Genomic DNA, 115,343 nt, shown 5'->3' with positions numbered 1-115,343 from the left:
ACAGGTGGAGAGGTTGATCTGATCGAATCCGAACTCGTGTCCGCTGCTCACCAGTGCAGTGGAAGCTTTCGCGCGCTGTGATACGGTCAGATAAACGCGTGCGCCGTGGGTTTCCGGCAGAGAAACAGGGATCGAAGTCGTTTCGCCCGGCAAAACATCGACAGATTCAATGGTTCCGGATGCGATTTCTTCGCCGTTTTGCTCGAGTGTCCAGTGCAGGTACAGCACGTCGTTTAAATTCTGAAAATCGAGTTTGTTCTTTACAATCAGCGCACCGTCACGGTAGGTGATATGTGCCGGACGCGCAGCATTTTTGAGTTCTAACAGGCCGGTATGCGGTGTGCGGTCCGGATAGACAAGGCCGTCCATGCAGAAGTTGCCGTCATGCGGGAATTCGCCGAAGTCGCCGCCGTATCCGTACATTTTCTTGCCGTTTTTCTCGCCCATCAAAACGGTGTGATCACACCATTCCCAGACAAATGCGCCGCAGAAATCGTCGTGCGCATAGATGATGTCATAGTAATCCTCAAGACTGCCCGGACCGTTGCCCATTGCATGTGCAAATTCGCACAAGATCAGTGGACGGGTTTCGTTTTCGCGGGCAAAAAACGAGTCAATCCACTCAAACGACGGATACATGACGCTTTCAAAGTCGATGCCCTCGTATGTTTCGTCTTTTTCCTTTTCGCGGGTGACGATGGTCGACTCATAGTGAATCAGGCGGGAATTGTCCATCTGGCGGATGCGTTTGATGCCCTGCTTAAAGCAATAGCCGAAACCGCTCTCGTTGCCGAGCGACCAGATCACAACGCACGGACGGTTCATATCACGGGATACGAGGCGTTCGAGCCGGTCAACAATGGTGAGTTCCCAATCCGGGTTGTCGGAGATCTGTGCATATCCGTCCGAATCATATTCGGCGGTGGTGTTGACCTGTCCATGCGCTTCGATATCGCATTCATCAATGATATAAAAGCCGTACTGATCGCACAGTTTATAAAATTCCGGACGGTTTGGATAGTGCGAGGTGCGGATTGCGTTGATATTGTGCTGTTTCATCATGGTCAAGTCGTGGCGAATTTGCTCCATCGATGCGACATAACCGGTATCGGTGTAGCTGTCATGGCGGTTGACGCCTTTGAATTTGACTTTTTTGCCGTTTACATAGACGACTTTGTCTTTGACACAGATTTCACGCACACCCACACGGTCGATGATCCGTTCATTTTCTGCGGTCAGTTCGAGTGTGTAAAGATACGGCGTTTCCGCTGTCCAGAGATGCGGCGCTTCCAGTTCGAAGCTCACGCTGGTGCCGGTCGTGGTGACCTGGTGAAGCACATTGCCCGCCTGATCTTTGAGTGTAATGGTTTTCAAAAGATCACTGCATGTATCCTCGGTGATAACGAGAACGTTTGCCGTTTCGCCGGTGATCGATGTTTTTACGCGATAATTCTGAATATGGCGGGACGGACGAGAGAGCAGGTAAACGTCACGGAAAATACCGGACATGCGCAGTTTGTCCTGATCTTCGACATAGGTGCCGTCACACCATTTTAACACAACGACGGAAATTTTATTTTCGCCGTCTTTTAAGAATGCGCTGACGTCGTATTCTGCGGTAGAGTGCGAAACCTGGCTGTAGCCGACGAACTGGTCGTTGATGTACAGATAATGGCAGGAGTCAACGCCTTCGAAGTTTACAAAGTAAGAAAAATCCGCATCTTTTTTGATCGAAAAGGTGCGCTCATACAGTGCACACGGATTCTTTTTCGGTACATACGGCGGATTGAACGGGATCGGATACAATACGTTTGTGTACTGGTGATTGTCATATCCGTGCATCTGCCAGTTAGACGGAACCGGCAGTTTGTCAAAGCAATCGGGGGAGAAAGTAAACTGGCTGACCGACTCAAAAAAGCGGAAATTCCAAGTACCATTCAGCATCAGCACACGGGGGTTGTCCGTTTTTTGATCGGTAGATGCATTCGGAGAGCAAGGAATGTAATAAGCACGGTTCGGCATTGTATTGACGCGAACAGTGCTTAAATCTTCATAAAATGGAAACAGCATAAAAAATACGCTCCTTTGATTTAAAATAAATATGCACCTTGATTATATAAATCCGAAAAGAAGATGTCAATACAAAAAACAGATTCTTGTGAATTTCCTTGATTGAAGCCGAACAGGAAACATGATATAATAAATGAAACAACTTTATGACACAGGGAGTATATTGACGGCATGAAAAACGAGATGACGGACATTCAAAAAAATCATCTGTATGAAATAGAAATTACCGGTATGACAAATGAAGGAAACGGCGTCGGACGGATCGGACAGTATGCGGTATTTGTGCCGGATACAGCTGTGGGCGACCGCTGTATGATCCGGCTTGTGAAGAAAAATAAAAGCTTTGGCTATGGAAGGCTTGAATCGGTGCTTGTTCCGTCGAAAACGCGTGTAGTGCCGGACTGCGCGCAGTTTAAACAGTGCGGCGGCTGTTCGTTTCGGCATATTTCCTATGAAGAGGAATGCCGTTTAAAACAAGAAATGGTTGCAGATGCGTTTTCGCGTCTCGGCGGAATTTTGACACCGGTTTCGCCGATTATTAAAAGTGAGCGGGTGAACCGGTATCGGAATAAAGCGCAGTATCCGTTCGGACTTTCCAAAGAGAAGAAGGTGCAGTGCGGATTTTATGCAAGACGCAGCCACCGGATCATTGACAGCAGCAGCTGTGCACTTCATCCGCCGGTTTTTGACCGCATCCGTGAGACTGTCAGCCGATATGTGCAGCTTCATAATATTTCGGTATATGACGAGCAGACACACAGCGGCATTTTACGCCACTTGTATCTGCGTATCGGCGAGCAAACGAATCAAATTATGGTTTGCTTTGTATGTGCATCACCGGCGGCTCATTTGTTTTCCGACCTTGCACAGGAACTTACGAAGAAGTATCCGCAGGTGGCAAGCGTTGTGCTCAATGTCAATCCGGAAAAAACAAATGTTATTTTGGGAAAAGAGTGCATTACGCTTGCGGGAAGCGACACGATTGAAGATATTTTGTGCGGTGTGCGGATTACACTTTCTCCGCTTTCGTTTTATCAGGTGAACCGTGATCAGGCAGAGGTTTTATATCAGACGGCGCTTTCCTGTGCATCGCTCAGCAAAGACGATTTGCTGCTTGATCTGTACTGCGGTGCGGGAACAATCGGCCTTGCGGCAGCTTCACAGGTAAAAGAAGTGATCGGTGTGGAGATCGTGCCGGAGGCGATTGAAAACGCAAAAGAAAACGCCGTACGAAACGGAATTTCCCATGCGTCGTTTTATTGTGCAGATGCAAAAGAAGCGGCAAAACGGTTTGCGTCGTCCGGGATTGCACCGGACGTGATTGTGGTGGACCCGCCGCGAAAGGGACTGGACAGGGAAGTCATCGATGCAATCCAAGCAATGGCGCCAAAACGGCTTGTAATGGTGTCGTGCAATCCGGCAACGGCGGCACGGGATACGCGCCTTTTGGCAGATGGCGGCTATGCAGTCAAAGAGATTATCCCGGTGGATATGTTCCCGCGGACAACACATTGTGAATGTATCGTAAAAATGGAAAGATAACAATAAATGGGCTGTTTATAGGGGGATTTAGATGAACTTCAATGAAATTCGAGCAATAGAAAATGAGACGGAACGCGTGAATAGAATCTACGACATTTTCAATGAGGACAGCAGACTGAATCACTCCAAGGCTGCGCGTGTTGAATTTCTCACCACTGTTCACTACATCGAAAAATACTTAAAAAAAGGTGACAGAATTCTTGATATTGGCGCAGGTGCCGGAGAATATAGCTTGTATTTTGCGAGAAAAGGATATGAAGTATCTGCGCTTGAACTGACCGATGCAAATATTGCGGCGTTTCGTAAAAAATTGACGCCAGAAGATCCAATCGATCTTGTGCAGGGAAATGCGCTTGATTTGTCACGTTATGACGATCAATCATTTGATATTGTGCTTTTGTTTGGTCCGCTTTATCATCTGGAAAATGATGCAGATAAACTGAAGTGCATGAAAGAGGCAAAACGTGTCTGTAAAGATGGCGGGAAGATTTTCTTCGCGTTTATTTCGAATGATTTCGTTTTTCTTACAGAGTTTTCATTTGACGTAAATTACTTTTCCTCCGGAGATTACAACAAAGAAACATTCAGATTAACCGATTTTCCGTTTGTGTTTCACACAGTGGATGCGGCGAGGAATCTTCTTGCTCGTGGCGGAGTAACGATTTTGCACGAGGTTGCCAGTGACGGTGCAAGTGAGCTGATGGCGGCAAGAATCAATGAAATGAGCGATGATGATTATGCGCAATACCTTCGATATCATTTTTATATCTGCGAAAAGCCAGAGTTTTTGGGTATGACGAATCATTTGCTGTTTGTAGGAGAAAAAGATGATAAATATCAAATCATTTCGCTGCGGGAACGGCCGGAATACAAATATACAGCGGCAAAGTGGTTTCACAGCAAATGGGGTGTGCCGGAACAAGCGTATCTTGAATGTATGGAATCCTATTTGAGTCATCAAACGGAATATGGCTGGTATTTGTGCCTCGACTCAGAAAAAATCGTTGGCGGACTGGGCGTGATTGCGAATGATTTTCACAACCGAAAAGATTTAACGCCGAACATCTGCGCGGTTTATACGGAAGAAGTATATCGCTGTCAGGGAATTGCGGGAAAGCTTTTAAATGCCGCTGTAGAGGATTGCCGTGTAAAAGGAATTTCTCCTGCCTATCTGGTTACAGATCATATAGGATTTTATGAGCGTTACGGATGGGCGTTTTTGTGCATGGTTCAAGGAGATTATGATACTGAAATGACACGGCTGTATATTCACAGATGATTTTCTTTTCCGTAGGACTGTTCGTTTTAAGATTTTGATCGAACGTTTCTGCTGTGTATTGTGCTCATATAATTATTTTGCACGAAAAACAAAAAATATATTGTGCTTTTTTAATAAATATGATATACTAAACACAGGGAAATCAAAAGGCAATCGCCCGATTCCCAATCAACACAAAAAAGGGGTTGAGCTTATGACAATCAAAATCGTAGGAAGAAAAACGACCGTAAAAGATTCGTTCCGGGATCGTGTGGAAAAGAAACTTGCGAAATTTGACAAGTTTTTTAACGACGATGCAGAGGCTGTCGTCACTGTCACAAATGAGCGTGACCGTGAAACTGTCGAGGTGACGATTCGCGCACGCGGCATGTATTTCCGTGCGGAGCAGACAACCGGCGATCGTCTTGATTCGCTGGAGGCTGTAGCGGATGCGCTGAGCCGTCAGATTGTCAAAAACAAAAGCAAACTCGAAAAGAAGTGGAAAACCGACACACTTCCGTTGTTTGCGGAAGAAGCAGAAGAGGCTGAGTACGAAGAAACGTATGATATTGTCCGCACAAAACGATTTCCGATTAAGCCGATGAGTGTGGAAGAGGCCATTTTGCAGATGAATTTGCTTGGTCATACGTTTTTCATGTTCCGCAATGCGCACACCAATGAAATCAATCTTGTATATAAACGCAAAAAAGGCGATTATGCTGTCATTGAACCGGATGATGATTAAACATTTATTCAAATTAAAAAGGCTGGTGCACCAGCCTTTTTAATTTGAATAGAGATTTTGCAGTTCTGAAATATTTTTTGAATCAAAATTCAGAAACCAGAGAAAATAGAAAGAAAAACGAAAAATTTAACTGTTTATACACTGTTTTTTGCAAAACAAAGATGTACAAAATTCAAAAAACGTGTATAATGGAAGATATATCAGTCAAAGACTCTGTGTGACTGAAGAACGAAAAAGGAGCTGTTTTGATTTATGAAGATTCGTGTGGGCATTTTTGGATATGGCAATCTCGGCCGCGGCATCGAATGTGCTGTAAAAAATAATGAAGATATGGAGCTGGCTGCTGTTTTTACGCGCCGTGATCCGAAAACTGTTTCGATTTTGACCGAAGGTGTGCCGGTTTATCATGCAGATGATGTGCTGACGCACAAAGATGAAATTGACGTCATGGTGCTTTGCGGCGGATCGGCAACGGATCTTCCGGTTCAGACACCGATGCTCGCAGAGCATTTCAATGTAGTTGATAGTTTTGATACACATGCAAAAATTCCGGAGCACTTTGCTAATGTAGACGCAGCAAGCAAAAAAGGAAATACCGTTTCGCTGATTTCCGCAGGCTGGGATCCGGGCATGTTCTCGCTGAATCGTCTGTATGCAAATGCAGTGCTTCCGAACGGCGCAGATTATACCTTCTGGGGAAAAGGCGTCAGCCAGGGACATTCTGACGCGATTCGCAGAATTGAGGGTGTCGCAGATGCTCGCCAGTACACTGTTCCGGTGGAAAGTGCGCTGGAAGCTGTTCGCAGCGGTGCAAACCCAACACTGACAACACGTGAAAAACATACCAGAGAATGCTACGTCGTAGCAAAAGAAGGCGCAGATCTTGCAAAAATCGAAAAAGAAATCAAAGAGATGCCGAACTATTTTGCTGATTACGATACAACGGTTCATTTCATTTCCAAAGAAGAACTTCAGAAAAACCATGCATCGCTTCCGCATGGCGGCTTTGTGATTCGTACCGGAAAGACAGGATTCAATCAAGAAAACAATCACTTGATCGAATACCGTTTAAAACTCGATTCCAATCCGGAATTTACTGCTTCTGTTATCGCAGCTTATGTGCGTGCGGTGTATCGTTTGGCAAGCGCCAAAGATGTGGGCTGCAAAACCGTTTTTGACATTGCACCGGCACTGCTCAGCCCGATGGATGGCGAAACACTGCGCCGCACAATGCTGTAAAGCAAGGAATTAAATAATCAAAACACAGGACGGATAGGGGGATTTGCTGTGAACATATTATTTATCGGAAACAGTCATACATATTATCATGACATGCCGCAGATATTTAAAAGAATTTGTGAAAAAAATGAGATTGCGGTTTCTGTGACGATGCTGGCACATGGCGGAAAAGGTTTCATGTTCCATGTTGACGAGCCGGAAGTTCGGTTTAATATTCTGTTTGGCGGTTACGATTATGTGATTTTGCAGCACACAGCACATCCCATGGGCGATCTTTCGCAAATGAAAGAGGGCGCCTCGCGGTTGATTGCGTGGATTCGCCAAGCAGGTGCTACCCCTGTTTTATACATGACCTGGCAGGCAAAACGATATGGATATGCCGAGCAAAAACCGATGACAGATGCATATTTGCATTTGGCCGAAAATCACGGGTGCGCTGTTGCGCCGGTGGGAGAGGTTTGGTGGAATTTCATTGCACAGAATCCGGAGATTCCGCTGTTTTCTGACGACGGTGAACATGCAAATGCAATGGGGGCGCGTCTTGCGGCATATACGATTGCCGAAACTATTTTCCCATCAAAAATCCACAGCGTGTTAGAGGAAGATCAGCTGATTTTACACGCAATTAAAACAACGAATACAGGAAAAGAGAGTGAGCGATGAATCGTCAGTCAAACAAGCGAACACATCCATCTGCTGCGTTCCGTAAAACGGTGCGCCGCGATGACGGAAAATGCCCGGTCTATCGTCGGTGCGGCGGATGCCAGATCCAGAACATGTCGTATGGACGTCAGCTTGAATTCAAACAAAATGCAGTCGAAAAATTGCTTGGGCGATTCGGACACGTACAGCCGATTATTGGAATGGAGCATCCGTATCATTATCGGAATAAGGTGCAGGCAGCTTTTTCGATTGACCGCAATAATCGGATTATTTCGGGCGTGTATCAATCGAGCACGCATCGGATTGTGCCGATTGACAGCTGTTTAATCGAAGACGAGAAAGCGGATGAGATCATTGTATCTATCCGGAAAATGATGCGTTCGTTTAAGATGACGGCGTATGATGAGCGCAATGAACGCGGATTTTTGCGTCATGTGCTGGTCAAACGCGGATTCGCTACGAATCAGATTATGGTTGTTTTGGTTGCGACATCTCCGATTTTTGCGGCGAAAAAACATTTTGTGAAAGCATTGCTTGAAAAATATCCGGAGATCACCACGATTGTGCTGAATATCAATCAAAAGCATACAAGTATGGTGCTTGGTGATCGCGAAATGGTGCTGTACGGCCCGGGATATATCGAAGATGTGCTGTGCGGATGCATATTCCGGATTTCTGCGAAATCATTTTATCAGATCAATCCGGTGCAGACTAAAATTTTGTATGAAACAGCCGTTTCATATGCGCAGCTGACCGGAACAGAAACGGTGATTGATGCGTACTGCGGCATCGGAACAATCGGAATGGTTGCGAGCAAAGCGGCCGGGCAGGTGATCGGTGTCGAAGTGAACCGTGATGCTGTTCGGGATGCAATCGCAAATGCGAAGCGAAACGAAATTAAAAATATTTATTTCCACAATGCTGATGCGGGAGAATTTATGGTACAGATGGCGCATGAAGGTGCGCACGCAGATGTTGTGCTGATGGACCCGCCGCGTGCGGGAAGTGATGAAGCGTTTCTTTCGTCGGTAGTGACGCTTGCGCCGCGCCGTGTGGTGTATATTTCCTGCAATCCGCAAACGCTTGCACGAGATCTTGAATTTCTTGTAAAGCACGGATACAAAGTGCGCAGAATGCAGCCGGTTGATATGTTCCCGCACACGTCACATACAGAGTGTGTGGTGGAAATTGAAAAAGAATCTGTTTGATTGTTGTATATGGTCACTGTTTATCTAAAAAATATAGTTATCAGTAAGATGCTTGTTTCGTTTATATGAACAAGCATCTTTTTCTTTTAGAAAAATACAAGAAATAGACATTTCATGTTTTATTAAATAGACGATCAATTCGATTGTGTAAAGGTACACAATAATTATTATTGAAATTTGTGCAAAAAGATATATAACATTTTGTTTACATTCCATCACAAATATGATAAAATGAAATTGCGAAGAAATATATGGATGATTTAACTGATACTGATCTGATTACATTGACAACTGCATGAAAGACAATCCCATCATACGTTTTACGGAGGTGACTGCAATGAAACGCTTTCTTACTGTGTTTTGTGCAATGATCTGCATAATCAGTTGATGTTCTTATCAGGATACGGGTGGCAGATTATATTGCGATTTCAAATAAACATAATTTAAAAACACTTTATTTATGTTTTGATTGAATAAAATATTTTTTAAACCCTATTTACATTTTACAATATTTGTGTTATAATGAAAACATAAAGAAAAATGTATTTAGCACATGCATTTGATAGATGGCGGTAATCATGTATGTGTTATATAAAGGACGTCCTTATCATTCAAAACTCCGCTGAAACATTTATTTTTTTACAAAAAAGGAGGTATTCACAATGAAACGAAAAATGGTCAAAAAATTGATTTGCACAGTTCTCACATTCACCCTTGTTTTCTGTACAGTAGCAATGTTTCCAAGTGCGGCTTCGGCAGAGCCGGGTGATCCATCGAGTTTTTCTCTGAGGATTGGCAGCTATTCATTTACAGGAAGAGTATCAGCCAATACATCTAAAACACAGGCAAGTGCAACATCCTCCTATGGGATAAAGGCATCTGTGTTGCGTGCGTCCGTAACACTATATTATTCATATACGAAACCAGGATCAATGCCGCCTGAAACTGGTTATGGTAACGCATATGGAACATATAGTAATAACAATGTAACAAGTGTATCTGCATCTGCAATCTATAATAAAAGTTATCCAAACTATAGTGCATTGCATGCAGACGGCGAACATTATATGTATTATAGCGGCACTTCCTCTACGCAAACCACACGTATAAATTTGTAAGTAGCTATAGCAGAGAAGGAGTGAAACTTCCATGGTTCAAGCAGCAAAACGAGGATTATGTTTTCTCTGCTTGATTGGCATCCTGACAGTTTTGTCAGGATGCCAATCAATGGATTATACCGCCCTTCCTGACAGCTATAACAAGGAAACGGATTATCCATATTTAAGCTGTTCCACAACGAGCAATATGTTTTCAGTTGCCCAAACAGAACAGGGAATCTATTTTGTGGGCGGAGATTTTTTATATTTCCTGGATACACAGACAAAGAAGGCAGTGATTGTCTGTGACCGGCCGGATTGCAGACATGATCAGGAAACAGATCCTGAATTATTAGCACAATGCAACGGCTATTTAGGGTCCGATGTTCTCCCGTTTGTACAGCTTTATGAAGATGCGTTGTATACAATAACGATTGATATGGAAGAGATGGATCCAATGAATCCTCTTTCATCGTTTGAAAGAAGAGTGCTTACGAAGATTTCAAAGGACGGCGTGAATCGTGAACAGATTTGCCCCATCCGAGTGGGCAGCAGTTCGACCGAAAATTTATTGATTCATCGCGGGTATGTTTACTATGATGTGTATAAAGCGGATTCGAAAGTTGAATTGTATCGTGTACCGCTCGATAAATCCGACACGGAACCCGAACTGTTTTTCTCAAAAATAGGATATTCGATCGACGTTTTCGCTTATGGAAGCCATGTATATGTGGGCTTGCTGCTTCCGCCAGAGGATGACGTATTTTGTGGAGAACTGTATGACTGCAGCTTAGTCACCGGCGAAACGGTTTTGATCGGTGAGGATATTGTGGTGGATGGCTTTTGGAAGGATCAGCTTTTGATTCGATCAAATGCATACAACATCGTGGACTATTCAAAAGTTTCTTATCAGCTGCTGAATCGGAAAACATATGAATGCACGCCGTTTTTGTCGTTGTCTGCGCCGCAAAAGGATTTTGGAATCGGTTCCGATCTGGATGAACAATATTTTTATGAGCGCACAATTCCACTGTATGGAACACAGGCATATGAGCAGGCACAACAGCAAGCACAGGAGAAATACGGCACACCGGAAGCACTGAATGATTATTACCCCTCAACCCTCACGGTGCGGGATCAAGATCAGAATGCACTTCAGACGATTGACACGTCGTTTTTGTCGAATGGATTTGCTTTTGTCCCTGGATTTGGGGAATACGGTCTGATATGGGACTTGAAACGTGCAACAGAACAGGCTTGTTTCATTTATTTGCTTGATAAGAACAATGCGTTTTCTATTACACCGGTTCTTACCTATGCGTGTGAGTGGTGACGACGCGGGGTGTTTTTGCAGTGATGATTTTTCAGGTGGAGGTGACTGCAATGAAACGAGCACGACGGATTTTTAGTTTATTTCTTTGTTTCTCTTTGATGTTCACGTTTTCTGGGTGTAAACCGAACTATGACTCCCTCCCTGACAGCTACAACAATAAAACGGATTATCCCTATTCATTTATTTCAACAAATGAAGTCGCAATCACGCCTGCCGAAAACGGATACTACTATGTTGAAGGAAATTTTTTGTTTTTTTAGATAGTACATCAAAAGAGGTAGCGGTTGTGTGTAATCGTCCTGAATGCAAACATCAGTATGAAACCAATTCACAAGAGATTTGGAAGTGCGATGGCTATCTGGGCGGCGCAACATTTTGTAATGTGCAGGTATATGAGGACGCCGTGTATGCACTGACAAGCGGTTCGACAGAAAATGATGTGCTCGATTTGGGTACAGGAGATAAACTCACAAAAATCTCGCTGGACGGCACAAAGCGTGAGGATATTCGGCCGGTCTCTATCACATACGGCGGCTCAGCACAACCGCTTCGGATCCATCGCGGTTATGCGTATTATATTGAGATCAGCAAAGGGGGACAAGCGTTATATCGATTCCCGCTTGATGATCCGCAGACAAAAGTCGAAATGGTTTACAGTGTAGACGGTAGTATCGGTAAGTTTATTCCATATGGGAATCATGTTTATATTCAAGCAGAAGGGGATATTCTCGATTACTCGATCACAGAGAATCAGGTGTATCTGTTGAAAGAAAAATATTCTTTAGGTGGAATTTATAAAGATCAACTGCTGGTTCGATCAAATGATCACCCCATTGAAGAACCACCTACCGGTGAATATGAATTGCTTGACCGAAATACAAAGGAGCTCTCACCGTTTATTTCTTTGAATACAAAGGATAGTTCTGATGTTGTGTATCTTGATACGGACAGCAAACAGTTTTTTGAGTGGCGCATTTCGTTTGCAGACGTTTTTGGTGAAAATTATGTAGAAGCACCGACGTATCAATTCTCTGTTTTGGATGAACAGGGAACTATCCAGTTTTCATCTCCGGTTTCTTTGCTAAGAAACAATGTTATTGTATTTGCACCCGGAGATGAACGGTTTGCATTTGTAGAGTCAGTTGATTACTATGAAACCGGAAATGTGATGCTCGATCTGATTGACAAAGAAAACGGCTTTGCACGCATAAATGTATTCACTTGCAATGACAAACTATTGAATCCGGACGTTTCTTCTTTAGAATAACAGGAAATCGTCATGAAAACAAACACCGGCAGAGAATCGGGTGTTGCATGTACGCTGCTTGATTGGCATCCTGACGCTCAATGTCGGGGTGCCAATTTGCTGATCTGAGGAGGTGTTTTGCATGCAGTTTGGCTATGAACTTTATAAGCTTGCGACCAAAAAAATGTTTTATCTGTTTTTGGCAATCGTTTTAGTGGGAAACGGTGTGCTGTTTTTCATAAGCCGGCAGGATTCCTTTTTGATAGATGAAATTCTGCCGCGTTACCGGGAAATCCTTGCGGAATATGAGGGCCTTTCCACTGAAGAAACGATTGATCGTCTGCGGGAGGTTGAAACAAAGCTCGATGCCTATTCGCAGATTTTGGGTGTTTCCGGAATCCCGGATGAAGCACAGCGCCAGCAGCAGCTCGACGAGCTCCAAAAACAGTTTCCAAAAGAATATGATGATTATGTAAAGCATCCCGAGCAGGTCAAGGCTTTGCAGCAGGATGAGTTCGTATACCGGCGATTGATTCAAGAGGCGAATTACATCGAAGGCTTTGATGAGTCCATCGATAACATCAAGGCGCAGGCGGAAAAGATGCAGCAAATCAGCATCTTTGGGCAAAAGGGTACGTTTTCGTATAACAATATCATGAAAACGCCGGAAGATTTTGCGCCGCTCCGTTCGCTTCCGTTATCGTTCGGTGATTCAACGGGACTTACTGCGGCGTCTACTTTCCGCATCACAGACGGATTACTGCTTTTGTTTTCGTTCTTTCTGTGTTTTCTGCTCTTTTTGCAAGAGAAAGAAAGCGGACTGTTTACACTGCTGCGTACAGCAAAAAACGGGCGCGCGCGCCTTGCGGGAGCAAAACTGCTGTCAGCTGTGCTGATTGTTTTCATCGTAAGCCTTATTTGTTACGGCACTATCTTTGCAAGTGCCGCGTATATATACGGCGGATTCGGTGATCTTTCCCGCTATGTGCAGTCGATGCAGGCGTTTTCACGCTGTACGATTCCGATGACGGTCGGACAGTATATCATCGTATTTTTGCTCAGCAAAGCGGCGGCGATGCTGCTGATCACACTTCTGTTTGCGGCAGTTTTCAGCCTTTCTTCCTCGAGCGGGCAAGCGTATGTATTGATTGGCATTGTTATATGCATAAACTTTGTTACATACCTGCTCATTCCGCCGTATTCCTATTTGAATCTCTTCAAATATATGAACTTTTTCGAACTGACCGATACATATGCGCTGTATGCACAGTATCAAAACATCAACTTATTTACATTGCCGGTAGACCGCGTACTGTTCTCGTATGGATTTTCTGCGTGTCTGGCTGTTTTGTCGGTGGCAGGAATTTTTTTAGTCTTTGTGAAAGGAATAAAACTGCGCGGCGCTGCATTTTTGCAAAAAGCATCCGACCGGATTGCGCGTTTGCTTGCACGGGTTCGCAAAAGCAGCCGGCTGTTTTCTCATGAGCTGTTTAAGCTGTTGATCGGCGGAAAAGCGGCTGTTTTGCTGCTTGCGGTCATATTGCTGACGATATACGGCTTGCGTCAGACGGAGCTTTTCCTATATACGCAGGAGCAGGTGTATGTGGAATACGCAAATACACTGGCGGGTGCGTTAAATGATCAAAAAATTCAGTATATCGAAGCAGAACGTGCTTCACTGGATGCGATCGGTGAGGAAATCAGCGCGTTATATGAAAAAGCCGCACTGGGCGAAATTTCAAGCCAAGATGCAGAAATTCAGGCAACACTGCTGCGCAATCGGCAGCAGGAAAAGGAAGAACCACTCCGCGTGATCGAACAGCAGTCTGCATATCTGCAAACACTCAAAGAAACGCGCGGAATCACCGGTGCGTTTGTAAACGTGCGGTATACAAAAGAATTTTTTGATCGTCCGGAAAGCGGTCAGGTGACGTCGATTCTCTATATTTTCCTGCTGATTTTTGCCGCAAGCTATCTTGTGTCCTATGAATATCAAACGGGGATGGTGCGTATTGTGACGGCGGCAAAACACGGAAAACGACGGCTGTTTTTCACAAAATATGGTGTGTTATTCCTGTTTGCGATTGTTTTGTGGGCTGTGCTTTACAGCAGAGAACTGATTGATATGATGCGCTTTTTCCCGATTGGAGATCTAAACGTTCCGATTCAAAGTATAGAGCAATTTTCAGAAATTCCGGTTTCCATGAGTATCGGTACTTATCTGTTCTGCTTGTATGGGTTGCGGTTGTTTGGCGGATTGATTGTCTGTGCATTCACGTTGTCGCTCTCTGTGTTTCGGATTCGCCGGGCATTTTTGATTCTCATTTCGTCGGCGGTCTTTTTGCTGCCGATGCTGTTTGAAATGCTTGGACTGTTCTCGCTGTTGTCATTCACAGCAAACGGGCTGTTTTGCTTAAACGAAATCTCTGCATTGCCGGACGGCTTTTTCACGGCGATTATAGAAGCGATTGTATTTGCGTTGCTGTGCGGCGCGTTTGGTCTGGCGGCTAAACGCAGATTCTGCAACGAATAAGAAGGAGGTGGCGTGATGGAACTCACGATTTCGCATATCAGCAAGACGTATAAAAAAGGCGGTGTAAAGGCGCTTGATGATTTTCATGCCATACTGACACCGGGTGTATACGGCTTTTTAGGCCCAAACGGTGCAGGCAAATCGACGTTGATGAATATTATTACGGACAATCTCACGCCGGACAGCGGAGAAGTGTTGTTTGACGGGAAAAATACCCGTGCACTCGGAAAAATGTTTCGTGCACGGGTTGGCTATATGCCGCAGCAGCAGGGTCTTTACGATGATTTTTCGGCGGTTCGGTTTTTGTGGTATATGGCGGCGGTCAAAGGCATCCCGAGAAAAGAAGCAAAGCCGCGGATTGAACAGCTTCTCACACTTGTGAATTTGAAAGAATCCGCACACAAAAAGCTTGGTACATTTTCGGGCGGTATGAAGCAGCGGATTCTGATTGCACAAGCACTGTTAAACGATCCGGACATTTTGATTCTTGACGAGCCGACCGCCGGACTTGATCCGAAAGAACGCATCCGTATCCGGAACTTTATCAGTGAGATTGCACAGAACAAGATTGTCATTCTCGCGACGCATGTGGTGTCGGATATTGAGTTTATTGCCAAGGAAATTATGCTCATTAAAAAGGGAAAACTGCTCCTGCTTGATACGCCGGCACATATTATCGACAGCATGACCGGCAAGGTGTTTTCAGCGTTGATTTCACTTGACGAGCTTTCGGCTGCACAAAAACAATATCGAATCAGCAATATTGCAAATGAAAATGATCAGATCTGTGTGCGCATCGTGAGTGATACAATACCCGAATATGCGCAGATCACACCGGTTAAGCCGACGCTCGAAGACGTGTATCTTTATTATTTCGCAGACCAATAAAAATTTATATTTGTTGGAATACCAACAGATTTTTTGCGTAATATATTGTATCATGTCGATGTAAGGTCAATTAGGCATGAAAAAAAGGAGCGATTTCAATGATTCGAAAAATTATTTCAATAGACGAAGAAAAATGCAATGGATGCGGTGCATGTGCTGCGGCATGCCATGAAGGCGCCATCGGTATGGTTGACGGAAAAGCAAAGCTTTTGCGTGATGATTACTGTGACGGATTGGGTGATTGTCTGCCGGCTTGTCCGACAGGTGCCATCACATTTGTTGAACGTGAAGCAGCGGCTTATGATGAGCAGGCGGTGATGGAAAACAAAAAGAAACAAGCTTCGAATGCTTGCAGCATACATGCAGGCTGTCCCGGACATCAGGCAAAGAAGCTGAGTCCTTTGGCATATTCTGTGTCTGAAACCGTTCATCCGGCAGTTTCTTCTCAGCTTGGACAGTGGCCCTGTCAAATTAAGCTTGTACCGGTAAACGCGCCGTATTTTGAGGGTGCAAAGCTTTTGATTGCAGCGGATTGTACTGCGTTTGCATATGCGAATCTCCACAATGATTTTATGAAAGGGAAAATCACGCTGATCGGATGTCCGAAACTCGACAGTGTTGATTACAGCGAAAAACTGACGGAGATTATCAAAAGAAACCAAATTCAGAGCGTGACAATCGTTCGTATGGAAGTGCCGTGCTGCGGCGGACTTGAGAATGCGGTGAAAAAAGCGCTTCAGAACAGCGGAAAATTTATTCCGTGGCAGGTTGTGACGATTTCGGTGGATGGAAAAATCCTTGAGTCGTAAATTGCTTCTATGAAAGAATAACAATGTATCCTCTTGTGGTTTTGTATTTGTTTTAAAAAACGGGCATACTGTTTTTATCTGATAAATACAAAAGGAGAGATGCATCCGATGTGCACTGCACTGACGTTTTCAAACGGAGATTTTTATTTCGGACGAAATATGGACATTGCACATTCATTTGGGGAGCAGGTGGTGATTACACCGCGCCGCTTTCCGATTCAGACAAAACGGCTTCCAACGATAAACCAGCATTATGCGATGATTGGAATGGCGAACGTCACAAACGGCACGCCGCTTTATGCAGAGGCTATAAGTGAAACAGGGCTGTGCATGGCTGGGCTATTCTTTTCGGAGAATGCATCCTATCAAACAGATGAAGAAATCAAAGGAAAACCGCTTGCACCGTATGAGCTTATTCCGTATCTGCTTGGGTGCTGCGCAAATGTGGACGAGGTCAAACGAATGCTGTCTGACATTTCGGTGATTGCCGTGCCGTTTTGTGAAGAATTGCCGCTTGCGCCTTTGCATTGGATTGTGGCGGATGAAACGTCTTGCATTGTCCTGGAACCGTCAAACGGCAGGCTTTCTGTATACGATAATCCGTATGGCGTGCTGACAAACAATCCGCCGTTTCCGTTTCACAGAGAAAACATTCGGCAGTATCTGCATCTGTCCGCTGCGTTTCCTGAAAATCAGTTTGATGAGCATCTTGCACTTTCGCCGTTCGGTGAGGGGATGGGCGCGATCGGCATTCCGGGTGATGCGTCTCCGGCATCTCGGTTTGTAAAGGCTTTGTTTTGCAAATGCAACAGTGTATGCGATCAAACGGAAAGCGCATGTGTGTCACAGGTGTTTCATATACTGGATGCAGTGGCAATGGTGCGCGGCTGTGTCCGGACGAAACGCAAAGAGTTCGATCTGACGACATATTCCTGCTGTGTGAATGTGTCAAAAGGGATCTATTATTATAAAACGTATGAAAACAATCAGATCACAGCCGTTTCAATGGTTTCGCATGTGAATGAAACGAATCTTTGCACCTATAAACTTCGGGGAGAACAGCAAATCTATTGGGAAGCATAATAAATCAGGGCAGGAACAAACTTGTTCCTGCCCTGATTATTTTTTGGATGATCAGCTGTTTGTCAAAAGCTCGATGGTGTTTTGATACAGCGTTACGGGATCTTTTAAGAAGTTTCGTTTAATCAGTTCGGCTTGAATACGGTCGGGCGCATAAAGCGTCAGTTCCATCAAGTCAAACGACGTGTCATGAATCGTGCATGTAACGGAAAATCCATTGGTGACAGGTGTGATGCGAACTTCGTTTTCACGCTCGTATTTTTTTCGTGCAAGCAGCTGCATCGCTGTCTGCACAACGTTGTCGCGGATAGATTTTGGAAGTGAACGCGACAGCCGCCGTGCCGTTTCTGCACCAAGCGGATTTAAGGTGTAAACGCCCGATTCTTCATCTGACTGTTTTTCGATGTGATGACTTTCGGAGAGCTCTTCGATTGCTTCACAAAAGCTGAAGTAATTGACAATCTGTCCGTCTGCAAAAATTTCATGCAGCTGTTCTTTTGTAAAAGGGGATTCCACAACAGACATCAAATAGCAGATGAGAATTTTGATTTGATATTTATCGGTCATACCGCCTCTGCCGATGCCCGGGACAACAGCTTCTCGATCAATCATAAATAAGCCTCCTTTCTACTTTTTAAATATACCATAAATATTTTAGAAAGAAAAGGCTTGTTTTTTGCAGATCAATCGTTTTAAAGAGGGTCAGATGCCGAATGTTTTGGTGAGCGGGTCTTTGAATAAGGCGATCTGCGGCGGATAAAACGTGAAAAACACCATAGAAGCAGCAATCACCAAAATTGCGATGACTGAGAACACGTTCCATGCTGTCGAGGTGAATCGATCGCTTGCAATCGTACGGAATATCACAAAATAAGAAACAAATGTGCCTAAGATAAATGAGAAAATATCAAGCACCATAAAGTTTGTTCCGATAATGCCGGTATACGTGTAGAAAAAAGCGGTGATGGTAAGCGTGCCTGTAAGAATAGCGAAAAGCAAGGCGGGGAAAATGTTTTGAAAATGACTGCGGTGTCGAATAAAACCGATGATTCCAAAGAGCAAAAGCGGTGTGATCAGCAGCTTTAAGTGTTCAAATGTACTTTCATTCACTGCGCTGAAGGTTCCGACCCAAGCCATATTTCCGCTCCATTCGTAGACAAAGTGGAGCAGTGTACCGGCTAAAATTGTGCCGGCACAAAGGAGAAGAAAATGCCAAATGTATTTTTTTATCACACAATCCCTCTTTTCTGTGTTTGTAGTATATGCCGCTTTATGAATTGTTATTCTGCGCGGATATTATAAAAAGATAATTGATAAATATTTTTGCGCAAACAGTCGTTTTTCTTGCATGAAATTTTGTTCTATGATATAATTATACGGATATACAGAGTATGGAGAAAAGAATGAGAATTTTAGGAATTGATCCTGGCTATGCGATTGTCGGATATGGTGTGGTTGAGTATTTTCAGGCGCGGTTTACAACGCTTGCGTACGGTGCAATCACCACGACGCCTGACGAACCGTTTGAAAGACGTCTTTTGAAAATTTATGAAGAAACAAAAGAACTTCTAATTCGTCATCGTCCCGATGCAGTCGCGATTGAAAAGCTGTTTTTTTACAATAATAAAACAACCGGTATCGACGTTGCACAGGCACGCGGTGTCATTTTGCTTGCCTGCGCACAGTGCGGCGTGCCGAACTATGAATATACGCCGATGCAGGTGAAACAGGCGGTCGTCGGCTACGGAAAAGCACAAAAAATCCAGGTGATGGAGATGACAAAGCGGCTTTTGCGTCTTTCGTCGGTGCCAAAGCCGGATGATACCGCAGATGCATTGGCGGTTGCGGTTTGTCATGCACACAGTGCATCATCAAGATTGTTGGAACAGGCAATGCGGGCAAAAGGAGGAATTACCGTTGATCTACAGCGTAAGCGGAACACTGGCATTCGTTGAACAAAATCATGTAGTGATTGAATGCGGCGGAATCGGATATTCGATCAAAACCTCTATGATGACGATTTCCAAACTGCCCGCAATCGGCGAGCAGGTAAAGCTTTTTACACATCTTGCCGTAAAAGAAGATGCGATTGATTTATACGGGTTTTACGATGAAGCGGAACGCACGATGTTTAAGCTGCTGATTGGCGTTTCGGGTGTTGGTCCGAAAGGCGCTGTTTCTGTTCTTTCGAATCTTTCGCCGGAGCGGTTTGCGCTTGCGGTGGCATCCGGTGATGCAAAGGCAATTCGTGCGCCGGGCATCGGTCCGAAAACGGCGGAACGTATTGTTTTGGAACTTCGGGATAAAGTATCAAAAGAGCAGGCGGCAAGCGGTATTACCGGTGCGGAGCTTCCCGTACCTGCGGCGGGTGTGCAGGCGAATGCAGCAGAAGCCATCAGCGCGCTCGAAGTGCTTGGCTATGCGCGTGCCGAGGCAACCAATGCTGTTTCTTCGCTGGATGGCAGCCTTTCGGTTGAGGAGCTCATCAAACGCGGCTTAAAAGCACTGGCAGGAAAGGTGTAACACAGTATGTTTTATGAAGAAGAGGATTGCGGATTCGAGGAGCGGTTAAGCGCACCGGAATTCACATCGAATGATATTGACACCGAATATTCACTCCGGCCGAAAACGCTCAGCGAATATATCGGGCAGGAAAAGGTGAAAGAAAACCTTTCGATTTATATTGAAGCGGCAAAAGCGCGCGGCGATTCGCTTGACCATGTGTTGTTGTACGGCCCGCCCGGACTTGGTAAAACGACATTGTCGGCGATTATCGCGAATGAAATGAACGTCAATCTCCGTGTAACTTCCGGACCGGCGATCGAAAAGCCCGGCGACTTGGCGGCGATTCTCACGGGACTCAACGCAAATGATGTGCTGTTTATCGACGAGATTCACCGGCTTTCGCGTTCGGTTGAAGAGGTGCTTTATCCGGCAATGGAGGATTTTGCGATCGACATTGTCATCGGAAAAGGACCGTCTGCCCGTTCGATTCGAATTGATCTGCCGCATTTTACGCTGATCGGTGCAACGACGCGTGCAGGACAGCTCACTTCGCCGCTGCGTGACCGATTTGGCGTGCTGTTTCGGCTGGAGCTTTATTCTCCGAAGGAACTTGCGGAGATTATCACGCGCAGTGCAAGCATTCTTGAGATTCCGTGTGAATATGATGGAGCGTTTGAACTTGCAAAACGGTCGCGCGGAACGCCGCGTATTGCCAACCGGTTATTAAAACGGGTGCGGGATTTTGCACAGGTGCTGGGCGACGGCGCGATTACAAAAGAAATTGTTTCGGTTGCTTTGTCAAAGCTTGAGATTGATGAACTCGGCCTTGACTTGGTTGACCGGAGAATGCTTCGGATGATTATTCAAAATTATAAAGGCGGGCCGGTTGGTCTTGAAACATTGGCAGCAGCACTCGGCGAAGAGGCGGTGACACTTGAGGACGTGTATGAACCGTATCTGATGCAGCTCGGCTTTTTGGCGCGTACGCCGAGAGGCCGCTGTGCAACGCCGCTTGCGTATGCACATTTGGGGATTTTAGAGGAAGGGCAGCAGTTATCTTTTTAATTTGAATAGAGTAAAAGGAGCGATTTACTATGGGAAGATTGTTTGGAACAGACGGCGCACGCGGTGTTGCGAACACAGAGCTCACCTGCGAACTGGCGATGCAGATCGGAAGAGCGGCAGCAGTTGTATTGACAAAGCATACCCATCATAAACCGCGCATTCTGATCGCAAAAGATACGCGTATTTCTTCGGAAATGCTGGAGGCGGCACTCGCAGCAGGACTTTGTTCCGTCGGCGCGGATGCCGTGTGCCTTGGTGTGATTCCGACGCCTGCAACCTCTTATCTTGTGGAAAAATACAAAGCCGATGCCGGCGTGATGATTTCGGCATCGCACAATCCTGTGGAGTTCAACGGCATTAAACTGTTCAGCTCCTCCGGCTATAAACTGCCCGATGAACTGGAGGCAGAGATCGAAGCGCTCATTCTCGATACACCGCAGGACATCACGTTAAAATCGGGCGTTGAGCTCGGACGAATTTCCTCCTGTGCAGACGCCAGAAACGATTATATTGAGCATCTGTGCTCCACCGTTTCATCTCGGTTTGACGGCATGCGGATCGCGCTCGACTGTGCAAACGGAAGTGCGAGTGCAACGGCAAAAACGCTGTTTGAATCACTCGGTGCCGATGTGGTGGTGCTGAGCGCTGAGCCAAACGGCGAGAATATCAACAAAGACTGTGGTTCCACTCATATGGGCGCGCTTTGTGACTATGTCAAAACGCACGACGATATCATGGGCGGCTTTGCGTTTGACGGCGATGCAGATCGCTGTCTGGCAGTGGACGAAAACGGCAAACAAATCGACGGTGATCAGATTATTGCGGCATTTGCAAAGTATATGAAAGCAAACGGCACGCTCAAAAAAGATACGGCAGTGCTTACCGTCATGTCAAACTTCGGCATGCGGGCGTTTGCAAAAAAAGAGGGCATTTCGCTTGCCACCACAGCGGTTGGCGACCGTTATGTGCTTGAGGAGATGCTCAAAAACGGTTATAATCTTGGCGGCGAGGACTCCGGTCACATTATTTTGTCCGACTATGCAAACACCGGCGACGGACAGCTCACTGCGATTCAGTTTTTGCAGATTGCAAAAGAAACCGGTCTTGCATTTTCTGAGATTGCCGCGGCAATGACAAAATCGCCGCAGGTGATGCGTTCGGTTCACGCAAGCGCACAGGCACGCAAGGAGTATAAAGACCATCCGGCAGTGCAGGAATCTATTAAAGAGGCGGAAAATGCCCTCGGAGAAACCGGACGGGTGCTTGTCCGTGCATCTGGAACAGAGCCGCTCATTCGTGTGATGCTCGAAGGAACAGACGAAGAAAAGATCAAGGAGTATTGTGACGCGATTTGCAGCGTTATTGAGGAGAGTTTTTAATTCATGCGTTTTGTAAACGACTTTACAGATTATGAAATGATTGATACAAGCGGCGGGGAGAAGCTTGAACGCTGGGGGAGCCATGTACTGGTTCGGCCCGATCCGCAGATCATCTGGAATACAAAAAAAGAACATCCGCTTTGGAAGCGTGCCGATGCGCGCTATCATCGGTCGAACAAAGGCGGCGGACAGTGGGAGTTTTTCAAAACACTTCCCGAAAGCTGGACGGTGTCGTATCGTTCGCTCAACTTCCGTATTCGCCCGACCGGATTTAAGCACACAGGACTTTTCCCGGAGCAGGCAGTCAACTGGGCGCTTTTGATGGATACAATCAAAAATACCGGTCGTCCGCTTAAAGTGCTCAACTTGTTTGCATATACGGGCGGTGCAACGCTTGCATGTGCCGCAGCCGGCGCAGAAGTGTGTCATGTTGACGCATCGAAAGGTATGGTCGCTTGGGCGCGGGAAAATGCGGCACTTTCGAATCTTTCCGACCGTCCGATCCGTTGGATTGTCGATGACTGTGAAAAGTTTGTTGCGCGCGAAATTAAACGCGGCAAACGCTACGATATCGTCATCATGGACCCGCCGTCTTATGGACGGGGTCCCGGCGGCGAGGTCTGGAAGCTTGAAGATCAGATTTATCAGATGGTCGATCTGTGTTCCGGCGTGCTTTCGGATGATCCGGCGCTTTTCTTGCTCAATTCCTATACAACCGGACTGCCGCCGTCTGTTATGCAGTACTTATTGGGTGTAACAATCCAGAAGAAATTCGGCGGAAGCGTGTCAGCAGAGGAAATCGGTTTGCCGGTCACACAGAGCGGGCTTGTTTTGCCGTGCGGTTCGACGGCAATTTGGAAAGCAGAAAAGTAAAGGATAGAATATGAGCGATTTAATAGAGTTTAAACACGTTTCTTTTTCCTATCATCAAATGGAGGAAGAATCAGAGCCGATTCCGGTTCTCCATGATGTGAACCTTTCGGTGAAAAAAGGGGAATTTGTGGCGGTTCTCGGCCATAACGGTTCGGGAAAATCGACGCTTGCGAAGCACATCAATGCTATTTTACAGCCGACTGAAGGCGTTGTCTATGTCGACGCGATCGACACACGCGATGATAATATGATTTTTGAAATTCGCCAGCATGTGGGCATGGTGTTTCAGAATCCGGATAATCAGATTGTTGCAACGATCGTTGAAGAAGATGTGGCATTTGCACTTGAAAATTTAGGTGTTGAACCAAAAGAAATCCGCACGCGTGTCGATGCGGCTTTAAAAGACGTTGGCATGTTTGCTTATCGGGAACACGCACCGCACCAGCTTTCGGGCGGTCAGAAACAGCGTGTTGCCATTGCCGGGATCATTGCGATGAACCCGGACTGCATTGTATTGGACGAGCCTACCGCAATGCTTGACCCGCACGGCCGCCGTGAAGTATTAAAAACGATCCAGCGGCTCAACAAAGAACATGACACAACTGTCATTTTGATTACGCACTTTATGGATGAAGCTGCTTCGGCTGATCGTGTTGTTGTAGTAGACGGCGGAAAAGTGCTGATGGACGATGTGCCGAAGGCTGTTTTTTTGCAGGTGGAGCGTATGAAAGAAATCGGCTTGGATGTGCCGCAGGTGACGGAGCTTGCTTATGAACTCAACAAAGCAGGCGTTCCGTTTGCGCCGGATGTATTGACAGTGGAAGAATTCGCAGCAGAATTCAAACGAATGATGGAGGCGTAAACGGTGGCAATCATTAAAACAGAGCATTTAACACATTTATACGGGAAAGGAACGCCGTTTGAAAAAGCCGCCATTCATGACGTTAATTTAGAGATTGAAGAAGGCGAGCTGGTTGGTGTCATTGGACATACCGGTTCCGGAAAATCGACACTCATTCAGCATTTGAACGGTCTGTTAAAGCCCACTTCCGGTCATATTTATATTGATGACACTGATATTTTTGAAAATACGCAGATTCTTCAGAAAACGCGTTTTAAAGTGGGCCTTGTGTTCCAGTATCCGGAATATCAGCTGTTTGAGGAAACCGTCGAAAAGGATATCGCGTTTGGCCCGAAAAACTTAGGGTTTACCGAGGAACAGATCAATGAAGCCGTTTCACATGCAATGGAATGTGTCGGACTCTCTGATAAGTTCCGCAAAAAAAGTCCGTTTGAGCTTTCGGGCGGTCAAAAACGGCGTGTGGCGATTGCAGGCGTCATTGCAATGCGTCCGAAAGTGCTGATTTTGGACGAGCCGACCGCCGGACTTGATCCAAAAGGTCGGGATACCATCCTGAATTTGATTTCGGACTATCATCGTGCTGAAAAAAATACGGTGCTGCTTGTATCGCACAGTATGGAGGATGTCGCAAGATACTGTTCCAAAGTACTGGTGATGAATCAGGGAAGTGTGTTTTCATATGGTACGGTGGCCGAAACGTTTTCGCGTGCGGATGAGATTGAGCAGATCGGTTTGTCCGTGCCGCAGGTGACACGGCTGTTCTCGCTTTTGTCCAAAGAGGGATTTGAAGCCGGCGAAGAAGTTTATACGATTGCACGTGCAAAGGAAATTCTTTTGCAGAAGTTTTTACAAAAAGGGGGAACGAACGATGTTATCTGATATTACCATCGGGCAGTTTTTCCCCGGAAAATCAATTGTGCACCGGATTGACCCGCGTGCAAAAATTTTATTGGTGCTTGCATTCATTATCGTGCTGTTTATTGTCAGAAACCCGGTTTCATTTTTATTGATCGCTGTGTTTTTGATTGGCGCATATATCATTGCAAAAATTCCTGCGAACGCAATTTGGCGCGGCGTCAAACCGATTTTGCCGCTGATTGCCTTTACTTCGATTTTGAATCTCTTTTTCGTAGACGGCGAACCGCTTGTTCACTGGTGGATTTTCAAAATCACAGCGGAAGGCATTTCAGTTGCGGTTCTGATGGCAATTCGTATCGTGTGTTTGATTATCGGATCGCTGCTGCTGACCTATACCACCTCGCCGATTGCGCTCACCGATGCGATTGAACGGTTGTTAAAGCCGCTTAAGGTGATTCGCTTTCCGGTGCATGAGATGGCAATGATGATGACGATTGCGCTTCGGTTTATTCCGACATTGCTTGAGGAAACCGACAAAATCATGTCTGCGCAGAAAGCACGCGGTGCTGATTTGGAAACCGGCAGCATTGTAAAACGTGCAAAAGCGCTGATTCCGATTCTCATTCCGCTGTTTGTTTCTGCATTTCGCCGTGCAGAAGATTTGGCGCTTGCGATGGAATGCCGCTGTTATCGCGGCGGTGAAGGACGTACGCGCATGAAACAGCTTTATTTTTCGCGGTTGGATGCGGCTGCTGCATCTGTGACAGGCGTTTTGTTTGCTGCCGCGATTCTTTTGGATATCTTTTTGCCAAAGTTTATTTGACAGGAGGAGCTATGACAAAAAATCTATTGGTTCAGATCGCATATCGCGGAACAAACTATCATGGATTTCAGTTTCAGACGAATGCATTATCAATCACAGAAGTGGTGCAGGATAAAATCGAACAGGTATTCGGACGGCGGGAGCCAATCATCGGTTGTTCCCGTACGGATGCAGGCGTTCATGCAAACAGCTGCTTTTTCAGTATGAAAACAGACGTTCCGTTTCCGACACATAAATTTCCCGAGGTGTTAAACCGTATTCTTCCAAAGGATATTGTTGTCCTCTCCTGCAAGGAAGTGCCGCTTGATTTTCATGCGCGTTACTGCTGCAAGGGAAAAGAATATCTCTATCGAATCTATAATAATCCGGTGAAAGATCCGTTTTTGTCCGACTTGGCACTGCACTGCAAATTTCCGCTTGATTGTGCACGGATGGAAGAAAACGCGAAGCCGCTCATTGGCACACATGATTTCACATCGTTTTGCAATCCGAACCATAAAGAAGGAATGTCAACCATTCGTACAATTTCGGAGCTTCGGTTTATCCGAGAAGGGGATATGGTCACAATGAAAATCCATGCAGACGGATTTTTATATAATATGGTACGTATTATTGTGGGAACCTTGCTCGAGATGGAGGAAGGACGAATCGCACATGGCAGAATGGAGGAGATCCTGCATCTGCTCGATCGTTCCAAAGCAGGGCGGACTGCGCCGCCGTATGGCTTATATCTCAATCGTGTTGATTACTGAAAGAAGGTGATTGTTTGGCTGAGATTCAGAATCTGGAAGCATATCGAAAACAAAAAAAGCAGCAGCATCGGCGCAAGCGATGGATTTATGCTGCGTGTGTGCTTGCTGCAGCGTGTATTCTTGCAGGTGTAGTGATGATTCTGCCGGCTGGGACAATCTCCCGGCTGTTTGACGGCGGAGATGAACAGTTTCCGCTCACGTTGACAGGCGAACAGCCTACAGATATTTGCACGATGCAGAATGGTTTTGTTGTCTTGTCAAAATCGTCGCTGACGCTTTATCATATGGATGGAACAGTGCGCAAAGAGCAGTTCCACGGTTATACAAATCCTGTACTCTGCAAGCAAAACGACATGCTTTTGCTGTATGACCGCGGCGGTACAGCATTTTTCACAATGGACGGTTCCGGAAATATCTCAGAGCAGAAAACTGATTTTTCGATTTTATGCGGACAGATCGCAAAAGACGGCAGTATTGCCATTGCTACCACACACGATCAATATGCATCGTATGTGCAGGTATATGACAAAAAGCTTGCCCTCAAATATTGGTTTGGCGCAGCGGCGGATACGTTTTCATCGCTTGCGTTTTCTGCAGACAGCCGTTACCTTTCCGCATGCGCGATTGATACGTCAGAAGGTCTGTTCTGTGCAGAAATCTATCGTTTGGATACACAGACGGAAGCACAGGCTTCCATTCAAACCGTTTATGATATGCTGCCGCTTTCCATTTCATATCTGGATGCACAAACGATTGCAGTCGTCGGAAAAGACAGTGTCGCAGTGCTGCAGGATGGAAAACAGGAAGCGCGGTATACGTATGAGGGTGAATTGGTTCAGATGTCATGCGATTTGCCGAATGTAGTGACGGTTGTGACGGAAATCCAGCAAAATGGCATTTCGCAGATCACTTCCATTGGTAAAAACGGAACAGTTACTGCATCTGCACAAGTAGAAGAGGTTCCGACTGATCTTGATGTATCGAATGATCAGCTTGTTTTTCTCGGCAGTGAAGGGTTTTATGTATTTGATCGAACACTGAAACAGACAAAACAAATTGATCTGCCGCATTCAGTTCAGAAGATTGCATGCAATCAGACAGCAGTCATTCTATTGAGCGGTGAAGTCATTCAAAAGTATTATATCAGCTAAAAAACGGAGGATGTTATGCAGATTGGTTCAATTGTCTTAGATCTCCTTATGGTTGCGATCTTTTTCCTGATTGTGATTTCATCATATCGGAAAGGTTTTTTAAAAACAGTAACACTGGCAGCCGGCACACTTGTTTCGTTTGTTTTGGCATTTTGGCTGAGCGGTTATGCGGCTGATTTTGTTTTTGTAACGTTTGTTCGTCCGTCTGTACTGCAAAGTATCAATGAAGCGATTGTTTCATCCGGTGCATCGGCGACAGTATCGTCCGTTTTGCCGGCTGTCATCGCTGCAATTCCTGCGTTTTTCTTAAATCCGGTATTGGCGCAGGTTGGCTCTCAAGAAGCACTGATCGAGCAGATCAGCAGTCAAACAAATGTGACAATCGACAATTTAAGCAGTGTTATTACCGATAATGTGCTCGAACCGATTGTGTGTACACTTTTGCAAATGCTTTTTTGCTTGTTAATTTTCGTTCTTTGCGCTATAATAATAAGAGCACTCGCTTCTGTGTTTGGCGCAGTGCGGAAAATTCCTGTTGTCGGAACCCTCAATGCAGTATTGGGCGCCGGCGTAGGTGTGGTATTTGCTGTTTTGGTGCTTTTCCTGCTTGGAATTGCAGGATCGCTGTTTATTGCACTTTCAGCAGGCGGCGTTTCGTGGTTTAATCAGGAAATAATTGACCAAAGTTTCGTCTATCGATTCTTTTTCGGTTTGTTCCATATTTAAAAGAGGGTGTTTTTTATGACCATACCAAATATACTTTCTTGTTTTCGAATTGTTTTGATTCCGGTGTTTGTCTGGCAATACATAAACGTTCCGGATGATCAAATTGCGCTGTGGCCGATTTTGATTTTAATATTGTCGGGTATCACAGATATTCTGGATGGTTTTATTGCACGTCGGTTCAATATGATTTCTGATCTTGGAAAAATGCTTGATCCGGTTGCAGACAAGCTGACACAAGCCGCTGTCATTGGCTGTTTAATGTTTCGGTTTCCGGAGCTTATGATCCTGTTTGTCGTATATGTCATCAAAGAACTTGCAATGATGATCGGCGGATTGGTGATGCTCAAAGGGAAAAAGAAACGTGTTCCGTATGCAAAATGGTATGGAAAGATTTCTACATTCGAAATGTATTTCGCAATGGCGCTGCTTTTGGTATTTCCGGCCATCGGAAAGCATCCGGTTGGAATTTGGACGATTATTGCAGTTTCCATGTTCCTTGTGATTTTTGCGCTTGCAAAATATCTGATGGACTATTTGAAAACACCTGCAAGTGAGGGAGAATCAAAATGATTTGTAGTAAATGCAAAAAACGTCCGGCTGTTGTATTTGTACAGCGGATGGAAAACGGAAAACCAATCAGTGAAGGCCTTTGCTGGGTGTGTGCAAAAGAAGCAGGTTTGCCTCAGGCTGAGCAGATTATGAAACAGATGGGCATTACCGACGAAGAAATGGAAGCGATGAGCCAACAGCTGATGGAATTGGCTGATGGTGATTCGTTTGAACCGGGCGGAGCCGGAACCATGCCCGACTTTTTGCAGAATTTGTTCGGGGGTGCGAATCCGCTTGCGCAAAGCGAACCCGAATCCCGAACAGAAAAAAATGAAGATTCCAAAGGAAAAGATAAAAAGAAATATAAGTTTTTGGAATCCTATTGCACCAATCTGTGTGAAAAAGCACGAAACGGTCAGCTTGACAGAATCATCGGACGTGATCAGGAGATCTATCGTGTCATTCAGATTTTAAGCCGCAGAACAAAGAACAATCCTTGCTTGATCGGCGAACCGGGTGTCGGTAAAACGGCGATTGCAGAAGGCATTGCACAGCGGATCGTTTCCGGTGATGTACCGTTCCATCTGCAGGGAAAAGAACTGTATCTGTTGGATATGACCGCAATGGTTGCCGGAACACAGTTCCGCGGTCAGTTTGAAAGCCGCGTGAAAGGCTTAATCGATGATATCAAAGCGGCCGGCAATATCATTTTGTTTATCGACGAAGTGCATACACTGATTGGAACCGGTGACTCCGAAGGATCGATGAGTGCGGCGAATATTATGAAACCGGCGCTTTCCCGCGGTGAGATTCAGGTGATTGGCGCAACAACGTTCAATGAATACCGCAAAAATATCGAAAAGGATTCTGCACTGGAACGCCGATTCCAGCCGGTGACTATCAAAGAACCGTCGATTGATGATTCGATTGAAGTGCTGCGCGGAATCAAGCAGTATTATGAACAGCACCATCATGTAAAAGTTTCCGATGAGATTATCAAGCTTTCCGTCATCTGGTCAGAACGGTATATTTCAGATCGGTTTTTGCCGGATAAAGCGATCGATTTGCTCGATGAAGCATGTGCATGTGCATCCCTTGCAAGCAAGGAGCTTGCGGATTATGCAAAGCTGAATGAACAGCTTCATACACTCACCAAAGAGGAAACAGAATTAAGCGAAGCGGCGGAGAATCCGAATTTTGAACGAATTGCACAGGTGAAAGCAGAGCTCATCCGTGTGAAAGAGGAATTAAAACCGCTCGAAGCGGCGATTCAGAATATTCCGGTTACAGTTTCTGATCTTGCAAAGGTCATTGAACTGAGCACCGGTATTCCTGCAAATAAAGTGGCAGAGGATGATTATCAGAAGATCATTCATTTGGAAGAACAGCTGAACAGCCGAATTATCGGTCAGCCGGAAGCGGTCAACCAGGTAGTGCGTGCAATCAAACGCAGCCGCTTGCAGCTTTCGACCAAAAAACGTCCGGCATCGTTTATCTTTGTCGGTCCGACCGGTGTCGGAAAAACAGAGCTTGTCAAAGTATTGTCAGCTGCACTGTTTGATTCCGTTGACCCGGTATTGCGCTTTGATATGTCCGAATTTATGGAGAAGCATACGGTTGCACGTTTGATCGGCGCACCTCCCGGATATGTAGGGTACGATGAAGCCGGTCAGCTTACTGAAAAAGTACGCAGAAGACCGTATTCGGTTGTTTTGTTCGATGAAATCGAAAAAGCACATCCGGATGTCATGAATATTCTGCTGCAAATCCTTGATGAGGGACGCATCAGCGATGCACAGGGCCGTGAAGTCAATTTTGAAAACACAGTCATTGTTATGACTTCGAATGCAGGCTCGGGTGAAAAGAGCGCATTGGTTGGATTCAATCGGACGGCGAACGAAATCGACAAAGAAAAAGCGATGAATGCGCTGTCGATGTTCCTGCGGCCGGAATTTTTAGGCCGTGTGGATGAAGTGATCGTATTTAATCGGCTCACACTTGATAATCTTGCAGAGATTTCGGGTATACTATTAGAGGAATTGGCACAGGCGCTCAAAGAGAAAAATATCCGCTTGTGCTATGATGACAACGCAAAGAGAAAAATCGCAGAACTTGCAGGCGGCGGAAAATATAATGCGCGTGATCTTCGGAAGGTGATTCGTCATGAGATCGAAGATCCAATTGCACAGTATCTGATTGATCATTTTGCAGATCGCGTGGAAGCAATTTCCGTTACTGCAGATGACGCGCTCCGTTTGACATTCATGTGATTCTTTTTGCGAATTTTTGAGGAGAATGATGAATGAAAAAACAAAGTATTGCTTTATTGCTGATGTTGGCTGTTTCTGTTGTATTTGCAGTCATTTGCGGCGGATGTTTGCCAAAAACACTGCAGGACGGCACCTACACTGCAAAAATGGCTTCTCCGGATGAACACGGATGGACAGAGACGCTCACACTGACTGTGAAAGACGGAAAGATCACTGAAGCGGACTGTGATGCGTTCAATGCCGACGGAAAACGCAAATCAGAAGATGAAGAATATAATAAAACGATGGAAAGCTATGGCGGAACAACAACACCGAGCAAATTCTATCCGGAGCTTGAACAGGGCCTTGTGAATACGCAGAAAGTTGATGCCGTCGCAGGCGCAACCACTTCCTCGGATTCGATGGAAAAATTATATAACGCGCTTATTTCGAACATGGAAAAAGGAGACACGTCTGAAGTTTCCGTTACACCGTAAATGTCGGATTTGAAATGAACAGCTTGCAGGAAACATTTACACTTCATGTGTAAATGTTTCCTGTGTTTTTCGGGAGGTATTCATGACAAAAAGAAAATGGCATAGTGTTGCTGCCGGACTGTTGATTGCATTTGGAAGTGGTGGATGTACTTCGCAGCAAGAACCTGTGAACGCTGAATTGTATGTGATGGATACGCAGGTGACACAGCAAGTTTATGGCACTGATGCAGAAAAAGCTTCAGAGGCAGTGAATCAGCGTTTGTCTGAACTGGAACAACTGTTGTCGCTGTATGTGGAATCATCAGAAATCAGCAAAATCAATGAAAATGCAGGAAAAACGCCTGTAAAGGTGGATACCTATACATTCGAATTATTGAAAAAAGGACGCGATTTCAGTGAAAAGTCGAACGGATTATTCGACATCACCATTGCACCGCTATCTACACTGTGGGGGATTACATCCGATCATCCAAAAGTGCCTTCTGAAAATGAAATTGCATCTGCACTGAACCATGTTTCCTATCAAAATTTGATATTAGATGAAGATGCACAGACCGCTTTTTTAAAAGAAGAGGGAATGGCGATTGATTTAGGCGGTATTGCAAAAGGTTATTTCTGCGAAGAAATCGAATCGATTTATGCGGATTATGACGTGGATTCGGCGCTTATTTCGATCGGCGGAAATATCTATACCTATCATACAAAGCCGGACGGATCGCCTTATCGGCTTGGCATCCGAAACCCGCTTTCTAACTCTGCGAATGATCTGATGGGGATTCTTTCTTCCCACGATGAAGTCGTTGCTACAACCGGCACATATGAGCGGTATTTTGTGCAGGACGGTGTGCGATACCATCATATTCTTGATTTGAAAACCGGCTATCCATGTGACTCCGACCTCATTTCAGTGACCGTTGTGGCGAAAGATGGCGCATTGGCAGATGCGCTGTCCACCACACTGTTTTTGGCTGGAAAAGAGGCGATTGCTTCTTATATCAATCACCCTGATTTTTCGGTTATTGTGATTGACGAAGAAAACCGCGTCTATGTTTCTCCATCCCTTGCAGATCGGTTTACGATTGAAAACAATACGTTCACACTAGCCGATGGAATTGAGGAAGCAGCATGAAACCAGAACAGCAAAAACGAAAAATGATTTCAAAAGGCGGGGGTATCGTCTTGCTCCTTTTGATTGCAGTATCTGCATTGCTTGTATGGCTGCTCACGCCCAAGGGTGACGCAATTGGGACTGCACAGATCATGCTGGACGGAAAATGCGTCAAAACAATTGATCTTTCAACTGCAAAGGATAATACCTTTACACTCGAAAATTGCGAAAATGTGCATTTTGAAATCAAAAATCATCAAATTCGATTTGTCAATGTCAATTGTCCCGATCATTTGTGCGAACAGTTTGGATTTATTTCGCAGCCCGGACGTACAGCTGTTTGTATGCCGAATCGTGTCTCTGTGACAATTGTCGGAACAGGTGCGAAAACGGATGGGATTGTAAATTGAAAAGGCGGGAAGATGATGAAACATAAACTTTCAGTTCGGACAATCAGCACAACAGCACTGCTGTTTGCGCTGTCTGTTGTGCTGATGATCTTAGAGAATCTGATTCCGCCGATTCCGACGCTGCCGCCGGGCGTGAAACTTGGACTGTCGAATGTGGTGATCATGTATTCACTTTTTTATTTCGGAAAGCCGCGCACATTTTTATTGCTTGCCTTAAAAATCGGGTTTGTTTTCATCACGCGCGGTGTGACAGCCTGCTTTTTGAGTGCGGCGGGCGGAATTTTTTCCGTTTTGATTATGGCGTTGCTGCTTGCATTGCAAAAGATTCGAATTTCGTATATAATAATAAGTGTTTGTGCAGCGGTTGCGCATAATATCGCACAGCTTGCTGCCGCAAGTTTTCTTTTATCAAGTACAGCGGTGTTTTATTATGCGCCGCTGCTTGTCCTGTCAGGTGTTTTCATGGGGATTCTCACCGGCACACTGCTTCGTGTGATGATGCCCGCGATGAAACGGCTTGACCGCAGAACATAAAATTTTCATGATCAGGGAGGTCAAAATGGCTATCATAAAAAGCAGACGGTGTTTGGCCGGCGCACATGTTGCGCATTACAAAAACACCACGGAAAAAGAAACAAAACAGCTTCCGCTTTCTAAAAAAGTGACAATTCCGCTGCTCCAGCACATGGGTGCGCCGTGTGAGCCGCTTGTAAAAAAAGGCGATCATGTGTGCACCGGTCAGAAAATCGGCGATAACAGCGCGTTTTTCTCTGTGCCGGTTCATGCGAGCTGCTCGGGTGTTGTGGAGGATATCGTTTCGTTTACGAATATTGTCGGTGCCACATGCAAAGCAGTTGTGATTGCGGTGGATGAAGTGCAGGAGCAAGCACCGGTCAGCCGTCCGGTAATTGAAACGACCGAGCAATTCCTTGCCGCTGTACGGGAAAGCGGACTCGTCGGATTGGGCGGCGCGGGATTTCCGGCGCATGTCAAATTCGGCTATCGTGATATTGACAAAGTGGACACGCTTGTCGTCAATGCCGCAGAATGCGAACCGTATATCACAGCGGACTATCGCACCTGTATCGAATCGACACAGGATATTGTCGACGGTGTACGTGCCATCTGTAAATTTTTAAATTTGAGCCGTGTATTTATCGGCATCGAAGACAATAAAGCGTTTGCAATGGAAGTCCTCGATCAGGCATTTTCACCGGAAGATCATGTGACAGTTGTTTCACTGCCTTCCGTATATCCGCAGGGTGCAGAAAAATCGATCATTTATGCGACAACCGGCATCACCGTCCCGCGCGGCAAACTTCCGGCGGACTGCGGTGTGATCGTTTCAAACGTGTCGTCTGTTGCACATCTCGGCCGGTATTTAAAAACCGGAATGCCGCTGATTGAAAAACGCATTACAGTGGACGGCGATGCAGTTTCCGATCCGCAGAACCTGATGGTGCGTATCGGCACACCGGTTCGGGATGTATTGGCTTACTGCCGTGTTTCGGAAAATGATTGCGGCAAGGTGCTGATGGGTGGTCCGATGATGGGATCTGCACTTGCAGATATCGACGCGCCAATCGTGAAAAACAACAACGCGATCACATGTTTTCAGGAGAAGTCGTCATTGCTTCCGAAAACGACGGCATGTATCCGGTGTTCCAAATGTATCGGCGTCTGTCCGATGCGCTTGATGCCGGCAAAACTCGAAAAAGCGTATGACAAACGGGATGCCGCAGAGCTTGAGAATCTGTGCGTTGATCTTTGCATCAACTGCGGCTGCTGTTCGTTTGTATGTCCGGCAAAACGCCATCTGGCACAGAAAAATCAGCTTGCAAAAGCGTTTTTGAAAGAACAAAACAGCAAGGAGGACAAAAAGGCATGAGTAAATGGACTGTTTCCCCGTCGCCGCATATGCTGTCGTCCAATTCTACGTCCAACATTATGTTTGATGTGATTGTGGCGCTGTTTCCGGCGTTGCTTGTGGGCATTTATGTATTCGGCCCGCGCGCACTGATTGTAACACTCGTGTGTGTTGCAGCGTGTATGCTCTCTGAATTTGTAATTCGCAAGCTGATGAAACGCGACAATACACTCGGCGATTTCAGTGCGATTGTCACTGGTATTTTGCTGGCGTTCAACCTGCCGCCGCAGGTTCCGCTGTGGGTAGCGGCACTCGGTTCGGTGTTTGCAATCGTTGTGGTTAAGCAGCTGTTCGGCGGTATCGGACAGAATTTCGCAAACCCCGCGATCACAGCAAGAATCTTTTTGTTCGTTTCGTTCTCTACGTATATGACAACCTGGACAGTACCGTTCGGTTATCAGCATATGGCAGACGCGGTCGCCGGTGCAACACCGCTTGTTGACATTGGTTCTGCGAATGCACTTGATCTGTTTTTAGGCAATGTCAGCGGCTGTATCGGTGAGGTCAGCGCAGCAGCACTGCTGTTAGGCGGTATCTATCTTTCGATTCGCCGTGTGATCAACCCGCTTGTACCGCTCACATTCATCGGCACGGTATTCGTATTTACATGGGTACTTGGTGAAAATCCGGTCAACCACATTTTTGCAGGCGGTTTGATGCTTGGTGCGATTTTCATGGCAACCGACTATTCGACCACACCGGCAACACTCAAAGGAAAGCTCATCTTTGCACTTGGCTGCGGCGTGATTACAACACTCATTCGTGTGTTCGGATCGTATCCGGAAGGTGTTTCATTTGCAATCTTGCTGATGAATCTCGTCACACCGCTGATTGACCGCTGCACGCAGACAAAACCGTTTGGAGCAGGAGGGAAACAGCATGTATAAATCGATTGTAAAACCGACGCTGACACTGACACTGATTGCTGTCATTGTGGGCGCACTGCTTGCACTCACGTATCAGCTGACCGGTGTCGGCAACGCGTCTACCGGCATTGCGGCAGACAAGCTTGCCGAATATCAGCCGACGGTACTGCCTTCTTCATCGAAGCTTGTGCAGGCGAATGTGACCTCTGAAACCGCAGGTTTTTTGGGTGCATATGTGGATGAAGGCGGTACCGGCTGTGCAATTAACATCAGCGCAAAAGGCTATCACGGAAACGACAGCTTAAACCTGCTCATCGGCTTTGATCAAAACGGCGCGATTGCCGGTATTTATGCGATTTCCACACAGGAAACACCGGGTGTCGGCACCAAAGCAACCGAGCCTGATTATCTTTCGGCATATATCGGAAAAACCGCACCGGTGACCGTCGCAAAAGACGGCAGCGGCGATATCGACGCGATTGCAAACGCGACGGTTTCCTCCACTGCAGTCGGCGATGCGGTCAATCAGGCGTTTGCCATCTATGAAGAACTGAAAGGAGAGCTTGGGCTGTGAGTTATTTAAAGACCTTCACCAAAGGCATTATTAAAGAGAACCCGGTTCTCGTGATGCTTTTGGGTACCTGTCCGACGCTTGCGGTCACAACGCTCGCCGTCAACGGACTTGGCATGGGACTGGCAACCACATTTGTGCTTGTTTGTTCCAATATCGTTATTTCACTTTTGAAGAATGTGATTCCCAAAGAGGTGCGCTTGCCTTCGTTCATCGTGATTATCGCAGGCTTCGTCACATTTGTAAGCTTCATGCTGCAAAGCTATCTTCCGGATCTTTACAGTGCACTCGGCGTGTTCTTGTCGCTCATTACCGTAAACTGCATTATTTTAGGCCGTGCGGAAATGTTCGCAAGCAAAAATAATGTCGTTGCGTCCGCACTCGACGGACTTGGCATGGGCGTTGGCTTTACGTTTGCACTGCTGTGCATCGGTATCATCCGCGAACTGCTTGGAAGCGGCAGTGTGTTTGGCTTTGCACTGGGCGACTGGTTTGAGCCGATCGGATTTTTCGCACAGTCTGCCGGCGGCTTCTTTGTGTTCGGCGTTGTCATTGCTGTGGTCAACGTGATCTCGAACTACAAAATTTCGAAGAAAAAAATCGGATGTGCAAACTGTCCGAATGCCGCTGCCTGCGGTGCAAAAGAGGAGGGCGCTGAAGCATGAAAGAATTGATGATTATTTTGTTCAGTGCAATCCTTGTCGAAAACTTTGTATTGAACAAGTTTATGGGCATCTGCCCGTTCTTGGGTGTTTCCAAAAAAATGAGCTCGGCGCTCGGCATGAGTGCGGCGGTTACGTTTGTCATGCTCATGGCAACGGCGCTCACCTATCCGATCTACAAACTGCTGCTCGAGCCGTTTTCACTCGATTATCTGCGGGTTGTCGTATTCATTTTGATTATCGCGCTGTTTGTACAGCTGACGGAAATCATTATCAAACGCTTTGTTCCGCCGCTTTACCATTCACTCGGTGTGTATCTGCCGCTCATTACCACAAACTGTGCCGTCCTCGGTGTAACGATTCTGAATATCGACAACACCTATACGTTTGCACAGTCGATGTTCAATTCACTGGGCGCAGGTATTGGTTTTGCACTGGCACTCGTGATCTTTGCAGGCGTGCGCGAGCGCGTGGATGCTGCTGATCTGCCGAAAGCATTCAAAGGCATTCCGGCAACGCTGATTGCCGCATCGATCGTTTCGCTTTCCTTTGTGGGATTCAGCGGAATTGTCGAGGGTATTTTCAAATAAGGAAAGGAGAATGTGCAAATGACAGTTTGGGATATTTTGATTCCGGTATTTATTTTTATCGGTCTCGGTGTGTTTGCCGGTCTTCTTCTTTCCGTGTTTTCGAAGATTTTCGCTGTAAAAACAGATGAAAAGGTGGAAGAGGTTGTAGCTGCACTGCCGGGTTTAAACTGCGGCGTCTGTGGCTTTTCCGGATGTGAAAACTACGCGCAGAACATTGTGCACGGCGGTGCGAAAACAAACCGCTGTGTACCGGGCGGCGACGAAGCGGCAAAGAAAATCAGTGCGATTATGGGCACTGCATTTGAAGATGTAACCGAGTGTGTTGCGTTTGTCGCATGTGAAGGCAAAGTTCCGGAAAACACGTCCGATCTCTACAACTATGACGGCGAGCAGTCGTGTGCGGCATGCAGTCTTTACTATAAAGGCAAAGGTGTCTGCAACTACGGCTGTCTTGGATACGGCGACTGTGCAAACGTATGTAACTTCGGTGCGATTTCGCTTGACAGCGGCATTGCAAAGGTTGATCCGACAAAATGCACCGGATGTACGATGTGCACCAAGGCTTGCCCGAACGGACTGTTAAAAATCCGTGAGCTCGCAAAACACGTTGTGGTCACCTGCGCAAGCTGTAGTGGCGGCAAACAGACGATTGCCAACTGCAAACACGGCTGCATCGGCTGTAAAAAATGCGAAAAGACATGTCCGAACGGCGCAATCACTGTGACCAATCAGGTGGCATCGATCGACAGCGCACTTTGCACAAACTGCAAAGCCTGCATGGAAGTTTGTCCGCGCGGCTGTATTGTGGAATTATAAAATCTGAAAGAGCGTGTGAACTCACACGCTCTTTTTTAAAAAGGAGGAACCGGCTATGATGCGAATCGGTCATGGATATGATGTACATAAGCTTGCGGAAAACCGGAAGCTTATATTAGGCGGCGTGGATATCCCGCATACCGTCGGACTGTTAGGGCATTCCGATGCGGACGTACTGACACACGCAGTGATGGATGCGCTGCTTGGTGCGGCGGCGCTTGGCGATATCGGACAGCATTTTCCGGATACCGACGAAGCGTACCGCGGTGCGGACAGCTTAAAACTGTTAGATGCTGTGTGCAAAAAAATTAAGAATAAAGGATATCAAATTTCGAATATCGACGCGACAATCATTGCGCAGGCGCCAAAGCTTTCACCGTTTATCCCGAAGATGAAAGAGAATCTTGCACGTGTCTGCGGGATCGATCCGGATTGTGTGAATGTAAAGGCAACCACCGAAGAACATCTTGGATTTACCGGCGAAAAATTAGGCATTTCCGCCCATGCGGTTTGCTTACTCTTTACCTAAAGAAAAAATGAACGTTCCGCCTCCTGCTCTGCATAGAATGGTGCAAAGCAGGAGGCGGATTTTTTCGCAAAAGAAAGGGGAATTTTTATGAGACAGGAGCGTATTTTAATGGTGCAATCGGTCACCTATGCCTATCGTGCGCGGGATGTGCTGTTTCGGGCGGGGATTCGTGCAACAGTCACACGTATACCGCATGATCTGCGGGAGGGCGGATGCGGCTACGGTGTGCGTACAGATGCAGCCGAAGCAGATGTTGTTCGGATTCTTTCGCAGAATGGCATCCGAGCAAAACGCGTGATTTGACGGAGGAATCGGGAAATGATCTATTTTGACAATGCGGCCACCACGTTTCCAAAGCCGCTTTCCGTATCGCAGATGCTTACAAAAGCGTCCATGCAATATGGCGGCAATCCGGGACGCGGCGGTCATTCTTTTTCTGTTTTAGCAGGCGAGCAGATCTATCGTACACGCGAAGCGGCAGCATCCTTTTTTCATACGGTACCTGAGCGTGTAATTTTTACAAATAACTGCACCACGGCACTCAATATTGCAATCAAAGGACTGATAAAAGAAAACGGGCATATTGTGATTTCAGATCTTGAACACAACGCGGTCTATCGTCCGGTGCATAAACTCAGTCAAGAGGGAATCGCCGAATATACGATTGCCAAAACGTACGACGATGACGACCAAAAGACAGTGCGGTCGTTTTCAGATGCAATCCGGGAGGATACCTGCCTTGTGGTATGTACCCACGCCTCCAATGTGAGCGGCCATGTTCTTCCGGTCAGCGACATCGGTGCATTGTGCAGACGAAGGAAGATTCCGTTTGTCATTGATGCGGCGCAGAGTGCCGGCGTTGTTCCGATCGACTTTTCAAGGACGGGTGCTTGCGCGGTATGCGTTCCCGGACATAAAGGACTGTATGGGCCGGCAGGTACCGGTATGCTGCTGCTTTATGACGATCGCCTGCTTCAGACGATGATTGAGGGCGGTACGGGAAGTGTGTCAAGCGAAGCGGAAATGCCTGACTTCTATCCCGACCGGCTGGAAGCAGGAACACTCAATACATCGGGGGTTTTAGCGCTCGCAAAAGGAATCCGGTTTGTGCGTAAGAACACACCGGCACGTCTATTTTCGCATGAAGAATCACTTTGTCGGTTTGTGCGGGAACATTTCAGTCGGATGCCGCATGTATTTGTCTGCCCGCAGGGGAAAAATCATGTGCCGATCATTTCGTTCTCTGTCTTATCAAAGCACTCCGAGCAAACGGCTGCGGCGCTAAACCGAATGGGATTCGCACTGCGCGGCGGACTGCACTGCGCGCCGCTTGCACACACGCATTACGGCACGATGGAAAACGGATTGGTGCGGTTTGCGCCGTCTGCATTTAATACATTGGACGAATGCAGATGGCTTGTAAACGCAGTATACCAGTATCAAAAAGGGAAATAACGGTTTGTTTCGCTCTGTTTCATTGTGCAAATGCGGTCAGTTTTTGTGTCAAATTTTGACCTTTCTTTTTTTGCATTTAGCAGGTATTATATAAGTGAAATCTATTTTACAGCAGCGTCTGGATCGGAAAAAGAATACGCTGCGGCGATTTTTCTCATCAAAGGAATGAACAAATATGAATGAAACAGAGAAGACAGTAGCATATCCGTCTGCGGCGTATTTCCTTCAAAAAGCCAATTTGCTTGCTCCAACGCTTCAGCGTGTGGATGTGCATCCGGTTTCCTTGATTGAGCTGTATCAGGGAACGGAAGACTGGGCATTTCGTGAACAGGCGCCGATCGATCAGCTGTTTACAAGGACCTTTCAAAAAGGCGATCGTGTTTTGATCGATTTCGGAACCCATTGCGTCGGATATGTCCATCTATCCATTTCGCCGATCGGCAGTCCGCCGGATGCGCCGGCATACCTCAAAGTGAAATTCGGCGAGCATCTTTGTGAAATGGCAGAGGACAGCTCTGACTATCACGGAAGTTTAAGCGCAAGCTGGATCCAAGAAGAGTTTGTGCATGTGGATGTCATGCCGACAGAGCTCGATTTAAAACGGCGCTATGCGTTTCGTTTCATGGAAATCGTCATAAAAGACACCTCTCCGAAATATCAAATCAAGATTGATCATCTTTTTTGTGAGACTGTTTCAAGCGCTGATATGAACGCAGTACCGGTGATTTCCTGCAGTGATCCGCTGTTAAATGAGATTGACCGCGTGTCTGTAAAGACGATGCACGACTGTATGCAGGAGGTTTTTGAAGACGGTCCGAAACGTGACCGCCGGCTGTGGATCGGCGATCTGCGGCTGCAGGCGCTGACCAACTACGAAACGTTTCAAAACAATGATCTTGTCAAACGCTGCTTGTATTTATTCGCAGGGCTTTGCCAGGAAGACGGCAGAGTCAGTGCCTGCGTGTTTACAAAACCGTCGCCGATTACCGATGATACGGTACTGTTTGATTATTCTCTGTTCTTTGTTTCCTGTCTGCACGACTACTATATGCACACGAAGGATTTGGCGTGTGTAAAAGAACTCTGGGAAACAGCGTGCCGTCAGATTGCGATTGCAAAAACCTATTTGAGAGAGGACGGTGTCCTGCGCGATCGGAGTGACTGGTGGTGTTTTGTGGACTGGAATGATGTGCTCAATAAACAGGCCAGCGCACAGGCAATCTTTATTTATGCAGTAAAACAGGCATGTACGCTCGCAGATGTGCTTAAAGATGAAGAGAAAAAACGGGAATTTGAGGAATTGTCCGATACACTCATCGACGGCGCAAAGCGTGTGCTGTGGGATGCTTCGAAAGGGTTCTTCGTAAGCGGCGCAGAACGTCAGATTTCATGGGCTTCGCAGGTGTGGTTTGTATTGGCACAGGTGTTTTCTAAAGAGGAAAACGAGGCGCTTTTAAAACGACTCATCCAGAAAAATCCTCCTGTGAAGATGATCACGCCGTATCTTTACCACCATTTCATTGAGGCGCTGTGGATCAGCGGAATGCAGACAGAGGCGATCGCGTATCTTAAATCATACTGGGGCGGCATGATCGCTGACGGCGCGGATTGCTTCTATGAACTATATGACCCGGCGGATAAACTGGCTTCTCCGTATGGCTCGCGCGTCATCAACAGCTATTGCCATGCCTGGAGCGGTACACCGGCTTACTTTATCCGCAAATATTTGTGCTGACACGAAAAAGGCAGGCTTGTTGATATGATTCGGCAGGAAATTTTAAAGGAACTGCTTCCGTTTACAGCGGAAGAGCTTGAATTTTTAGACGGAAGAAAAACAATCAACCGCGACTTGTATATGCGTCCTATGGCGTGGATACAGAGCAGGTACTGAATATACTGCGTGATATTCCGATTTCCGTTCACTGCTGGCAGGGCGATGACGTCACGGGATTCGACCAGCCGCAAAGCTTGTCCGGCGGCATTCAGGCAACCGGCAATTATCCTGGAAAAGCAACATCTTACGAAGAATTGATGCAGGACATAGACAAGGCATTTTCGCTCATCCCCGGCAGAAAAAAATTAAATCTTCATGCAAGCTATGCAATTTTCGAAGACAGAGAATTTGCCGACAGAGATCAGATCAAACCGGTTCATTTTAAAAAATGGGTCGAATATGCCAAAAAACGGAATCTGGGCATTGATTTTAACCCGACGCTGTTTTCCCATTCCATGGCAGACGATAATCTGACGCTTTCTTCACCCAATCCAGAGGTTCGTCAGTTTTGGATCAATCACTGCAAACAATGTATCCGAATCTCCGAATATTTTGCAGAGGAAACCGGAATACCGTGTGTTCTGAATATCTGGATTCCGGACGGATATAAAAATACACCGGCTGACCGGCTTGGCCCGCGCGCACGTTTTAAAGAATCATTGGATGAAATTCTGAGCATTCCATATGATAAAACCAAGGTGTATGTAACGCTCGAGTCAAAGGTATTCGGTATCGGACTTGAAAGCTATACGGTCGGTTCCTCGGAATTCTGCTTAAGCTACGCAAAGGAAAAAGGAATCACGCCGCTTTTGGACAACGGTCATTATCATCCGACCGAGCTTGTGAGCGACAAGATTTCCTCTCTTTTATTGTTCCATCAAAATCTCGCACTGCATTTGACTCATTCTGTACGCTGGGACAGCGATCACGTTGTACTGCTCGATGAGGAAACGATGGAGATTGCACGGGAGATTGTAAGAAGCGATGCGCTCAATCGTGTATTCATTGCAACCGATTATTTTGACGCTTCAATCAATCGGATTGCCGCATGGGTGCTTGGTGTGCGGAATGTGCAAAAGGCTCTGCTGTGTGCATTGCTTGAGCCGTCAGCAAAACTGAAAGCATTACAGGAAAGCGGTAATTTTACAAAGCTTATGGTGATGAAAGAGGAACTCAAAACAGCGCCGTTTGGTGACATCTTTGCAGAATTTCTGCGCCGCGAGCAGGTACCGCTCGATTATTATAAAGAGATTGAAACATATGAACGGGAGGTTTTGATGACAAGATGAAAGATATTTTAACAGCACCGTTTGTCGAAGAGATAAAAAAGATGACAGCCAACATGTATCGGCTTGGCTGGGACGAACGAAACGGCGGAAACATCAGCTATTTGTTAGACGAAAACGAAGTGTCGGAGTATTTGGATACAGCGCATGTATGCAGAACGATACCGATCGGGTTTTCTGCACCGTCGCTGATCGGAAAGCTGTTTATCGTGACAGGTACGGGAAAATATTTTAAAAATGTGGCGGACGATCCGCAGACGAATTTAGGTATTATCCGAATTGCAGAAGATGCGCAGACCGCGGAGGTTTCATCGAGTGTTTTTCCTGCGCCGTAAATGCCGTGCATCGCCCATACAACCAATCGGAATTCTTTCATTTTTTGCGCGGTTGCCTCACCGATCGTATTCGTGCCGCAGAGCATCCATGGGAGTACGCCGACACCATCCGGAAATACCACAATACATTCCGTGCACATCTCCCAAAGCGTGTGTGTTAGCGCCTTTTCGTCCAGTTCATGTACGTAATTCATTGCAAGCGTATGGGTCGGATGCGTATGCATGATGACACGGTTTTGCGGATCAACAGCCAGTCTTGCCATATGGCTCATCAAATGTGCCGGAAGTTCGGACGTAAATTTGCCGCCGTCCGCAAATCCCCATAAAACGTTCGGACTGATTGAAACAGTCGAAAAAGCGGCGCAGATCTATATGCTGACCGCTCATCTGCCGCGGATCAATACCATCACAGATACACAGTTAAAAGACTTGGCAGAACTTTTCGGTGTTACCTACCGAAAGGACTTTTTAAACCTGTAACGGAAGCAAAGGAGAATCACTATGACACTGACCGAGAATGTTTCTGCAATTTTGCATGAAAAACCGTATGATTATATGCCGGTTGTTTCGTTTGGATTCTGGAATGAAACGCTGCAAAAATGGGCAGAAGAAGGACATATCACAAATGAAGAGGCACAAGGCTATGCACAGTACGGTGACAACTCGCCGTCAGATCAGTCTGTGATGAAAAAGCTCGGATTTGATTTTAACTGGAATTCCTGCTTTGTCACAAACTGCGGACTGTCCCCGACGTTTGAGCCTCAAGTTTTAGAGCGGCGTGCCGATCAAAGTTATGTCATGCGGGATGAGCAGGGACTTATCGTGCTTCAAAAAGACGGAATTGTTTCGATTCCGGCTGAAATCGGAACGACACTCACAGACCGCGACGTTTGGGAGAAAGAATATCTGCCAAAACTTCAGTGGAACAAAAACCGTGTAGATTTTGATGCGCTGAACCGCATCAAGACACAGGAACGAACGATTCCGGTTGGCATTCACTGCGGTTCACTCGCCGGATATATGCGCAATCTGCTTGGATTTGAACAATTTTGCTATTTGCAGGCGGACGATGAAGATCTCTTTGCCGAAATTGCAGACACGATCGCAGAGCTTTGCTATCAAAACACAAAAACTGCCTTGGAAAGCGGTGTGCAGTTTGACTATGCGCATTTCTGGGAGGACATTTGCTTTAAAAACGGTCCGATGATTTCTCCAGATGAGTTTGATCAGTACTTTGGCCGCCATTATAAACGAATCACTGATCTTTTAAGTGAATATGGAATTGATATTGTTTCGGTGGACTGTGACGGCTTGATCGATGCACTCGTTCCGGTGTGGCTCAAAAACGGCGTCAACACCATGTTCCCGATCGAAGTAGGAACATGGAACGCAAGCATTGCTTCCTGGCGTGCACAATACGGAAACCGGATCAAAGGCGTTGGCGGAATGAACAAAACGGTCTTTGCAAAAGATTTTGAAGCCGTTGATCGCGAGATTGAACGGCTTATTCCGCTCATCAAAGCGGGCGGATATATTCCGTGTCCCGATCATCGAATTGCACCGGATGCAAAATTTGAAAATGTGCAGTACTATTGCAGCAAATTAAGAGAAGCTTGCTTAAAAGAAACGAAATAAAACAGTTTCACAGCAAATCAAAGATTTGTCTTTGATTTGCTGTTTTTTTACTGTATGCCAGCTAAGAAACCTATTTGCTTTATGAAAAACGAAAGAAAATATGGTCTATCGCTTGAATTACAAGCGAAAAATTGATAAACTATAATAGGAAAAAGAAAGCAAAGGGATGACGTATATGAATTTTGCGGAAGAGTTTTTTAATCAAATTTCCGGTGTACTTCGCACATTTTCTATTTTTGATGCGATTGATATTATTCTGCTCGCATACGTTACCTATGTTGTGATCAATTTTGTAAAAGAAACACGTGCGGGACAGCTTGTAAAAGGTGTTCTGCTTCTTGTCGTTTTTTATTTTCTTGCCGTACAATTCAATTTAAAAGCAATGAGCTTTTTGTTCCAGAATATTTTCCAAATCGGAATCATTGCATTGATTGTATTGTTTCAGCCGGAAATTCGCCGTGCGCTTGAACGTGCAGGCCGAACAAAAGTTGCTGATCTAAACGTTTTCGGCGCAGACAGCACAGAACGAATGGTTGCGACCTGGGAACATGGTATTGAACAAATTTGTGAAGCAGTTCGCAGTCTTTCAAAAACAAAAACAGGTGCACTGATTGTCATTGAACGAAAAACAAAACTCGGCGAGCAGGTGGATACCGGTGTGCTTCTGCATGCAACAATCAGTACAGAATTGCTGTTAAATATCTTTTTTGTCAACACACCGCTTCATGACGGCGCTGTGATCGTGCGTGACGGCAGAATTTTAGCTGCAGCTTGTTTCTTGCCAAAACCGCAGAACGAGGAACTGATTGCAACAAACTTTGGTTCCCGTCACCGTGCGGCACTCGGTATCAGTGAAGTTTCCGATGCAATTACCATTGTGGTTTCCGAAGAAACCGGCACAGTCTCCACAACAGAAGACGGCCAGATGATTCGTAATTTCACGCCGGAATCGCTTGCAGAACATCTTCGTGCAAAATTGATTCCTGCAGACAAAGAGGAAAGCCGTACGAAGAAAGTGGTCAGGAAGTTTACGTTTTGGAGGAGGAAAAAACAATGAAATGGAATTTTACTTTTTCAAAACTGATCGAAAACAAAAAATTCTTGATTGCACTTTCCATTTTGATTGCTGTAATTGCATGGTTCACCGTCGCAACGACATTTGATCCCTATCAGGAGCGAGTGATTTCGGATGTACCGATTACACTCAATCTTGCGGGAACCACTGCCGAAGCACAGCAGCTGAGCGTTATTGACGGACAAGATACCACGATTGATGTAAAAATTCAGGGAAAGCGGTATTTGATCGCAGATGTCACTGCGGACGATTTGGTCGTAACGCCAAACCTCGCAACGGTTACAGCGCCCGGACAGTATGAAGTTTCGCTGAGTGTGCAGACAAAAGATCCAAATGAAACAGATTTCAGCATCCGTGGCTATACACAAACGGTAACCCTGCGGTTTGATCATGTGAAATCCGTTAATTTTGATTTGAAAGCAAAAGCGGAATTCGTTACAGCACAAGAAGGGTATATCAAAGAAACGCCGACAGCAACGCCGCAGTCCGTTATTATCACAGGTGCACAATCGGAAGTAGAGCAGATTGCAGAATGTGTAGTTGAGTATGATAAATCGGCTGTTTTATCGAGCACTTTGACGGCTGAAGGAAAGCTTGTTTTATACGACGCTTCCGGTAAAAAACTTGATCTGAAATATGTTTCGTTCTCTGAAACAACATTCCAGATTACAGTACCGATTTATCTTGAAAAAGAATTCCCGATTGAACTGAGCTTTATCAATACAAACGGAATCGATACGTCGAAATTTAATTATACGCTTTCGGTCGATACCGTACACTTGGCCGGTCCGGAAGAGATTATCAGCAAACGTGAAAAAGTGACGATCGGTCCGCTCGATTTGACAAAGCTTGATATCGGAAGTGTATTCATGTTCCCGCTTGATTTGGATGCCGGTGAAATCGATATCGACAATGTGGGTGAAGTGACTGTAGAGATTGACAGCACTAACTTTGCAAAGAGTACGATGCAAATTTCAGAAGATAATATCGTACTCAAAAATGCACCTGCTGATTTGAATGTCACACTGCACAGTACTTCTATCAATAACGTCAAAATGGTCGGAAACAAATCTGATATTGAATCGCTGACAGCAAGTGAATTGTTTGCATCAGTAGATTTATCGAATATTGAAGAAGGAACTTCCCGTGTCCGTGTTTCGATCTATGCAACCGGAAACAAGTTCGTGTGGGCAGTAGGCGAATACTATGTAACGGTGAAGTCTGAGAAAAAAGCATAAAAGGAGAATCTATGCCAGTTATTGTTTCAAATATTCGAATCGGACTCAATGAACCGGATGAAACGGCGTTTGCGATTGCAAGAAAGCGATTGAAGGTTTCTGGCGATCAGATTGCATCCTGCTATTTTTATAAACGTTCGCTGGATGCAAGAAGACGAAACAATATCTGTTTTGTCATTTCAGTTGTTCTAAATCTTCACGGAAACGAACAGCAGATTGTTTCACGGTGCGGCGATCCGCAAATCGTATATAAACCTATTGATACACTGGATGTAACAATCGGATGCAGCCCTTTGCTGCATCCGATTGTTGTGGTTGGAATGGGACCGGCCGGATTGTTTTGTGCGTATTTGCTTGCAAAGCACGGCTATCGTCCGGTTTTGTTTGAGCGCGGCGGCTGTATGGAGGAGCGTGCAAACGCGGTCGATTCCTTTTTTAAAGGCGGTGCGTTTGATTCACGCTCGAATGTGCAGTTTGGTGAAGGCGGTGCCGGTACATTTTCGGATGGAAAGCTGACGACTCGAATTTCTGATGGCAGGTGCCGGTTTATATTGGAGGAATTTGTCCGTCACGGTGCACCGAAAGAAATTCTTGTGACTGCCAAGCCGCATATCGGAACCGATCAGCTTCGTGGCGTACTCATTTCCATGCGCAAAGAGATCGAACGCTTGGGCGGCAAAATTTATTTTAATAAGCAAGTTGAGCAAATTCATGTAAAAAACGGCGCTGTCTGCGGCATCACCGTGGACGGAGAAACGATTGACACCGAACAGGTTGTGCTGGCAATCGGTCACAGTGCGAGAGATACATTTCGTTCCCTGCGTCAGTCAGGTATTCCAATGGAAGCAAAGGAATTTTCCGTTGGAGTGCGAATCGAACAGCTGCAAACAACGATTGATCGTGGACTATACGGAGAACTGGCAGGTCATCCCCGGCTGCCGAAAGGAGAGTATCAGCTTTCGCATCGGCAGGATGGGCGCTGTGTCTACACGTTTTGCATGTGTCCGGGCGGCTATGTGGTGCCGTCCTGCTCTGAGGAAAACACCGTTGTCACAAACGGTATGAGCGAACATGCACGTGACGGAAAAAATGCAAATGCGGCGCTCGTGGTATCGGTTGGTACTGCTGATTTTGGAAACGATCCGTTTGGCGGGATGATGTTTCAAGAGGAACTGGAACGAAACGCCTTTTCATTGGGCGGCGGCGCATATCGTGCACCGGCGATGAATGTCGGCGCTTTGATGGGAAAACAGTCGGAACATTTGCGTATTACTTCTGTGACACCGACATATGCACGCGGTGTGACCGGTGCATCATTTGCGTCGTTGTTTCCGGCGCCGATTCTTTCCATGCTGCAAACGGGGTTATATCGTTTTGATCGAAAACTTCCCGGTTTTTCATCGCCGGAAGGTATTTTGACCGGTCCGGAAACACGTACGTCTTCACCGATTCGGATTGTGCGGGATTTAAAAACATACCAGTCAATCGGTGCGGCCGGACTCTATCCCTGCGGTGAAGGTGCCGGGTATGCCGGCGGTATTATGAGTGCCGCTTGTGACGGCATTCGTGTGGCGCAGGCAATCATGGCGCAGTTTGCGCCGATGGAATAAAAGAAAGGGCATGAAGCTATGAACGAATCTGAAGCAAAGCAGAGAATAGACGAGTTGTGTGATTCTCTCAACCGCTACAGTTATGAATATTATATGGAAAATCAGTCGAGCATCAGTGATTATGAGTTTGACCGATTGCTAAGCGAGCTAAAACAGCTTGAAGCGCAGTTTCCGCAGTTTCTCCGTCCCGATTCACCGACGCAGCGTGTCGGCGGCGAGAGCGACAACACGTTTGAAAAGGTCACGCACACCGTACAGATGGGCAGTTTGCAGGATGTGTTCAGCGAAGAAGAATTGCTTTCCTTTGACAGTCGGGTGCGGGAAACGCTTACACCGGAATATGTAGTCGAGCCGAAAATCGACGGGCTTTCCGTTTCGCTTGAGTATGTAGACGGCGTATTTACACGCGGTTCAACCCGCGGCGACGGATTTGTCGGCGAGGATGTGACAATGAATTTAAAAACGATTCATTCCATTCCGCTCAAATTAAAAGAGCCGATCCCGTTTTTGGAAGTGCGCGGTGAAGTGTATATGCCGCGCGAATCGTTTGAAACGCTTGTTGCAGGACAGATCGAACGTGGTGAGGAGCCGTTTAAAAATCCGCGGAATGCGGCGGCAGGTTCACTCCGGCAGAAAAATTCAAAGATCACTGCACAGCGCAAACTCGATATTTTTGTATTTAATCTTCAGCAGGTGGAGGGTGCGTCATTTGAAACGCACAGCCAGACACTTGATTATTTAAAATCGCAGGGATTTCAGGTTTCCCCGTCCTATTTGCGGTGTGAAACGATGGAACAAGCAATCGAAGAAATTCGCAAAATCGGTCAAAACCGCTATGAATATCCGTTTGATATCGATGGTGCAGTTGTAAAGGTGAACAACTTGTCGGATAGAGAACGCCTTGGTGCAACGGCAAAATACCCAAAATGGGCGGTGGCATTCAAATATCCGCCCGAAGAAAAGGAAACAACGCTTTTAGATATTGAAATCAATGTGGGACGCACCGGCGCACTCACACCGACCGCCTTATTTGAACCGATTACGCTTGCAGGTACGACTGTGAGCCGGGCGGTGCTTCACAATCAGGATTTCATCGACGAAAAGGAGATCCGCATCGGCGACGTGATTCGGGTGCGAAAAGCCGGTGATATTATTCCGGAGGTACTATGCAGCGTTTCGCATGCGCAGGACAGTGTGCCGTATCAGATTCCGCGCAGCTGCCCGTCCTGCGGCGAACCGGTTGTGCGGGAGGATGATCAGGCGGTTCTGCGGTGCGTTAATCCCTTGTGTCCGTCTGCGGTGTTTCGGCAGATTGTGCATTTCGCTTCCCGGGATGCCATGAACATTGACGGCTTAGGTCCTGCCATGATTCAAGCGCTGATTGCCAACGAGCATATTGAATCGGCAGCTGATTTATATACACTTAACCGAAGTGAGGTCGAAGCGCTTGACCGTGTCGGTGAAAAATCAGCGCAGAATTTGTTTGATGCACTGGAAGCATCGAAGAAAAATCCGCTCTCGAAGCTTGTTTTTGCGCTTGGTATTCGCAATATCGGTCAAAAAGCGTCAGAACTTTTGGCGCAAACGTTCCATACAATGGACAAACTGGCTTCGGCGGAGTATAATAGCATTATGGAAATCGACGGCTTTGGCGAAACGATGGCACAGAGCGTCGTGGAATATTTTTCGCGTCCGCAGGCAATTGAACTGATTCAAAAGCTAAAAGATGCAGGACTGCGGATGGATGAGCCGCAAAAGCAGCAGGAAAGTGCTGTGTTTGCAGGGAAAACATTCGTTTTAACCGGTACGCTTCCGACACTTTCACGAAAAGATGCGGCAGCAAAGATCACTGCAAACGGCGGAAAAGTCACTTCTTCGGTTTCCAAAAAGACAGATTTTGTGGTGGCAGGCGAGGATGCCGGAAGCAAATTGACCAAAGCGCAGTCGCTTTCGATCCCGGTTTTGTCGGAAGAAGATCTGCTTCGTATGATCGAATCGGCACAGTCCGATGCAAATACACAGGAGGGTTCTCATGAAGGTTGATGTAAAACGTCTTGCAAAACTTGCAAGAATTCGGATTTCGGAAGAGCAGGAAGTCCGCTATGAACAGCAGATGCAGGATATTATCGAAATGGTGGAAAAACTGCCGCCGCTCGAAAGCCGTGACAGTCTGGTTGATCCGGATCATCCGATGACATTGCGCAAGGATGTTCCGTCTGCACCGTATAAACGCGACGACATTTTGAAAAACGCACCGCAGGTACAGGCTGGCTGTGTTGTTGTGCCGAAAGTGATCGAATAAATAAAGGAGTACAAAGACAATGGAATTATATAATCAAACGGCAGCTTCCCTTGCAAAAATGCTTCAGAACAAAGAATGCAGCAGTGTGGAAGCAACGCAGTCTGTGCTTGACCGAATTGCTGCAGTCGAAGATACCATCGGTGCATTTGTCGCCGTAACCGGCGAAGAAGCACTGCGCCGTGCAAAAGAAATCGACGACCGCCGTGCATCAGGTGAGGAACTCCCGCCGCTTGCAGGTGTGCCGGTTGCAATCAAAGACAACATCTGCACCAAAGACGTCAAAACAACTTGTTCGTCGAAAATGCTTGAAAACTTTGTTCCGCCGTACAACGCAACCGTTATGGAGCGGTTAAACCGTGAAGGCGCTGTCATGGTCGGCAAGCTCAATATGGATGAATTTGCAATGGGTTCTTCCTGCGAAACATCCTATTTTAAAAAGACGAAAAACCCGCATAATCCGGAGTATGTGCCGGGCGGCAGCTCAGGCGGCAGTGCAGCAGCTGTTGCAGCCGGTGAAGCATTTGTGTCACTTGGTTCGGACACTGGTGGTTCCATTCGTCTGCCGGCTTCCTACTGCGGTGTGATCGGATTAAAACCGACCTACGGCAGTGTTTCCCGTTACGGTCTTGTCGCATTTGCGTCGTCGCTTGACCAGATCGGCCCGTTCGGCCGCAGTGTTGCAGACGTTGCAATGACATATTCCGCAATCTGCGGTCACGATCCGTATGATGCAACCTCCGCAAACCGCGCATATCCGCAGTTTACGGTCGGTGATGCAGGTGACATGAAAGGCAAAGTCATCGGCATTCCGAAAGAGTATTTCGGATTGGGTGTCAGCGCTGATGTGCACGACCGTGTGATGAAAGCAGCAGAGCTGTTCGAGAAAAACGGCGCTGTTTTAAAAGAAGTTTCGCTTCCGAGTACGCCGTATGCGCTGTCTGCCTATTACATTATTTCCTCTGCAGAGGCATCCTCGAACCTCGCACGTTTTGATGGTGTGAAATATGGCTACCGTACACCGGAGTTTGAAAACCTCACCGATTTGTATGAAAAAACACGTAGCGAAGGCTTTGGCGACGAAGTCAAACGCCGTATTCTCTTAGGCACGTTCGTGCTGAGCAGCGGCTATTATGATGCATATTATAAACGTGCAAAACTGCTGCAAAAACAGATTCAGCAGGAATTTTCCGAAACATTCTCCTCGTGTGATCTCTTGCTCACGCCGACCGGAACCGATACGGCGTTTAAGCTGGGCGAAAAAGAATCCGATCCGCTTTCTATGTATGCAAACGATATCTGCACCGTTACGGTGAATATTGCAGGTCTGCCGGCAATCAGTGTGCCGTGCGGCAATGCTGCAAACGGACTGCCGGTCGGCATGCAGCTCATCGCGCCGAAATTTGAAGAACAGCGTCTGTTCACAGCAGCCGGCTGCTATGAAGCCCTTACAGAACAGCCGCTCTGCCCAGTGGCATCACTTTGATCGGGAGGATTTGTACCTATGAATTATGAAATGGTCATCGGTTTGGAGATTCACGCAGAGCTCTCCACCGAAACAAAAATTTATTGCAGCTGTAAAAATGAATTTGGTTTTGAAGTAAACACGCGCTGCTGCCCGATCTGCACCGGTATGCCGGGCACACTGCCGACGCTCAACGAGAAAGTGGTCGAGTACGCAGTGAAAATGGGCTGTGCGCTGCATTGTGATATCAACCAGGTCTGCAAACAGGACCGTAAAAACTATTTTTATCCGGATTTGCCGAAAGCATATCAGATTTCGCAGTTTGATATTCCGCTGTGTGAACACGGCTATGTCGATGTTCTGGTTGACGGCAAAGAAAAACGCATTGGCGTTACCCGTATCCACATCGAGGAGGACGCAGGCAAATTACTGCACAACGACAGTTTTGCCGGCTCGCTTGTTGACTTCAACCGCTGCGGCGTTCCGCTGATCGAAATCGTTTCCGAGCCGGATATGAGAAGCCCGCAGGAGGCAAAAGCATATCTTGAAACGATTCGTTCGATATTGCAGTATCTTGATATTTCCGACTGTAAGATGCAGGAGGGTTCGATTCGCTGTGACGTCAACGTTTCCGTGATGAAAGCCGGAAGCAATGAATTCGGCACACGCTGCGAGATGAAAAACGTCAACTCGTTCTCGGGTGCTGTTCGTGCGATTGAATATGAAGCAAAACGTCAAATCGAAGTACTTGAAGCAGGCGGCGTGATCGAACAGGAAACACGCAAATGGGACGATGCGAAGGGCGAGAGTATTCCGCTGCGCAGTAAGGAAGACGCACAGGATTACCGCTACTTCCCGGAACCGGATTTGCAGACCATCGTGCTGACAGACGAGTTTGTGGAGAACATCCGCGCGTCGATTCCGGAGCTGCCGAACGTAAAAGTGGCGCGTTATCTGCGTGACTATGGATTACAGCAGATTGATGCCGAGCAGCTGGCCGATGATCCGCAGAAAGCAGCATTGTTTGAAGAAGTGCTCGCAGAGAAAAAATGTACGCCGAAATCCGTGTGCAACTGGATTCTCGGCGATATCGCAAAACTCATGAACGAGAAAAACTGCACGCTTGCCGATCTTTCGATCAAAGCATCTTCGCTCGCATCGCTGCTTTCAATGATTGAATCCGGTGCGATTTCCAATGCAATCGGCAAAAAAGTGTTCGACCTGATGCAGGAATCCGACAAAACACCGGAAGAGATCGTCAAAGAGAACGGTTTCGCACAGATTTCCGATGAAGGCGCACTGCTTGAGATTGTCAAAACCGTGCTTGCTGCCAATGAAAAATCAGTTTCCGACTATCGCGGCGGTAAAACGAACGCACTTGGATTCTTGGTTGGTCAGTGCATGAAAGCATCCAAAGGCAAGGGAAATCCGGCAAAAATGAAAGAATTACTGCTTTCGATGATCGAAGAAGCATAAGTAATAACAAGGCAAAAAGCCGCCGCCGTATGCGGCGGCTTTTCCTTTTAAAAAGGAGTGGAATATCAAATGAAACGGCTGATTGAAATCTGCTGCTGCAGTGTGGATGATGCAATTACTGCCGCGCGTAATGGTGCAGACCGTATCGAACTGAATACATCCATCGAATGCGGCGGACTTACACCATCGATCGGGATGCTTGAAACGGTGAAAGCACACGTTTCGACTCCGGTAATTGCGATGATTCGTCCGCGTACCGGTGGGTTCTGTTATACTTCATTTGAATTTGAATCGATGAAACGGGATGCACAGCGGCTGATTGACTGCGGTGCAGACGGAATTGCTGTCGGGATCTTGAAAGAAGACGGTACATTCGATCTTGAGCGAATGAAGGAAATGGTAAATATTGCGAAAGGGCAGGGAAGGGAAGTTGTATGCCATCGGGCATTCGATGTTTCCGCAGATCTTGCCGTTTCTGCACAGCAGATGATTGATCTGGGTGTGACACGTATTCTCACTTCCGGTGGATGCGCACGTTGTCTGGAAGGCGGACTTGAACAAATCAATGCGCTGTACCGTCAGTTTGGCAATCAAATTGAATGGCTTGCATGCGGAAGCATCCGTCCGAATAATCTCGCTGAGATTCTTGCACAGACCGATGTCCGGCAATTCCATATGGCGCCGATGATGACCGTTGCTGATCAGAGTATGAGCGGAAAGACGATTCGATTCAACGGAACACCGGAGGAATCATCATATCGAACGATTGATCCGGATATGGTACAGGCAGCATGTAAAATCGCTGCGCAGGGATAACCTGAAAATCTGATACCCTCTATTTCGCTAAATGAAAATTTAGCGAAATAGAGGGAGCAAAAAAACGAGGAAACCATATGAATATATCTTATGAAGCTTATCCGAGCGTACTGCGCGATTACTTTTTTTATATCCGAACCATCAAAGGACGCTCACAGCGAACTGTTGACGGATATGCAATTGATCTGCGTGGATTCTGCCGGTTTTTATTAAAGCAGCGCGGATTGTTTTCGGACTGTGAATTTTCAGAAATTCCGATTGATTCGGTTACAGTCGATCTTTTAAAAACCGTTACGCTGTCTGATGCATATGAATATCTGCACTTCGTTTCAGATTCATGTGACAATCTGCCCAAAACGCGTGCACGCAAAGTTTCGGCTCTAAAATCCTTTTTTCATTATTTATCAGAAAAATCGCATCTGATCGACTATAATCCGCTCACAGAATTAGAAGTTCCTGCGGTCAAAAAATCACTTCCGAAATATTTGACGCTTGAACAATGTTATGCGCTGCTTTCGAATATTGACGGTGAGTTTCGCGAACGCGATTATTGTATAACGACGCTTTTGCTAAATTGTGGAATGCGGCTTTCGGAGCTTGTATCAATCGATTGTGCGGACATTCACGAAAATACCTTGAAATTATTGGGAAAAGGCAACAAGGAGCGTATTGTCTATTTAAATGATGCGTGCTTAAGTGCAATCGAAGCGTATCTCCCCGTTCGTGCAAAGCTTGCAGCCAACGGAAAAGATAAAAATGCGCTGTTTTTAAACCGGCGCGGTACACGAATCGGTGCGCGGCGTGTTGAACAGATTATTGAAGCACAGCTTGCAAAAGCAGGACTCGCACAATATGGATTTTCGGTGCACAAATTGCGCCACACTGCGGCAACGATCATGTATCAGTATGGACACGTCGATATCCGTATTTTGCAGGAGATTCTGGGTCACGCAAATCTTGGAACAACGCAGATTTATACGCATATTTCCGACGATCAAATGGAAAAAGCGGTGAAAAGCACCCCCCTTTCGAATCTGCAGCCGCCCTCACCTGCTTCTAAAAAAACGTCTGATGAGAACGCTGATGATGAGGAAAACAAATAGTGTAACATAAAAAAAACAAAGCGGTACTTTCAAAAGTACCGCTTTGTTTTTTTCAAAAAGGGGGATTATTTTGCAGAGTTCTCGTATGCTTCGATCATTTTTTTGACCATCTGGCCGCCGACAGAACCAGCCTGTCTGGAGGTCAGGTCACCGTTGTAGCCCTGTTTCAGGTTGACGCCCACTTCGTTTGCAGCTTCCATTTTGAAGCGCTCCATTGCTTCTTTTGCCTGCGGAACCATAATTTTATTCGATCTAGCCATTTTAAATATTCACTCCTCAATTTGTTTGGTTGTGTTTGCAAACATAGTATGTGAGGAATGACACACATTATCAAAGGAAAGTTTTTGAAAAATTATTTCCGGAGAAACATCGCATAACAACAGTGCAAGCACGCACGACAATATGAAAAAAGGATGTTTTGCCTCAAAGGAAATCGGCATTTCAAATGGATCAATCAGCTGTCCGTCCAGTGTTTTCACTGTTCGGTTCAAAGAAATCATGCGCTGTGCGGACAAAACACTTGAAAAGCTGATACAGTCATGTTCACCAAATCCACAGGAATAGACGATTTGCGCATGCTGTTTCATAAGGCAATCGGAAATACCGGATATATCCGAACTGATTATGATAGGGATATTTGGATTGAAAAGTATGACCGACGGCATTTCTTTTGAAACAATCAATACTGTATTTGATGATAATTTTTTGGGAATTTCAGAACAAACAAAAAAAGAAATTGCACCATTTGTAACACGAAGGATGCAATCAGCCATTTTGGATACAATTTTTGAATGTTCGTTTGGTGTCAAATAGACGATTTGTTTCACGCAAACTTCCACCTTTTACCGGTTTATTGTATTTTGATTGTTTCCTGAAAATAAAAAAATATCCGTCAGAAGACGGATATTTTTTATGCTCATTTTGTTATTTCGATTCATTCATCGAATCAAAAACAGACGCACAGAAAATGGTGTCCGCATGAGGAATCACATCACTTTCGAGTTTTCCCTCGTTTACGCAGCGAACCATTTCTTCAATCTGGTACTGAAATCCGTTATCCCGCCGGAAAAACGCTTTTTCGGCTAATCCGTTTTCGTCATATCGTTCGCAGGAATCAGCAAAGTGCGGATCTGCAATCGAGATCCGGCCTTTTGTACCATAGACATTCAAAAATTGTCCGACATTGGTTGTTACGGTTGTCTGCACATTTGCCACGCAGTCCGGATAACAAAGCGTGATATTGTTGACCATGTCAACACCGTTTTCATCCCGCAATACATAGCTATGGTGTGATGCAACCGGTTTTCCGATGAGGTACGTCGTCAGCTCAATACCATAGACAGAAATATCATACATTGCACCGCCGCCAAGTTTTGGATTGCGGATTCTGCCGTTGGGATCTTTGCTCGATGCAAAACCAATCAGGAAATTCGCAAGATTTACATCACCGATTAAGCCTGCATCAATCCACTTTTTTGCCTTTTTGATTGCCGGCAGAAAGCGTGACCACATTGCTTCCATGCAAAAAAGGTTCTTTTCTTTTGCAAAAGCGAATACCTGCTCTGCCTCTGTTTTTGTCATCACAAACGATTTTTCGCACATCACATGCTTGCCATACGAAAGAGCCAGCATCATATTTTCAAAATGAAAATTGTGCGTTGTTGCAATATAGACACCGTCGATATCCGGTCTTTTAAGCAATTCTCCATACGAACCATAACAGTCGAAATTCCCGTCTGTTTTCTCAGCAAACTGCTGTGCTTTTCCCGGTGTACGGCTTGCAACAGCGATAACTTCTGCACAGTCTGTGCGGGTTGTTGCGTCGTAAAACGTCGCAGCAATATTACCGGTTCCTAAAATACCAAAACGAAACATTGAACAATTCCTCTTCTCTTCTTACGAATCCTTTTTTCGGTGTATTATCCGTGGCGTTTCACACGGCGGCGGTGTTTGATATGTTTTTGCTCTTTTTCTTTTTTCGCGTCTTCATATACACCTACCAAATATTCTGCAAGTGCTTCACATCCGTAAATCTTCACTGAGTTAATGACAGAAGCCGTCAGCGCTTCTTTTTCCTCCGGCGTCATTGCCTGATATTTTTTGAAGATCGAATACATCTGCTCTGCATTTTCATAAATATAACCGTTTACACCGTCAACGACCTGTCCGGCATTCAGCGGGTCTTTGATGTGTACAACCGGCAGACCTGTCGCCATTGCTTCTTTCATGGAAATGGAATTTGTATCCGACAAAGAAGCTGTCACGTACAGCTGGCAAGCACCATAGTATTCCGGTAAATCTTCGTGCTGGATTGCGTCTGTAAAGATCACCTGCTCCTCAATATGCAATGCTTTTGCCTGTGCCTGCAGTTCCGGCAGCGAAGGACCGCCGCCTAAAATCATCAGTTTTAAATGATCGTCCGGTTTTACGGTTTCTGCCCAGTAATCGAGCAGGACATCCACGCTTTTCTCCTTGCCCAGCCGTCCGCAGAAGCATACCACGGTATCCTCCGGCTGAATGCCATACTGTGCACGAATGGAAGCGATTTTTTCACGGTTTAAGCTGGACGGATTGAATACATCAAGTTCCACCGGATTGGGTACCACGTTGACACTCTTATTCACGCCGCACATATCAAAATATTCCTGCACCTTTTTCGAAGGACCGGTCAGCGCATTTGCTGATTTTGCAAGGAATTTAAAATAGCGATGTGAAATGCGTTTTAACAACGGAATCATCTTCTGCGGTACAATGTAGTAAAGATAGTCGTCATACATCGTATGCAGCGTATAAACCAGCGGAATCCGCAGCTGTTTTGCAATCAGCGCACCGGAAAGACCGATGCCGAATTCCTGATGAATATGAATAATATCCGGTTTAAAGTGCTTCATCATGCGGTAGCGCTTACCGCTTAAGGGTGCCGCCAAACCGAAATTATAGATTTTCTTTAATTCTTTTGCCGGACAATATAAAACACCGTCTTTAATATAATGATGATGTGCATGGGTGTCAACAGTGACCACCAAAACCTCATGACCGAGTTTTTCAAGACCGTCGTGAAGTGCCTTTACATGGGTCACAACACCGTTGATATACGGAAGATATGTTTCTGTAAACAAAGCGATTTTCATAGGACTGACCGCCTTTGCACGATATTTTTGTTTTGTTTACAGTCATTATATCAAAATTCTTTGAATAAGTAAAGCTTACATCACTTTTTCAAACTCATTTTTAAGCCTTGTCAGAATTCGTTTTTCAAGTCTTGAGATATAGGACTGTGAAATCCCAATGCAATCTGCCACTTCTTTTTGTGTCTGTTCTTTTCGTCCGTTTAGACCAAAACGCATTTCCATGATCATGCGCTCTCGGTCCGAAAGCGCATTGATGCAGTCGAGCAGCAGTCCTTTTTCCGCTTCCTGTTCAATTTCACGGTTAACAGTATCCGAATCGGTTCCGAGTAAATCGGAAAGCAACAGTTCATTTCCGTCCCAGTCAACATTCAGCGGCTCGTCGATCGAAATATCATTTCGGCTTGGCGAGGTTTTGCGCAAAAACATCAGAATTTCATTTTCAATACACCGCGAGGCATAGGTTGCCAGCTTGATTTTTTTGCTTGGGACAAAGGTGTTCACTGCTTTAATCAACCCGATTGTTCCGATCGAAATCAAATCCTCAATACCAATTCCCGTTGATTCAAATTTTTTTGCAATATAAACGACCAGGCGAAGATTATGTACAATCAGCGTGTTGCGGGCATCATGATCGCCTTGTTCCAGTTTCAAAAAAACAATTTGTTCTTCTTCCTTAGAAAGCGGAGGCGGCAGACTGTCCGAGCCGTTGATATAATGAATTTCATCCGGCGGAAATAAGAAAAACTGCAAGCGTGAAAAAATCTGTCTGTTTTTAAACATCCATCGTTTACTCCATTCTTTGATCCAATTTTGCTGTTTCATCAATCATCGCTCCCTTTTATTGTAGAAAACATCACACAGATGATATAAGCGTCGGCGGAAGAATGGCATCGTAGCTTCCGTTTGACAGCGTATGCTCCGTCACTGCAACAACGGCACGCTTTTCCTCTCCGGAAACCTCAATGCGATCTGGACAAAATGCCGGCAAGACCGATGTGCCGGAGATTGTCTGCACCGGAACCATTCGAAACGAACGATATGCCGGATGATTCTCGTGTGCAGGGCGTGTACCGTTTTGCATTGCACTGCACAGTGTCGTCCATTTAAGCGGCAGCGCTGATTGAATGGCATCGTATGTTACAACGATTACCGGCAAACCGGAAAACGGATCGTTTAAACGGTTTCCGGTGTCAATCAATGCAGAAAGAATTACTTGTGTACAGCCAACCTGAATATGTACAGAAGCTGTCTGATGACGATCTGTTCGCCGCGCAACAATCCGGCAAACCAATCGAATCAGCGCATATGCAATGACCGAAAGCACGACAAGTGAAATCGCAGAGAAATGAAAATATACAATTCCATTGCGAAACACCATTCCGCGTGCAGGAAACAGCAAAAAAACAGCTGTCATGAACCCTGCAAAAATAAAATTCACCAATAAAAACGAAAGAAATGCGCGGAAAAATAATCGGTATTTTTTTCGTTTCAAAAAAACAATGCCGGAAAGCGATAATCCGAGCATGAGTTTTGTCAGTATTGATTCGACTGGATTCATCTGAACAAAAATCAAAAGAGAAGCAGCAGATCCTGTGATAGTTCCGAAAAACAGCCTGATCCGGCTGGCAGGAACACCCGAGAGAAGCGCGGCCGATTTTAAAAGCAAAAATGCGATGATCAAATTTAAAAACAGCAGTACATCCACATAAACCGTTTGCTTCATGTGATCTCCTCCCTGTTTTCTTATTGTAACAGCAAGCGACGCAAAAAAGTGTCGAAAGAAATCTCAGAAAATGTGCGTTTTTGGTTGACGAACGTATTTTTATCAAGTATCATAATAACCGTTTTAAAACAAACCAACTGTTTCTAGAGGTGTTTTATGAAATTAAATCTTGTAGATATCGTTGAAAAATACGGTCCGACACTGTTAAATACCATACTTGTCTTGGTCATCGGATATGTCCTTTCAAAGCTGATTTTATCGCTTACAAAACGGGCAATCCAAAAGACAAGACTGGACCCTGTGTGTCATAAGTTCATTCTTTCGGTTTTAAAAATTACACTGTATACACTTGTCATCATTATCGCAAGTTCCAATTATGTAAACACCAGTTCGCTCGTTGCCGCATTGAGTGTTGTCGGTGTTGCAATTTCGCTTGCAGTCAAAGACAGTCTTTCAAACGTTGCAGGCGGTTTTATCTTGCTGTTCACAAAACCGTTTAAAGTCGGTGATTTCGTTGAAATTGACGGCTTGAGCGGATCGGTGCAGTCGATCACCATTTTACAGACAAAACTTCTGTCGTTTGATAACAAAGCGCTCTTTATTCCAAACGGACAAGTGGCAGCCGATAAAATCATCAACTACTCTGCGGAAGAAAACCGGCTTTTGGCGATTCCGTTTTCGATTGCATACGAAGCAGATCTGCTCAAGGCAAAGGATCTTTTAAAAACGATTGTTGAAAGCGAAGAAATGGCACTTTCAGAACCTGCTCCGCAATTCGTTGTGACAGAGCATGCCGACAGTGCAATTAAAATTTCGGTGCGCGTCTGGGTGAAAACGAGTGATTACTGGGCGCTTAATTTCCGCCTGCTTGAGCGGGTAAAACTTGAGTTTGATAAAAACGGAATCAGCATCCCGTTTAATCAGCTGGATATCCATATTGTAAAGAATGAAGAAAAATAATTTTTGGGGGGATTTTTGTGACATCCTGTCTAGTGATTTATCAAAATGAAACAGCGGTTCACGCAAAGCTTACACAAGAGCTCCGCAGCCGCGGATATGAGGTCACAGAGTTAAACTGGCGCACGACTTGTTTGCCGCAGACAAACGATACTGCTGATTTGATCGTGGTGGAAGATGCGAAGCACTGCCCTGCCGGTTTAAAAGAATATTTGTACAAAGCGCTTTCGAACGGGAAAAACGTGCTTGTGCTTGGTGGTGTTCCGTTTCATGAGGAATATTATGCACAGGACGGCGAATTTCTTTCGCTGTCCGCACTTTCTGCTCAATTTAAAGAAGGCGGCTTTTCAAAACGCACTTTGCTTGACTTTTCAAATCCGGAAGTACTCTCTTCGTTTGTGCCGGATACAAACAATCCTGACAGCAAGGAAGTAGAATTGACTGCTTCCCTGTCGGTTGTTGCGCATGAATCGTTTGCACACTGTCTGCGCTGGTATACAGATCGCTTTTATATCAATGAAAGCTTTGAAGCGCCGGTGTCGTTTGAAAACGACGAAAACGTGATCGGCTTTTTCCATTGTGCAGACGCACAGACAAGAATTATCACGATCAAACTGATTCAAGAAGACGGCTTGATTTATCGTGCCTGCGTCACACCAGAACCGACTTTCTCGTTTTCGATGCTCGATGCGCATGATTTTACCTGCATGAACGGAAAACGAGGTGAAATTCCACCGCTTGTCAATTTTAAAAAAGTCAAAAAAATTCAGTTTGGTCATGCGCTTTCCCATGCGTACTCCTGTGCAGGCGAGCATAGCTTTTATATTGCTGATTTGTGCGCAGGAACCATTCCGTTTTTAAAACCTGCGAAAATCGCAGTGGACGGACTTTGCCCGCAGTATCACTTTTTCCCGATGAACAACATGCAATCGGCGCGCGTGTATGAAAAGCAATCGATTCTTTCTCCTGTGCCGGTTCCGGATGCTTCTGATATCTATTCATTCTCGCCGCGTGCACAGGGACTTGGCGTTGACCACAACCGCCGTTCCCGTTTCATTCCGCTGATTGAAACCATCGGTGCAGACGGACTGCAAAGCGGATTTTTGGCGTATATGATCGTAAACCGTGGTACCTCTCCCCGTCCGTACGCGTTAAACGGTTCTGCACTCACAGTGTTTACGGTGAATGATGAATCGTTTTATTTAAACGGCGGCATTGATTTTGTCATGCAGGCGGTAGATGCGATGTGTGCACCGGTTCTGCTTGTGGAGGGTGGCACAGATTCGTTCATCTATCAAGAAGAACAGACAAACGGAACGGTTGGCGCGCTGTGCAGTGTAAAACCTGGAACAGATTTGTCCGGATATGAAATTCACGTAAGCGCACCCGGCATCGAGCAGGTTTGGCCGCTTTCTGGTGGTACAGTCGTATCCGAACAGAATGGATTTTCATATCTGCGCGCGGCAATGCCGTTTACACCGGCGGAAGGCGCTGTTTGCGTCACACTTGTAAAAGACGGCGTGACAAAAGACCGGATCGTTCATTCTGTTTCTGTCTATCATCCAAAACCGGTTGAAGAACACAGATTTGCATCGCTTCATCCAACCGATAACGAAATCATGATCGACGGAAAACCGGTGCATTTCTTTGGCGTCAACTATATGCCATGCTATGACGCAACACTCGATGATTTCTATGCGTTTGAGCACTACGTTTCTTCCTTCTCCTATGATCCGGATGTCATCGAACGCGATCTTTCGCGTATCCGTGCAATCGGGATGAATGCAGTTTCTATTTTCTATTACTTTGATCCGTCGGTTTCGTCGAGCAATATGCTTCATTTAATCAGCCGTTGTCAGGCACATGGATTATATGTCAATTTGTCGATTCGTCCGCATGCTAACCCGTTTGACTTCTCGAAAGAAGAAGTGGAAGCGATGATCAAAACGTATCATTTTGATGAAAATGATACAATCGTCGGCTATGATATTGCATGGGAGCGGTATGTCGGCACATACGAGCCGTGCTACGGAAACTTTAACGGCAGAAAATCATTCGATGCGGCGTGGCGATTCTTTATCAAAAACCGATATGGCAGTGAAGAATGTGCAGAATCATTGTTCGGATGTGCACTTCCCCGCAATGAAGCCGGCGAAGTCATCGGTTTGTCCGATGATCAGCTGCGGCATGACGGCGCACATACCAAAATGGCGGCAGCATATCGGTGCTGCATTGATATGGAAGTTCGCCGCGCACATGTTGCCGCATGTGATTTTATTCGTTCCATTGATAAAAATCATTTAATCAGTGCGCGTTCCGGCGATGCTTCGACGATTCCGCTGGTCGATCCGGGCATTTACGGATATGACTATGACGCCATGGCGAGCGGTGTGGACACGCTTTCGCCGGAGAGTTATGCGCTCTCGGATGATATCAACAGCCTCTGGCAAGGCGTATTTACCAATACCTATGCACGGTATGCAAAGAAAAATACTGTGATTCAGTGGATGGAATTCGGAAAATCGATCTGGACTGGTTCAAACTTCAATGACAACACTGTGATGCGCAACAGACAAGCCTCCTATTATCGTGCATTTTTCGATATGCTGTTGGCAGGTCACACAGCCGGTGCATTTTGCTGGTGGTGGTTTGGCGGCTATCGTCAAGGTGAAAACAGCGATTTCGGCATCATTGATCCGGATGGAAGCGATCGTCCTGTTACGAAAGTGATTCGTGAATACGCGGATCGGTTCATTCATGCACCGGCTTTGAAACCGCCCGCACAATATATCAAAATCGACAGAGATCTGCATGCAGACGGACTGCGTTCTGTGTATCAAAGTGTTCAGCCTGCACTGTTTGATGCGATCCGTAAGCAAGAAACCCTCGCATTTTGTGATGAAAGCTTCGGTTGTACTTCTGCCGATGTGCCGCTGACGGAAGCCGGCGGAATGGATGCGGCAAGCTGTTCACCGCGTTATTTGGATGGATTTATTTCCTCTGCTTGGATCAAAACGAACGAGCAGATGTTTGAGGTGAACAACGGCGGCTGTGTGAAGATCCCAAAAAACACTGCATTTATCGTTCATCTGACCATGCAGAATACCACCGATGCACTGTGGCTTGCAGCAGAAGGTCAGGGTCAGGTGCAGTTGATTGCCGAAAACGCATGTGTGAACGTTCTTCCGCTTTCTGAGGAAAAAGCTAAAAACGAATCGGCAGTATTTGTGCTGTCTTACGATGAATCGTTTGAAGGAACGGTTCATGCCGCATTGCATGCAAGCGGTCGAACCATTTTTGGTGAACGATTCGTATGCACAGTCGTTCGTGTATAACAACTAAAGATATAAAAAACGCTCCCTCGATATGATCGAGGGAGCGTTTGCTTTTGCAGTTTTTCTTATGCACGCAGCTTCATAATGTGATCCAATAAACGATGCGCGGTTTCGTCTTTCGAAAGCAGCGGAAACGCTTCCATATCGTTTTTTGAAATCAGTGTGATTCGATTGGTTGAGGTGCCGAAACCCGCACCTTCTTCTTTGATACTGTTTGCTGCAATCAGATCAAGATGTTTTTTCTCGAGTTTCTTTTTAGAATTTTCAATCAAATTCTGTGTTTCCATGGAAAAGCCGCACAAAAATTGACCATCCGGCTTGTGTTCACCGAGCCATGCAAGAATATCGGAAGTGCGCATTAACGGAAGCACAGCGTCTGATTCGTCAGACTGTTTTTTGATTTTCTCATCCGAAACGACAGCCGGACGATAATCTGCAACTGCCGCCGCTTTGATAATAATATCCTGTGCATCACTCCGCGAGGTCACTGCATCAAACATCTCCTGCGCAGAAACGACAGGAATGGTATTCACATACTGCGGTGCACGAATCGCAGTCGGTCCGGAAACAAGCGTCACTTCTGCGCCGCGCGCCGCCGCTGCACGTGCGATTGCATATCCCATGGTACCGGTGGAATGATTCGTCAAATAACGCACAGGATCGAGCGCTTCCTGTGTAGGACCTGCTGTGACAAGTACGCGTAATCCGGTCATATCTTTTTCATGAACAAGTGCATGCATCACACTTTCAAGAAGCACTTCCGGTTCGGGCATTTTGCCTCTTCCGACCGCACCGCAGGCAAGACGCCCGGTTGCAGGTTCGATCACTTCCCAACCATAATGCCGCAGCGTCTTCAGATTATCCTGCGTTACCGGGTTGTCGTACATTTTGGTGTTCATCGCCGGTGCGGCGATTTTTTTGCAGTTGCATGCCAGCACCGTTGTAGACAGCATATCGTCCGCAATGCCATGCGCCAGTTTTGCCAGGATATTTGCAGTTGCCGGCGCGATCAAAACAAGATCTGCCTGATCTGCCAACGCCACATGTTCGACTTGAAAGGTGTGATTGCGGTCAAATGTATCTACGACCGTGCGGTTGCCTGTCAGCTGTTCGAATGTAAGTGGTGTGATAAATTCGGTTGCATGTTCCGTCATGATAACATGCACATTACAGTGCTGTTTGACAAGCGCGGAGGCAAGTGCTGCCGCCTTATAACAAGCGATGCCGCCAGTCACACCGAGAAGAACAGTTTTATTTTTTAACATCAGTGTTCGCTCCGTTTCATGCTCTGTAAGCAGAGCCTTTTGAGTGTATTATAGCAAATGAAAATGAAAAAGTAAACGACGCTTTGAGGTATTGCAATCGCTTCCATTGTTGAGTATAATGTAAGGGGAAAAACATCCAAAAAAGAGCTCGCCATACCCTGTCGGGATGACAGAGCATCGATTCGTATGTTTTTTCACATTATTTATTTTCGCGCTGTATCGAAAAAACGAACAGCAGCAGGAGGTTTTTTTATGATGAATAATCAGCAAACGTCCCAACTGGGACAAAAACGGTCAAACAGCAGTGTGTATCATTTGGTTTTGCTCTCGCTGTTTACAGGAATCATTATTTTGATGGCGTGCACACCCATCGGACTCATTGACCTGCCGTTTATCAAAGCAACCATTCTTCATATTCCGGTCATCATCGGTGCAATTTTGCTTGGCCCAAAACAAGGTGCTTTTTTAGGGTTCGTATTTGGACTCACAAGCTTAATTAAAAACACGATGGTTCCCGGTGTTCTTTCGTTTACATTTTCTCCCTTTATCCATGTGCCTGGTACAGATCATGGAAGCCCGTGGGCAATTGTTATTTCTCTTTTGCCGCGTATGCTGATCGGTCCGATTGCATGGGCTGTGTATGAGGGGCTCAAACGTCTGTTCCATCGCTTAAAAGGCGGACAGGTCATTGGCATGGTCGCTGCAGGTATTGTAGGCGCCTTTGTTAATACTGCTTTGGTCATGAGTTTGATCTTTTTCTTGTTTAAAGATGCATATGCTGCAGCAAACGATCTTGCGATTAACGCAGTATTGGCTGCAATTTTAGGCGTTGTTGCAACAAACGGTGTACCGGAAATGATTGCTGCGGCGATTTTGGTTCCTGCAATCACCGTTCCGCTATCAATCGCAATGAAACGCAGCAAACGTTTTTAAAGGAGACACCACAATGATTCTTGCACTCGATGTTGGCAATACAAATACAGTGATCGGCGGATTTGAAGACGGCACATTACAATTCAGTCTTCGTATGACAAGCGACCGAAACAAAACGATTGATGAATATGTTTCACATCTGCGTCTGCTGCTCTCAGAAAAATCGGTTGATTTTTCGAAAGTAGAAGGCGGTATCATTTCGAGCGTTGTGCCGGAGCTTCGATACGTTCTTGGCAAAACGATGGAAGTGCTCACAGGAAAACAGTTCATGATCGTCACCAATCAAATGAAACTTGATATGGAGATCAAAATGGACATTCCTTCACAGGTAGGCGCCGATTTGCTGGTGGATGCGGCAGCTGCGCTGTCGATGTATCGTCCTCCATTGGCGATTTTTGATATGGGCACTGCGACAACAATGTCTGTGATTGACAAAGAAGGCAACTACATTGGCGGTGTGATTATTCCGGGGCTTCGGCTTTCGATGGACGCGCTGTCTGCACGTGCAGCACAGCTTCCGTTTATCAATTTGGACGAGCCGCCGCAGCATTTGATTGGCAAGAATACGATTGACTGCATGAAAGCAGGCGCTGTTTACAGCAACGCTGCGATGATCGATGGTTTGATTGATCGGGTGCAGGAAGAGCTCGGAGAACCGGTGACAGCGGTTGCAACCGGTGGTTTGATGGGTGTTGTTCTTCCCTTTTGCAAGCATACGATTCACTATGACGAGAATTTACTCCTGATCGGTCTTTTGCGTCTTTATGAGTCGAATTTATAATTTCATATGGTAAAATAAAAGGCAGGCACTTTTGTGCCTGCCTTTTATTTTAATAGAGAATGAAGCAGTGCGGCGTTTTCGTCGCGCTTTTTTTGTGTGATCATTTCGTCGTAAACAAATTCATTTCCCGTTTTTGTATACCAATTCCCCTCTTTTGCGTACGGGACAAAAGCGGATACCGGAAACGTTATTTGTCCGCCTGATTCTGTTTCACACACCGCAGTCATTTCTTCAATTCGATCAATCCCAACAATCATCCGCTCACCTGCTTTTGCGTTGATACATCCAGTGCGCCGTCTTTTGCGGAAAGCACGATATGACCGTATAAATCGGTACGATAAAAGGCTGCACCATAGGAAGAAACGCGTTCGATGATTTCTTCATGCGGATGACCGTATTCATTTGCTTCACCGCATTCTGCAATACAAATTCTTGGACCGACTGCCTGCAAAAAAGCGTCACTTGTCGAAGTGGAGCTTCCGTGATGACCAAGTTTTAAAACGTCTGCGGAAACAGAAGCACCGGAAGCCAGCAGATCACGTTCTGCATCCGCTTCCATATCACCGGTCAGCAATACAGACAGCTCACCATAGTCAAACCGCGCAACCAAAGAAGTGTTATTCAGTTCATCATAGTTCGCAACCGGTCCCAGTACGGTAAGTTTGCCGTTTCCAAAGCGATATTCTTCTAAAACTTTCGATTGTTTCAGTGTAATGTTCTTTTCCTTTACAGCTGTCAGCAGATCTGTATAGGTCTTTGTGGTCGGAACAACCGAGGATTTTAGCGGCGGCATCAGCACTTCTTTGACGGAAATTCCTTGAATGACCGTATCCAGTCCGCCGATATGATCGGAATGCGGATGCGTTGCAATCATCAAATCAATTTTCTGTACACCAATGTCATCCAAATACGCAAGGATATCGTCCCCTTTATCGTTTTCACCGGCATCGATTAAAATTGCATGACCGTCTGAAAGAATCAGTGTGCAGTCGCCCTGTCCGACATCAATAAAATGCACGGAAAAATCTGCATTTGGATCAAACGAAACCGGTGGCTTTTGATTCGTCACCTGTTTGGTCCACTGTACGACCATTGCATCAAATTTTGCAAATAATCCAAGCGACAGCCATTCATCGACTGCCCGCAGTGCAAAAAACGAAACAAAGATCGCTGTCAGTACGATTGCAGAAGTGCTTATCGTTTTGTTCTTTTTGTATTTTTTGTACGTCTTTCGTTTTGCCATGAGGTCCTCCGTTTGTTTTGCGCTGTGTCCATGCGTTTGTTTGCACTGCGCACCGGCAGATCCGGAATCAAACAACCCGGACGATTTCCAATCAGATCACGCCGGTTTGCCAAAATCAATGCTTTTCGTACAATTTCCCGGTTTTCCGGCTTGTAATACTGTAAAAGTGCACGCTGCATTGCCTTTTCTTCAGGCGTTTTGGGCACAAATACGCTTTCCCCGCTGATCGGGTCAATTCCTGTATGATACATGCAAGTGGAAACCGTTCCGGGCGTCGGATAAAAGTCCTGTACCTGATCCGGATGAATGCCGGCTTCTTTTAAAAAGAGCGCCAGTTCAATCGCATCATTCAGTGTACTGCCCGGATGCGATGACATCAAATACGGAACGAGATATTGTTCTTTTCCGATTTTTGCGGTCTCTTCGCGGTATTTTTTCAAGAAAATGTGGTAGGCTTCAATATGCGGTTTTCCCATTTTATCGAGTACATTGGCGCTGCAATGCTCAGGTGCAACACGAAGCTGGCCGCTGACATGATAACGAACAAGTTCTTTAAAGAATGTATCATCTGGATCAGACAGCATATAGTCATACCGGATTCCCGAGCGGATGAACACCTTTTTGATTCCTTTGATTTCACGGAGTTTACGCAGCAGAGAAACATAATCACTGTGATCGGCAAGCAGATTTTTACACGGTCGCGGTGCTAAGCATTTTTTCTCTTTGCAAAGTCCGTGTTCCTTTTGCATGGCACAGGAAGGCTGTCTGAAATTCGCAGTCGGACCGCCGACATCACTGATATAGCCTTTAAAATGCGGATTTTTGGTCATTTCCTGCGCTTCCCGCACGACGGATTCATGCGTACGGCAAGTGACCTTACGACCTTGATGAAATGCGATAGAACAGAAATTGCATGCACCAAAACAACCACGGTTATGCGTGATCGAAAACTCAACTTCTTTGATGGCAGGCACACCGCCCTCCGATTCGTAGGAAGGATGATATGTCCGCATATAGGGAAGTTCATAGATCCGATCAAGTTCTTCGCCATTAAGCGCTGTCATCGGCGGATTCTGCACAAGCATTTTTTTGCCGTGCCGCTGTATGATCGTTTTACCGCGCACTTCGTCCTGCTCGGCCATTTGGATTTTAGCGGCTTTTGCATATAGCTTTTTATCGCGGCAGACTGCATCAAAATCAGGACATTGTGCAGATGTAAACGGTGTATTGACCGGATCGGTCAGATAGCAGGTGCCGCGGATATCGGTCATGGTATCCACTGATTCGCCGGATGCCAGCCGATGCACAATTTCGATTGTCTGCTTTTCTCCCATGCCGTATACAAGCAGATCAGCGGTTGTCGAACATAAAATCGACGGATGTACCGCATCGTCCCAGTAATCATAATGTGCAAACCGGCGCAGAGAAGCTTCCAATCCGCCGATAATGATCGGGATATCCGGATACGCTTCCCGAATCAGCTTGCAGTACACCGTAAGCGCACGATCCGGACGGCGTCCGGCTTTTCCGCCGGCAGTGTAGGCGTCATCGCTTCGTTTCCGTTTGGCAACTGTGTAGTGCGCAACCATCGAGTCGATGTTTCCCGAAGAAACCATAAACGCATATTTCGGTCTTCCAAGTTTTTGCATATCGTTTGCATTGCGGAAACCGGGCTGCGCTAAAATACCAACCGAAAAGCCCTCTGCTTCAATCACGCGAGAAATGATGGCTGTTCCGAATGTCGGATGATCGACGTAGCTGTCCCCTGTGACACAGATAAAATCAAGCTGTTCGATGCCGCGCTTACGCATATCACTTTTTGAGATCGGCAAAAAATCATTCTGTTTTGGTTTGCTTGTCATGATTCATCCTCATTTCAATCCACTGCTGTCTGGAAATCAGCACAGTTCGCGGTTTACTTCCTTCAAACGGGCCGATGATTCCCTGCTCTTCCATTTCGTCTACAAGGCGCGCCGCACGTGCATATCCAACTTTCAGTTTTCGCTGCAAATAGGATGTGGATGCCTGTCCGGCTTCCACCACACATTCAACTGCATCGTCAAACAGCTCGTCCTGATCCGAGAATCCACCGCCGGAAGCGCCGTCACTGCTCGTTTTTTCAGCAACCGCCTGTTTTTCGATTTCTTCCATAATCTGATTGTCATATTCCGCAGATTCTTTGTTCTTAATAAAGTTTACAACCTGCTCGACTTCCTTGTCGCTCACATAACAGCCCTGCACACGCAGCGGTTTCGGCATCCCGACCGGTGCATACAGCATGTCACCGCGTCCGAGCAGTTTTTCTGCACCGCCCGAATCAAGAATGGTACGCGAGTCGATCTGCGAAGAAACGGCAAACGCAATCCGCGACGGTACGTTTGCTTTAATCAAACCGGTCACGACATCGACAGATGGACGTTGTGTTGCAATAATCAAATGCATGCCGGCCGCACGCGCCATCTGTGCCAGACGGCAGATCGCATCTTCGACTTCTTTCGGTGCTGCCATCATCAAATCGGACAGCTCGTCGATGATAATGACAATCTGCGGCATCGGCGAAAGATCCTCGCGGTCTTTGGCAAGTGCATTGAAACTCTTTAAGTCACGGACGTTATTCTCAGCAAACTGATTGTATCGTTTGAGCATCTCCGTCACCGCCCAGCCGAGCGCGCCTGCCGCTTTTCTGGGATCTGTCACGACCGGGACGAGCAGATGCGGAATACCGTTATAGATACCAAGCTCAACCACCTTCGGATCAATCATCAGAAAACGGACTTCCGACGGTGAGGCTTTGTATAACAAACTGATAATGATAGAGTTAATACAGACCGATTTACCCGAACCGGTAGAGCCTGCAATCAGCATATGCGGCATTTTAGCGATGTCTGCAATAACGCAGTTGCCGGCAATATCGCGGCCAAGTCCTACGGAAAGCTTGCTTTTGGCTGATTCAAATTCACTTGTATCGATCAGTTCCCGCATGGTAACGATATCGACTTGACGGTTCGGCACTTCAATGCCGACTGCCGGTTTTCCGGGAATCGGCGCTTCAATACGCACACCTGACGCTGCCAAATTCAGTGCAATATCATCGGCAAGTCCTGTGATTTTGCTGATTTTGACGCCGGAACTCGGCTGAAGCTCATAACGTGTGACCGTTGGGCCTCTGCTGATATGGACAATTTTCGTCTGTACACCGAAACTTTTTAACGTATCAACCAGAAGCTGACCGTTCACGGCCTGTTCGTTGCTCACATCACGGTTTTGGCCGCCTTGCGGTGCTTTGAGCAGTCCCACCGGCGGATACACATAGCGGCTTAACTGATTGTTTTCGTCCGTATAAAGTCTTGTCTGGTCATCTTCTTTTCCGCTTGCATCTGCTTTATCCTGCGGCGATTCCTCAGCAGACGCGAGCGCCTGTTCCACAAGAACTTCCGCTTCCTTTTTGATGTTCGGATCGATCGAAAATGCCGTATTCTGCGGCTCTTTTTGTGTTTCCAGAATAATTTGCGGTTCTTTTGCAGGATCTTTGGCTGATTTTGCTTCTTTCGCAGTCTTTTTCTCAAGCTCAAGCAATTCCTGAAGCGTTGGCTTCGGCGCAGAAACTGGATGCTGCGGCATATTATCGAGACTCACATCCACATTAAACCGCGGACCGTTTCGTTCTTCCTCTTCCAAAAGTTCTTGTTCCTCGCGGCGGGCGACATACGATTCTTCCATCTTTTTCACTGGTTTTGCCATGGAACGGAACAATCCGATCAGTGTCGCACCTGTTAAAAGCATCAAAAATGCAAACAGTGCCAACAGCAGAATGATCACAGCGCCAACCTGTCCGCATGCAAGATACAGCGGCCATCCGATCAAGGCACTGAGCAGTCCGCCGCCCGAAAGCATGGTGCCGTCTGTATAGAGGCCCAGCAGAATTTGAACGATGGAATCGCCGTAAAACGGTGACGACTGCACCACTTCGATCAGTCCGCAGAGAAATACCGTCAGTGCGAGCGTCTGCCAGACTTTGTTATGTATTTCGCCGGTCAGCTTATCGAGTGTTGTCATCACTGCAATATAGACCAGCGAAACAGGAATAATCAAAACGGTGGCACCGCCCATGCCAAAGAGAAAATCATGAATCCAACGCCAGACATTCATGCCCGGCACAACCATCAGCGCAAACAAAAGAACTCCTGCAGTGAACAAAAGTACTGCGGACATTTGCCGTTTGCTTTTTCTGTGTTTTTCATATGAAGATTTATAATTCACCTGCTCTGGCGCAGTTTTGCGTGCAGTTGACTTTTTGGTCTTCGATTTTGCCGCGGAACCGGCGGATGTTTTTTTCTTCGTACTGCTTGATGCTGTACGTTTTTTCGATGTTGTCGTTTTCTTCTGTGGCATAAGATGTCAATCCTTTATGTGATAAAATCCAATTTATAGTTTCTGCGGCGGGTGAATGGTCTGTCCGGGAAGAAATGTTCCATGAAGATATTCGTTTAAATCTGTGGTAATCAGCCGGCAGACAGTAAATCCGGCGGAATCTTCCGTTCCTTCTAATAACAAGCTGCCGCATCGAATTGTTTTTCGTGCAGGTGCAGGGGAAAAAAAGAGATCTGCTTCATCAATCACGGTGTAAAGCATTTTGCCTTTCCTCCTGCTCGTCGATCATTTCGTATAAACAGGACACCGCATCATGGAGGCCGCCGAGCCGGTCGATCAGGCCTTCGCTCACAGCATCTTCGCCGTTTAACACAGTTCCGACATCCATCACCAGTTCTCCGGTCGTCATCATCAGTTCGCGAAACCGATCCGCTGTAATCGAGGCGTTTTCCACCACAAATCGAACAATCCGATCCTGCATTTTTTCAAAATACGAAAGCGTCTGCGGAACACCGAGCACCAATCCTGTCATACGCACCGGATGAATCGTCATTGTTGCAGACGGCACAATGAATGACCGTTTTGCACTGACTGCCAATGGCACGCCGATGGAATGTCCGCCACCCAGTACGATCGATACGGTCGGTTTTGACATCCCCGCCACAAGCTCTGCAATCGCCAGACCGGCTTCCACATCGCCGCCTACGGTATTGATGAGGATAATCAGTCCTTTGATCTGGGGATCTTGTTCGATTGCAACAAGCTGCGGCATTACATGCTCGTATTTTGTTGTTTTGTTCTGCGACGGAAGAATATAGTGTCCTTCAATTTGACCGATGATTGTCAGACAATGAATCACATGACGACCGTATGTTGTAATCGAGCCGGTGTGAATAATCGCATCCATATCAGAGGTACTCTCTTGGGTGTTTTCCGTGCATTCTTGTTGTTCTTCATCCATAAAATCTGCGCCCTCTTTCCACATGCTTTTTTCTCTCATAAAGTATTGCCGAAAGAGCGAACAGTTATACAGATGTTCTTTTTCATTATACCATTCTCTAAAGAAACGGTCAAACCGTTTCTTCATGCAGAAAGCGACAGCATTTGATCCGGAACTTCACCAACCAAAACAGTTTGCGCAATCAAAAATTCCTGTGTAATCGGAAATGATGCAGAGAAAAACGGAACAAACGTTTCAATGGCAGCTGTCAGCACAATGGAAATGGTGTGTTCCGTCTGGTTAATGCCGGCGCTTTTGAATGCACTTTGATATTCTGCATGTACAACGCCGTATACAGCGGTGTGCAGCTCGACATTCGGCCCGCGCTGCGAAAAAAGCGTCATGCCAAGCAGTGTACCGAGCGGAATTTCTACTGCGGCATCTGCACCGGTCAGCGCTTTTGTCACCTCCTGCTCCATCAAAGTTTTCATTTGGTTCAGCCGTGAGGTATTCAGTGAAATCGAAAGAATCCGTCCGTCATTGCCGTATGTGACATTCGAGAGCTTTTCGTATGTATAATCCGGATTTTCTAAAAACGGAAGAATCGCATTGCTTATCGACAGTGTTGCAGCACGTTTTCCCTGATAAGACAGTGTGCGTTTTACCGCTTCTCCGAATACCAGTTCGGTGGTCGCAACAATCAGCGCAACAACCAGCAGAAATCGGATCAAATAAAAAATCCACTGTTTTTTTCGTGTGCGCTTCAATTTTGTATACTGCATGCACAGTTCCTCCTTTCGCATTTTATATTATATGCAAACCGTATCGATTTGGGTCATCGCTTTTGTAAGAATTGCCCGTTGCAGTTTTCGTCGAAAATTGGTACAATAAATAAGAAAGATTGGAGGCAGAATATGAGAAAAAATCATGTGATTGATTTAAACGATCTCTCAAAGGAACAATGGGAACACGTCGTTGCGCTTGCAACAAGAATCAGCAAAGACCCGCAGGCGTATTCCTCGTACTGTGAGAATAAAATTCTTGCAACGCTCTTTTTTGAACCATCCACCAGAACACAAATGTCTTTTCAAACGGCAATGCTGCGCTTGGGCGGAAGCGTAATCGGCTTCGATAATCCGATGAACAGCTCGGTTTCAAAAGGTGAAACACTGGCTGATACAATCCATATCGTCAGCGGATATGCAGACATTATTGCGATGCGCCATCCGGTGGAGGGTGCTGCGCTTGCAGGTGCACAATATTCCCGCTGTCCGGTCATCAATGCCGGTGACGGCGGCCACCTTCACCCGACCCAGACACTGACCGATCTTGTTACACTGTCGAACGAACGCGGCAGCCTTGACAATATGACTATCGGTTTCTGCGGTGACCTTAAAAACGGCAGAACGGTTCACTCACTCATTAAAGCACTCTGTCATTATCCGAACACAACCTTCGTTTTGATCTCCACAAATGAACTCACGCTGCCGATTCGGTTTAAAGAAATTATCGAAGCAAGCGGCTGTTCTTACCGCGAAGTATACTCACTTGAAGAAGTGATCGGTTCTCTTGATGTACTGTACATGACACGTATTCAAAAAGAACGTTTTGCAAGCGAAGAACTGTATGAACAGCAGAAAAACGTCTATGTGCTTGATCAGAAAAAATTGGATTTGGCACGTCCTGACTTAAAAATTCTTCATCCGCTGCCGCGTGTGGACGAAATCACCATGGAAGTGGACAAAGATCCGCGTGCGCTGTATTTCAAACAGGCAAGATACGGCGTGTATGCACGTATGGCGCTGATCATCACGCTGCTTGAATCTCAGTCAAATGATCCGATCCTGCACGGAAAAGAAACTGTACATTGCTGCAAAAACCCGAACTGTGTCACAAATATCGAAACATATTTGAAAAACACAACGATTTCTTCGGGCACAACAGAATTTTGCGAATATTGCGATGCACCGATCGAACTGAATTAACAAATATAAAAACCGGAAAAAACCTGCGAAGATATTATTCTTCGCAGGTTTTTTTGATGAGAAAATCAGTTGGAGAAAAGAAATTTGAATTTGATTTCATGTACGCTCTCTTTTCAGAGAGCGAAAGAACCAAGCTTCAGCATCCACAGCAGCATCGTCTATAACAGCAGCATCCGCAGCAGCACCCGCAACATCTGTGCGAATGATTGTTTGCGGCGCGGCGGAAACATTCGTTTGCCTGTATCATACACGATTCAAATGTTTCTTCTGAATCATTTGTATTCTGTGCATCACATCCGCATGATGCAAACATTGTTTGTGAAGATTCAGCAATCTGTGCTTCACATGCTTCGCTTGTGTTCCAAATGTTTTGACAACAATTCATGATTTTCATTCCTCCAAAAGAACTTCCGTTTCATTGTATGCACACAGCTTCTTGCGCGTTACAGGATATCTTTTACTCTGTCGGCATCATACCGCCCGGTACCACCATGCAGTTTAATGTCATCATTGTGCCAGGGATTGCATTTTCATAATGTCCCAGATTGCGCAGTTCAAGCTGTGATCTGGACGGCTTTCCTGCAACCTTAAAATAACCTGCATTTTCAGCATACACGACCTGACCCTGCGCAAATCCTGAAGAATCCTCAACCGGAACAATCACAGAATCATTTACTGCGGGCATCATTGCAAATCCGGTTGTTCGCGTGACTGCGCTGATTCCAGCGGCACCAGCCGGACCGGTTGCACCTGTTGCACCGGTCGGACCCGTCGGGCCCGTTACACCTGTCGCACCAGTCGGACCTGTCGGTCCCGTTACGCCTGTTGCACCGGTCGGACCTGTCGGTCCCGTTACGCCTGTTACACCAGCAGGACCCGTGGCTCCGGTTGCACCTGTTGCACCGGTCGGACCTGTCGGTCCCGTTACGCCTGTTACACCAGTCGGACCTGTCGGTCCCGTTACTCCTGTTGCACCGGTCGGACCTGTCGGTCCTGTTACGCCGGTTGCACCTGTTGCGCCGGTTACACCCACACAGGTACAGGTACAGCTGCAAGTAGGACACGGCGGACAGCAATCGTAACAATTGCACGTAGAACAGTCAATCCGGTTTGTCTTCATGCATTCAAAAAAGTTGTTCATGATCAAATCCCTCTTTTTTAAAATAGTGCATCTTTTCATTCGTTTGTTTTCCGATTCATTCCATTATATGAATTGCATTTCCTTTGTGTGCGCACTGCACTATTCAGCGGGAATCTCCGGTTTCGGCTGGCGTTCAACGACCGTTTTTCTTGCAATATCGGTTTCCGCGACATAAGAAACTGTCATCTCCAGAAATTGGTCTGTCTGATGCATCCGGCTTTCCCTTTCAATGATCGCAAAATCCTGATACTCTGTGGCTTCCAGCTGACGAAATTGATTTTCAAGAATTTCCTGTGCCCGCTTTATCAGATCGTCATCCTGCGGATGTAACACATACGGCTGATATATCAGTGTATCGATCCCAAACGGAAACTCTCTGCCAAACAGTATAAGCGGCTGTTCTTCCCATGCAGTATCGGACATGCCTTCGGGCTTTTGTGCAAATGAGAGCGGGATGCGCAAGTCAAACAGACGCAAATGCGGTACTTTGATCGATTGTTCCGTATATTCTTTAGAAAGCTGCTGCAAATCAATGCGAAGTGTTCGCTCAAACCACACCTCGGCGATAATTTTTGCTTTTGCGTGAGTTAAAATTTCTTCGTTATTTTTTGTGTAGTAATGTCCGTGAACGAGAATTTCTCCTTTTTCGACGGTATGTCCTGCGGACGTTGCTGCACTCCCGGCGTACAGTTCCATCTCACGAATGACACCGTCGTATGCGGCACGAATGTCACACGGTTCATCCTGATCTTCAATATCTGCAATTCGCCGCTCAGCAACGACAACTTCCAATCGGCATCCGTGCGGATTGACTGTCATCCAACTCAGCGAAGGCAGCTTTAAAAGCACCTGTTCGCGTACCATTTTAAAATCGGTTCCGGGAATAAATGTGAATGTATCGATTCCGACTTCATTTAAAACCGTTCGAATCGCTTCATCGGTGACTTGCTGATTTCCCTCGATATCAATCCGAAACACAAAGCACTGCGAAAGATATAGTCCTGACACTGCGGCAAGAACAGCTGCCACCAATACAGCGCGCCAACGATGTTTTTTTATGAAAAAATAGCCGCCGGATTCACTGATTTTTTGAATCGGAACATTGCATACTTTGGCGCACTCCAAAACACGCACAAATGCTTTTGGTCCGCACTGTGCACGAAATCCGGTGACGGTTGGTGTAATGCTGTAAATTGAAATACCCTTTTTGGCACAGGCTGCAATCAAGCGCTGTGAAAGCGCACTTTCTGCCTCAAATGTTACGCTTCCTCTGAGATAACGCAGCAGCTTAATGATCATTTGCGCGTACTCCTTTCACATTCCAATGACTGAATCTCTCCTGAAAAAATCAAACAGTCGTCTGAAAGTGATGTCAGAACAAAGTGATTCCCAAACAACGAAAGTTCTCCGGAGATTGTAAGAAGACGTACGAGATCTTCTGAAAACGTCAATATATCCAAAACGCCTTCGATTTGCACCGTGCGAAAACCGAGAAGCTCTATCACCGTATTTGATTCAGCCGCTTGCTTCGTTGAATCAATCAGCCGCTTCATTGCCTGTTTTTTTCCCATATGGCATCCCCTTTCTGCTCAAATCAATATATTCATTCTCGTTTATGCATATACATCAAGCAGAAAGAAGGCGCTGCTTATGATAAAACGAACGATTCGATTTTTAATTCTCGCTGGAATTGGATATTTGAGCTGCTTTTTGGCGTTGTTTTTTTCTGCGGAGTTATCAGAAGGCATTCGAAACGGTGTCGCACTGTGCATTGACCTTGTCATTCCGAGCACATTTTTGTTTTTAATTCTTTCGCAGCTGTTGCTGGACACATCATTTTCATTTGCGATGGCACGTCCGTTTTCTTTGTTGGCAGGATTGTTCCGGATTCCAAAACCTGCTGTGCGCATCTTTTTATTGAGTTTGATCGGCGGGTATCCGGTTGGCGCGACACTTTTGGCACAAGAAGCAAAACGCCGAACGATCTGCGAGAAAACGGCTTCCCGAATGCTTTGTTTCTGCACAAATTGCAGTCCTTCTTTTTTGATTACAGGCATTGGTACGATTATTTTTGGAAATACGTCGATCGGCGTACTGATTTGGATTTGCGAAACGATTTCGTGTGTCTGTCTGGCATTTGCTTCGCGCTTTTTTATAAAGTCGGAATCGGGTTTTTCCACCGGAATGCGAACATCTTTGCCGTTTTCCCGCGTGCTCATCCAAAGCGTTCACCGTTCCATTACCGCAATGGCAAGTATTTGCGCATTCGTTCTGCTGTTTTCTGCAATATCGCCCATTCTGCTGTCTTTTTTCGAGCAGGTTGGTTTTTCACAGTCTTTTTGTGCAGCAATCTGCGGAATGATCGAAGTCAGCAACGGGTGCAGACTGATTGATGAACATTTATTCCGTGATCCGCTGGCTGCCGCAGCGCTGTTTTCTTCATTCGGCGGTATCTGTGTGTTGGTTCAAATTGCTGCTGTTTTAAAAGGAACAAACATTTCCATTTGGCCGCTTCTTTGGTCGAGATTGTTTCATTGCGGAATGAGTATATGCTTGTTAAAGCTTCTTGCACCGTTATTTTTTAGCGGCAGTGAAGAGGTGTTTTCCCGTTCGCTTACCGAAGCCGCATCGATTGCATCGTCACCCACAGCTTTTATCGTCCTGATATTTCTTGCAATCATGTTGTTGTTTTTTACAGAAAAACCTGCTACAATGAAATTATCAAAAAAGAAAACAAGGAAGTCGTTGTCATGAAATGTGCGCTGTTTGGAAAAAGCATTTCTCCTGCTTGTCAATATTGTGAATTGGGACGCTTGTCTGCCGACGGCGAAACCGTTTTATGTGTACATCGCGGTGTTTGTCCGCCCTATGAATCGTGTCATAAGTTTTCATATGATCCGTTAAAGCGCATTCCGAAACCGGCACGTGCACTTGAACTCTACGATACACAGGAATTTTCTTTGTGATAAATGTTTATGTGCCGCAAAAACAAACGAGCTTGTCTTATCTATTTCTGCTGAAAAATAAAAAGCAATCAGAAAACAGTTGTTTTTTGATTGCTTTTTTTCATTGATATCGTATATAATGATACTGGAAGAAAAGAAACATAAAAGAGGAAAACACAAAAAAGGAGTGTTGTTTATGTCGAACATTTGGCATGATTTGAGTCCGTCACGTATCAATCCGGATGATTTTATCGCAGTCATTGAGATTGAAAAAGGATCAAAGAACAAGTACGAATTGGATAAGGAAACCGGACATATCATTTTGGATCGTATTTTATACACATCGACACATTATCCCGCAAACTATGGCTTGATTCCCCGCACCTATGCAGACGACGGCGATCCGCTGGACGTTCTCGTTCTGTGCAGTGAGAAAATTCATCCGCTGAGCTTGGTGCGGTGTTATCCGATTGGTGTTATTACCATGCTCGATTCCGGAAAACTGGATGAGAAAATTATCGCTATCCCGTTTGAGGACCCAACATACAATAACTATCATGATATTTCCGAGCTTCCTTCTCACATCTTCAGTGAAATGAGCCACTTCTTTACGATTTACAAAACACTTGAGCAGAAAGAAACGGTCGTTAATGATGTTTGCGGTGCTGAAACAGCACGTGAAATCATCGAAAAATGCCGCAACGCTTACATTGAAAAGTTCTGTAAATAAGTAAGAATATATTTTATGAAAGAAAAAGAGTCCAAACGTGAATTGCGTTTGGACTCTTTTTGGTGTTTTAGATAAAATACAGAACGTTTGGAGCACATTTGACTCCAAGCTTTTCCTTGTTTTTGAGGACTAAAAAATGTCGAGCGAATCGGCCGAAGAAACAAAAATAACGCTGAACCCGAAATAAAATGGGTCCAGCGTCACACTGGTCGGAGTAACGTGACTTGAACACGCGGCCTCTTGACCCCCAGTCAAGCGCGCTACCAGCTGCGCCATACCCCGAACGATGTTATTATACTAAAACGGAATGAATTTGTCAAGCATTTTGCAATCGTTTCCAAAATGCTTGCGAAAGCTCAAAAAATATGCTATAGTATCAATATTCTATTGCGCAAAGGAGTTTCCTTATGAAATTGATGATCGCATCGGATATTCACGGTTCCGCACATTACTGCCGTTTGATGTTAGATGCTTTTTCAAAAGAACACGCAGATCGCCTTGTGCTGCTTGGTGATATTTTGTATCATGGTCCACGCAACGATCTGCCGCTCGAATATGCACCAAAACAAGTCATTACAATGCTCAATGAACACAAAGACAAGCTGTTGTGTGTTCGCGGAAACTGTGACACGGAAGTGGATCAGATGGTGCTGCAGTTTCCTGTTTTATCCGACAGCATGCTTTTGTGGACACAGACACATACCATTTTTGCGACACACGGACATGTATTCAACCTTTCGAATCTTCCGCCGCTTTGCGAGGGAGATGTGCTGCTCCATGGTCACACGCATGTTCCTGCGTTTGAACAGGCAAACGGAATCACCTACATCAATCCCGGTTCCGTGTCTATCCCAAAAGAATCAAGCCTCCACAGCTATATCATTCTTGAAGATGATACCGTTACATTTAAAGACTTGGAAAGCGGAACACCTTATCGTGTTTGTCAGCTGTAAAAATATCCTGCACAGAAAAACAAATTGTTTTCTGTGCTTTTTTTATGCCGCAGAATCCGGTGTATGCGGCAACGGACAACGAGAATACATGACAAATTGCGGTTTCTTTTCACATACCGGTGATCGATGCTGTTTTTCCTTTTGGCACTGCTCCATTTGATCACGTGCATCCACTTTTTTGCAAAGCTCAAGAATAATATAAATCGCCAGAACACCAGCTAATAAAATCTCCATACACAATGCCTCCTTTTAAAACAAACGTTCGTTTCTTTTGAGATTATTATACGCCGCTTATAACGGTTTGTCAAGCAAAAATAAAACATTTGTTCTTGTTGAGGGCAAAAAATTTCTCTGTGCAGAAAATGCACAGAGAAATAAAAAAATACTCATTTTCTTAAATATTTTGCGCGCGGTTCAATTTCAACGATTGTTTCACCGACTTTTGCCGGATCGAACGGTCCGGTGTATTCGCCTGCGGTACCACGCATTCCCGCTTGAATCCGTTCAATAATTTCGCAGGTAAGCGGTGTCCACTGTGTAAACAAAATACCGCCGACGCGTCCTGGCCAATGATTTTTCTTTCCGAGATAAATGTATTCAAGGCAGTATTTCCAAAAATCTTTGCACTGCGCAACATCACAGCCCAGTGAAGGCAAAACGGTGAATCCGCCTTTCATAAACTGTTCAATCGACGGAAAATCAAAAGCAGTACGCTCATAATGCCAGTCAGTAATAATGATGTCACGTGTAACTTCATCGGTGCGGTCAAATGCAGGATAGGTGCCGAAACGGTCCGCTTCCCACATGTTATAGCCAAGCTTTTTGGCATCCAGCAGCCGGTCACCCCACATCATCATTTCAATGCCCTTTTCAGCCAAGTGATCGTGCAGAATTTTAACCGTGCGTGCAAACAATGCAGCTTTATCTTTTCCGGCACAGCGTTCACAGGTTTCTTCACCAATGTCAAACACCTCATCCATGCCGACATGGACAACATCCGCATCAAACGCTTCGATGATTTCATCCATCATCGGGAATACATAATCATAGATTTTATCGTTGGATGCGCACCAGCTGTACACATAAATATCCGGCCATTCCGCATCGTCAGGCAGGCGTTTTGTCTCCGAAAATTCCGGATGATCCCGCAGAAGCGGCCACGGTCCGCCGCCGAAATCCGACTGATGGCTTAAACACTGTACAAGCGGAATCGGTTTTATTCCATGTTCACGGCAGACAGCAGCGATCCGCTGTAAATCCTCATAAGTGACAGTGCCTGTCGAATATTCCGGGAAACAGCGGTATGTATATCCCGGGTTTAATTCCACAATCACAGCGTTAAATTCAAGCGGCGCCAGATCATTTTCGATCAGATCGATAAATTTTCCAACTGCCTGATGGTCGGCAAGTCGTGTATGAAAGCCGACAAATGGTTTTTCTTTGGAAATTGCCATGTCAATAATCCCCTTTTTTTATCTTCTTCTCAATCATATAAAAATGCATTTACGCATTTTTCTCACGCTCTGCAAAAAGCCAGATCGACCCGCAATAAATTCCTTCCAGAATCAAAAACAATGCGATAAAGAAATCGAGCAAATATCCTGCAAAGACCGGCAGGAAAAAATAAATACCTCCGGCGAGTGCACTCAGTACACCAAGCAGCAGAGAAGCCCAATTTTTCTGGCTTGATTGCTTTTTCAGCTGTAAAAAGGCAGAAATCCGGTTAATGCCCAAAAAGACGGAAAACGCAGCAATAAGGTCAGCTGCACGCATCAATGGCGAAGATATGCAGCCAAACAGCAAAACGCCTGTAACCGCATACAATGCAATTGACCAAACTGTCCATCCGCCGCGCAGAATCTCTCCTTTTGCAAAGAAATACTGCACCAGAAAACACGCGCTTGCAAATAAAGATACAAGTGCGCTGACTGCGATGACAACACTTTGTGCGCCGAATCCATTCAGCAATACAATCACTGCACCAAAACAGAACAAGATACCGGCGACAAATGAAAGAACCGAAAGAAAGCGTGCTCTCATTCAAGGTTCTCTTCTTTCTTGTCTTCTTCCTGCTCGTCCGCGTCCTCTTCTTCTTCAAAAAAGTCAATCGGGAACACTTCCTCCATCGGTGTGACGTCGTTTCCCTCAATTCGCTGACGCAGTTCATTGATCATGGAGATTTTCGCATCAATTTCCGAAAATACTTCCATCACGCAATCTGCATATTCGGATGCAACTTCTGTATCCTCTTCTGCGCACTGCAGGTAGATATAGCGGCCGGCTTCTTCGAAATCTTTTTTCAGTGAAAGCTGAAGTTTGATCACTTTCGCTTTCATTGCGGACAATTCGTATTGACGTTTTGCAGAATCTTTGACTTCATCTGCCTGACGTGAAATCTTTTCAACCAAGAAATTTAAGCGTTCCTGCATTTGTGTTTTATCCATTGCATTTGCACCTCTTTTAATAAAATATGATTTCTTCTTTTATTATAGCAATTTTGACGCAAAAATAAATAGGAAGAACAAATTTTTTTGTTCTTCCTATTTATTTTTTTCATATGAGATTCAATCAAATCAGCCGAGTGTTACTTTATGGTACACTTTCTTGCCTTTTTTGATGATAATACCGTTTTTAAGTGTCTGTGCGTCGACGGTTTGTTTCGGATCGGAAACTTTCTGATCGTCAATCGAAATGCCGCCGCCCTGCACCAGGCGTCTTGCTTCACCATTCGACGGTGCAAGTCCTGCTTTTACAAGCAGTGTCAGCACACCGATGCCCTCTGCCGGTACATCTGCTTCACATAATGTAGTGGACGGCATATCTGCACTGTCTGCTTTGTTTGTAAACAGCGATCTTGCCGCATCCAGCGCTTTCTGTGCCTCTTCCTCACCGTGTACCATTTTGGTAACTTCGAATGCCAGACGTTCTTTCACCGGGTTCAGCTCGTGGCCGCTCAAATGCTCCAGTGCCTCGATTTCTTCAATCGGAATGAATGTGATAAGCTTCATGCAGCGGATGACGTCATCATCGGCAACATTTCTCCAGTACTGGAAGAACTCGTACGGAGAAGTTTTCTCCGGATCAAGCCACAGTGCGCCTTTTTCGGTTTTACCCATCTTCTTGCCTTCTTTTGTCGTCAGCAATGTGAAGGTCATACCGAATACCTGTTCATCATTGACACGGCGTACCAAATCCACGCCGCCCAAAATATTGCTCCACTGATCGTCGCCGCCGAGCTCCAGCTTACAGCCGAATTCGCGGTTCAAATGTAAAAAGTCATAGCTCTGCATCAGCATGTAGTTAAATTCAAGGAAGCTCAGTCCGCGCTCTAAGCGGCTTTTAAAGCATTCTGCGGTGAGCATTTTATTGACCGAGAAATGTACGCCGACATCACGCAGGAATTCAATGTAGTTCATGTGCTTGAGCCAGTCACCGTTTCGTGCGATGATTGCTTTTCCGTCAGAAAAGTCAATGAATCGGCTCATCTGTTTTCTGAAGCATTCTGCGTTGTGGTCGATTTCTTCTTCTGTGAGCATTTTGCGCATATCGGTTTTACCGGTCGGGTCGCCGATCATTGTAGTACCTGTGCCAAGCAGTGCGATCGGACGGTGTCCTGCATTCTGCATGTGTTTCATGACGACCAGCTGCAAAAAGTGACCGACGTGCAGACTGTCTGCTGTTGCGTCAAATCCAATGTAAAATGTGACCGGTTCACGATTCAAAAGTTCTTCAATCAAATCTTCATGGGTTGCCTGCGCAATCAAGCCGCGGCGTTTGAGTTCTTCAAATACTGTCATTTGCGTTTGTTCCTTTCCTTCATTTGTTATTTAGTATGATATCCGGACAAAGAGCAATAAAAAAGCCCTCCGTCCATCAAAGGACAGAGGGCGAATATTTCGCGTTACCACCTCAGTTTACCGTGTTTTCACAAACACGGCCTCAGCGTCTGCCGCCAAAAAGCGAAAGACTGACGCAATAACGGGCGCACCCGGCGAGGCTTACTCCAACCATTGTGTTTTTTCCCCGCAGCTCAAAGAGGTATTCACACATCTGCCCGTCAAAATCCTTGCACCACCCGGATCCTCTCTGTATGAAAAAGCAAATGGCTACTTGTTCTTATCAATGCTGTTCTTATCATAGTATACGGTGTAACATTCTGTTTGTCAAGGTGTTTTTTTGCCTTGCTCAATCATCTGCGCCGCAGTGGAACGCATCAGATCTGTGATTTGATCGGTCGACATGATGCGTGCAACTTCTTCAATCCGCGCATCATCCGAAAGCTCATGCACGTTTGTGAAGGTGCGTGTGCCGTCTGTTTCTTTGCGAATTAAATACTGGTGATCTGCAAGTGCGGCAATCTGCGCAGAATGTGTCACAGACAGTACCTGTCTGTTTTTCGATGCCTGCTTTAATTTCAATCCGATTTTCTGCGCGGCACGTCCGCTGACACCGGTATCGATTTCATCAAAAATCAATGTCGGAATCTTGTCGCGGTCTGCCAGCGTATTTTTGATCGCCAGCATAATGCGTGACAGTTCGCCGCCGGATGCAATCCGCGCAATCGGCTTGGGCGGTTCGCCGACGTTGGTGGAAATCAAAAATTCCGCGCTGTCGCGCCCATGTGCACCCGGTTTTCCTGTTTTTAAATCCACCGCAAGCCGCACATTCGGCATATCCAAAAATACAAGCTCTTCCAACACCGTAGCAACGAACCGATCAGCGGCTTTACTGCGCGCTGCGCTTAACTCTTCAGCAAGTTTTAATAATTTCGGATATTCCTGCGAAGCCTTTTGGCTGATCTCCAATAACATTTCATCGGAAGATTCCATTTCCGATAAACGTTTTGCGGCGTTTTCCTTTTTTTGCAGAAGCGCTTCTACAGATTCGACATCATATTTCCGCTTGAGCCGCCGAATCAAATCGATCCGATCCTCCACTTCCTCAAGCTGTCCCGGATAAAATGACATCGATTCGAGCAGTTCGCCGATCGACTCACCCAGTGCGGAGAGTGTTTCTGCCGCGGGTTCTACTTGATCGTACAGTTCCGCTGTACGAAGTGAAAGCTCTGCCGCCGATTCCATCGCATGAGAAGCACGCGATGCAAGTTCCGCAGCACCGCCTTCCCCGCTGATGAGTGTATATGCCTGATTCAGTGCATTGGCGATTTTTTCACTCGCTCGCATCTCGGTGCGCAGCTGCTCAAGCTGTTCGTCCTCATTCGGCGTCAATGCAGCTTCTTCAATCTCCTGCACAGTTTCTGTCAAAAGCGAAATTTGATGCTGTTTTTCCTGCGCGTTCATCGTCAGCCGTTTCATTTCACGTTTGAGCGAAAGTACTAAACGATATTGTTCTGTATACGCAGAGAGCAGTGCGCCGTAATCACCAAAATCATCGAGAATGCGCAGATGATTTTCCGGTGCCAAAAGTACATGGCTGTCATGCTGACCGTGAATATGAATCAGCAGGTCTCCTACTTCCCGCAAAAGCGAAATCGTCACCGGACGGCCCATCATGCGCGCCGTGCTTTTGCCATCCGCAGCAATTTCCCGCGAAATAATCAGGTCTTCGTCTTCAATCAAAATACCTGCATCCGAAAGTTTTTGTTTGATAGCATCCGACGGCTGTGAAAAACGAGCAGTAATCTGTGCGCGCGGTGCACCGTGCCGAACAAGCTCTCTTGTGGTTCGTTTGCCCAAAACAGCACCAAGCGCATCAATCACAATCGATTTTCCTGCACCGGTCTCACCTGTGAATACGTTTAATCCATCGCTTAACTGAATGGATGTCTGCTCAATAACGGCAAGATTTTCAATAAACAGTTCACAAAGCATGTGCCGTTACCTGCCTAACATTTCATTGATCTGTTCCGTCAGCCGAATGGCCTGTTCGGTGTCTTTCATTAAAATGAAAACAGTATCATCACCCGCAAGTGTTCCGACAATGCCCGGAAATTCCATCATATCAAGTGCCGCGCATGCCGCATTACCCATACCGGTGTGGCATTTGATCGATGTAATATTTTGTCCGTAATCGACACTGACGACAGCCTCCACAAAAATCGCACGGTATTTTGCTGCAAATCGACCGGATTCCGGCTGTTTTTGCGCATAGCAATAGCCGCCGTCCGGCGACATCACCTTAATCAAATCCAAGTTTTTGATATCGCGCGAAACGGTGGCTTGCGTCACCTCAAACCCACACTCCCGCAGTTTGTCCTGCAAACCTTCCTGCGTGGAGATGCGCTGCTCGCTAATCAGCTTTAAAATCATCTCTTGTCGTTTTAGCTTCAACGCAATCCCTCCGTCATTCTATTCCAAATTTTTTTCGAAGCGTTTCATAAAAACCGGTATCTTTGAGTGAAATGAGTTTCACGACCCGTTCGCTCCGTTTTACTTCAATATAATCTCCCGTCAAGAGCTCTTCGCCTTCGTTTCCGTCCACAGTCAGATAGACACTGTTTCGATTGATCGGAGAAGGACGGACAATCAATACCGTATCCGGTGAAAATACGGCAGGCCGTGTCATTAAAGAATGCGGACAAATCGCAGTCAGTCCGATACTGTCCACCGACGGATCAATCAGCGGTCCGCCTGCACTTAAGGCATAAGCAGTTGAGCCGGTTGGTGTAGACAAAATGACACCGTCCGCACGGTAGGAGATCGGTCCGGCATTCGCACAGCTTACGCTGATATCAACCATGCGGGAAAGTCCGCCGTTTGACACGACAATATCATTGAGTGCAAGGTAAGAGGTGTCGCCCTGTTTTGTATGATGTACGCAGTCGAGCATCATACGTTTTTGCGTGCGATATTCGCCTGTCACAAGCTTTGATAACAGAGAAAGCTCGTCTGCTTCAAGTCCCGCCATAAAGCCGAGCCGTCCTGCGTTGATGCCGAGAATCGGTTTGTCGAACAGAACAGCCTGTTTGGCGCTTTGAATCATAGTACCGTCGCCGCCGACTGACAAAAACAGATCACATTCGCTTGCACACGTGTCAAATGAAGAAAACACGGTCTGAAGATTTAAAAAAACGCCGTGATATCGGTCCTCCATCATCGTTGCTACACCGTATGCATCCAAAATCGCGGCAGCCTTGATCGTGCACGAAACGGCATTGGCTTTTTCCAGATTCGGAATCAAAAAAACCTTCACAAAAGGTCACCGTCCTTCGTTCAAGATTTCATGGGAGCTGTTGACCATTTCATCAAGCGCCTGTGCATCGAGGCAATCCTCTCCTGCCGCTTTTTTAATGTAAAACAGGTATTCAATGTTGCCCTGCGGACCTTTGATCGGTGAAAAAGTCGCACCGATCAAAGACATCGGCAATGTATGCAGAAAATCATAAATTTTCTGGCAGACTTCACGATGTACGGCAATATCACGTACAACGCCTTTTTTGCCGACTTTGCCTTTTCCTGCTTCAAACTGCGGTTTTACGAGCAGCAGCGCCGTGCCGTTTTCATTGAGAAGCGAATACAGCACCGGCAGCACCAATGTCAGCGAGATAAACGAGACATCGACCGAAGCAAAATCAAGCGAACATCCGATTTGCTCAGCCGTTACATGACGAATATTGGTGCGTTCCATGTTGACAACACGCTCATCAGTACGCAAACTCCACGCAAGCTGACCGTATCCGACATCGACTGCAAACACCTTCTGCGCACCGTTTTGCAGCATGCAGTCTGTAAATCCGCCGGTTGATGCACCGATATCCATACAGATTTTTCCGGTCAAATCAAGCGCATATAAATCCATGGCTTTCTCAAGCTTTAATCCGCCGCGGCTCACATATTTCATTTGTGCGCTTTCTTTCAAACGAATTTCTGCATCTTCACAAATATTCATACCCGCCTTGTCACAGCGTTCACCGTCGACCACCACGTCACCTGCCATAATCAACGCGCGCGCTTTTTCACGGCTTGGCGCAAATCCGCGCTCAACAAGCAGCACATCCAACCGCTTTTTCTCACTCATTCGGTGTTTCCTCCTGTTTTAATGCTTTGACAATCCCATCTGCGTCGAGATTCAACGAAGCGAGCAGGTCTTTCACTGCGCCATGCGCAACAAATTCCCCGCGAATCGCCAAAATTTCCATCGTTCCGTGATATCCTTGCTCAAGCAGCATACTCGAAAACTGCTGTGCGATTGAGCCGGTGTAAATACCCTCTTCGACAAAGACAATACGACGAAACGCCATCGCCGTTTTGACTGCCTGGTGATCAATCGGCGCAATTTTTGTCAGTTTTAAGAGCGATGCATCCGACTGTGCCTGTGCTTTTGCTTTGACACATTCCGAAAAGCTCCGTCCATAGGAGATAAGAAGCGTATCTGTTCCGTCCTTTACAAATTGGAAATTGCAATCAGGCGACAGCGTGTGCGCACGGTTTTCTCCGCCGCGCGGATAGCGCACTGCAACAAGTCCCGTTTCCGTTTCCACTGCCTGCTTTAAACAAAGACGGAGTTCCTCGTATCCCTCGGGAGAATACAGCGTCATATTCGGAATCTGTGACAAATATGCGGCGTCAAAAACGCCTTGATGCGTTTCACCGTCTTCGCCAACCAATCCGGCACGATCCACACACAGCACAACGTGACGGTTATCGATTGCCAAGTCGTGAATCACCTGATCGTAACCACGCTGCAAAAAACTTGAGTACACGCAAAAAACAGGAATCATTCCATTTGCGGCAAGTCCGCCTGCAAACGTGACAGCATGTTCCTCTGCGATGCCCACGTCAAAAAAACGTTCTCTGTGCACGGCGGCAAAGTGCTGGAGTCCTGTGCCGTATTTCATCGCTGCGGTAATCGCGCAGATCTTATCATTTTGATCGGCAAGTTCGCAAAGAAACCGTCCTGCAACTTCCGAATAGTTTTCTCCTGTGGAAGCAGACGGCGAAACGGCATGATATTCGCCCGGATTCTCTTCCGCGGACAAATATCCTTTGCCTTTGATTGTTTCAATCTGCACCACGACCGGTGCTGCAAGCTCCTTTGCGCGGGAAAGCGCCGATGACAAATCCGAAAGGCTATGTCCGTCAATCGGTCCTAAATAGTGAAATCCCATATCTTCAAAAAAGGTGGACGGATACACAACGCGCCGAACAATCGATTTCGAACGGCGAAGCCATCGATGAATCGGTTTTCCGATGAGTGGTGTATGCAGCAAAACGGACTCCACATGACGTTTCATCCGCAGATACCGCCGGCTTGAACGCAGTGACGAAAGATATTTCGCAAACGCACCCACGTTTTTCGAAATGGACATGTCGTTATGATTGAGAATGACGATCAGCCGTGTGTTGCTTCGGCCGGCATTATTGAGCGCTTCATACGCTTCACCGCCGGTGAGCGCACCGTCACCGATGACCGCAATCGTATAGGAATCATCGCCTTTGAGCCGTGCGGCCTGTGCAATGCCCAGCGCTGCCGATACAGAGTTTGAGGCATGTCCTGCGATGAACGCATCATGCACACTTTCCGCCGGGCGCGGAAAACCGGACAATCCGTCTGTTTTCCGGAGTTTGCTGAACGCATCTTTTCTTCCGGTCAGCAATTTGTGTGTGTAGCTTTGATGTCCGACATCAAATACAATATGATCGTGCGGAGAGTCAAACAAACGATGAAGCATCACCGTCAGTTCAACGACACCGAGATTGGAGGCAAGATGCCCGCCTGTACGACTGACCGATGACACAAGAAACTTCCGGACTTCCTGGCAAAGTGCAAAAAGCTGCTGATCGGTAAGTTTTTTTAAATCTTTTGGGGAATTGATTTGATCAAGAATCGGTTCTGTCATACTTCCTCCTGTGTGGTTTGCATCATTTTATACCATCGGAACAACAAGTGCCACCAAAATGCCAAGCAATGCACCGCCCAGCACCTCAAACGGGGTATGTCCCAAATATTCTTTGAGCTCGCCGTTTTTCTTTGGCTTGTACGTAATTCCGGTGGAATCGCGGCGAACGATCATATTGATGACCTTTGCGTGTTCGCCTGCGGCACGCCGCACGCCCATTGCATCATACATGACGATTGCGGCAAGCAGAAAGGAAATTGCAAACAACGGAGACGCAAATCCCTGGCTTTTTGCAATCGCCATCGTGAGCGAACACACAGACGCCGAGTGTGCACTCGGCATTCCGCCGGCACCAACCATGCGCTCCATGTTCAACTTTTTCGTTTTAAAAAAATTGAGGATTGTCTTAGAGGTTTGTGCCAAAAACCATGCAAGCAGTGCAACATTCAGCACATAGTTTGAAAATAATTCTTTGATACTCTCCATGTCATCCTCCTGCTGTCTTATGTGCGTCGGTTTAAAAGATCCTGTGTCAGTTCCACCAAAAATGATGGGTCCGGCAATTGTTTAAGAAGTTCTGCCGCTTTTTGTGTATGCGTTTGTGCCAGCGCTTTTGCACCATCTAACGACAAAAGCGTGACAAATGTTGTTTTTTGATTTTCGATATCACTGCCAATCGGCTTTCCGAGTTCCTCTTCTGTCGAGGTGACATCCAAAATATCGTCAATAATCTGAAAAGCAAGTCCCAGGTGATAGCCGTATTCGCCCAAACAATCAATCATTTCCTCGGATGCGCCTGCAACAGCTGCGCCCATCTGACACGCGGCCGACAAAAGTGCAGCCGTTTTGAGTGCATTCGTTTGTGTGAGAATTTCCGGGGAAACAGCGGCATTTTCTTCGTTGTCCAGATCCATCACCTGTCCGCCGATCATACCGTCCATTCCCGAACAAACCGCTAAAAATTCCGCTGCGCGCAGACAATTCGCCGGATTGGCAGAAACAGTTTTCGGCATCCGCGCAATCACGGCAAATGCCAGTGTCAGCAGTGCATCACCGGCAAGCAAAGCGGTCGCCTCGCCGAACGCCTTGTGACACGAGGGTTTTCCGCGGCGCAGATCATCGTCGTCCATACACGGCAGATCATCGTGAATCAAGCTATACGTATGCACCATTTCGACAGCACACCCGATTTCGATGCAGATTTCATTGGATGCACCGAATAAACGTGCACATTCTGCGGCAAGCACTGCACGAATCCGTTTTCCCCCTGCGTTCACAGAGTACGCCATCGCGCGTTTGAGTTCATCATATGGCGCGTCGGTTTGCGAAAGCAGTACATCTATTCGGTTTGTCACATTGTCAGCAATTGTTTGCAGCCTGTTTTTATACTCCTGCTTCATCATGCGGCTGTTTCAGCTCCTCTATTTTAAGCTTTGCTTCGTTTAATTTTTTGGAACAATACGCCGCAAGCTTTACACCTTGTTCGTATTGGCGCATTGCATCCTCAAGCGGCAGTTCCCCGCTTTCCAGCGTTTTCACCAATGCTTCAAGCGATGAAATTGCCTGTTCAAATGTCATTTCGTTCTTTTTCTCGCTCATGTGTTCACCGCTTTCTGTTTGGTTTCCTGTACGATTGAAAAAAGTTCTCCGTCCGAAAGAATCGTGCGGATTCTTGCACCCGGCAGTACTTCGCCGGCACTAAACAGCACCTCGTCATGCTCCATCATCGTGATGGAATAGCCGCGTGCAAGTACCTTTAATGGACTGACGGCATCGAGTGTTCGTGCCGCCGCGGCAAGCCGTTTTGTCTGTGATTCAAACCGGTGTGATGCCGCAATATCCAGCCGTGTTTTTAAAGTATCAAGCGTTTGTGCACCGGATTTGATTCTCTCCTCCGGTGACAGCGCCGCAAGCTTTGTTTTTGCAACCTGTAGCCGCTGTGCGGATTGTGTCGCTTGATGTTCAAACAGCCGAACAAGCTGTCCACTTAATGACGCGATGCGGTCACGAAGAATTTCAATATCGGGTGAACAAAGCTCTGCCGCCGCAGATGGCGTCGGCGCGCGCAAGTCCGCCACGAAATCGAGAATGGTAAAATCCACTTCATGTCCGACGGCAGAAACCACCGGCACACGCGATTCATATGCCGCATATGCGACATCCTCGTCATTGAATGCCCAAAGATCCTCCATGGAACCGCCGCCGCGCCCGACGATCATCACATCAAGCAGTCCGCATGCGGAAGCTTCACGGATGGCTGCGGCAATTGACTTCGGTGCGCCTTCTCCCTGCACCAACACGGGAAACAGGATCACGCGCACCAACGGATAGCGCCGTTTTAAAATATTTAAAATATCCTGAAGCGCTGCACCTGTCTTTGATGTGACAATACCAATGCACTGCGGATATACAGGAAGCGGACGTTTGTGCGCCGGATCAAATAACCCTGCCGCCTCAAGTTTTTTCTTTCGCTGTTCAAACGCCAGATATAACGCGCCGATTCCGTCAGGCACCATCGTTTCGCAGTAGATCTGATAGATGCCGTCGCGCTCATACACCTGCACCGATCCGCGTACAATCACTTTCATGCCGTCTTCCGGTGTAAACGGAACGCGCATCGCATTGCTTTTAAACATCACCGCGCGAATCGAGCCGAATTCATCTTTCAGTGTAAAGTAAAAATGGCCGCTTTTGATATGGTGTTTGAAATTCGAAAGCTCTCCCTGCACCGAAATCGAAGAAAGATGCGGATCAGAAGAAAATTTCGCTTTTAAATATCGGTTTAAACCGGATACGGTAATCGTTGTTTCATTCATGAATAGAGTCCTTCAATGCGCCAATCAGCGCAACGCCAGCCGCGTTATCCGAAGAAAATGCGGGTTCGGCAAAATAGCCGCCATATTTTTTCGTAAGTGCTGCGCGAATGATTGTATTTGACATCACGCCGCCCGCATAGACAATCGGACGGTCGCCATACTGTTTTAATACTTCTGCCGTCATGGAATCAATTGCTTTTTCGATATACGAAATCGCATAGCGTGCCACCATCTCCTTTGGATGGCCCGCTTTGAAAAGCTGTTCGCATTGGTTCTGTGCGCCCGAAAAGTGGCAGTCCGCCCCTTTCATCGGTACGCGGATTGACGGAAGTTTTCCTTCATACGACTGCGCAAGCCGATCAAGCTCCATACCGCATGGAAATCCCATTTCGAGCATGACACCGACACGATCGACCAGCTGTCCTGCATTCAAATCAAGCGTTCCTGCAATCTTTTCGACACAAAAACCGGTTTCATGCGGTGTGACAGACAAGCATTCCGTTGTGCCGCCCGAAACATGGAACGCATAAAACGGCTGTGCGCGCAGAGAAAGCGCCTGTGCGGAATAAAGAGCCGCCATAATGTGTCCTTCCTGATGCGAACATGTATAGTACGGCACGTTTAAAAGCGACGAAACCGATTCTCCGACACACATTCCGACCAAGAACGCCGGCATGTATGAGCCTTCCACCGACCGCGGTGCACAGGAAGCACATACCGCACGGATTGGCAGATCGGTTTCTGTACGCAGCTGCGCGATGATGTCCGGGAGCTGTTTTACATGCAGAAAAACAGCATCGCTTTGCCGCAGACCGCACTGTGACTGCGCTACCGGCAAAAGTTTCTTTTTTGAGATTACGCTGCCGCTTTCAGGATCGTAAAGCGCTGCGGAAGTGGTATAGTTGCTTGTGTCAATTCCTAAATATGCGCCGTTCATGAGCGTGCTTTCGCCACACTTGAAAGGACGCCGTTTACAAAGGAGACGTCCTCTTTATTGCTGTATTCCTGCGTCAGTTTGACAGCTTCGCTGATCGAAACATTCAGCTCCATATCTTCCACAAACAAGATTTCATACATCGCAACACGCAGGGCTGCCAGCGACACCTTTGAAATGCGTGCGATTGTCCAGTTTTTCAGATACTTTTTGATTTCCTCGTCAATGATTTCCTGCTTTTGGCAGATGTCTTCAAACCATGCAATGACACGGTTGTCCACTGCAACAGTTTCACATTCTTTTGCCGTTTCGATGATGGTTTCGACCGGTTCTTCATTGAAAATCCGTTCAAACGTCAAAAGAAAGATCGATTCGCGCATCTGGTGTCTTGTCATACTTGTTATTCTCCTCAACTTTATTGTCTGATACCTTTTTTAAAAAACAAAAGAGCAAGCCCTCTGTGTTTTGTCAGAGGGCCGCAATTCACTGTTTTGCTTCAGTGCAAACGCCTGTTACAAAGACATTTACCTTTGATACTGTTACGCCCGCCATCGCCTGTACGGAATCTTTCACCGTCCGTTGGATCTGCTCACAAATATCTTTGAGCTTTCCTCCGGTAAAAAGCACAATACCGATATCAATTTGAACTGCGTCTGTCGAAAGCGAGACAGCAATACTTTTTGATTTCGGCGCATTCGGCAGATTTGCAAGCCCAAAAACGCCATCCACTTCTTTGATCGCTTCTTTCACAATGGAACGAACCACAGCTTCACTGATATGAAGACTGCTTTGTGTTGGTGTGGTAGTTTTTGTCATATTGCACCTCCGGATATCATGTTACTCATTCACCGATGAACCGTCCTTTTTCACATAAAAATAAAGACAGCACATCTGTACTGTCTTTATTATACCATAAATCACAAAAGACACAACCACTATTTTATTTCGGTGATTGAAATATTTTCTCCCTTAACGCTGCCTTCGCTTACGACGATATTTTTGATCTGTGTTGCCTGGCTTTGTGTAAGCCCTTCGCTCTTGACAACGACATTGGCGCCTGTTTCCGAAAGATAAACCATACAGTCTGTAAATCCTTTGGCTTTAATCAGATTTTCCATCCGGCTTTCCGCTTCAATCATATCGGTCATCGCGAGTGCTTTTGCATTGGCTTCCTTTTTATCAACTTCAGACAATGTTTCATCGTCTAAAATGGAGGAAATGGTTTCGACTGCTTCATCCCGTGCTTTGTCCCGCGCCAGCCGCGCCGATGCAAAATATTCCTCCGTGGACATCGTCTGCGCATTGACAAGCGCCGCTTCGCCTAACACTTTTTGGTCGTCTCCCGAAGCTTCACCTGCTGTTTCCTGTGTATCGGTGCTCTGCTCCTCTGTAATGGAAACACCCGTTTCCAGGTCAGCCTGCGGAACGTCAGCAAACTGCCAGTTTAAATAGATCGCCGCGCCCAAAATGAGCACCAATGATGTGATAATGATTTGCTTTTTCCCAATGATTACATTTGCCTTCATGGCTGTGTCACTCCTTTTTTGACTGTTGAATCGGTTCGTTCGACTACACAAACCTGAGAAGAATAAATACCAAGTGCTGTTTTTACGGCCTCGGTCACATTTGCCGCAACAAACGGGTCTGCGCCGCCGTCACAGACAACAACGACACCCCGCACCTTCGGAAGCTTTGTGGTACGCAAAAGCGCTGTTTTGCCGCCGTTTTGGTCATCCACCAAAATGAGCTTTTGTTCACTTGATGCACGTTCCGAAGTCACATCGTTTGATTGATTGGTCGTATCTGTATCGGTTCTCTGCTCGACTGCATACACATATTCGATACCGCTGTCGAGTGTCACGCTGACATGCGACTGCCCCACGCCGCTGATACAGTTTACAATCTCCTCAACACGCGCACAAAGTGCTTCTTCATATGCTTTGGTTTCCTCTTTCACCTCCGCTTCCTGCTTTTTGACATCGACCGATTCCTCTTTCGTTTTCGGAAAGAAAACCGACAAACCAATCAATGCCATCAATAAGATCCCTGCGCCAACCAGCCATTTTTGCTTGGACGCATCCTGCAGCCACCGCATCTTCTCCATATGACTCATTCTCCCTTGTATGAAACAATTTTCGGCAAAACACCTGTATGCGTATGAATACATTCCTTGAGCGCGGATTCATTCTGCGGTTCATTTGGCTGCGCAATGATTTGATCAATATATATGCTCCCATCCTCTTCAATATGAACCTCCACTTCAATCCTGTCTGCATCGCAGCCCTGCTGTTCTGCCGCGGTATACAGCGATTGCTCCACGTTTGTTTCAACCAGTTCGATCAAATAGTCAAATGCTGCCGCTGTTGTCTGCTCAGCGGGTGTTGTCTGTGATGACACCGGCAGATCAAACGAAAACGAAAGATCCTCCTGCACAAACGGTGATAAAATACCGCATAAAAAGAACAAACTGACCGAAAATTTTAATACCCCGCGGAATTTTTCGCTGGGAAGCAGCAAAAACAAAATAGCGGTGATCACAACCGTTGCACAAAGAGAGAGCGCAATCGCACGAATTCCTTCCATGTCATCCGCCTCCTGCCGCCTGAAGCAAAATCCCGAGCGAAATAATCACAAGCACTGCAAATACGGCAACAATCCCAGTTAACAGCGACAAAACACCTGCCGCACGTTTGAGTACGCATGCAACACGTTCCGCTGATAAAACATGCGCGATGGCGGCGGAAAATGTCAGCGCCATCTGGGTCAGAAGCAGTGACAGCAGTGCCGGCAAACACGATACCCCCACGCCGATGGATGCAAACGTTCCCACTGAGGTGCGCACAAGCGACAAACTGCCCTGCACAGAGGAAAGCGCATCTGAAACCGCACCGCCCACTACCGGAAACACCGTACCCGCCGCAAATTTTGCCGTTTTCATCGCAACGGTGTCTGCGCTTTGCGCCAGTCCGCCTTTTAACGAGAGAACACCGATAAACACCGTCAGCAATGCGCCAAGACTGACCGTAATCACCGATTTGATCCCATCCGTCAGCGGATCAATCGAAAATTCGCGGCTGACACTGCTGACAACACACATCGCAAGGTAAATCGTCAAAAGCGGCACAAGCACGGTTGTGCTGATGACAGAAACGATTTCGGAAATGCCAAGCAGCGTCGACTGTGCAAGTGAAGCGCCAAGCGGCTGTCCTGTCGCAGTCAGAATCCCCGCATACACCGGAATGAACGAAATCAAAAAAGCGCTGACATCTTCAAGCGACTGTGCCGCCGCTGTGAACATTTCACTGACTGGTGTCAGCAGAACAATCGCCGTCGCCAACACCGCGACTGCATCAAATGTTCTGGCTGCGCTTTCGGACTGAGGCGGTTTTAATTGGGCAATCAACGCACACAGCAGTGCGACTGCAACACCGGATGCAAACAAGCTAAGCGGCTTTTTTGCCGTTTTTATAAGCTCATCGCCGATAATTTTAAAAAAATCACCGAAAGAAAGCGAGAGCATTTCGTCGCTGTCTGCACCAAAGATGCCATGTTCTGAAAGAATCTGCTGACCGCTTTTAGGCAGCACAGAAAACAATCGATCGGCACCCGAGGCTTCATAAAAATCGGTGTCCTGCGCATGTACCGGTATTACAGTGCAGAAAATCAGAAAAATACTCAAAAGAATGATTCGCTTCATTTTACTTGCTCCTGTTATTTTTAAGCAATCATTGAGACAGCAAGTTCCATAATCTCAAAAAACATCGGCATTGCCAAAGCAACCACGATCACGCGTCCCGCCAATTCAATCTTTGATGCGATTGCGGTTTGTCCTGCATCACGGCAGATATCAGCCGCCAGCTGTGCTAAATAGCAAACACCAAACGATTTGATCGTCACCTCTAAATACACCGGTGCGACACTTGCTTGTTCGGCAAGCTTTGTAAGATCCGAAAAAATAGGTGCAAGCTGTGTGACAATCGCTGTCAGCAGAAAAACACCGCATAAAACAGCAGCGACCAACGCAAATTCCGGACGGTATTGCCGCAAGATCAAACAGAGGAGCGCACATACAACTGCAAGCGCCGCTGATTGCCAGATTTCCATTGTTATCACCACAATCCAAACACGTTTTTGATGACGTCAAATAGATCTTTGATTTCATATACAATCATCATCAGTACAACAATGAGTCCTGCGAGCGTCGTCATCATCGCTTGTTCCTCTCTTCCCGACCGAACAAGAATCTGATGCAGAACCGCTACAACAATACCCACCGCCGCAATTTTAAAAATCAAATCAACATCCATGTATGTTCCTCTTTTCGCTACACAATCAGTACAGCTGCCGCCACGCCTGACAAAATGAAAACAGACCGCATCAGCCTGCCTTTTGTTTGTACAAGCTGTTTTGCTTCTTCAATCTGCACAGCTGTCGATTGAACAAGCGAAGAAATGCCGGAAAGCTGTGTCATCAAATCATATGCGCCGATCGTTTCGCCTGCTTTTTCAAGAATGAAAAAATCCTCATTCGTCATTGCGCTCGTTTTTTGATAGTCCGCAACACAGTCTGCAAACGCCTGCGGAAACAATGTCCCTTGAGCAAGAGACTCCGCAACGCGCGGAACAAACCAAAGCGTTTTTGCACACGAGTGCATCGAAAGCTTTGCAAACAGTGCGGCCGTTGCCGTTTGTTCTAAGGAAAGCTCAGCATAAATCCGTGTAAAAAACGTTTCCATCGCGCAAAGTTCACGCACCCGTTTACTGTAGCGAAACGCTGTATAACAGCCGCAGACAACTCCCAAAATGAGCAGTGATACACTTGCTGTCAAATTCATCGGCAATTTTCCTCCCACGGTTTTATTCCATCAGCACGAATGATTGCATCAATCAAACCGGGTGTCTGTGCGCTTTTTAACAAAACGACAAAATCAAAGCAATGATGTGCAAAAAGCTGCTTTAGCACCGGCCGTTTTGACAACGCGCTGACAGAATCCGCATGCACAGTCGCAAGCATTGCCGCACCGCCGCTCATTACCTGCAAAACAGCATCAGCGTCTTTCTCGCTGCCCAGTTCATCGACTGCAATGATTTGCGGCGAGAGCGTCCGAAGTGCCAGCATCATTCCTTCGGCTTTGAAAAAACCATCCAGCACATCGCACGTAATGCCTAAATCATGCTGGCTGGTTCCATGGTAAGAAGCCGCAATTTCCGATCGCTCGTCCACCACACTCACACGAAAAAAACGGCTGCATTCACCGCTGGCAAGGCCTCGGATGACATCGCGCAGTACCGTTGTTTTTCCGCTTGCCGGCGGTCCGGCAATTAAAACGGACGGAATCCCGTTTAAAGCATTCCAGTCAATTTCCGATAAGATCCGTTTTCCGCATCCGCAGACTGCACGTGCAATCCGCAAGCTGATTGCAGAAATTTCTTTGATATAAGAAATCTGTCCATCCTGTAATACGGCTCGTCCTGCGATCCCTGCACGATGTCCGCCTTGCAGCGTCAAAAAACCTTGTTTTAGCTGCGGCTGTGCACTTTGCAGTGAGTACTCCGTCAAGCATCGCAAACATTCCTGCACTTCTTCCATTTTGACCGAGCAGTTTGCAGGCGGCATGGTTGTCAGAAAGCCGTTTTTTTGAAGAAACCGAATGCCATCGGATGTATGTACGCAGACAGGTGCGCCTGCACGAATCGTCACTTCGCGAATTTGTGTGTGGTTTCGCTCTGCGGCGAATAAAAGCGGTTCTTTCAAAAACGGCGGCAGCAATCGAACTGCTTCACAAAAAGAACGCTCCAAAAAACCACCTCCTTGTCCTCACACCTGATTGTATGCGTATTTATTTACAGATAGAACATTCATTTTTTCGCGCTTTATGCTATACTCATTTCATAAAAGGAGCTGATTGTTTTGAAAAAAGAAAATCGAATAAATCTGGTGGCATCCATTGTCTTTTTCCTTTTCTATGTTGTATGGTTTTTGGTTGATGCATTGATAGGAAACCCGATTGCGATGGATTCTGTTTTGCTCTTGCTTGGTGCAAATGTGCTGTATTTTGTTGCTTTGCGCTCATTTGATTCGGTTTATTATCTTGGCATTTTAATCTTTACATTTTTAGCGCAGTTTTTGGGGTCGTATCTTCATTTTTATGCCCGATTCTCGCTGTATGACTTAATTCTCCACACCAGCAGCGGTGTGCTTTTAGCGCTCTTGGCACACTATCTCTTTGGCCGGTTTGTATTAAAATCCGGTGAACAGGTTCCGCTGCGCGTAACACTTCTCGTTTGTCTATTGTTTGCGATTGCAAGTGCGGCTGTTTGGGAGATTTGGGAGTTTTCAGGTGATATGCTGTTTGGCCGTCAGGCACAGGGAAGCCTTATCGACACGATGACTGATATCATTGGCGGCAGCTGCGGCGGCATTGCCGGTACTCTGATTGTTTGGCTGACCTCACGCAAAAATGCTAAAAAACACGACGTGACACGTCAATCTTGACAAAATAAAAAAATATGATATACTGTTATGTATTCGTCATGCGGGCGTGGCGGAACTGGCAGACGCACCAGACTTAGGATCTGGCGGATTTTCCATGCAGGTTCAATTCCTGTCGCCCGCACCAGATTAAGATGTCGCTTTTGATACAAAATAGCGAAAGAAAAACTCCCGAGAAATCGGGAGTTTTTCTTTATATCTGCATCTATTTTATAAAAAAAGAAAAAGATGTTCGCTTTGAACTCCAACCATATTTGATCAGTTTAGCTTATATGAAAAAACTGCTCTCGCAGAACGAGAGCAGTCATAAAACAAACCGCAAAACTATTTGAAATTGTGTTTCAAGCTGCCTGAGAACTCCTCTGCGTAATAACAGGCAATCTATTTTAAGATATGACAAAGAGAAAAACACTATATTTTCAAAGATATCTCCTCATCTGCATTTTATCAGTACAAATGAGTCAGACGTTCTTCATAGGCGGTCAGTCCTTCCGCCAATCTTTGCAAACCGTCTAAAAGAATCTTTCTTGGACAGGCTGCATTGATTCGAAGAAAATGATCTCCTACTTTTCCATATTGTCCGCCGTCAGACACATATAAACCTGTTTTTGCACGGATAAACTCAGCTGCTCCCTCAGCAGAACCAACTATTTTCCCGATATCCAGCCAGAGCAGATAGGTAGCATCCGAGGGAACCAGAACAGCTTTTGGAATATACTGTTCAATATAACCGGCAGCAGCCTTCTTATTGTCATGAATATAGGCCCGCAGCGCATCCAGCCAGTCTTCACCGTATTCAAACGCAGCAATAGCGGCCTCTGCCGCAAACACATTTGGTTCCGCAACCTCATCGGTATTGAGACCTCGCCAAACTTTATGCCGCAGTGTTTCATCCGCTGCCGTCTGTAATCCAGCCAGATTAAACGCTTTGGTGGGAGCGATGCAGGTAATGCTAATTCTTCGGCACGCTTCCGAAACAGCAGCAAAGGGAGTATAGCTGCACCCCGGTGCAGTCAGATCACAGTGGATCTCATCGGAGATTACCGTTACATGATATTTTTCACACAGCTCTCCGATCCTTGAAAGCGTCTCCTTGTCCCAAATCTTCCCCACCGGATTGTGCGGATTACATAAGATCATCAAGCTGGTCTGGGGATCTGCCAGTTTGTATTCCAGATCCGCAAAATCAATCCTATACTGCTGCCCGTCCCACAAAAGCGGACTTTCCAAAACCTGCCGTCCATTATTCAAAATCGAATTGAAAAAAATGTTGTAAACGGGCGTCTGAATCAAAACTTTTTCTGCCGGTGTGGTCAGTTTACGCACCATACTGGAAATAGCAGGGACAACACCGGTACAAAATATCAGCCACTCTTTTTGAATCGAAAAATCATGTCGTTTTTTCCACCAATGGATATAGGCTTGATACCATTCTTCCGGCAAATCTATATACAGTATTTTTTAGCAGTGGCCAGAGAACAGAATATTTCCTCTGCAGCAGAATCGTTGCATCTTTCGCAGCCGACCCTTTCTACACAGTTAAAAGCCTTGGAAAAAGAACTTGGAAAACAGCTTTTAATCCGCGGAACAAAAGGCTCCCGCAAAGTGCTTTTAACAGAGGAGGGGATGCTTTTGCGAAAGCGGGCAGAAGAAATTCTGGAGTTAGTCCGCATGACAGAAAGCGAGATCTCTTTATCCAATGAAGTAATTGCCGGAGATGTCTACATTGGCACTGGTGAATCTGATATGATTCGTATCTTTGCAAGAGCCGCCAAAAGCATACAAGAAAAATATCCTGATATTCATTACCATATCCTCAGCGGAAATGCCGCCTTTGTGCATGAGCATTTAGACCGGGGATTGATCGACTTTGGCGTAGTGTACAGCCCTGTGGACACGAATATTTACAGTTCCATCAAAATGCCGATCCACGATACCTGGGGTGTACTAATGCGTAAAGACTCACCACTGGCTCAGAAAAATCTGATCCAGCCGCAGGATCTATGGGACAAGCCATTGATTCTGTCGGCACAAAAAACAGATGCTTGGCCAATGTCTGGCTGGTTTGGGCAAGATATCACCAAACTGAATATAGTAGCCACATATAACCTGGTATTTAATGCGTCTTTGTTGGTGGAAGAAGGGCTGGGATATGCCATCTGTTTTGATAAACTGATCAATGTCAGCGGAGACAGCAATCTGTGTTTCAGACCGTTATCTCCGAAAATGGAAGCCGAGGCATCGATCATATGGAAACGATATCAGGTTTTTTCAAAAGCTGCCGAGTGTTTTTTAAGAGAATTAGAAAATGTCTTGTCGATATCTGCCGAGGCGTAATTGTGAGAATCCTTATCGTATTCAAACTATATTATTTTCTGAACATAGACACCCATCTCCTGCAGCTTTCACATTTTTTCTTTTATTGCAAATATGCATGAATTACGTACTCATAAATTCAAATGCACGTTGGCAGCGCGGAGCGTTATACATGCAGCAAAACAGACATAAAAAAACCGCCTATTCTATCGAAAGAATAAACGGCTTGATAAAGAGAAGTGTATGGGTAGTCCAGGCATACAATGATTTATATATAATTTTAATATCGCTGCAAATCAAACAAAACCTGCAAAGCAGTTCCTTCGCAGGTTTTGTTATCCGTTTTTAATATTCAATTTTTACAACGGTATCCACTTCATCCGGAAGGTGCGGTGTTGCGCTCAGTTCAACAAATGCAATATCCGGATAGTTTCCGACTGTCCAGTACTGCGCAATTTTCAGTTCGCTTCCATCCGAAAGCAGTCGCATGCGTTTCACACGGTCTTTTTCAATGCCGTAAAGCGGAACAAAGCCGATGGAGTTTTCCATCACATGATAGTAAATTGTGTTGCCGTTTTGCGTGATTCTTCCGTTTTCCGGTTTGGGCAGATCGCTTTTTGTGCATCCGACAATACTTTCACTGTTTTTCTTCATCCACGCGCCGATTTCTTTTAAGATCTGTACGCTTTCATCCGGGATGTTGCCTTTTGCATCCGGGCCAACATTCAGCAGCAGGTTGCCGCCTTTGCTGACGCACTCGACCAGCTTTTTAATGAGCATCGGTGCCGGTTTAAAGTTTTTATCTTTTGCGTTGTAACCCCAGTTGTTGTTCATTGTAACGCAGGCTTCCCAAACGAGCGGACGACCGAGATTATCAATCAGTCCATTCGGCGGAATGATCTGCTCCGGGCTCACAAAATCGCCGCTGTACACGTTCGGATTTTCCGTTGCAAGCGAACCGAATCCCTCGCCGCTCACTTCCAGGCGGTTATCAAGAATAATATCCGGCTGCAAACTGCGCACCATGTTGACAAGCTCAGTCGCTTTCCATTTTTCGCCGGTCATTTCGCCGTATGAGAAATCAAACCACATGACGTCGATTTTTCCGTAGTTTTCGCAAAGCTCGCGGACCTGTCCGTGCATATAGGTGAGATAGCGGTCAAAATCACGGTTTTCATTCGAGCACTCCGGATGATTACGCATCGGATGATGCCAGTCGCCGTAATGCGGGAAATCCGGATGATGCCAGTCAATCAGCGAATAATATAAGCCCACCTTAATGCCCTCTGCACGGAACGCATCCAGGTATTCGCGTACCAAATCGCGTCCGGCTTTCGTGTTTGTGCACTTATAATCCGTAAGTTTTGAATCAAACAGGCAGAATCCGTCGTGATGTTTTGCAGTCAGAACGGCGTACTTCATGCCGGCTTCTTTTGCAAGGCATGCCCATTTTTTCGGGTCATAATCGACCGGATCAAATTCATTAAAAAACGGCTCGTAATCTTCAATGGTCAATTCCTCTGTGGAACGAACCCATTCTCCTCTTGCCGGGATCGCATAAAGTCCCCAGTGAATAAACATGCCAAACCGGTCGTGCTGATACCATTCGACACGTTTTTCGTAAGCATTTCTATCGAACATAGTCAAAAAACTCCTTTCGGATTTTTAAATTCTATCGACATTATACCGTTCTTTTTTCTGTACTGCAAGTCTTTTTTGTGATATACTCAAAACAAACGGAAAGGAAGATGTACCATGGCAAACGGCGCTGTTTTTCAAAAGATTTATCAAATCGTCAAACAAATCCCCAAAGGAAAGGTAACCACTTACGGACAAATTGCACTGCTTTGCGGCAATCCCAGAATGTCGCGTGTTGTGGGATATGCGCTTCATGTCAATCCGGAGCCGGGAGTGATCCCCTGCCATCGTGTGGTCAATCGGTTCGGCGGTTTAAGCAGTGCATTTGCATTCGGCGGCATCAACGAACAGCGCTTACTCTTAGAAGCAGAAGGCGTATATGTCCGGCCGGATGAAACAGTCGATTTATCCGTTTATTTTTGGGCAGGAGGCGAAACGGAGTGATTGAGATTGTAAAACAGAATATTACCGAACACACCGGTGAAACATATCGGTTTGAATATCAGACACAGCATTATTTTCATCCTGCCGTTACACAGTCGGCAAACGGATTTTCTGTTTCGTTTGAGCGGTGCGCGTTTGCATCCAAGGAATTTCGCGGATTTGAATCTGCGCTCAATCAGCCGTTTTTGGAAAATCCTTCGCTCTTTTTTGCTTATGACGAGCAAAAGCGTCACATCGGACTGATTGAATTAAGCCGTGAATCATGGAACAACCGTCTGCGTGTTAGCAACTTACTGGTATTCCCTTCTGTCAGACATCAGGGAGTGGGAACCATGCTCATGAATACCGCAAAACATATTGCACGTACAGAAGGATTCCGCGGAATTGTTTTGGAAACACAAAGCTGCAACGAAAATGCCATTTCATTTTATTTAAAAAACGGATTTTGCTTCATCGGCTGTGATCTATGCGCTTATTCCGATGAAGATATCAAAAAGCATGAGGTTCGCATTGAATTGTTTTGGAAAACAAATTCGTGCGAACCCCTTTGCGTATAGTCATTGTAAGCTGTTACGCAACGCGTGCAATCATCTCGTCCTGCAGTTCTTTGGGCAGATCGACAAAATGCGCCGAAACGCCCCACAGCCGCACGATCAGGTCTTTATATTTCTCCGGTTCGCGCTGTGCGGCTTTTAGGTCTTCGACATTCAGCACATTTGGCTGATGCTGCATGCCGCCCTGATGAAAATAGGTGCGCAGCAGCGTTTTGAACACTTCTTTTCCGCCTGTTCCCTCAAATACCGAGGAATAGTAGTTGACCATGACGCAGAAATTCCACTGCACGTCAAACGAACAAAGCTTGCTTGCCGACAACAGCGCCGCTGTCGGTCCGTTTTGCATCGTGCCGCTTTCCGGCGTCAGTGTCACCGCCACCGGCGCGCCTGCATATCTGCCCTCCGGTGTCGCCATGAGCGCAGCACCTGTGGGAACCGGATGCGGCTGATGAATGCCGCCTAACTGCTTGCCGCCTGACGCGCTCTCATACGCTGTCGCCTGTGTCAAGCAAAAGCCGAGCAGGTCTTTTGCGATCGCATCGACATAATCGTCGTCATTGCCCCATTTGGGCGCATTCCAAAGCACATGACGCATCAAAGACTGCTCTGGTGTCTGGTAGTTCTCCACACACGCCTGCACGACGTCCGAAAGCGAATACTGCTTTTCATCGTAGACGACCTTTTTGATTGCCGCAAGCGAATTGATCGCTTCGGTGGCGGTGCCGATCATCAGTCCTTTTTCCTTGATCGGATAGCTTTCATACACCATATCGACCGCCGCGTCGATGGTGCCGTGATACAGCGCGCTCAAATACGGAAGCGGACACATCGGGCTTCTGCCGTACCAGTCAATCGGCGCGCCCTGCTTGATTTCATCAAAATACGCCTGATACTTCCCGTCCCGATACAAAAAGAGATGACGCTGTGCCTTTTGAAACGATGCGTTCATGGAAGCGAGCGTATCGGCGAGTTCTTCTTTAAACGCTTCCATCAGCGATGCAAACGAGTCAAATGTAAACGCATTCATTGCTGTCATTCCTCTCTTGCTGATTGTGTCTGCATCAAATCGTAAAGATCACAAAGCGTCTGTGTCACGGTTCGATACAACAAAAGCCGCTTTTGATAATAAGGCACCTGTGCGCGCGCGGGCGTTTCCCTGCCCTGCACCACATGGAGCGTTTTCACATGCTCAAACGAATCCCACAAACCTGCGCCGACAGCGGCAATCACCGCCGCGCCCAGACTGCCGGTATCCTGACCGATATTTGTGGTGATGATGGTCTTTTCGTAAATATCGGCAAACAGTGTGCGCCACACCGCGCTTTTGGCGCCGCCGCCAACCATGAGCATCTCATCGCGGATCGGAACATACTGCATGAGTACATCAAGCGCAAGCTTTAAATGAAAGCACACGCCCTCCAATACCGCACGCGCGATATCCGCCCGTGTATGCCGCAAATCCAAGCCGAGCAGCGTTCCTTTTAAATGGACACTCGCATCCAGCAGACTGCCGCCTGCCAATGACGGAACGAAAAACAATCCGTCCGCGCCCGGCTCACTGCTTTTTGCCATGCGGTCGATCTCCTCATAGGGATTCGCTTCTCCCTGCGCAAGATCATAAAAGAACTGGTCCTTTGCCCACTTTAGGCTGTTGCCTGCCGAAAAAATCGCGGTGGCAGACACGTATTTTCCCGGGATGCAGTGCGCAAACACATAGGGACGCTTCTCCTGATCGATCACCGGCTCATCGCTTGCGACCGCAATCCAAGCGGATGTTCCAAGGCTCGTATACACATCCCCGTTTTCAATGCACGCCGCGCCAAGCGCCATGCACGCATTATCGACGCCGCCTGCACACACCTTTGTATCCACAGAAAGGCCAAGCGCTTGTGCCGCTTCTGGCAAAAGCGTCCCGATCACCGTCGTACTATCCACAATGGGTGGCAGTTTGTCAGGGTCAATGCCGCTTGCCTTGATATACGCTGCAATATAGCCGTGTTCTTTAAGCGAATAGACGCCGCTTCCCGACGCATAACTGTGATCCGTACACAGCACGCCTGTCATTTTATAGTTTAGATAGTCCTTTGTGCCGATAAACGACTGACAGCGTTCATACCGCTCGGGCTCATGGTCGCGCATCCACATGATTTTAAAAATACTGTATAAATGCGCGGGAAAGCCGTTGCCCGTTTCTTGATACCAGCGTTTTTCGTCAATCGTTTCAAAAAACGCATGCGCCTGTGCTGTCGCCCGCGCATCATTCCAAATCGGGACAAGTGAACGCAGCAGTGTGCCGTCATATCCGATCGGTACAACGCCTAAACTATGTCCCGAAACGGCAAGCGCTTTGATCTCCGTATTGGAAACGCCGGTATCGTTTATCAGCTTTTTCGTAGACTGCACCGCCGCATTCCACCAGTCCTCCGGTTTTTGCTCCCGATACTCCTTTGCGGAATAGTATGTTTGATAGTCGGTAAACACATAGCCCTTCGACTGACCGGTTTTGTCAAACAGGCTCGTTTTCAATTCGCCCGTTCCCAGATCATATGCCAATAGATACTCCATCGCTCAACCTCCGGTTATGCGTTCGCTTGTGCCCGCATGACTTCCTCAAACGCCAATGTCCCTGCGCCGAGCGCCGCTGCTTCCTCCATGATGCGAATGGCGCTGCGAATCCCGATGCCAAAGCGGCTGCATCCCGCCTCTGTCATCTCAAAAATCGTCCGCAGGTCACGCACGCCGCCTGCCGCTTTGATCTTCGCCGCGTCGCCGATCGTCTGTTTAATCAAACGGATCGTTTCCACCGTCGTCGGCTTTCCTGCCCATCCGGTTCCCGTTTTGACATAGGCAACGCCTGCCTGCACGGCGATTTCAGCGCCTCGTTTGATTTCATCGTCTGTCAAATACGCGATCTCCAGAATACTTTTGACCGGTCTGCCGCCGCCACCAGCTCGTCGATCTCCTGTTCGGTGACGTCTGTGCGAACCGCACTGATGTCAATCATTCTTTGGATGTCTGACAGTTTCATGATTCGTTTCTCCTTTTACAGCACACTTTGATATTTATAATAGCTTGCCAAAATCTTGACATCGTCCATCTCAACAATCTCACTGCCCGAATAACAAATGCGATGCACCGTAAGCAGTGCGGTCTGCGGCTCGGTTTGCAGCGCGCTTGCCTCCTCAAACGTTGCGTTGCATGCGCTGATCCGGTCGTTTAACCCTGTAATCGCAATCTGGTACCGTTCACTCAAATATTGATAGAGTGATAAAATCGGTTCCTTTTCCTCAAACAGGCCGGGCACCTTTTTTTCCGGAATATAGTTTTTTGCAATCGTAATCGGAATGTCATTTGCCGTTTGAATCCGGTTGATCACCAGCACCGGCTCGCCTTCTAAAATCTGAAGTTCCTTTGCCAAAAACGCATCCGCTTTGATGCGCTGAATATAACTGCTTTTGACGCCTACCCGATATCCCATGTTCGCAAGCGTCTGTGACACAGAGGTCACCTGATTGAGCTTCTGCGCGGCTTTACTGCGGATCACTTCGGTTCCGTATCCCTGTTTGACGCTCACAAACTGATCTTTCATCAAGAGGTCTACCGCTTTTCGCACCGTGGTACGGCTGACGTCATATTCTTTTTCGAGCGCAGGCTCGGGCGGCAATAAGACGCCTACCGGGTAATAGCCGGTTTCGATCTTCTTGCGGATGTCCGAATAGACCCGTTTATAGATCGGTTGTTTTGCGGTCATAGAAGCAACCCCTCCTTTTTTAAAAAAATATGTATTAGATATGTTTGAGCGCATTGTACCATGAATATCACTCTTTGTCAACAAATATCCGCAAAACATCATGATGTATTTTTGTTTTGATATAAGAATAAAAGCCGCACTGCAAGTTATGCAGTACGGCTTTTATTGGAGCGAATAGCGGGAATCGAACCCGTTAAGATGTCAAAAACGTCATTTTGCATTCAACTGCAAACCCAGATAAATAGGCGTTTTTTGAGTGATTCTCTCAATGTTGTTTCGTCTTTTTTGGTGCTGTTTCGTAAAAACTACGGTAAAACTACGGCAAACTACGGCAAAAAAATTCGTTAAAATGAGCGGGTGAAAAAATGAATGGACGGGACTATATCATAGCGGCGTTTCGGTATTATGCAGCTGTAGAGAGCAAAAGAGCCGTTCCCAAAACAGCCGCAGAAAAGAAAGACGTGGAAGCCGTTGAACAAACCTTTTTCATTCTCAGGAAACAAAACAAAGAGCACATTGTAAATGCAGTGAAAGAAATATACTTCCCAGACGCAGGAAAGGCGGCAAAGCGCGAAACCTACGGGCTGCGCGTAAAGCGTGTGGCGTATGACACACCGACAACAGAAAGAACCGTGTACCGATGGATCAATAAAGCAGTTGAAATCTGCGCACGCTTCCGAGGCCTGAGAGTATAAAACAAAATGAAAAGGAGATCAGACAAAATGCAGAATGAAAAAGCAATGGAGCTACTCGACCATTTGCACGAATGGGTGAAAACACAACAGGAAGAAACATTCTGGGAATATGCAAAGCGCGTGAATCTGCGAATAATGCTGCTCGATCTGCCGCAGGAACAAAACGACGCGTTCATTCATGAAATTGTTTGCCTTGTGAAAATGGCACAAATGCAAGCGTTCCGGGACGGATTGAAACAAGGACGAGAAGAAGAAAGACAGCAGAACGATTCTGCGGAAGTCCCCCCCATTCAGACACCGTGAGCGGGTAGTTCCCGACCGGAAAGGGCCTATAGTCTTTCCTCTCCACGGGCACATGACCCCCCTGCCGATCAGATTTTCACGGACTTGTTCGGAGATATCCGGATTTTATCGGAATTATCAAAAAAGCATTTCAAAGCAGCTGACCGCCCGAAAAAAACGAGCGTTAGCCTATAAAAGCAGCCGTTTTCCCTGTTTAACGTGCGGCGTTATGCAGGCCGGGAGGATTGAAAGCGGAGCGAGCCAAACAAAAGGATGGTGAACACATGGACAAAAACAAAGAATTTCGCTCCTCTAACTGGGAAGCCGGAGAGAGCAACAAAATTTCGGGTTATGCTCTTGTGTTTGAGCAGAGAACCGTTTTATACAGTGACCCGCTCACCGGGTATGAATACGGCGAGATCATCGACAAAAACGCGCTTATGGATGCGGACCTTTCGGACGTTGTACTGCGATACGATCACCAAGGCCGCGTACTGGCGCGGACGCGAAACAATTCGCTTTCCCTGTCTGTCGATGAACACGGGCTTTTTATTTCCGCAGATATGAGCGGATCAGAAGAAGCGCGCAGCCTTTACGAAGATGTAAAGAGCGGGTTGGTTGATAAAATGTCGTTCGCGTTCGTCGCAGCCGGTGAGGAATGGGACGAAACAACGAGAACCCGCAGAATTACAAAGATTTCACGGTTGTATGACGTTTCTCTGGTAAGCTTCCCGGCGTATGAACAAACGGAAGTATTCGCACGGAATCAGTTTGAAGCACGCGCAGAAGCCGACAGAAACGAGTACAGAGCCGCCGAAACACGCAGCATTCTTGCGGATATTGAATCAAGAATGCGCAAATATGACAGCGTGCAGAACGCAGAACCAGAGGATTTCATGACCCGGGAGGAAGTCAAGAAAGCCAAAGAAAGAAACGCTGCTCTGCCGATGATTGCCCGCAAAAGAATTGACGAGCGCGACCCGATCTACAGGGAAATGCTCGAAATCCGTTCCCAGTGGGAAAGCACAGTCGGAAAACATGACGTAAAAAGAGCAAAAGACAATTTGCGCCGGTTCGCTGAGTTGGAAGTAGAACTGCGCGGCATTATCGAAAAAAGGCGAAAAGATGCCGCAGCGGTTGCCAACGGAAACGGCCAAACGATAGAAAAAGCGCCCCAACAAGCGCGCGGAAAGAGGGAGAAAATGGACAATATCGAATTAAGAGCATTTCAGAAATACATTTCCACCGGTACAATGAAGAACTTGACAACAGAAGAACGCGCAGGACTGAAAACAAGCGGCGCGGACGCTGTCATGCCGGTCGAAATCTTTAATCAGATGATTCGCAATGAAAAATACAGCGATCTTTTAAGCCGTGCAAACGTGATGTACATCACCGGTGCAGGCACGGTGAAAGTCCCGATTGCAAGCACCAATACAGCTACATGGAAAACGGAACTTGAAGCCGTGGGCGCCGATGCGCCTACCCTGTCGAGCCTTGACCTTGCAGGAAAAGAACTGATGCGTGCAATCCAGTACAGCGCAGCAGTGGAGCACATGACCGCCGAACAGTTTACGTCGTGGATGTCCGACACTTGCGCGGCCGAAGTGGTCGAAACGCTCGAAAGTACGTTTATCACAGGAAGTGAAGGCACTGCACCGCACAACGGCTTGCAGCACCTCACATGGACACCGAACACAAACGAAGTCGAGGTTTCCGGCTCAATCACAGCCGCAGACGTGGCAAAAGGTCTTTCCCTGTTGCCGCAGAAGTACGCAAGAAACGCAATTCTGCTCATGAACGCAAACACGGCATACAATACCGTAGGACTGTTCAAGGGCACGAATGAATATGCCTATAGCATGGCTGACGGTGCTTCCCACTTCATGAAAAAGGAAATCAACATTTCCGAATACTGCGCAGACAACGAAATTTACATTGTAGACCCGAAACAGCTTTATGTACGGTTTGCAATGAACCCGGTGATTGAGGTTGACCGTTCGGTCGGCTTCCTGTCTGCCGCAAATACAATGCGCTGTCTGACCGTGGTAGACTTTGCGTGGAATCCGTCTGCGTGCGTGCGCGTGGGCGTTTCCGCATAATGCAGTCAACTGCACAAATACACAAAAAGAGCGGGTTTTCC

At 46.5% G+C, this 115,343-nt stretch carries 122 protein-coding genes, 2 tRNA genes, 1 pseudogene and 1 other annotated feature (1 of these 126 running past the window's edge); of the genes and pseudogenes, 71 read left to right on the top strand and 54 right to left on the bottom strand.

The genetic code is table 11. The annotated features are described in order from the left end of the window. Window positions 1-2,070, bottom strand: partial view of a glycoside hydrolase family 2 TIM barrel-domain containing protein gene (locus H6A12_RS01225; RefSeq protein ID WP_204443945.1) — the 5' portion only. The gene continues 882 nt to the left of window position 1, outside the view; only the first 2,070 of its 2,952 coding nucleotides appear in the window; the start codon lies at window positions 2,068-2,070; its stop codon lies beyond the left edge, outside the window. A gap of 171 nt (window positions 2,071-2,241) precedes the next feature. Between H6A12_RS01225 and rlmD (H6A12_RS01220) the strand changes: the two genes are divergently transcribed. From rlmD (H6A12_RS01220) to bsh, 13 genes are all read left to right on the top strand, one after another. Continuing rightward, complete coding sequence (gene rlmD, locus H6A12_RS01220; RefSeq protein WP_243415244.1) at window positions 2,242-3,612, top strand: 23S rRNA (uracil(1939)-C(5))-methyltransferase RlmD; 1,371 nt, start codon at window positions 2,242-2,244, stop codon at window positions 3,610-3,612. 31 nt (window positions 3,613-3,643) lie between these two features. Then, a complete protein-coding gene (locus H6A12_RS13650) occupies window positions 3,644-4,891 on the top strand; it encodes a GNAT family N-acetyltransferase (protein WP_345941206.1) in 1,248 nt (415 codons plus the stop codon). Window positions 4,892-5,084: 193 nt separating this feature from the next. Next, a complete protein-coding gene (gene hpf / locus H6A12_RS01210) occupies window positions 5,085-5,615 on the top strand; it encodes a ribosome hibernation-promoting factor, HPF/YfiA family (protein ID WP_204443943.1) in 531 nt (176 codons plus the stop codon). A 252-nt stretch (window positions 5,616-5,867) separates the two neighbouring features. After that, window positions 5,868-6,854 (top strand): diaminopimelate dehydrogenase, encoded by a 987-nt coding sequence (locus H6A12_RS01205; protein WP_204443941.1) that lies wholly within the window; start codon window positions 5,868-5,870, stop codon window positions 6,852-6,854. A 48-nt stretch (window positions 6,855-6,902) separates the two neighbouring features. Next, window positions 6,903-7,517, top strand: a complete 615-nt coding sequence (locus tag H6A12_RS01200; RefSeq protein WP_204443939.1) for an SGNH/GDSL hydrolase family protein — start codon at window positions 6,903-6,905, stop codon at window positions 7,515-7,517. Further along, window positions 7,514-8,725, top strand: coding sequence for a 23S rRNA (uracil(1939)-C(5))-methyltransferase RlmD (rlmD, locus tag H6A12_RS01195; protein ID WP_204443937.1), 1,212 nt, complete (start codon window positions 7,514-7,516; stop codon window positions 8,723-8,725). Before H6A12_RS01200 ends, rlmD (H6A12_RS01195) begins: the two co-directional genes overlap by 4 nt. A 662-nt stretch (window positions 8,726-9,387) precedes the next feature. After that, entirely contained in the window at window positions 9,388-9,843 is a 456-nt protein-coding gene (locus H6A12_RS01190; RefSeq protein ID WP_204443935.1) for a hypothetical protein, read from the top strand. 109 nt (window positions 9,844-9,952) lie between these two features. Continuing rightward, on the top strand, window positions 9,953-11,155 hold the full coding sequence (locus tag H6A12_RS01185) for a hypothetical protein (protein ID WP_204443933.1): 1,203 nt from the start codon (window positions 9,953-9,955) through the stop codon (window positions 11,153-11,155). A gap of 286 nt (window positions 11,156-11,441) precedes the next feature. Further along, window positions 11,442-12,422, top strand: coding sequence for a hypothetical protein (locus H6A12_RS01180; RefSeq protein ID WP_204443931.1), 981 nt, complete (start codon window positions 11,442-11,444; stop codon window positions 12,420-12,422). Between the two features lie 121 nt (window positions 12,423-12,543). Beyond that, the gene (locus H6A12_RS01175; RefSeq protein ID WP_204443929.1) at window positions 12,544-14,934 is read left to right on the top strand and encodes a FlxA-like family protein; all 2,391 of its coding nucleotides are present in this window, start codon (window positions 12,544-12,546) and stop codon (window positions 14,932-14,934) included. 15 nt (window positions 14,935-14,949) lie between these two features. After that, entirely contained in the window at window positions 14,950-15,822 is an 873-nt protein-coding gene (locus tag H6A12_RS01170) for an ABC transporter ATP-binding protein (protein ID WP_204443927.1), read from the top strand. Between the two features lie 98 nt (window positions 15,823-15,920). After that, window positions 15,921-16,631 (top strand): ATP-binding protein, encoded by a 711-nt coding sequence (locus H6A12_RS01165; protein ID WP_204443924.1) that lies wholly within the window; start codon window positions 15,921-15,923, stop codon window positions 16,629-16,631. 108 nt (window positions 16,632-16,739) lie between these two features. Next, window positions 16,740-17,714: a choloylglycine hydrolase gene (gene bsh, locus H6A12_RS01160; protein ID WP_204443922.1), complete on the top strand. Its 975-nt coding sequence runs from the start codon at window positions 16,740-16,742 to the stop codon at window positions 17,712-17,714. A gap of 51 nt (window positions 17,715-17,765) precedes the next feature. Here the strand turns inward: bsh and H6A12_RS01155 are convergent, their stop codons facing one another. Beyond that, window positions 17,766-18,323, bottom strand: a complete 558-nt coding sequence (locus H6A12_RS01155; protein ID WP_204443914.1) for a DUF4364 family protein — start codon at window positions 18,321-18,323, stop codon at window positions 17,766-17,768. Window positions 18,324-18,413: 90 nt separating this feature from the next. After that, on the bottom strand, window positions 18,414-18,944 hold the full coding sequence (locus H6A12_RS01150) for a DUF6512 family protein (protein WP_204443898.1): 531 nt from the start codon (window positions 18,942-18,944) through the stop codon (window positions 18,414-18,416). A 170-nt stretch (window positions 18,945-19,114) separates the two neighbouring features. Between H6A12_RS01150 and ruvC the strand changes: the two genes are divergently transcribed. The 30 genes from ruvC to H6A12_RS01005 all read left to right on the top strand — a co-directional run bounded on the left by ruvC (window position 19,115) and on the right by H6A12_RS01005 (window position 44,329). Next, window positions 19,115-19,666: a crossover junction endodeoxyribonuclease RuvC gene (gene ruvC, locus H6A12_RS01145; RefSeq protein WP_204443896.1), complete on the top strand. Its 552-nt coding sequence runs from the start codon at window positions 19,115-19,117 to the stop codon at window positions 19,664-19,666. Then, window positions 19,629-20,234: a Holliday junction branch migration protein RuvA gene (gene ruvA / locus H6A12_RS01140; protein WP_204443894.1), complete on the top strand. Its 606-nt coding sequence runs from the start codon at window positions 19,629-19,631 to the stop codon at window positions 20,232-20,234. The genes ruvC and ruvA overlap by 38 nt, the downstream gene beginning before the upstream one ends. A 6-nt stretch (window positions 20,235-20,240) precedes the next feature. Beyond that, window positions 20,241-21,281, top strand: a complete 1,041-nt coding sequence (gene ruvB / locus H6A12_RS01135) for a Holliday junction branch migration DNA helicase RuvB (RefSeq protein WP_204443891.1) — start codon at window positions 20,241-20,243, stop codon at window positions 21,279-21,281. 29 nt (window positions 21,282-21,310) lie between these two features. Further along, window positions 21,311-22,660 (top strand): phosphoglucosamine mutase, encoded by a 1,350-nt coding sequence (glmM, locus tag H6A12_RS01130; protein ID WP_204443883.1) that lies wholly within the window; start codon window positions 21,311-21,313, stop codon window positions 22,658-22,660. A 3-nt stretch (window positions 22,661-22,663) separates the two neighbouring features. Beyond that, on the top strand, window positions 22,664-23,533 hold the full coding sequence (locus H6A12_RS01125) for a class I SAM-dependent methyltransferase (RefSeq protein ID WP_204443881.1): 870 nt from the start codon (window positions 22,664-22,666) through the stop codon (window positions 23,531-23,533). Between the two features lie 10 nt (window positions 23,534-23,543). After that, entirely contained in the window at window positions 23,544-24,395 is an 852-nt protein-coding gene (locus H6A12_RS01120) for an energy-coupling factor transporter ATPase (RefSeq protein ID WP_204443879.1), read from the top strand. 3 nt (window positions 24,396-24,398) lie between these two features. Next, window positions 24,399-25,274, top strand: coding sequence for an energy-coupling factor transporter ATPase (locus H6A12_RS01115; RefSeq protein WP_204443877.1), 876 nt, complete (start codon window positions 24,399-24,401; stop codon window positions 25,272-25,274). After that, complete coding sequence (locus H6A12_RS01110; protein ID WP_204443874.1) at window positions 25,264-26,076, top strand: energy-coupling factor transporter transmembrane component T family protein; 813 nt, start codon at window positions 25,264-25,266, stop codon at window positions 26,074-26,076. The genes H6A12_RS01115 and H6A12_RS01110 overlap by 11 nt, the downstream gene beginning before the upstream one ends. Window positions 26,077-26,087: 11 nt before the next feature. Beyond that, complete coding sequence (gene truA, locus H6A12_RS01105) at window positions 26,088-26,828, top strand: tRNA pseudouridine(38-40) synthase TruA (RefSeq protein ID WP_204443872.1); 741 nt, start codon at window positions 26,088-26,090, stop codon at window positions 26,826-26,828. A gap of 14 nt (window positions 26,829-26,842) precedes the next feature. Then, window positions 26,843-27,979: a DUF5711 family protein gene (locus H6A12_RS01100; protein WP_204443870.1), complete on the top strand. Its 1,137-nt coding sequence runs from the start codon at window positions 26,843-26,845 to the stop codon at window positions 27,977-27,979. A 15-nt stretch (window positions 27,980-27,994) separates the two neighbouring features. After that, window positions 27,995-28,705, top strand: a complete 711-nt coding sequence (locus tag H6A12_RS01095; RefSeq protein ID WP_204443867.1) for a hypothetical protein — start codon at window positions 27,995-27,997, stop codon at window positions 28,703-28,705. Between the two features lie 15 nt (window positions 28,706-28,720). Further along, window positions 28,721-29,275 (top strand): CDP-alcohol phosphatidyltransferase family protein, encoded by a 555-nt coding sequence (locus tag H6A12_RS01090; protein ID WP_204443858.1) that lies wholly within the window; start codon window positions 28,721-28,723, stop codon window positions 29,273-29,275. After that, entirely contained in the window at window positions 29,272-31,524 is a 2,253-nt protein-coding gene (locus H6A12_RS01085; RefSeq protein WP_204443856.1) for an ATP-dependent Clp protease ATP-binding subunit, read from the top strand. Before H6A12_RS01090 ends, H6A12_RS01085 begins: the two co-directional genes overlap by 4 nt. 32 nt (window positions 31,525-31,556) lie before the next feature. Then, on the top strand, window positions 31,557-32,000 hold the full coding sequence (locus H6A12_RS01080; protein ID WP_204443854.1) for an FMN-binding protein: 444 nt from the start codon (window positions 31,557-31,559) through the stop codon (window positions 31,998-32,000). Window positions 32,001-32,082: 82 nt separating this feature from the next. Continuing rightward, window positions 32,083-33,129, top strand: a complete 1,047-nt coding sequence (locus H6A12_RS01075; protein ID WP_204443851.1) for an FAD:protein FMN transferase — start codon at window positions 32,083-32,085, stop codon at window positions 33,127-33,129. Beyond that, on the top strand, window positions 33,126-33,518 hold the full coding sequence (locus H6A12_RS01070; protein WP_204443848.1) for a NusG domain II-containing protein: 393 nt from the start codon (window positions 33,126-33,128) through the stop codon (window positions 33,516-33,518). Before H6A12_RS01075 ends, H6A12_RS01070 begins: the two co-directional genes overlap by 4 nt. A 12-nt stretch (window positions 33,519-33,530) precedes the next feature. Continuing rightward, the gene (locus H6A12_RS01065) at window positions 33,531-34,052 is read left to right on the top strand and encodes a Gx transporter family protein (RefSeq protein ID WP_204443846.1); all 522 of its coding nucleotides are present in this window, start codon (window positions 33,531-33,533) and stop codon (window positions 34,050-34,052) included. 25 nt (window positions 34,053-34,077) lie between these two features. Then, window positions 34,078-35,406: an electron transport complex subunit RsxC gene (gene rsxC, locus H6A12_RS01060; RefSeq protein WP_204443844.1), complete on the top strand. Its 1,329-nt coding sequence runs from the start codon at window positions 34,078-34,080 to the stop codon at window positions 35,404-35,406. Next, complete coding sequence (locus tag H6A12_RS01055) at window positions 35,403-36,332, top strand: RnfABCDGE type electron transport complex subunit D (RefSeq protein ID WP_204443842.1); 930 nt, start codon at window positions 35,403-35,405, stop codon at window positions 36,330-36,332. Before rsxC ends, H6A12_RS01055 begins: the two co-directional genes overlap by 4 nt. Continuing rightward, complete coding sequence (locus H6A12_RS01050) at window positions 36,325-36,885, top strand: FMN-binding protein (protein WP_204443840.1); 561 nt, start codon at window positions 36,325-36,327, stop codon at window positions 36,883-36,885. Before H6A12_RS01055 ends, H6A12_RS01050 begins: the two co-directional genes overlap by 8 nt. Then, the gene (gene rsxE / locus H6A12_RS01045) at window positions 36,882-37,547 is read left to right on the top strand and encodes an electron transport complex subunit RsxE (protein WP_204443838.1); all 666 of its coding nucleotides are present in this window, start codon (window positions 36,882-36,884) and stop codon (window positions 37,545-37,547) included. The genes H6A12_RS01050 and rsxE overlap by 4 nt, the downstream gene beginning before the upstream one ends. Then, on the top strand, window positions 37,544-38,134 hold the full coding sequence (gene rsxA / locus H6A12_RS01040) for an electron transport complex subunit RsxA (RefSeq protein WP_204443836.1): 591 nt from the start codon (window positions 37,544-37,546) through the stop codon (window positions 38,132-38,134). Before rsxE ends, rsxA begins: the two co-directional genes overlap by 4 nt. A gap of 18 nt (window positions 38,135-38,152) precedes the next feature. Then, a complete protein-coding gene (locus H6A12_RS01035) occupies window positions 38,153-38,950 on the top strand; it encodes an RnfABCDGE type electron transport complex subunit B (RefSeq protein WP_204443834.1) in 798 nt (265 codons plus the stop codon). Window positions 38,951-39,008: 58 nt separating this feature from the next. Beyond that, complete coding sequence (gene ispF, locus H6A12_RS01030) at window positions 39,009-39,479, top strand: 2-C-methyl-D-erythritol 2,4-cyclodiphosphate synthase (protein WP_275955276.1); 471 nt, start codon at window positions 39,009-39,011, stop codon at window positions 39,477-39,479. A gap of 87 nt (window positions 39,480-39,566) precedes the next feature. Continuing rightward, window positions 39,567-39,782, top strand: coding sequence for a DUF3343 domain-containing protein (locus H6A12_RS01025; RefSeq protein WP_204443829.1), 216 nt, complete (start codon window positions 39,567-39,569; stop codon window positions 39,780-39,782). A 15-nt stretch (window positions 39,783-39,797) separates the two neighbouring features. Next, window positions 39,798-40,934 carry an aminotransferase class V-fold PLP-dependent enzyme gene (locus H6A12_RS01020; protein ID WP_204443827.1) on the top strand — a complete coding sequence of 379 codons (1,137 nt, stop codon included), beginning with the start codon at window positions 39,798-39,800 and terminating at the stop codon, window positions 40,932-40,934. A 175-nt stretch (window positions 40,935-41,109) separates the two neighbouring features. Continuing rightward, entirely contained in the window at window positions 41,110-42,669 is a 1,560-nt protein-coding gene (locus H6A12_RS01015; RefSeq protein WP_204443824.1) for a sugar hydrolase, read from the top strand. A gap of 24 nt (window positions 42,670-42,693) precedes the next feature. Continuing rightward, window positions 42,694-42,825 (top strand): hypothetical protein, encoded by a 132-nt coding sequence (locus tag H6A12_RS13565; RefSeq protein ID WP_275955274.1) that lies wholly within the window; start codon window positions 42,694-42,696, stop codon window positions 42,823-42,825. Next, window positions 42,804-43,997 (top strand): L-rhamnose isomerase, encoded by a 1,194-nt coding sequence (locus H6A12_RS01010; protein WP_345941205.1) that lies wholly within the window; start codon window positions 42,804-42,806, stop codon window positions 43,995-43,997. Before H6A12_RS13565 ends, H6A12_RS01010 begins: the two co-directional genes overlap by 22 nt. Next, on the top strand, window positions 43,994-44,329 hold the full coding sequence (locus H6A12_RS01005; protein ID WP_204443822.1) for a class II aldolase/adducin family protein: 336 nt from the start codon (window positions 43,994-43,996) through the stop codon (window positions 44,327-44,329). The genes H6A12_RS01010 and H6A12_RS01005 overlap by 4 nt, the downstream gene beginning before the upstream one ends. Before the next feature lie 23 nt (window positions 44,330-44,352). Here H6A12_RS01005 and H6A12_RS01000 read toward each other — a convergent pair. Further along, window positions 44,353-44,670: pseudogene (locus tag H6A12_RS01000) on the bottom strand (class II aldolase/adducin family protein); the annotation flags it as partial. Between H6A12_RS01000 and H6A12_RS13330 the strand changes: the two are divergent. The 11 genes from H6A12_RS13330 to H6A12_RS00945 all read left to right on the top strand — a co-directional run bounded on the left by H6A12_RS13330 (window position 44,552) and on the right by H6A12_RS00945 (window position 57,046). After that, complete coding sequence (locus H6A12_RS13330; protein WP_243415243.1) at window positions 44,552-44,809, top strand: hypothetical protein; 258 nt, start codon at window positions 44,552-44,554, stop codon at window positions 44,807-44,809. The pseudogene H6A12_RS01000 and the gene H6A12_RS13330 overlap by 119 nt on opposite strands. Window positions 44,810-44,830: 21 nt before the next feature. Further along, complete coding sequence (locus H6A12_RS00990; protein ID WP_204443819.1) at window positions 44,831-45,964, top strand: uroporphyrinogen decarboxylase family protein; 1,134 nt, start codon at window positions 44,831-44,833, stop codon at window positions 45,962-45,964. A gap of 175 nt (window positions 45,965-46,139) precedes the next feature. Further along, window positions 46,140-47,021 carry a diadenylate cyclase CdaA gene (gene cdaA, locus H6A12_RS00985; protein WP_204443816.1) on the top strand — a complete coding sequence of 294 codons (882 nt, stop codon included), beginning with the start codon at window positions 46,140-46,142 and terminating at the stop codon, window positions 47,019-47,021. Next, window positions 47,018-48,277: a CdaR family protein gene (locus tag H6A12_RS00980; protein WP_204443814.1), complete on the top strand. Its 1,260-nt coding sequence runs from the start codon at window positions 47,018-47,020 to the stop codon at window positions 48,275-48,277. Before cdaA ends, H6A12_RS00980 begins: the two co-directional genes overlap by 4 nt. Before the next feature lie 11 nt (window positions 48,278-48,288). Further along, entirely contained in the window at window positions 48,289-49,887 is a 1,599-nt protein-coding gene (locus H6A12_RS00975) for an NAD(P)/FAD-dependent oxidoreductase (RefSeq protein WP_204443811.1), read from the top strand. Window positions 49,888-49,905: 18 nt separating this feature from the next. Then, window positions 49,906-51,930: an NAD-dependent DNA ligase LigA gene (gene ligA, locus H6A12_RS00970; protein WP_204443809.1), complete on the top strand. Its 2,025-nt coding sequence runs from the start codon at window positions 49,906-49,908 to the stop codon at window positions 51,928-51,930. After that, window positions 51,920-52,189 (top strand): Asp-tRNA(Asn)/Glu-tRNA(Gln) amidotransferase subunit GatC, encoded by a 270-nt coding sequence (gene gatC, locus H6A12_RS00965; RefSeq protein ID WP_204443807.1) that lies wholly within the window; start codon window positions 51,920-51,922, stop codon window positions 52,187-52,189. The genes ligA and gatC overlap by 11 nt, the downstream gene beginning before the upstream one ends. Before the next feature lie 19 nt (window positions 52,190-52,208). Then, the gene (gene gatA, locus H6A12_RS00960) at window positions 52,209-53,672 is read left to right on the top strand and encodes an Asp-tRNA(Asn)/Glu-tRNA(Gln) amidotransferase subunit GatA (protein WP_204443804.1); all 1,464 of its coding nucleotides are present in this window, start codon (window positions 52,209-52,211) and stop codon (window positions 53,670-53,672) included. 18 nt (window positions 53,673-53,690) lie between these two features. Beyond that, window positions 53,691-55,127: an Asp-tRNA(Asn)/Glu-tRNA(Gln) amidotransferase subunit GatB gene (gene gatB / locus H6A12_RS00955; RefSeq protein ID WP_204443802.1), complete on the top strand. Its 1,437-nt coding sequence runs from the start codon at window positions 53,691-53,693 to the stop codon at window positions 55,125-55,127. A gap of 69 nt (window positions 55,128-55,196) precedes the next feature. Then, window positions 55,197-55,943, top strand: coding sequence for a copper homeostasis protein CutC (locus tag H6A12_RS00950; protein WP_204443800.1), 747 nt, complete (start codon window positions 55,197-55,199; stop codon window positions 55,941-55,943). Window positions 55,944-56,020: 77 nt separating this feature from the next. Further along, window positions 56,021-57,046 carry a tyrosine recombinase XerC gene (locus H6A12_RS00945; RefSeq protein ID WP_204443798.1) on the top strand — a complete coding sequence of 342 codons (1,026 nt, stop codon included), beginning with the start codon at window positions 56,021-56,023 and terminating at the stop codon, window positions 57,044-57,046. A gap of 65 nt (window positions 57,047-57,111) precedes the next feature. Here the strand turns inward: H6A12_RS00945 and H6A12_RS00940 are convergent, their stop codons facing one another. The 6 genes from H6A12_RS00940 to H6A12_RS00915 all read right to left on the bottom strand — a co-directional run bounded on the left by H6A12_RS00940 (window position 57,112) and on the right by H6A12_RS00915 (window position 61,900). Then, window positions 57,112-57,306, bottom strand: coding sequence for an alpha/beta-type small acid-soluble spore protein (locus tag H6A12_RS00940; RefSeq protein WP_204443796.1), 195 nt, complete (start codon window positions 57,304-57,306; stop codon window positions 57,112-57,114). A gap of 9 nt (window positions 57,307-57,315) precedes the next feature. After that, window positions 57,316-57,873 (bottom strand): hypothetical protein, encoded by a 558-nt coding sequence (locus H6A12_RS00935; protein ID WP_204443794.1) that lies wholly within the window; start codon window positions 57,871-57,873, stop codon window positions 57,316-57,318. 97 nt (window positions 57,874-57,970) lie between these two features. After that, the gene (locus H6A12_RS00930) at window positions 57,971-58,921 is read right to left on the bottom strand and encodes a Gfo/Idh/MocA family protein (RefSeq protein WP_204443792.1); all 951 of its coding nucleotides are present in this window, start codon (window positions 58,919-58,921) and stop codon (window positions 57,971-57,973) included. Window positions 58,922-58,965: 44 nt separating this feature from the next. Continuing rightward, on the bottom strand, window positions 58,966-60,177 hold the full coding sequence (locus H6A12_RS00925) for a glycosyltransferase (protein WP_204443790.1): 1,212 nt from the start codon (window positions 60,175-60,177) through the stop codon (window positions 58,966-58,968). Between the two features lie 75 nt (window positions 60,178-60,252). Continuing rightward, window positions 60,253-60,957, bottom strand: a complete 705-nt coding sequence (gene sigE, locus H6A12_RS00920; RefSeq protein WP_204444007.1) for an RNA polymerase sporulation sigma factor SigE — start codon at window positions 60,955-60,957, stop codon at window positions 60,253-60,255. Between the two features lie 73 nt (window positions 60,958-61,030). After that, complete coding sequence (locus H6A12_RS00915) at window positions 61,031-61,900, bottom strand: sigma-E processing peptidase SpoIIGA (protein WP_204443788.1); 870 nt, start codon at window positions 61,898-61,900, stop codon at window positions 61,031-61,033. Window positions 61,901-62,056: 156 nt separating this feature from the next. Between H6A12_RS00915 and H6A12_RS00910 the strand changes: the two genes are divergently transcribed. Together H6A12_RS00910 and H6A12_RS00905 are read left to right on the top strand one after the other, a co-directional pair. Then, a complete protein-coding gene (locus tag H6A12_RS00910) occupies window positions 62,057-62,860 on the top strand; it encodes a mechanosensitive ion channel family protein (RefSeq protein WP_204443786.1) in 804 nt (267 codons plus the stop codon). 17 nt (window positions 62,861-62,877) lie between these two features. Beyond that, entirely contained in the window at window positions 62,878-66,192 is a 3,315-nt protein-coding gene (locus H6A12_RS00905) for a hypothetical protein (RefSeq protein ID WP_204443784.1), read from the top strand. Window positions 66,193-66,257: 65 nt separating this feature from the next. Here the strand turns inward: H6A12_RS00905 and coaBC are convergent, their stop codons facing one another. Next, window positions 66,258-67,457 carry a bifunctional phosphopantothenoylcysteine decarboxylase/phosphopantothenate--cysteine ligase CoaBC gene (gene coaBC, locus H6A12_RS00900; protein ID WP_204443781.1) on the bottom strand — a complete coding sequence of 400 codons (1,200 nt, stop codon included), beginning with the start codon at window positions 67,455-67,457 and terminating at the stop codon, window positions 66,258-66,260. Window positions 67,458-67,709: 252 nt separating this feature from the next. On the opposite strand from coaBC, the gene H6A12_RS00895 reads away from it, so the two are divergent. Both H6A12_RS00895 and H6A12_RS00890 read left to right on the top strand, forming a co-directional pair. Beyond that, window positions 67,710-68,390 (top strand): ECF transporter S component, encoded by a 681-nt coding sequence (locus tag H6A12_RS00895; protein ID WP_243415242.1) that lies wholly within the window; start codon window positions 67,710-67,712, stop codon window positions 68,388-68,390. Between the two features lie 13 nt (window positions 68,391-68,403). Next, window positions 68,404-69,171, top strand: a complete 768-nt coding sequence (locus tag H6A12_RS00890; protein WP_204443779.1) for a type III pantothenate kinase — start codon at window positions 68,404-68,406, stop codon at window positions 69,169-69,171. 44 nt (window positions 69,172-69,215) lie between these two features. Here H6A12_RS00890 and H6A12_RS00885 read toward each other — a convergent pair whose 3' ends face one another. The 7 genes from H6A12_RS00885 to yunB all read right to left on the bottom strand — a co-directional run bounded on the left by H6A12_RS00885 (window position 69,216) and on the right by yunB (window position 76,507). Then, entirely contained in the window at window positions 69,216-69,428 is a 213-nt protein-coding gene (locus tag H6A12_RS00885; RefSeq protein WP_204443777.1) for a DUF3006 domain-containing protein, read from the bottom strand. Further along, window positions 69,425-70,414 (bottom strand): ComEC/Rec2 family competence protein, encoded by a 990-nt coding sequence (locus tag H6A12_RS00880; protein ID WP_204443775.1) that lies wholly within the window; start codon window positions 70,412-70,414, stop codon window positions 69,425-69,427. Before H6A12_RS00880 ends, H6A12_RS00885 begins: the two co-directional genes overlap by 4 nt. After that, window positions 70,366-72,276, bottom strand: coding sequence for a YgiQ family radical SAM protein (locus tag H6A12_RS00875; protein WP_204443772.1), 1,911 nt, complete (start codon window positions 72,274-72,276; stop codon window positions 70,366-70,368). The genes H6A12_RS00880 and H6A12_RS00875 overlap by 49 nt, the downstream gene beginning before the upstream one ends. After that, a complete protein-coding gene (locus H6A12_RS00870) occupies window positions 72,251-74,806 on the bottom strand; it encodes a DNA translocase FtsK (RefSeq protein ID WP_204443770.1) in 2,556 nt (851 codons plus the stop codon). The genes H6A12_RS00875 and H6A12_RS00870 overlap by 26 nt, the downstream gene beginning before the upstream one ends. A gap of 33 nt (window positions 74,807-74,839) precedes the next feature. After that, window positions 74,840-75,046 carry a YlzJ-like family protein gene (locus H6A12_RS00865; RefSeq protein WP_204443768.1) on the bottom strand — a complete coding sequence of 69 codons (207 nt, stop codon included), beginning with the start codon at window positions 75,044-75,046 and terminating at the stop codon, window positions 74,840-74,842. Further along, window positions 75,027-75,746, bottom strand: coding sequence for an ATP-dependent Clp protease proteolytic subunit (locus H6A12_RS00860; RefSeq protein ID WP_204443766.1), 720 nt, complete (start codon window positions 75,744-75,746; stop codon window positions 75,027-75,029). Before H6A12_RS00860 ends, H6A12_RS00865 begins: the two co-directional genes overlap by 20 nt. 122 nt (window positions 75,747-75,868) lie before the next feature. After that, the gene (gene yunB / locus H6A12_RS00855; protein WP_204443764.1) at window positions 75,869-76,507 is read right to left on the bottom strand and encodes a sporulation protein YunB; all 639 of its coding nucleotides are present in this window, start codon (window positions 76,505-76,507) and stop codon (window positions 75,869-75,871) included. A 132-nt stretch (window positions 76,508-76,639) separates the two neighbouring features. Here yunB and pyrB point away from each other — a divergent pair, with 132 nt between their 5' ends. Then, complete coding sequence (gene pyrB, locus H6A12_RS00850; protein WP_204443757.1) at window positions 76,640-77,710, top strand: aspartate carbamoyltransferase; 1,071 nt, start codon at window positions 76,640-76,642, stop codon at window positions 77,708-77,710. A 457-nt stretch (window positions 77,711-78,167) separates the two neighbouring features. Here pyrB and H6A12_RS13560 read toward each other — a convergent pair whose 3' ends face one another. The 3 genes from H6A12_RS13560 to H6A12_RS00835 all read right to left on the bottom strand — a co-directional run bounded on the left by H6A12_RS13560 (window position 78,168) and on the right by H6A12_RS00835 (window position 80,422). Then, window positions 78,168-78,851: a hypothetical protein gene (locus H6A12_RS13560; protein ID WP_275955273.1), complete on the bottom strand. Its 684-nt coding sequence runs from the start codon at window positions 78,849-78,851 to the stop codon at window positions 78,168-78,170. 99 nt (window positions 78,852-78,950) lie between these two features. Beyond that, window positions 78,951-80,150, bottom strand: coding sequence for a sporulation protein YqfD (locus H6A12_RS00840; protein WP_204443753.1), 1,200 nt, complete (start codon window positions 80,148-80,150; stop codon window positions 78,951-78,953). Then, window positions 80,147-80,422: a YabP/YqfC family sporulation protein gene (locus tag H6A12_RS00835; RefSeq protein ID WP_204443751.1), complete on the bottom strand. Its 276-nt coding sequence runs from the start codon at window positions 80,420-80,422 to the stop codon at window positions 80,147-80,149. Before H6A12_RS00835 ends, H6A12_RS00840 begins: the two co-directional genes overlap by 4 nt. A gap of 79 nt (window positions 80,423-80,501) precedes the next feature. On the opposite strand from H6A12_RS00835, the gene H6A12_RS00830 reads away from it, so the two are divergent. The 3 genes from H6A12_RS00830 to H6A12_RS00820 all read left to right on the top strand — a co-directional run bounded on the left by H6A12_RS00830 (window position 80,502) and on the right by H6A12_RS00820 (window position 82,526). Further along, window positions 80,502-81,605 carry a hypothetical protein gene (locus H6A12_RS00830; RefSeq protein WP_204443749.1) on the top strand — a complete coding sequence of 368 codons (1,104 nt, stop codon included), beginning with the start codon at window positions 80,502-80,504 and terminating at the stop codon, window positions 81,603-81,605. Next, window positions 81,602-81,817: a hypothetical protein gene (locus tag H6A12_RS00825; protein ID WP_204443740.1), complete on the top strand. Its 216-nt coding sequence runs from the start codon at window positions 81,602-81,604 to the stop codon at window positions 81,815-81,817. Before H6A12_RS00830 ends, H6A12_RS00825 begins: the two co-directional genes overlap by 4 nt. Window positions 81,818-81,992: 175 nt before the next feature. Then, on the top strand, window positions 81,993-82,526 hold the full coding sequence (locus H6A12_RS00820) for an inorganic diphosphatase (protein ID WP_204443738.1): 534 nt from the start codon (window positions 81,993-81,995) through the stop codon (window positions 82,524-82,526). Between the two features lie 206 nt (window positions 82,527-82,732). Here H6A12_RS00820 and H6A12_RS00815 read toward each other — a convergent pair. After that, window positions 82,733-82,808, bottom strand: a tRNA-Pro gene (locus tag H6A12_RS00815). A 125-nt stretch (window positions 82,809-82,933) separates the two neighbouring features. Here H6A12_RS00815 and yfcE point away from each other — a divergent pair. Then, window positions 82,934-83,479, top strand: a complete 546-nt coding sequence (yfcE, locus tag H6A12_RS00810) for a phosphodiesterase (RefSeq protein WP_204443736.1) — start codon at window positions 82,934-82,936, stop codon at window positions 83,477-83,479. Between the two features lie 42 nt (window positions 83,480-83,521). Here the strand turns inward: yfcE and H6A12_RS00805 are convergent, their stop codons facing one another. The 25 genes from H6A12_RS00805 to H6A12_RS00685 form a co-directional block, all read right to left on the bottom strand. After that, complete coding sequence (locus H6A12_RS00805; protein ID WP_204443734.1) at window positions 83,522-83,713, bottom strand: hypothetical protein; 192 nt, start codon at window positions 83,711-83,713, stop codon at window positions 83,522-83,524. A 152-nt stretch (window positions 83,714-83,865) separates the two neighbouring features. Beyond that, window positions 83,866-84,933, bottom strand: coding sequence for a family 20 glycosylhydrolase (locus tag H6A12_RS00800; protein WP_204443732.1), 1,068 nt, complete (start codon window positions 84,931-84,933; stop codon window positions 83,866-83,868). A gap of 49 nt (window positions 84,934-84,982) precedes the next feature. Then, on the bottom strand, window positions 84,983-85,519 hold the full coding sequence (locus tag H6A12_RS00795; protein ID WP_204443730.1) for a DUF308 domain-containing protein: 537 nt from the start codon (window positions 85,517-85,519) through the stop codon (window positions 84,983-84,985). Continuing rightward, window positions 85,516-85,923, bottom strand: coding sequence for a hypothetical protein (locus tag H6A12_RS00790; RefSeq protein ID WP_204443729.1), 408 nt, complete (start codon window positions 85,921-85,923; stop codon window positions 85,516-85,518). Before H6A12_RS00790 ends, H6A12_RS00795 begins: the two co-directional genes overlap by 4 nt. Window positions 85,924-86,052: 129 nt before the next feature. Next, a complete protein-coding gene (tyrS, locus tag H6A12_RS00785; protein WP_204443726.1) occupies window positions 86,053-87,276 on the bottom strand; it encodes a tyrosine--tRNA ligase in 1,224 nt (407 codons plus the stop codon). Window positions 87,277-87,359: 83 nt separating this feature from the next. After that, window positions 87,360-87,611, bottom strand: a binding site (T-box leader). A gap of 31 nt (window positions 87,612-87,642) precedes the next feature. Continuing rightward, window positions 87,643-89,310: a DNA repair protein RecN gene (gene recN, locus H6A12_RS00780; protein WP_204443724.1), complete on the bottom strand. Its 1,668-nt coding sequence runs from the start codon at window positions 89,308-89,310 to the stop codon at window positions 87,643-87,645. A 6-nt stretch (window positions 89,311-89,316) separates the two neighbouring features. Further along, a complete protein-coding gene (locus tag H6A12_RS00775; RefSeq protein WP_204443721.1) occupies window positions 89,317-89,769 on the bottom strand; it encodes an arginine repressor in 453 nt (150 codons plus the stop codon). 13 nt (window positions 89,770-89,782) lie between these two features. After that, window positions 89,783-90,631 (bottom strand): NAD(+)/NADH kinase, encoded by an 849-nt coding sequence (locus tag H6A12_RS00770; RefSeq protein ID WP_204443719.1) that lies wholly within the window; start codon window positions 90,629-90,631, stop codon window positions 89,783-89,785. Between the two features lie 6 nt (window positions 90,632-90,637). Further along, window positions 90,638-91,456, bottom strand: coding sequence for a TlyA family RNA methyltransferase (locus H6A12_RS00765; protein WP_204443717.1), 819 nt, complete (start codon window positions 91,454-91,456; stop codon window positions 90,638-90,640). Next, on the bottom strand, window positions 91,449-93,278 hold the full coding sequence (gene dxs / locus H6A12_RS00760) for a 1-deoxy-D-xylulose-5-phosphate synthase (RefSeq protein WP_204443715.1): 1,830 nt from the start codon (window positions 93,276-93,278) through the stop codon (window positions 91,449-91,451). The genes H6A12_RS00765 and dxs overlap by 8 nt, the downstream gene beginning before the upstream one ends. Before the next feature lie 27 nt (window positions 93,279-93,305). Next, the gene (locus H6A12_RS00755) at window positions 93,306-93,764 is read right to left on the bottom strand and encodes a divergent PAP2 family protein (RefSeq protein ID WP_204443713.1); all 459 of its coding nucleotides are present in this window, start codon (window positions 93,762-93,764) and stop codon (window positions 93,306-93,308) included. 17 nt (window positions 93,765-93,781) lie between these two features. Then, the gene (locus H6A12_RS00750; RefSeq protein WP_204443711.1) at window positions 93,782-94,681 is read right to left on the bottom strand and encodes a polyprenyl synthetase family protein; all 900 of its coding nucleotides are present in this window, start codon (window positions 94,679-94,681) and stop codon (window positions 93,782-93,784) included. Continuing rightward, complete coding sequence (gene xseB / locus H6A12_RS00745) at window positions 94,662-94,877, bottom strand: exodeoxyribonuclease VII small subunit (RefSeq protein WP_243415241.1); 216 nt, start codon at window positions 94,875-94,877, stop codon at window positions 94,662-94,664. The genes H6A12_RS00750 and xseB overlap by 20 nt, the downstream gene beginning before the upstream one ends. Next, window positions 94,874-96,094 (bottom strand): exodeoxyribonuclease VII large subunit, encoded by a 1,221-nt coding sequence (xseA, locus tag H6A12_RS00740; protein ID WP_204443709.1) that lies wholly within the window; start codon window positions 96,092-96,094, stop codon window positions 94,874-94,876. Before xseA ends, xseB begins: the two co-directional genes overlap by 4 nt. Further along, window positions 96,087-97,031: a peptidase M22 gene (locus tag H6A12_RS00735; protein ID WP_204443707.1), complete on the bottom strand. Its 945-nt coding sequence runs from the start codon at window positions 97,029-97,031 to the stop codon at window positions 96,087-96,089. The genes xseA and H6A12_RS00735 overlap by 8 nt, the downstream gene beginning before the upstream one ends. Continuing rightward, complete coding sequence (gene nusB / locus H6A12_RS00730; RefSeq protein WP_204443705.1) at window positions 97,028-97,423, bottom strand: transcription antitermination factor NusB; 396 nt, start codon at window positions 97,421-97,423, stop codon at window positions 97,028-97,030. Before nusB ends, H6A12_RS00735 begins: the two co-directional genes overlap by 4 nt. 88 nt (window positions 97,424-97,511) lie before the next feature. Continuing rightward, window positions 97,512-97,844 (bottom strand): Asp23/Gls24 family envelope stress response protein, encoded by a 333-nt coding sequence (locus H6A12_RS00725; protein ID WP_204443703.1) that lies wholly within the window; start codon window positions 97,842-97,844, stop codon window positions 97,512-97,514. Between the two features lie 119 nt (window positions 97,845-97,963). Next, complete coding sequence (locus H6A12_RS00720; RefSeq protein WP_204443701.1) at window positions 97,964-98,554, bottom strand: SpoIIIAH-like family protein; 591 nt, start codon at window positions 98,552-98,554, stop codon at window positions 97,964-97,966. Further along, window positions 98,551-99,132, bottom strand: coding sequence for a hypothetical protein (locus tag H6A12_RS00715; protein ID WP_204443699.1), 582 nt, complete (start codon window positions 99,130-99,132; stop codon window positions 98,551-98,553). Before H6A12_RS00715 ends, H6A12_RS00720 begins: the two co-directional genes overlap by 4 nt. A gap of 5 nt (window positions 99,133-99,137) precedes the next feature. Continuing rightward, the gene (locus tag H6A12_RS00710; protein ID WP_204443697.1) at window positions 99,138-99,611 is read right to left on the bottom strand and encodes a stage III sporulation protein AF; all 474 of its coding nucleotides are present in this window, start codon (window positions 99,609-99,611) and stop codon (window positions 99,138-99,140) included. 1 nt (window position 99,612) lies between these two features. Continuing rightward, entirely contained in the window at window positions 99,613-100,725 is a 1,113-nt protein-coding gene (locus tag H6A12_RS00705; RefSeq protein WP_204443695.1) for a stage III sporulation protein AE, read from the bottom strand. Window positions 100,726-100,745: 20 nt separating this feature from the next. After that, on the bottom strand, window positions 100,746-101,132 hold the full coding sequence (locus tag H6A12_RS00700) for a SpoIIIAC/SpoIIIAD family protein (protein WP_204443693.1): 387 nt from the start codon (window positions 101,130-101,132) through the stop codon (window positions 100,746-100,748). A gap of 5 nt (window positions 101,133-101,137) precedes the next feature. Beyond that, a complete protein-coding gene (spoIIIAC, locus tag H6A12_RS00695; protein ID WP_204443691.1) occupies window positions 101,138-101,335 on the bottom strand; it encodes a stage III sporulation protein AC in 198 nt (65 codons plus the stop codon). A 17-nt stretch (window positions 101,336-101,352) separates the two neighbouring features. Further along, window positions 101,353-101,862, bottom strand: a complete 510-nt coding sequence (locus tag H6A12_RS00690) for a stage III sporulation protein AB (protein WP_204443688.1) — start codon at window positions 101,860-101,862, stop codon at window positions 101,353-101,355. Then, a complete protein-coding gene (locus H6A12_RS00685; RefSeq protein WP_204443686.1) occupies window positions 101,859-102,827 on the bottom strand; it encodes a stage III sporulation protein AA in 969 nt (322 codons plus the stop codon). Before H6A12_RS00685 ends, H6A12_RS00690 begins: the two co-directional genes overlap by 4 nt. Window positions 102,828-102,938: 111 nt before the next feature. On the opposite strand from H6A12_RS00685, the gene H6A12_RS00680 reads away from it, so the two are divergent. Together H6A12_RS00680 and H6A12_RS00675 are read left to right on the top strand one after the other, a co-directional pair. Continuing rightward, window positions 102,939-103,523 (top strand): hypothetical protein, encoded by a 585-nt coding sequence (locus tag H6A12_RS00680; RefSeq protein WP_204443684.1) that lies wholly within the window; start codon window positions 102,939-102,941, stop codon window positions 103,521-103,523. A gap of 40 nt (window positions 103,524-103,563) precedes the next feature. Further along, window positions 103,564-103,647, top strand: a tRNA-Leu gene (locus H6A12_RS00675). Between the two features lie 320 nt (window positions 103,648-103,967). Here the strand turns inward: H6A12_RS00675 and H6A12_RS00670 are convergent. Then, window positions 103,968-104,963, bottom strand: a complete 996-nt coding sequence (locus H6A12_RS00670) for a MalY/PatB family protein (RefSeq protein ID WP_345941204.1) — start codon at window positions 104,961-104,963, stop codon at window positions 103,968-103,970. Here H6A12_RS00670 and H6A12_RS00665 point away from each other — a divergent pair. Next, complete coding sequence (locus H6A12_RS00665; protein ID WP_204443999.1) at window positions 104,931-105,857, top strand: LysR family transcriptional regulator; 927 nt, start codon at window positions 104,931-104,933, stop codon at window positions 105,855-105,857. The two genes, H6A12_RS00670 and H6A12_RS00665, sit on opposite strands and share 33 nt — an antisense overlap. A gap of 324 nt (window positions 105,858-106,181) precedes the next feature. On the opposite strand, the gene H6A12_RS00660 is transcribed toward H6A12_RS00665, so the two are convergent. After that, complete coding sequence (locus H6A12_RS00660) at window positions 106,182-107,477, bottom strand: alpha-L-fucosidase (RefSeq protein ID WP_204443682.1); 1,296 nt, start codon at window positions 107,475-107,477, stop codon at window positions 106,182-106,184. A 114-nt stretch (window positions 107,478-107,591) separates the two neighbouring features. On the opposite strand from H6A12_RS00660, the gene H6A12_RS00655 reads away from it, so the two are divergent. Both H6A12_RS00655 and H6A12_RS13555 read left to right on the top strand, forming a co-directional pair. After that, on the top strand, window positions 107,592-107,918 hold the full coding sequence (locus H6A12_RS00655; protein ID WP_204443680.1) for an MGMT family protein: 327 nt from the start codon (window positions 107,592-107,594) through the stop codon (window positions 107,916-107,918). Beyond that, window positions 107,915-108,475, top strand: coding sequence for a GNAT family N-acetyltransferase (locus H6A12_RS13555; RefSeq protein ID WP_204443678.1), 561 nt, complete (start codon window positions 107,915-107,917; stop codon window positions 108,473-108,475). The genes H6A12_RS00655 and H6A12_RS13555 overlap by 4 nt, the downstream gene beginning before the upstream one ends. Before the next feature lie 13 nt (window positions 108,476-108,488). Here the strand turns inward: H6A12_RS13555 and H6A12_RS00645 are convergent, their stop codons facing one another. Genes H6A12_RS00645 through H6A12_RS00630 form a run of 5 tightly spaced genes read right to left on the bottom strand, consistent with a single transcriptional unit; the run spans window position 108,489 to window position 112,223 of the window. Further along, complete coding sequence (locus H6A12_RS00645; RefSeq protein WP_204443675.1) at window positions 108,489-109,508, bottom strand: pyruvate formate lyase family protein; 1,020 nt, start codon at window positions 109,506-109,508, stop codon at window positions 108,489-108,491. Continuing rightward, on the bottom strand, window positions 109,505-111,037 hold the full coding sequence (locus H6A12_RS00640; protein ID WP_204443673.1) for a xylulokinase: 1,533 nt from the start codon (window positions 111,035-111,037) through the stop codon (window positions 109,505-109,507). The genes H6A12_RS00645 and H6A12_RS00640 overlap by 4 nt, the downstream gene beginning before the upstream one ends. Before the next feature lie 14 nt (window positions 111,038-111,051). Continuing rightward, window positions 111,052-111,375, bottom strand: a complete 324-nt coding sequence (locus H6A12_RS00635) for a hypothetical protein (protein ID WP_204443671.1) — start codon at window positions 111,373-111,375, stop codon at window positions 111,052-111,054. After that, entirely contained in the window at window positions 111,372-111,500 is a 129-nt protein-coding gene (locus tag H6A12_RS13550) for a hypothetical protein (protein ID WP_275955271.1), read from the bottom strand. The genes H6A12_RS00635 and H6A12_RS13550 overlap by 4 nt, the downstream gene beginning before the upstream one ends. Before the next feature lie 15 nt (window positions 111,501-111,515). Beyond that, window positions 111,516-112,223: a GntR family transcriptional regulator gene (locus H6A12_RS00630; protein WP_204443669.1), complete on the bottom strand. Its 708-nt coding sequence runs from the start codon at window positions 112,221-112,223 to the stop codon at window positions 111,516-111,518. Between the two features lie 365 nt (window positions 112,224-112,588). Here H6A12_RS00630 and H6A12_RS00625 point away from each other — a divergent pair, with 365 nt between their 5' ends. The 3 genes from H6A12_RS00625 (at window position 112,589) to H6A12_RS00615 (ending at window position 115,302) form a co-directional block, all read left to right on the top strand. After that, a complete protein-coding gene (locus tag H6A12_RS00625; RefSeq protein WP_204443667.1) occupies window positions 112,589-112,918 on the top strand; it encodes a hypothetical protein in 330 nt (109 codons plus the stop codon). 27 nt (window positions 112,919-112,945) lie between these two features. Beyond that, a complete protein-coding gene (locus H6A12_RS00620) occupies window positions 112,946-113,221 on the top strand; it encodes a hypothetical protein (protein ID WP_204443665.1) in 276 nt (91 codons plus the stop codon). A 263-nt stretch (window positions 113,222-113,484) separates the two neighbouring features. After that, window positions 113,485-115,302, top strand: a complete 1,818-nt coding sequence (locus H6A12_RS00615; RefSeq protein ID WP_204443663.1) for a phage major capsid protein — start codon at window positions 113,485-113,487, stop codon at window positions 115,300-115,302. Window positions 115,303-115,343: the final 41 nt, after the last annotated feature.

The organism is Merdimmobilis hominis (assembly GCF_016901855.1).
Lineage (GTDB): Bacteria > Bacillota > Clostridia > Oscillospirales > Ruminococcaceae > Paludihabitans.
The sequence above is the reverse complement of the archived record's forward strand: the minus strand, read 5'-3'. Positions and strand labels throughout refer to the sequence as shown.

Coding starts and splice junctions, on each gene's coding strand:
- H6A12_RS01025 (WP_204443829.1), top strand. CDS start 39,567: ATGAGACAGGAGCGTATTTTAATGGTGCAATCGGTCACCTATGCCTAT.
- nusB (WP_204443705.1), bottom strand. CDS start 97,423: ATGACAAGACACCAGATGCGCGAATCGATCTTTCTTTTGACGTTTGAA.
- H6A12_RS00975 (WP_204443811.1), top strand. CDS start 48,289: ATGCCAGTTATTGTTTCAAATATTCGAATCGGACTCAATGAACCGGAT.
- H6A12_RS00860 (WP_204443766.1), bottom strand. CDS start 75,746: ATGGATGAAGAACAACAAGAATGCACGGAAAACACCCAAGAGAGTACC.
- H6A12_RS00630 (WP_204443669.1), bottom strand. CDS start 112,223: ATGACCGCAAAACAACCGATCTATAAACGGGTCTATTCGGACATCCGC.
- H6A12_RS01090 (WP_204443858.1), top strand. CDS start 28,721: ATGACCATACCAAATATACTTTCTTGTTTTCGAATTGTTTTGATTCCG.
- recN (WP_204443724.1), bottom strand. CDS start 89,310: ATGCTTTGTGAACTGTTTATTGAAAATCTTGCCGTTATTGAGCAGACA.
- H6A12_RS00890 (WP_204443779.1), top strand. CDS start 68,404: ATGATTCTTGCACTCGATGTTGGCAATACAAATACAGTGATCGGCGGA.
- H6A12_RS00895 (WP_243415242.1), top strand. CDS start 67,710: ATGATGAATAATCAGCAAACGTCCCAACTGGGACAAAAACGGTCAAAC.
- H6A12_RS00875 (WP_204443772.1), bottom strand. CDS start 72,276: ATGACAAGCAAACCAAAACAGAATGATTTTTTGCCGATCTCAAAAAGT.
- gatC (WP_204443807.1), top strand. CDS start 51,920: ATGAAGGTTGATGTAAAACGTCTTGCAAAACTTGCAAGAATTCGGATT.
- H6A12_RS00800 (WP_204443732.1), bottom strand. CDS start 84,933: ATGGCAATTTCCAAAGAAAAACCATTTGTCGGCTTTCATACACGACTT.
- H6A12_RS01110 (WP_204443874.1), top strand. CDS start 25,264: ATGTTATCTGATATTACCATCGGGCAGTTTTTCCCCGGAAAATCAATT.
- H6A12_RS00950 (WP_204443800.1), top strand. CDS start 55,197: ATGAAACGGCTGATTGAAATCTGCTGCTGCAGTGTGGATGATGCAATT.
- gatA (WP_204443804.1), top strand. CDS start 52,209: ATGGAATTATATAATCAAACGGCAGCTTCCCTTGCAAAAATGCTTCAG.
- H6A12_RS01015 (WP_204443824.1), top strand. CDS start 41,110: ATGAATGAAACAGAGAAGACAGTAGCATATCCGTCTGCGGCGTATTTC.
- H6A12_RS00735 (WP_204443707.1), bottom strand. CDS start 97,031: ATGAACGGCGCATATTTAGGAATTGACACAAGCAACTATACCACTTCC.
- H6A12_RS01080 (WP_204443854.1), top strand. CDS start 31,557: ATGAAAAAACAAAGTATTGCTTTATTGCTGATGTTGGCTGTTTCTGTT.
- H6A12_RS00835 (WP_204443751.1), bottom strand. CDS start 80,422: ATGGGAAAAAAACAGGCAATGAAGCGGCTGATTGATTCAACGAAGCAA.
- H6A12_RS01170 (WP_204443927.1), top strand. CDS start 14,950: ATGGAACTCACGATTTCGCATATCAGCAAGACGTATAAAAAAGGCGGT.
- H6A12_RS01075 (WP_204443851.1), top strand. CDS start 32,083: ATGACAAAAAGAAAATGGCATAGTGTTGCTGCCGGACTGTTGATTGCA.
- H6A12_RS00725 (WP_204443703.1), bottom strand. CDS start 97,844: ATGACAAAAACTACCACACCAACACAAAGCAGTCTTCATATCAGTGAA.
- H6A12_RS01005 (WP_204443822.1), top strand. CDS start 43,994: ATGAAAGATATTTTAACAGCACCGTTTGTCGAAGAGATAAAAAAGATG.
- yfcE (WP_204443736.1), top strand. CDS start 82,934: ATGAAATTGATGATCGCATCGGATATTCACGGTTCCGCACATTACTGC.
- H6A12_RS00880 (WP_204443775.1), bottom strand. CDS start 70,414: ATGGCAAAACGAAAGACGTACAAAAAATACAAAAAGAACAAAACGATA.
- H6A12_RS00700 (WP_204443693.1), bottom strand. CDS start 101,132: ATGGAAATCTGGCAATCAGCGGCGCTTGCAGTTGTATGTGCGCTCCTC.
- H6A12_RS00705 (WP_204443695.1), bottom strand. CDS start 100,725: ATGAAGCGAATCATTCTTTTGAGTATTTTTCTGATTTTCTGCACTGTA.
- truA (WP_204443872.1), top strand. CDS start 26,088: ATGACAAAAAATCTATTGGTTCAGATCGCATATCGCGGAACAAACTAT.
- H6A12_RS00755 (WP_204443713.1), bottom strand. CDS start 93,764: ATGGAGAGTATCAAAGAATTATTTTCAAACTATGTGCTGAATGTTGCA.
- bsh (WP_204443922.1), top strand. CDS start 16,740: ATGTGCACTGCACTGACGTTTTCAAACGGAGATTTTTATTTCGGACGA.
- ispF (WP_275955276.1), top strand. CDS start 39,009: ATGCGAATCGGTCATGGATATGATGTACATAAGCTTGCGGAAAACCGG.
- rsxA (WP_204443836.1), top strand. CDS start 37,544: ATGAAAGAATTGATGATTATTTTGTTCAGTGCAATCCTTGTCGAAAAC.
- cdaA (WP_204443816.1), top strand. CDS start 46,140: ATGAATTTTGCGGAAGAGTTTTTTAATCAAATTTCCGGTGTACTTCGC.
- H6A12_RS01065 (WP_204443846.1), top strand. CDS start 33,531: ATGATGAAACATAAACTTTCAGTTCGGACAATCAGCACAACAGCACTG.
- H6A12_RS00830 (WP_204443749.1), top strand. CDS start 80,502: ATGATAAAACGAACGATTCGATTTTTAATTCTCGCTGGAATTGGATAT.
- H6A12_RS00660 (WP_204443682.1), bottom strand. CDS start 107,477: ATGTTCGATAGAAATGCTTACGAAAAACGTGTCGAATGGTATCAGCAC.
- H6A12_RS01070 (WP_204443848.1), top strand. CDS start 33,126: ATGAAACCAGAACAGCAAAAACGAAAAATGATTTCAAAAGGCGGGGGT.
- ligA (WP_204443809.1), top strand. CDS start 49,906: ATGAACGAATCTGAAGCAAAGCAGAGAATAGACGAGTTGTGTGATTCT.
- H6A12_RS01190 (WP_204443935.1), top strand. CDS start 9,388: ATGAAACGAAAAATGGTCAAAAAATTGATTTGCACAGTTCTCACATTC.
- H6A12_RS00715 (WP_204443699.1), bottom strand. CDS start 99,132: ATGGAGAAGATGCGGTGGCTGCAGGATGCGTCCAAGCAAAAATGGCTG.
- H6A12_RS13560 (WP_275955273.1), bottom strand. CDS start 78,851: ATGAACAACTTTTTTGAATGCATGAAGACAAACCGGATTGACTGTTCT.
- H6A12_RS01055 (WP_204443842.1), top strand. CDS start 35,403: ATGAGTAAATGGACTGTTTCCCCGTCGCCGCATATGCTGTCGTCCAAT.
- H6A12_RS01165 (WP_204443924.1), top strand. CDS start 15,921: ATGATTCGAAAAATTATTTCAATAGACGAAGAAAAATGCAATGGATGC.
- H6A12_RS00665 (WP_204443999.1), top strand. CDS start 104,931: ATGGATATAGGCTTGATACCATTCTTCCGGCAAATCTATATACAGTAT.
- H6A12_RS00615 (WP_204443663.1), top strand. CDS start 113,485: ATGGACAAAAACAAAGAATTTCGCTCCTCTAACTGGGAAGCCGGAGAG.
- rlmD (WP_204443937.1), top strand. CDS start 7,514: ATGAATCGTCAGTCAAACAAGCGAACACATCCATCTGCTGCGTTCCGT.
- H6A12_RS00790 (WP_204443729.1), bottom strand. CDS start 85,923: ATGGATAAAACACAAATGCAGGAACGCTTAAATTTCTTGGTTGAAAAG.
- H6A12_RS00910 (WP_204443786.1), top strand. CDS start 62,057: ATGAAATTAAATCTTGTAGATATCGTTGAAAAATACGGTCCGACACTG.
- H6A12_RS00765 (WP_204443717.1), bottom strand. CDS start 91,456: ATGAGTGAGAAAAAGCGGTTGGATGTGCTGCTTGTTGAGCGCGGATTT.
- H6A12_RS00915 (WP_204443788.1), bottom strand. CDS start 61,900: ATGAAGCAAACGGTTTATGTGGATGTACTGCTGTTTTTAAATTTGATC.
- dxs (WP_204443715.1), bottom strand. CDS start 93,278: ATGACAGAACCGATTCTTGATCAAATCAATTCCCCAAAAGATTTAAAA.
- glmM (WP_204443883.1), top strand. CDS start 21,311: ATGGGAAGATTGTTTGGAACAGACGGCGCACGCGGTGTTGCGAACACA.
- H6A12_RS00870 (WP_204443770.1), bottom strand. CDS start 74,806: ATGCCACAGAAGAAAACGACAACATCGAAAAAACGTACAGCATCAAGC.
- H6A12_RS01185 (WP_204443933.1), top strand. CDS start 9,953: ATGGATTATACCGCCCTTCCTGACAGCTATAACAAGGAAACGGATTAT.
- H6A12_RS00930 (WP_204443792.1), bottom strand. CDS start 58,921: ATGTTTCGTTTTGGTATTTTAGGAACCGGTAATATTGCTGCGACGTTT.
- H6A12_RS01085 (WP_204443856.1), top strand. CDS start 29,272: ATGATTTGTAGTAAATGCAAAAAACGTCCGGCTGTTGTATTTGTACAG.
- H6A12_RS01120 (WP_204443879.1), top strand. CDS start 23,544: ATGAGCGATTTAATAGAGTTTAAACACGTTTCTTTTTCCTATCATCAA.
- H6A12_RS13565 (WP_275955274.1), top strand. CDS start 42,694: ATGATTCGGCAGGAAATTTTAAAGGAACTGCTTCCGTTTACAGCGGAA.
- sigE (WP_204444007.1), bottom strand. CDS start 60,957: ATGTTTAAAAACAGACAGATTTTTTCACGCTTGCAGTTTTTCTTATTT.
- H6A12_RS01205 (WP_204443941.1), top strand. CDS start 5,868: ATGAAGATTCGTGTGGGCATTTTTGGATATGGCAATCTCGGCCGCGGC.
- H6A12_RS00840 (WP_204443753.1), bottom strand. CDS start 80,150: ATGATCATTAAGCTGCTGCGTTATCTCAGAGGAAGCGTAACATTTGAG.
- tyrS (WP_204443726.1), bottom strand. CDS start 87,276: ATGACAGTATTTGAAGAACTCAAACGCCGCGGCTTGATTGCGCAGGCA.
- H6A12_RS01175 (WP_204443929.1), top strand. CDS start 12,544: ATGCAGTTTGGCTATGAACTTTATAAGCTTGCGACCAAAAAAATGTTT.
- coaBC (WP_204443781.1), bottom strand. CDS start 67,457: ATGTTAAAAAATAAAACTGTTCTTCTCGGTGTGACTGGCGGCATCGCT.
- H6A12_RS01020 (WP_204443827.1), top strand. CDS start 39,798: ATGATCTATTTTGACAATGCGGCCACCACGTTTCCAAAGCCGCTTTCC.
- H6A12_RS00885 (WP_204443777.1), bottom strand. CDS start 69,428: ATGATTGTTGGGATTGATCGAATTGAAGAAATGACTGCGGTGTGTGAA.
- pyrB (WP_204443757.1), top strand. CDS start 76,640: ATGAGAAAAAATCATGTGATTGATTTAAACGATCTCTCAAAGGAACAA.
- H6A12_RS00640 (WP_204443673.1), bottom strand. CDS start 111,037: ATGGAGTATCTATTGGCATATGATCTGGGAACGGGCGAATTGAAAACG.
- H6A12_RS00925 (WP_204443790.1), bottom strand. CDS start 60,177: ATGAAAATCGCTTTGTTTACAGAAACATATCTTCCGTATATCAACGGT.
- H6A12_RS13550 (WP_275955271.1), bottom strand. CDS start 111,500: ATGAAACTGTCAGACATCCAAAGAATGATTGACATCAGTGCGGTTCGC.
- xseB (WP_243415241.1), bottom strand. CDS start 94,877: ATGAGCGAGAAAAAGAACGAAATGACATTTGAACAGGCAATTTCATCG.
- H6A12_RS00945 (WP_204443798.1), top strand. CDS start 56,021: ATGAATATATCTTATGAAGCTTATCCGAGCGTACTGCGCGATTACTTT.
- H6A12_RS00710 (WP_204443697.1), bottom strand. CDS start 99,611: ATGGAAGGAATTCGTGCGATTGCGCTCTCTCTTTGTGCAACGGTTGTG.
- H6A12_RS00940 (WP_204443796.1), bottom strand. CDS start 57,306: ATGGCTAGATCGAATAAAATTATGGTTCCGCAGGCAAAAGAAGCAATG.
- H6A12_RS01050 (WP_204443840.1), top strand. CDS start 36,325: ATGTATAAATCGATTGTAAAACCGACGCTGACACTGACACTGATTGCT.
- H6A12_RS00645 (WP_204443675.1), bottom strand. CDS start 109,508: ATGACAGCAATGAATGCGTTTACATTTGACTCGTTTGCATCGCTGATG.
- H6A12_RS13330 (WP_243415243.1), top strand. CDS start 44,552: ATGATGACACGGTTTTGCGGATCAACAGCCAGTCTTGCCATATGGCTC.
- ruvB (WP_204443891.1), top strand. CDS start 20,241: ATGTTTTATGAAGAAGAGGATTGCGGATTCGAGGAGCGGTTAAGCGCA.
- H6A12_RS00820 (WP_204443738.1), top strand. CDS start 81,993: ATGTCGAACATTTGGCATGATTTGAGTCCGTCACGTATCAATCCGGAT.
- H6A12_RS00625 (WP_204443667.1), top strand. CDS start 112,589: ATGAATGGACGGGACTATATCATAGCGGCGTTTCGGTATTATGCAGCT.
- H6A12_RS00865 (WP_204443768.1), bottom strand. CDS start 75,046: ATGCTTTACACCGTGATTGATGAAGCAGATCTCTTTTTTTCCCCTGCA.
- H6A12_RS01155 (WP_204443914.1), bottom strand. CDS start 18,323: ATGATTGATCGAGAAGCTGTTGTCCCGGGCATCGGCAGAGGCGGTATG.
- H6A12_RS00980 (WP_204443814.1), top strand. CDS start 47,018: ATGAAATGGAATTTTACTTTTTCAAAACTGATCGAAAACAAAAAATTC.
- rlmD (WP_243415244.1), top strand. CDS start 2,242: ATGAAAAACGAGATGACGGACATTCAAAAAAATCATCTGTATGAAATA.
- H6A12_RS00620 (WP_204443665.1), top strand. CDS start 112,946: ATGCAGAATGAAAAAGCAATGGAGCTACTCGACCATTTGCACGAATGG.
- H6A12_RS00825 (WP_204443740.1), top strand. CDS start 81,602: ATGAAATGTGCGCTGTTTGGAAAAAGCATTTCTCCTGCTTGTCAATAT.
- H6A12_RS00655 (WP_204443680.1), top strand. CDS start 107,592: ATGGCAAACGGCGCTGTTTTTCAAAAGATTTATCAAATCGTCAAACAA.
- H6A12_RS00690 (WP_204443688.1), bottom strand. CDS start 101,862: ATGAATTTGACAGCAAGTGTATCACTGCTCATTTTGGGAGTTGTCTGC.
- rsxC (WP_204443844.1), top strand. CDS start 34,078: ATGGCTATCATAAAAAGCAGACGGTGTTTGGCCGGCGCACATGTTGCG.
- H6A12_RS00795 (WP_204443730.1), bottom strand. CDS start 85,519: ATGAGAGCACGCTTTCTTTCGGTTCTTTCATTTGTCGCCGGTATCTTG.
- H6A12_RS00750 (WP_204443711.1), bottom strand. CDS start 94,681: ATGATGAAGCAGGAGTATAAAAACAGGCTGCAAACAATTGCTGACAAT.
- xseA (WP_204443709.1), bottom strand. CDS start 96,094: ATGAATGAAACAACGATTACCGTATCCGGTTTAAACCGATATTTAAAA.
- H6A12_RS01095 (WP_204443867.1), top strand. CDS start 27,995: ATGCAGATTGGTTCAATTGTCTTAGATCTCCTTATGGTTGCGATCTTT.
- H6A12_RS01035 (WP_204443834.1), top strand. CDS start 38,153: ATGACAGTTTGGGATATTTTGATTCCGGTATTTATTTTTATCGGTCTC.
- H6A12_RS01125 (WP_204443881.1), top strand. CDS start 22,664: ATGCGTTTTGTAAACGACTTTACAGATTATGAAATGATTGATACAAGC.
- H6A12_RS00805 (WP_204443734.1), bottom strand. CDS start 83,713: ATGGAGATTTTATTAGCTGGTGTTCTGGCGATTTATATTATTCTTGAG.
- gatB (WP_204443802.1), top strand. CDS start 53,691: ATGAATTATGAAATGGTCATCGGTTTGGAGATTCACGCAGAGCTCTCC.
- H6A12_RS00720 (WP_204443701.1), bottom strand. CDS start 98,554: ATGAAGGCAAATGTAATCATTGGGAAAAAGCAAATCATTATCACATCA.
- H6A12_RS13650 (WP_345941206.1), top strand. CDS start 3,644: ATGAACTTCAATGAAATTCGAGCAATAGAAAATGAGACGGAACGCGTG.
- ruvC (WP_204443896.1), top strand. CDS start 19,115: ATGAGAATTTTAGGAATTGATCCTGGCTATGCGATTGTCGGATATGGT.
- yunB (WP_204443764.1), bottom strand. CDS start 76,507: ATGCAGTATACAAAATTGAAGCGCACACGAAAAAAACAGTGGATTTTT.
- hpf (WP_204443943.1), top strand. CDS start 5,085: ATGACAATCAAAATCGTAGGAAGAAAAACGACCGTAAAAGATTCGTTC.
- spoIIIAC (WP_204443691.1), bottom strand. CDS start 101,335: ATGGATGTTGATTTGATTTTTAAAATTGCGGCGGTGGGTATTGTTGTA.
- H6A12_RS00990 (WP_204443819.1), top strand. CDS start 44,831: ATGACACTGACCGAGAATGTTTCTGCAATTTTGCATGAAAAACCGTAT.